Source organism: Fervidobacterium sp. (assembly GCF_059913585.1).
The window spans coordinates 230687-328280 of sequence record NZ_DBOLZL010000014.1 but is presented as its reverse complement, the minus strand read 5'-3'; the positions used below and the strand labels follow the sequence as shown (position 1 = coordinate 328280).

Genomic DNA, 97594 nt, shown 5'->3' with positions numbered 1-97594 from the left:
GGTTAAAAACCCAACCAACTTATCATGGTTAAAGGCAGGCGACAGACTCCTAGAATGGCTTGAAAGCCAAGGCTGAATAAGTCGTCCTGCCCTGCCTACTTTTTGACTAAAATATTTATACCATATTTTTACGTAGGAGGTTGAAATATGCCAGGCAAAAAGCGTTGCTTACTCAGTGTTGCCATGATTATGAAAAACGAAGAGCACAACCTTGACAGGGCTCTTGGAAGTATTAAACCATACGTTGATGAAATCATTGTCGTTGATACAGGCTCGACAGATAATAGTGTGGAGGTTGCCAAGAAATACACAGACAAGATTTATTTCCACGAATGGAAAGATGATTTCTCAGAAGCCAGAAATTATTCTCTCCAATTTCCTACATGCGAATGGGTCTTAATTTACGATGCTGACGAGGAAGTTAAAGAAGATTTTGCTGGGATAAGGGAATTTCTCGCAAGTTTGCCTGATGATGTTAATACCGTATACCTTCCCACATTGAGTTATTTGGACTGGGATTTGAAAAAAACAGAGATAGCTTCAACTGCAAGGGTGTTTAGAAATGGAACCGTGAGATACGAAAATATTGTCCACAACCAGCCTATTTACAAGGGTAAGGTTGTGGAAGCCCCCTTTACGATATACCATTACGGATATATTTGGACACGGAAGCTGAAAAAGAAAAAATACGAAAGAACAAGAAACCTTATAGTTAAATTATTAGAAGAGAAAAAGGACATGCCCTCTCAAGAAAGGGCGTATTACTTATGCCAACTTTACAAAACAGAGATGATCGGGGGAAATGCGATAGAGCTCTATCCAATAGTTAATAAGGTAATTGAAATAATCAAAAAGGACCAAAAAATGCCCGCCATTGCTTTTGAGGTTTTACTAATGCATGCTCTTGCTTTAAATGCGAAAGGGTTCAACAAAGAAGCCAGGGAGTTGCTTGAATTTTTGCTAAGAATAGAACCTAAAAATCCGGATCCATACTACGGGCTTTTGGCTGTCAGTGAAGCGGAAAAGAAATACGAAGAAACAATATTCTATGGTGAAGAGTTCCTAAAGCGGATCGAATATGTGGAAAAGAATCCTCAAGAATTTACCTGGACGATAATTGCTATAAAATATACACCTATGGTTCATACTCTTCTTGCGATTGCATATCTAAAGAAGAAAGATATTGAGAAATTTAAAATGCATTTTGAAAAGATATTTGATAAATCAAAACTTACCGTGGCCGAGGCGCAAAAGCTTGTAAATGCTTTAGTCAAGTATATCACGGAAGTCGATGACGATGACTTCATAAAAATTGTCCCTGAAATTGAAAAACTTTTGCATGAAGCGTATCAATTTGGTGTGCACCTTAACGTGTTTGATATCGTTGAGCGAGTGAAGAAAATAGGTATACAATTCAACTACGACCTTTTTGAACCGTTCTTGAAGGGAACCTTTGGAAAGCTTGTTTTGGAAAATTTGAAGGCAAAGAAAGATGGACTAATGGAATACATCTTTGGTTTGGACGAAAACCAATGGGCAGAGAAAATTGAAAGGATGGGACTTGAAGCTGTTTTATTCTTTTACGAAAACCTTCCAAATTCCAGTCCAGAAAAATTGCGAGTGTTAAACAGGTTAAGAAAATCAGAAAACGAAATTATCAAAGGTGTTAGCCACGGACTAATTGCGGATATTTACTTAGAAAAGGCAAATTTTAAGCTGGCTCTTGAGTATTACAAGACAGCTGCTGAAATCTTGCCAGAACTTGGTAGGTTTGTGAAACCTATCTTGGATGATTTAAAAACGAAATTAGACCCAACGATAGAAGGTATATTCCACGAACTTAAAAGGTTCTACTTTGAAAACAAAGAGCTCATGACGGGAGCACTTAAAGAATTTCCAAAAGAGGAACTTGAAAGACTTTACCTCATTTCAGACACAGATTTTGCAAAATACATTAGTGCGACGAATATTTGGAAGAATAATAGGGAAAAGTCATCACAATTATTGGATAGCATCTCTAAGAAAGAAGAATTCCCGTTTTTGGAATACAGGTATGCGAAATTGTTCGAAGATTCGAAGAACCAAGAAGAGTTGAAAAAAGCCTACTTATACCATGCCGAAGCTTTAAAGAAAAACACAGTGTTAGGTGATTTAGCATTAGGGGTTTACAAATTTGATAATTTCTACCCGCATGAGGTTTTTGGAAACAAAAACGATGAGATTGTATGGGTTGGAAATATCTCGGAAAAACATTCTGGACTCGGTGTTATCTCTCCATTGCGCGTTTGGCGCAAAGCGAGTAGATATTACTACGTTGAACCCTTCCATATCGATGAAGCGATAAGGATATACAAACAAAAAAGAGTTGGCTATAACCTTCCGGTTTTAGAAGTCAAAAGAGAAGATATTTTAAAAGTGCTTGGAGAAGTGAATATAACAGAAATCAAAGTTTACGAGGAAGATGAAAAATATATCGAGCTAGTTAAAAATGCTGCATTAGAAATTGGTATCGAGTATGAAGATAAATCAGAGAATATAGTAAGCTTTGAAATTGTCAATATAGCTAAGGAATTGGGTGAGGTTGTGAAGAAGTTTGAAAGTGGAGTGCTTTTCTATTTTGTTCCGGATTTCAACAATCATGACGATATCGTTTGGTATTATCCAATCTTTAGGTTTATTAGAACAAGAAATCAAGTTGAAGACGAGCTGAGAAAGGCTGGAGCGAAGAAAATTAGACATTATGTTTTGAATGAGTCTCTAAGGGCTGTTGTTTTTGAAAGGTGATTAATATATAATCATTTACTTTCCATGGAGGTGAGGTTATGCGTATCAACCACAACTTATCTGCACTGAACGCATGGAGGCAGATAACGCTTACGGATTCTGACATGAAAAAGGTGCTTGAAAGACTTTCATCAGGTTTGAAGATTAACAGGGCAAGTGACGATGCGGCAGGTTTGGCGATTAGTGAGAAGATGAGAGGGCAAATCAAAGGTCTCGAGATGGCGGTGAAGAACGCACAAGATGCCATTTCACTCATTCAAACAGCAGAAGGCGCTCTTAACGAAGTGCATGCTATCTTGCAAAGGATGAGAGAACTCGCAGTCCAGGCGGCAAGTGATACGAATACCGATGTGGATAGGTCAAGTATCCAAGCGGAACTTGACCAGTTAAGAGAAGAAATTGACAGAATCGCAAGGTCGACGGAATTTAACACAAAGAAACTTTTGAATGGAAATCTTGAAAGCTTCAGATTTACACCAGATGTGAAGGTTGTTGCGCAAGGAAATATAGACCTTGTGGTTAGTGCTGTAAGTTCTGCCGCAAGTGTTGTCGAAGGAACTTTTGTTGTTGAAGTAGGTCAGTTCTCAGATAACGTAACAAGTGCACTTGATGTTAGGGTTGTTCTTGTAAAACCAGATGGTGTAAGCAGTGTTATTACAAGCTACAGCCAAGGTTCTATTACAATTGGTGGTGTGAAGATAATTTGGAACAAAGACAGATTTGATATTTCACAATTTGGTGGAGGGTTGCCACTTGAAGAAGTGATTGATACAGGTGTTGCAAGGGTTGAGAAGATAAATACAACAGGTAACCAGCTTGTTTTCCAAATAGGTGCAAACGAAGGAGCTAACATGATAGCTGGTATCGATGCAGTGGATGCGAAGAATCTTGGTTTGTTAACCTCTACACTGAAGGTCACAAGTCAGAATGATGCGGAAAGAACGATTAGTATAATCGATGCGGCAATCCACAAAGTAAGTTCCATCAGGTCTCAGCTTGGTGCAATTCAAAACAGACTCGAGCATACAATAGCGAACCTCGGTGTAGCAGCAGAAAACCTCACAGCAGCGGAAAGCCGAATAAGAGACGCAGATATGGCAAAAGAGATGATGCAGTTCACCAAGATGCAAATTCTCATGCAGTCTGGTATGTCAATGCTTGCACAGGCGAATACTTTGCCACAAAATGTGCTTCAATTGTTGCGAGGATAATTTCAACATTATCGAAATTAAGCGGGGTGTGGTGCCCCGCTTTTGCTTAAAACAAATTAACACATTTTAGACGTTTAGAGATTTATTGTATAAATCTTAGAGATTATATTGATATTGTTTTTTCAAAATTCTCTGCCACCATTCTTCGTTCTCCAAATACCATTTTATCGTCTTATCAATGCCTTTCTCAAATCCTATCTTAGGTTCCCAACCAAATTCTTCCTTCATCTTACTTGTGTCCATAGCATACCTCAAATCATGCCCTGGTCTGTCTTTCACAAACTTTATCAAACTCTCAGGTTTTCCCAACTTCTCAAGTATCGTCTTCACAACGTCTATGTTCCTCTTCTCACAATTTCCTCCAATATTGTAAATCTCCCCTTCCTTTCCCTTTTGTAAGATTATATCCACCGCCTCACAATGGTCTGTCACATATATCCAGTCTCTCACGTTCTGACCTGTTCCGTATACAGGAAGGTCTTTGTCATTTAATGCATTGATTATCATCAACGGTATCAGTTTTTCAGGAAATTGATACGGTCCATAGTTATTTGAACATCTTGATATCGTCACAGGTAGTCCATACGTTCTGTGATAAGCAAGTGTAAGCAAATCAGCTGATGCTTTCGAAGCAGAATACGGTGAAGATGGCTTTAGGTTATCTGTCTCTTTGAACTTCAAATCCGGTCTATCAAGCGGTAAATCACCGTAGACTTCATCTGTCGAAATTTGATGGAACCTCTTAACACCAAATTTTCTGGACGCATCAAGTAAGACTTGAGTACCGAGTACGTTTGTGACAAGAAAGACATCAGGAGTTTCTATCGACCTGTCCACATGTGATTCTGCTGCAAAGTTTACTACCACATCAAATCTTTCTTGCTCAAATAAATCAAAAACGAACTTTCTGTCAGCTATATCACCTTTGACAAATCGGAAGTTTTTGTATTCCAAAGCTTTTTGTAAATTTGCCAAATTACCAGCGTATGTCAGCTTATCCAAGCAAACGTATTCGTGCTCGGGATAGTTTTCAAGCATGTAATATATGAAGTTTGTTCCAATAAATCCTGCACCACCGGTGATAAGGTATTTCATAGCTGTTTCCTCCTATCTAAACTTAGAGACGAGCTTCCAACCAAAATTTTAGGTTTTGCGTATACTTTATTTCATAAATATCGCATGGGCTATTGCGAATGATTTGTATTGCTAACGACCTCTTGGGACTGCATACAATACCGTCTCTATGAAAAACGTTGAGTGAACTCTCACGTAAAAATCATAGTCAGTGCAAAGCTCGTTTAAAAACTCTGGTATAGTATAGAAATCTTCTGGCTTATGATAAATTGAAACAGCAAGTACAGGACGACTTTCATTGATGATTCTTTTAAGCCCATGCAAGCAAGGAAGTTCGAAACCTTCGACATCCATTTTAACAAAATCAATCCTTATGTTATGTATTATATCATCAAGCACAACCGAATACGCACGTTCAAATTCTTCGAAATCATTTCGTTCATCGGTCAGTTTACTGCGCTGTCCCTTGCTATATATGCTAAAGACTGTATATTTGTCAGAACAGGCTGTTTTAAGCAACAAAAACTTCTGAGACTTCATAGTAGTTTCTTTCAATTTTTCAATTCTTTCCTTCAGCATACTGTAGTTCTTACCTTCTGGTTCAAGTGCTATATAACAGCCCAGTTCCTTTCCGAAGTTGCAAAGTCTGTTAAAAACAAAAAGTAGAGGATCACCATCGTATGCTCCGAGGTCCATAAAATTGTAAGTTGTTGGAATACTATCGATAACTGGTACATCGTCTGGAATGTACTGGTTTTCCTCAGGATATGGTATCAATAATAAATCAAGTTCTTTCCTAAATTCTATCCATTTTTGCATTATGTTTCTTGATTTTTCATCATCAAAAAGGTTAATCACCTCATTTGCTCTTTTTTTCATCAAATTCTTCACTATGCCAGTAATCTCCCGCTTTTCGAGCTAAAAAGAGTGCTTCCTGATTTATTGTATAAGTTTCAAAGTAACTGTATACGGTTACAGTATTTTTGAATTTGCTCAAAACGTTTTCGGCGTATTTCTTCCGTCTCTCGTCTTCTGCGGGGAAAGTAAAATATACTTCTCCTGCAAAATCTCTCAAATTCTCTTCAATTTCATAATCTTTTATTATTGGAATCCCTTGATATTCTTTTTCAGTAGTTATGTTATCAATAAAGCATGCCACATTTGTTCCTTTGCTTTCAAGAACATTCTTTAACATTTTTCTCCATTTTCCAAAAAATCCAACGATAACTGCCTGTTTCATATTCTAATTTATTCCCCACTTTCAAGAATTTCGAAAAGTCCTATTTCCTTACTGTAAAAAAATGCTATTCTTCTTCCGTCAAATGCTTTTGCTGGAACTTGATCAACTATTAAAACAACCTTTTTCTTTAGCTCTTCAAAAACAGTGTCGAATTCATGGGTTGAAAAACAAAAATGATATGGCGTGGAACCGACTTTTCTAAGTAAATTTACAATTGGTGAATTTTCATTGATTGGTTCAATTAGCTCTATTTTAATTTGCCCATTTGTCATAAACTGTATTTTTGAATTTTGTAACTCATCTATTACCTCTTCTGACAAAACACAAAAACCCAGCAATTCCAGAAATTCTCGAGCTGTGCTTATCGATTTAACGGCGTAACCGATGTGGTCAACCTTCATATTCAACAAAGGCGTATCCATGCCTTTCACCTGCTTTTCTGATATCTAATTTGTAGTCCTTTTCTCCATTTTCACAAGTTTCAACATCATATCCAAGTCTATCGAAAAAATCTTGTGCAGGCTTATTTTTGGCAGTTGGTATATACCTTGCTTTTACCTGTTGTATACCTTCTTTTGAAAGTTCAGTTTCTATAAATCCGACGAATTGGTCCTCTAAATATCTTCCAAATACTCTACAACTCATCAACAAATTTTCAAACTCTGCAACCTTCCTTGAGTAGTCCTTTTTCACAAAGGCAAGGAGAACTTTCCCATATTCTCCAAATCTATCTTCAACCGAAGCAATGTAAACAGAATAATTTGAGTTACTCATTCTTGCCCTGATTTCTGCTTCGGTTAATCTTAATGTGGTAAGATTGAATTGGTTGGTTTTTTGCGTTAGTTCAGCAGCTCTTTGAACATCTTCTTCTTTCAACTTTCTAATCTTCATCTTCATGTTCAGCGATTTTAAATACTCTTCTAAATTTGCGACACTTTCTTTGAACTTTTCTCTTTCCATTTCTTTTAGGTACATCTCTGTTTTCTTTACATCTTCTATATTAACCTTCAATGTGTAGAAATAGCGTTTATAAATCTCCAAAGCAAAATCGTTGAGCCTTGCTGTATCTATTGGAAAGTCTGGCACCTCACATGGTAGTGACGTTTTAATCAATTCCCTTTCGACTGGATTGTCGTCAATAAAAACAAAGGAATCAATTCCCAGATTCAGTTCCTCTGCTAATTCTTTGATATTTGTAAGTTTGTTTTCCCAATTTATCTTCATTCTAACAAAGTCATCTTTTTTCAAAACCATATGCCTATGCTTTTCAAATGCTTCTATAACATCGCTTTCGTTGTTTTTGGAGCATATCGTTAGTAAAACTCCGGTATCCTTAAGTTCTTTTATCCGCATTTGGAAGTCTTTGAACCTCCGCCCTTCCTTGACATCAGCTAATTCAATTCCATCGAGTCCTGCTTCTCCAAGAACCCCACCCCAAAGCGTGTTATCGAGGTCGAGAACGAGAACTTTCTTTCTTTGCTTACGATACGCCCGTATCAACAATTCCATTTCATCTGCTATTTTTTTGTGACCTAAGCTCGAGTACCTTATCCCACCCAAGTACCAAAGCTTATCGCTATAAAATGCCTTCCTGCCCTCTGACTCTATAAGTTCCTTCAGCTTAAAAGCATGTATTCTTTCGAAACTACTTGCCAAAGTATACACTGCTCTGTTCCATTTCCATTCAAAAAGCTTTCCTTTGTTCAGTTCATCGTTTGGTAGAATTTGCCTGTTCCAAACGTCGATTTCTGAGATAAAGAAATGAAGGGATCCATGCTTTTCAACAAATGATTTAATGATTTCAAATATGCTGTCTATCTCATCTTCACGAAAACTTTCGAATAACGAAGTGCCATCTAAGATTAAGAAAACTAGCTCTGGTGTGGACAGGACCAACTGAGAATTTTCATTCAAGAGCTCCTGCATCCAGACCCCATAGCCACCTGGCGTATAGATTTCTACTTCCGGATTCATTCTGTTAAGTTCATCCAAGGCTGCACGAAGTTCTACGTTGGACAACACTGCAATTTTCATGAAAATCACCCCGCAAATTTTAAAAAGTCCCTTAGACAACGTATCTTCGATACTTCTTCTGTTGGAATAACCAGTCCAAGTTCTTCTTCAACACGTGTTACCAATAACAGATGAGTGAAAGAATCCCAACCCGAAATTTCTTCACGTTTGTCGTCGAGGGCTATTTCTTTCTCAAAGATTTCTCTTGCAATTTTTAGTAGTTTTGCTTCTAGTTCTTCTACAATAGTTATAGACACTCCGGTTACTTGCCGATTATTGTCGTCATTAGCTTCTACTTGAACATATACGTCGTTTGTTATTTCAGCGCCTTCCTCCATGAGGTAAAGCTTTTCTAATTTTAGTAAATCCTTCTTCCTTTCACCTATTCTTCTTGCAGGTATACCAACATAGATTCCCCATGGTTGCGTACTCTTATCAACCAATGTCAAAGCTCCTACCGATGTTCCTTCTTCCAGAGTTACTCCTGGTAAGATAACTGCTCCTGCCCCTATATGGCAGTGTCTCTTTATAACAACAGAAGCTTTGAAAGTTTTCCTAAATTTTTCTGGAACGGTAGGATTTGAAAGTGTCTCTCCACTATAATCATCAGACCTTGTAAAGACTTTTACTCCGTATGCTAAACCTGTGAAATCTTCTATTGTAACCCCCTCCATACCACCTGCGATAAGGCATAGTGGTGATATGTGAACATTACGACCTATCTTTACTTTCCCTGATATTACGCAAAAGTCATCTATTCTTGAATTATCTCCAATTTCTATAAGTTCTGTATTGTAGATGCTGGCTTTAGTGCTTATCTTAACATTTTTACCAACGTACTTAAATCTCATTTGTCTAAGTTCATCATCGCTATAGTATGGCATATTAGTAACCTCCTTGTTTTCTTTATAGTGAGTAGTATTCTTTTAAGCTCATTATAACATTTTCAAGTTCTTTTTCACTCAATGAATAAAACATCGGCAATCTCAACAATCTCTCACTTTCTTTTGTTGTAAACCTATCTTCTCCAACGAATTCTCCAAATTTTTGTCCTGCTGGGGCACTGTGGAGCGGTATGTAATGAAATGTTGCCAGTATTCCTTTCCCTTTGAGATGCTCTATTAACCTTGTCCTTTCCTCTATATCACGCACCTTTATGTAGAATATATGACCATTGTGTTCACACTCTTTCGGTATTTTGGGTAGTTCAATGAACCCTTTCTGCTCCAACTCAGAAAGTTCGACATAGTATTTATTCCATAACTCAAGCCTTCTTTTATTTATTTTTTCTGCCATTTCAATTTGCCCCCACAGATATGCAGCACTTAGCTCGTTCATCAGAAAACTGCTTCCAATATCAACCCATGTGTATTTGTCAACTAAGCCTCTGAAAAATTTCGCTCTGTTCGTACCCTTTTCCCTGACAATTTCCGCTCTTTCAATGAGTTTTTCATTGTTTATCAGTATTGCTCCTCCTTCACCCCCACTTGTGTAATTCTTCGTCTCATGGAATGAATAGCAACCTATATCTCCTATCGTTCCAAGATACCTTCCCTTGTACTTTGCCATCATTCCTTGTGCTGCATCTTCAACCACGTAAAGTCCATACCGCCTCGCAATATCCATTATCGTATCCATCTCGCATCCAACACCTGCGTAATGCACAACACATATCGCCTTTGTTTTGGATGTTATTGCCTGTTCAATGAGCTTTTCATCTATATTCATTGTATCAGGTCTGATGTCGACAAACTTAATTTTCGCCCCCCTTAATGCAAAAGCATTTGCAGTGGATGTAAATGTAAATGATGGCATTATTACTTCATCACCCTGTTGGATATCGAGTAAAATTGCTGCCATTTCTAATGCATGTGTTCCTGAAGGAACGAGCATAGCCTTTTTTGTACCTGTTGTTTTTTCAAACCATTCTTCACACTTCCTTGAATATTCTCCACCACCTGACATCCTATCTTTTTTGAGAACGTCCAAAACGTATTTATCTTCATTTCCTGTATAACATGGCTTGTTGAACGGTATTTTTATATCCATGCATATCGCCGCCTCATTTTTATTTAATTAGCTTTCTGCAGCTATCTCTATCAAATACCTTCCGTACTCTGTTTTCTCCATCTTTTTGCCAAGTTCTAATAGCTCTTCTTTTGTAATAAACCCCATCCTGTAAGCAATCTCCTCCAAACATGCGATGTAAAACCCTTGGCGTTTTTGTATCGTTGCTACAAAATTCGCAGCTTCCAAAAAGCTTTCCGGTGTTCCTGTATCAAGCCATGCAAAGCCCCTACCAAGTGGAATGACCCTCAACTTTCCCATCTTGAGATATTCTTTGTTCACATCCGTAATCTCGAGTTCACCCCTCCACGACGGTTTCAAACTCTTGGCTATCTCAACCACTCTGTTATCGTAAAAATACAATCCAGGCACAGCATAGTTCGAGTTTGGATTTTCTGGCTTTTCTTCTATGCTTATCGCATTGAATTTTTCATCAAACTCAACAACGCCAAAATCTTTTGGATTCTTCACCGGGTAAGCAAATATTATCGCACCTTCCGTTAGCTTAGCTGCGTCTTGCAAAATCGGAGAAAAACCTTGGCCGAAGAAAACATTATCCCCGAGTACAAGACACACGTTTTCTCTTCCTATGAATTCTTCTCCCACGATAAATGCATCGGCTATCCCTCGTGGTTTTTCTTGGATTTTGTATTCAAAATGTACACCAAGATGAGAACCATCACCGAGTAGTTTTTGATAAAGTGGCAGATATTCTGGACTGGAGATAACAAGAATTTCTCTGATGCCAGCGAGCATTAGAACAGACAGTGGATAGTATATGAGTGGTTTATCGTATAAAGGAAGAAGTTGTTTATTCACAGCTATCGTTGCTGGGTAAAACCTTGTGCCTGAACCACCAGCGAGAACTATGCCTTTCAAATCGACCACCTCTAGCATTTGAAGATTAGTGTCTTCGAAAACTAATTCTAAAAAAGTACCCAGTCACTTATGTAAAATGTTTTTTAGATAGTTTGGCCAGATAAAGGTGATTTGTTCTAAATACCAAAATGATATTATTATTCCAACGTTTCTTTCTTTTTCTTGAAAAAATAACAAAACCACTCCCCAGTTCTATCCATGTTCCTCGAATGTGACTGATATATTTCTCCATAAACTCGACCAATCGTTTAAAGATTAGAGGGATTTCTTTACCGACCTTCCGGAAAGGTAAGGAAATACTTTTAGGTTTTTCCTCTCAAAACAATACTAAGGTGGTGATAACTATTAAATATCACTGTTGTTTGAAAGTTGTCGAGACATAGTAAGTTTGGAATGGATTCACTCATTAAATACCCTTAACCAAGTTTCAACCGCTTTCTCTTCCGAAAATTCTTTCTTGATTATATCTCTGTTTTTCTTACCAACCTTCTCATCAAAATCGAATATTTTCACACCAGGAGTTTCTAATATTTCTTTTACATTGTACACTTCTATTCCATATCTTTTGAAAAATTTCCAACTTGGTATTTCATCTCTTATGTACACTTTCTTTCCTAAGTAAAGAAGAGCTAATATATTTCCAAGTGCTTGTTGCCTATTATTGTTGAAAATAGCTACATCGACACTTGCAAGGATTTTAGCATACTCCTTGGGGTTAAGAAATTGTGTAAGTGGTATAAATTTTTCACCGAACAATTTTTGTCCTAAGGAATATACTTGATTTGCGTATTGAGTATCACCATATGATAGTGGGCAGACTATTTCAAAATCAATATCCTTGACCTTTGAAATGGCTTCCAGTGCTTCAAAATGGTTGTTTGTAGCGGTTGCTGAATTTCCCAGGAGAATTCGTATCTTTCTCGACTTGGCGACTTGCTCGCTGTTTTTATCATTCAATAATATTTCATCGAGCAGAGCATAGTCAACTGGATTTGGATAGAAAACATAGTAATAATTAGCATTCGTGATATAATGATTTTTCACAAATTCGTAATCTTCTTCTAAAAGAGAAGCTATTCCTTTGACATTTAAAAGTATATTGACCTTAAAGAATTCTGAGATCAGCTCTACGGGTGTATACTTTTTTTTCTTTAACCAAAAGGAGTATATATCACCGCCCCAAAGTATTACTATTGATTTTTTTAACAGACTTTCTTTGTTATAAATCCAGTTCAACCAGTTTACATCAAACAATGAATGTATAATAATTTTACTAACTTGGTTCGAAACCTCCAGAAGTGTTCTTTGGTCTTCTTGGGAGTTCAAATTAACATACTTGATTAGATGAGTTACGTGGTCAAGTTCTTCGGAAGTAGCGAAAGTGCTGGGAATATTTGGAAAAGTTGTTACGAAAATATGCTCACTTTCATCGAAATTTTGTTTTATAAATTTGTAGAACTTAACCAGATAAATCGAACCTGGATGTGTGGCAATGATATGCAATATCATTCTGTCAACCTCCGTATCAAGTGGTTTCTCTAAATTGAACTGAACATAGGTTTCCATTTTAATCAAGTTTAACCGAATGAACTTAACGATTATGTCCTATAAAATTTTTCTACAATACCTTACCAAATACCTAAGAAACAAAGTTCAAGAAATTTTTGCGTGAACATTTGTAGGCGGTTGTTTTTTGTTCTTAATAACCATGTTTCAACTAATAAGATATTAAAACCAATAGCTGAAACAATGGTATGAGCATATTCTTGAGTCATTTGGTGTGTGAATATATAAATCCCCGTTTTGTTTTTAGTGGTATAATATTTGGTGGTATTTATTTCAAGATGAATCGAGGTGAATTCCATGGGTTTGCTCGAAGTTTCAGGTCCTGTTATGACTGGTCCATCAAGTTCACATACGCTCGGTGCACTTAGAATTGCAAGGTTTGTGTATAAACTAATGGGGATTCCAGAAAGTGTTCTCTTTACTTTGCATGGTTCGTTTGCGTTAACTTACAAAGGTCACGGAACAGATAGAGCACTATTGGCTGGTATTATTGGACTAAAAGCGGATGACCCGAGAGTGAAGGATGCATACAAGTTGGCAAAAGATGTAGGTTTAAAATATGAATTTGAATTTGCAGACCTTGGGGATGTGCACCCTAATACTGTGTTGATTAAAGCTCATAAAGGAGATTTATACAATGAAGTTGAAGGTTCTTCCATCGGTGGCGGAGCGATTAGAATTACAAGAATCAATGGTGTGGATTGTTCGCTTGCTGGCGATTATCCTGCACTGGTTGTTGTTAATAAAGATAGACCAGGAGCTCTGAAGGGGATTTTGGATTGTATAAACGTGAATATTGCGAATGTTTACTTGCGCAGGGTAAATGCACTTGAGGGAATAGCTCTAACAATTATTGAGCTCGATGAAAATCCAAACGAAGAAGTTTTAGAATGTATCAAGACCTTGAAAAATGTTATCGAAGTGTATGCGGTAAGACTTGAAGAAGGTGAGATGATATGAAATTCTCAGAGCTAATTGAGATATGGCAAAACACGAATCTTGAGTTCAGTGAGATTATACTGGCTCAAGAAATGATAGAAACAGGTAGAGACCCGGAGAAAGTTAAGCAGGTGTTAAGTAATTTGTTAAAGGTTATGCTCGAGGAAGCTGAGAAGAATTTTGGTAAAAGATTCGAAACGCTTACAGGCCTGACAGGTGATAATGCCTATAAACTTGCGAATGCGAAACCAAAGATGATGAGCGAGTTTAATCATATAGCAACGGTTGTTGCACTTTCAATGGGTGAATCGAATGCATCGATGGGAAGGATTGTCGCTTGCCCGACGGCGGGTTCGTGCGGTGTTGTTCCGGGTGCTGCTTATGCACTTTGGAAGGTTGAAAAGGCAGATTTCAAAGATTTACTCAAAGCATTCATAGTTGCCTCTGGGATTGGGAATGTTGTTGCAAAGAGGGCAACGCTCTCAGGTGCTGCAGGTGGTTGTCAGGCGGAGATTGGAACAGCAACAGCAATGGCATCAGCGTTGTTGACCTATTATTATTCTAAAGACCCTATCAAAGTTGGACACGCAGCTGCTTTGGCTTTGAAAGCACTTATGGGGCTTGTATGTGACCCCGTTGGTGGATTTGTTGAGGTGCCATGTGTGAAAAGGAATGGTAATGCTGTAAATGTAGCTATTGCTTCATCGGAAATGGCATTAGCCGGAGTGGAGAGTGTTATACCGTTTGATGAGGTTGTTGAAGCGATGTACGAAGTTGGAAAATCGTTACCTGAATCGCTGAGAGAAACCGGGCTTGGTGGTATCGCTGCCACAAAAACTGCACAAGAAGTTGTTGAAAAGATACGAGAAAATTGGAAAGGGACGGAATAAAGAAAAAAAGAAAAATAGAAAAATGCGTTAAATGGTTTTTGAAATGCTTTGAATTTATTCCTAAATGTTTGTCTTTCTTGGGTATGGTTATTTTAAGAAGAATTGAGAAAAGTTGCGCTTAGGAGTAGAATAAAAGTATGGAATTTTTCAGTGTATGTTGGATGTTATTCGAAGGGGGTTAGATTATGGCAGAGGTGATTAGGGCTCCAAGGGGAACGAAGTTAACGTGTAAATCCTGGCAGACCGAGGCTGCAATGCGTATGCTTATGAATAACCTCGACCCTGAAGTTGCAAGGGACCCGGCAAATTTGATAGTATACGGTGGTAAAGGAAAAGCAGCGAGAAATTGGGAATGTTTCTACAAGATAGTCGAAGTGCTTAAGGAACTCGAAAATGATGAAACACTTATTGTTCAAAGTGGAAAACCTGTTGCCGTGTGGAAAACACATGAGTGGGCGCCACGTGTGCTCATTGCAAATTCCAACCTCGTTCCAAAATGGGCAACTTGGGAATATTTCAACGAACTTGAAGCACGCGGGCTCATCATGTACGGGCAAATGACCGCAGGTAGTTGGATTTATATAGGCACGCAGGGGATACTCCAAGGGACTTACGAAACGTTCTATGCGGTTGCTAAAAAATACTTTGGAGGAACGCTTAAAGGAAGGCTTGTATTGACAGCTGGGCTTGGTGAGATGGGTGGTGCTCAGCCACTTGCTGTAACAATGAACGATGGTGTGGTAATTGCCGTTGAAGTGGATAAACGAATGATAGATAGAAGACTCCAAACGGGATATCTTGATACGTGGACAGATAGCCTCGATGAAGCGTTGAAAATGGCAAAAGAAGCTATGAAAGAAGGTAGACCTCTGTCGATAGGTCTACTTGCTAATGCTGCTGACGTGCATCCTGAACTTGTAAGAAGAGGAATCATCCCCGACGTTGTCACAGACCAAACAGCTGCACACGACCCACTCAACGGATACGTTCCGGCAGGTATTTCTTTTGAAGAAGCACTTAAGTTGAGAAAAGAAAATCCACAAAAATACTTGGAGATGGTCTACGATAGTGTTGTTAAACATGTGAACGCTATTTTGGAAATGCAAAAACAAGGTGCGAAGGTCTTTGAGTATGGAAACAACATCAGAAGACTCGCTTTTGACCATGGTGTTAAGGATGCGTTCAATATTCCAGGATATGTGCCAGAATACATCAGAGACCTTTTCAGTGAAGGTAAAGGACCGTTCAGATGGGTTGCGCTGTCTGGAAATCCTGAGGATATCTACAAAACAGACCAGAAGGTGTTGGAACTTTTCGGAGAAGACGAACACTTGAGGAAATGGATAGAGATGGCTCAGAAGAAAGTAAAATGGCAAGGGCTTCCGGCACGAATTTGTTGGCTTGGTATGGGTCAAAGAGCTGAGATGGGACTTGCAATGAATGAGATGGTGAGAAAAGGCGAACTCGAAGCTCCCATTGTTATAGGTAGAGACCACCATGACACAGGTTCTGTTGCAAGTCCGTATAGGGAAACTGAGGCAATGAAAGATGGAAGTGATGCAATTGCCGACTGGCCCATTTTGAACGCTATGCTCAACGTGGCAAGTGGTGCTACATGGGTATCGTTCCACCATGGTGGTGGTGTTGGCATTGGTTATTCACTCCATGCCGGCGTTGTTATCGTTGCAGATGGAACTGACTTGGCAAGGCAGAAACTCGAAAGGGTGCTTACAAACGATGTGGGAATGGGTGTCGTAAGACACGCCGATGCGGGATACGAGATTGCAATCAGAACGGCGAAAAAACACGGAATCAGAATGCCTATGTTGAAAGATGAAGAAGGGAAGTAATTTTAGTTGATTTTAAGAAGGAAGGTTGAGAGAAAGCAATGTATGTAGGACCTGAGAGGTTTAAGAAATTAGAAAAAATAGATTTTGATACTTCTGAACTTGTCGAATTTTTGGAGAGTAAGAAAGAAAGGCTCGATGTTTACCACCGCCATGTGGCGGTGGTAAGTTGTCATCTTAACCATACTGAGCACTTTTCATCTTTTCCGTTTTATATAAACTTTATTGTTACACCTTCCAATGAAAAAATCGTTGGGATTTCGATTTCCTTACCGATGTCATTAACTCCCGCAATTTACAAAATGAACGAGCTTGCGAAAAAAGACGAATTCATCAAACTTTGCGGGGAGATTATAGGTAATTCGAATGAGCAGTGGGTTTGTCAATGTGGTATAATGAAATTGCCGTTAAAGACTAGGTTCATAGCGGTTGCTGGAAATGATGGGTTTTTGAACAAGGAAATGTTCAGTGAAAAGGTGTTTGGCACAGAATCGTTTTCTTTTGCGAAGCGTGTTGATGAAAAGGTTTTGGAATTTTTGGGAAAATACAAAGATGGCAAATACAAGATATGTAAAACCATAATAAACGATGAGGGGATAAATTTCTTTGTTGTTGATAAAAAGGTAACAGATGAGTTCCGTCCATTGTATTCGGAGGTTATTTCTTTGCTAAGGAAGAAATACAACCTTGCTCCTGCCAAGTATTATCCAATTTCAGAACGTGTCATTGGTTCGTTTACACTTGAGTTTGAAACGATTTTTTCTAATGCGCCGTTTGAAAGAGTTGATAGGCTACTGGAAGACTATGAGAAAATAAAATCTGATATCGCAAAGTATTTTTGAGCTTGCGATATGAATGGGGTTGAGTAAATGAGAGTAAAGCGAACGTTTTATCTAATTTTGGTTTTCTTAGTTATTTCAAACGTATTGTTAGCCGTTGATTTTCCAAAGCCCACACCATACAAATACATCAACGATTACGTTGGTGTGGTTGAACCTGAGTATGTTCAAAAGATAATCTCGGTGGGAAAAGAGCTTGAAGACAAAACCACAGCGCAGGTAACAGCAGTTGTTATTGACTCGCTCCAAGGAATGACAATTGAAGAGTATGCGGTTGAGCTTTTCAGAAGATGGGGAATAGGGCAGAAAGGAAAAGATAATGGTGTTTTATTGCTTGTTGCGATAAATGACAGGCAGATGCGTATAGAGGTAGGTTACGGACTTGAAGGTGCCATCCCGGATGGGAAGGCTGGACGGATTAGGGATGAGTATATCATTCCATACTTCAAGGAAGGCGATTATTCCAAAGGGATTTACTACGGATATTTGGCTCTTGTAAAAGAAGTTGCCAAAGAATACAACGTGGAACTGACGTTTGACGTAGATGCAGAGTTACCTAAAAGTTCTTCTGTGGATGTTGAGACGATAGCGATAATAATATTTATTGTGATTTTTATCATGTTAGCTTTGTCGAGGCGAGGGATATGGTACATTGGTCCGCGGGGTCCAATGGGACCGGGTGGATTCGGAGGATTCGGAGGGTCTGGTAGAAGCTCTGGTGGCGGATTTGGAGGTTTTGGCGGGGGCAGAAGTGGCGGTGGTGGTGCAAGCGGGAAGTGGTAAAAGTAGTGAGGTGTTAACAGTAGATGGAAAGTATTTACAAAGTTGAAAAAATAAACATACTCATATTGGAAGGTCTAGCAATATTCTTTGTTATGCTGGTTCATGCTGGAACCCCAAACTACATTTATGCGTTTTTCAGCTACGGACTAGGTTCTCTTGTGTTTGCAAGGGGATACCAGTGGAAAAAACGAGGGTTAAAAGACATAATTCTCTCTCGAATTTTACTTCTTCAAACTTATTATGTTGCCGGTTTCATTAATACAATTGTATTTTTACTTATCGCGCCCAGCAATGTAATGAATTATCCAAAACGCGTTTATTTGACAAATTTTCTTATAGGTAGAATGGACAAGTTAGACCAAGTAGCTGTAAACGCGATACCTGTGTGGTTCTTTCTGATGCTTTTTCTTGCAGAGATTTTATTCAATATCGTTGAAAAGAGTAGATTTTTATTATTTATTTCAATCTTAGGCTCTTTCGCATTCAGGATTTTCGCACACGAACCGCTACCTTTTAAAATCGATGCTGCAATTATTGCAATACCATTTTTCTGGATTGGTCGTGAATGGAAAAAGAGAAATCTTAGTGTTTCCATTGTGGATTTTATGCTTGCAACTGTTGGTTTGATTTTAATAAGTCAGGTCAATGGGCACATTTCCTGGAACAATCAATGGTTTGGAAAAAATGGAATAATTTCGTTCTTTGGAGAGATTTTGGCAATAATTATTATCGTGTTCCTCTCTGATTTGGTGAAGAAGATAAAGATTGATAAGTTCTTTTTAAGGTTATCCATGAACGCGCTTTTTGTAATTTCTTACCACATGTTACTTGGTAGTTTGATTTATGTTTTAATAAGTCTATTTGGAGTGGTCATCTCTGATGTGATGGGATTCTTAAACAAATTTTGGTATATTTATTTCTCACTCGACCTAATTTTAGTATACTTAACAATTAGTTATCTTCCCTCAAAAGTAAAGGCGCTGATGGTTGGTGATTTGAGGAGGATAATAGGAAAGTGATTTGTTCTGAGAAACCACTTGTTTCCATAGTTATTCCAGCGTATAACGTAGAAAAATTCATCCCGAAGACATTGGAGAGTGTGCTGGGGCAGACGTACGAAAATTTAGAAATAATAGTGGTAAACGATGGGTCAGTGGATAAAACAGGTGCTGTTGTGGAAAAGATATTGGGAAGTCAAAGCAGATTTCCATATAAAGTTATACACAAGAGAAATGAGGGTGTAAGTGTTGCAAGGAACGTAGGGATTGAAAATGCTAAGGGGAAGTATATAAAGTTCTTAGATGGGGATGATTGGCTTGTTCCAGATGCTATTGAGGTGTTGGTTGAAGCATGTGAAAGAAATGATTGCGAGATAGCCTTTGGTGGGCAGGATGTGGTAACTCCAAACGGAAAAGTTTTGTATAGGTATGATGAAACTTATGTTTACGAAGAGGGATTGAAAGACGCAAAGAAGATAACTAAAGATTTTCTCTTGAGCCGAACTCACATAAGCTTAAATTCTTCTATATTTCTTATGGATGTTATCGATACGAATCAACTAAGGTTCACGAAAGGGGCATTATTCGGAGAGGATAATGAATTTATTTCAAAATTTCTCAGTTTTTCATCTTTTGCTTATGTTTTAAACCGAGCTATTGCGTCAGCTGTATTTAGGTATAGCTCAACTACGAAACGGCCTACTTTAACTTGCTTTCACAATGTCGGTTCAATGAAACGGTTAAGAAGATTTTTCGAAATACGTAACGAATCTGAACTTGTTAAAATCTTAGATGAATTTGTCATTCCGAACGCTTTTGCGTGGACTATTGGCAATCTTGCTTTCAACGGATATCCATTTACAAAATGGATCAGGATTGGAAGATGTAGAAATATTCGCGAACAAGTGCTCAAAGTAAAGTACAGGCAGAACCCAACGAAAATGGGTAGGCAACTAAGTTTTATAAGAACGACCTATGAACTTTTTCCCGAATTAACATACATAATCCTTAGACTTGCAGGAATTATGTTTAAGTCGAAGTCAAGAGTTTGAACAAACGTTTAGTTGAAAGCAGGTGATTTTGATTGGCTGAGAAGAGATATTTGATAGCAACCGCGTGCAACAGAAAATACGAAGATTTTCTTTTGAACCATTGGTTTAGGTCGTTAAAAGACAATGTAGATTTATCGGAGATAGATGTACTAATTATGGATTATGGATTATCGGAAGATATAGTTCAAAAGCTTTCCGAACAAGGGGCTATTGTTAGGAAGGCATCAGAAAGAGAAGGATTGATAAATAATACCCGTTTTTTTGAACTTGCGGACTTTTTAGAGCAAGAAACCAATTACGAGAAAGTTGCAATTACGGATTCTGGTGACTTAATTTTTCAAGCCGACATTTCGGATTTGTTCGAAACTGACTGTAAAATTGCGGGTGTTGTCGAAGAGATCAGTCCTGCTATCGACATTTTAATCAAGCGAGGGTATATACCTAGTTACGATGAAATAACTAAGGTGCTCAAAGGCAAAAAACTTATCAATGTTGGTTTTTTGATAGGTTCTAGGGACTTCTTCTTGGAAGTGTCAAATGAAATGGCACGTTTGACTGAAGCCAGCAACATATGGGGTATCGATACCATTATACCTAATTACATTGCTTATAAAGAAGGGTTTTGCAGGCTTCACCCAAAGTACAATTTTATTCCGACCACAACGGTATTAAAGTATAAGATAAAGGATGGGAAGTTCTGGTTTTTGCATAAAGACCACTTAGAAATCATACCTGTAGTGCATAACGCCGGACGACATAGTATCTTAAGACCTGTGCAAAATTTCGGATACGGCGAGGGCAACAATCGTCCCAAGATTTTGACGATACTAATTCTTCGTGCTATTTATAAAGTGCTTCATTTTTTCCGATAGAAATAACATCGGGCAAAATTTTTGTTCTTTATCATTATTTTATCATTTAAACTCAAGCTGGAAAAACCGAATTAGTTCCTTTGTTATTTGAGCGGTATTGTTTTGAGAGACAGTGAATTCTCGCATCACAGCGCGCATCTCAAATTCGCTTACAGGGAAGTAGTCTTTGATCGTGGTCTTACCAAACAAATGAGTTGTCTTGAGATCAGGGTAGAGAACTGCAATCTTTGCTGAGGAGTTTGACAAAAGGTCTGTAATCCCACTGCGAATTGTCAAGACGTTTCCTGCAAAGTTGGCAAAGTGAATAGTGTCCAAAAGCGAGAAGCGTACGGGGATTAGTGGCATATCTGAGAGATAATCTGGGATGTCGTTAGCAAAGATAACCCAGTTATCGGCCATGGCAAATTCAACAATTTGTCGAAAAATGCTTCTAATTTCTTTTGTGTTTTTTACGGCTCTTGCAATTGGGAAGATATAAAGTTTTTTCTGATATCGTTCATATTTTCTCTTTAATTCAATTACATCTTTTGATGGTTTAGGAAGGTCAGGAATCAACCTAAACCTCATCTTTTTCTCAATCCCCATCTTCAAACGAAATACGTCCCAGAAGTTATACCCTTTAAAAAAAATTATTTTTTCACACAATCCAGGGCTGCAGATATTTAAACTTCCGGACTTTAAAGGTTGCAATTTTAGAGGGTGTGTTAGAGGAAGCCACGAAAAAAATTCTGCAAGTCTGCTTGATATTTCGCTTACTTCGTCTATACCTTTGAAACATAAAGCAAGTTGATGGAATTTGCTGGGGGTTATTAGGACTATTCTTTTTATATTATACCGCAATTTAACCTCTTCACTGAGGGAACAAAAAGCGTATACGTCACCAACATGTGGACTCACGATAACATATGCCTTGTCTGGGTCAAGTTTTTTTGGAATGAGCCTAAGCAGTTTTCCTAAGAGTGACAGCACATTGTTTCCTCCTTAATTGGTTTTCTTTATAGCTCGTCTATTTTTATAACTTCCAGGTCAAGTTCCGAATCCCTTTCTTTATTTATTGCATACGCTGTCAATAAGCCTGAAGGTTTAACGTCGTTGATAAGAATTCTCTCGCCTTGTGGCAAATCGAACAAAATAACGTTATATCTTATTCCATTCTCTTTTAAAAAATTCTCAGTAATTTCGCGATATTCTTCGCTTCTTGATGTAAGTATAATTATGAAGTCAGTTTCCGGTATTTTCTCAAATAGCTTTTTAACACCCGGTAGTAATGTATCACCCTCAGTTAAATATCCATTATGTTTTACAAGTGTTCCATCAAGGTCAAAAATCCAGACTTTTGGTAATATGGAGAGAGCGAGCTTAACTTTCACAATCCTTCACCTCTCAGTATTTTCCCTATAAATCCACCAGGATGATTAAGCTTAAATTCGTCGATTTGAATATCGAGCCTATCTAATAATTCCATAGCTATTGCTTGAAGTATAAAAAGATATCCAATTGAAGAATTGTTTGGAACAAGGTTCCATTTATCTCCTTCATGTTCAAGATACAGTATAACCTTTTTCTCACTCATTTTTGCAAGTATACTATTTTCATTATAAGTCATTATCCATATGTTCGCACCCTTTGCTTTTAAATGGTCATAAAGATATACTGATTCTTCTGTATTTCCACTTTTCGAGAGAAGCAATACGAGATCACCAGTTTTTACAATTCCAAGGTCTCCATGAACAGCGCTGTTCGTGTGAAGAAAATATGCAGGTATACCAAGAGAAATAAGCGTGCCAGTGAATTTTTCGCATATTGGCACGTTTTTTCCAAGAGCAGAAGTCACTATCTTCTTACCGTTTCTTATTGTTTCAACCATTTCCGTTATGAGCTTTTCTAATTTTACTTTGTCAATTCTTTCCACAATTCCTTTCAATGCTTCCAATTGTTTTTCAAGATGGTTCAACATTTACAACACCTCCGCAAGTTTTAGCGCACCGTTATAAAAGGCACCGCATATCATATCATAATCATCCCAAGCGTATGTAGTCAAAGATAACCATATTATTGCATGAAGTAATTTAATCTTTTCTGTCTTATTGATACCCACTATCTCGAAAAATAAAGGTTCAAAATTTTCGTAACCGTTTGATTCAATGTCAAGTTCTACGCTGTCCTGAAAAATTTTGAGCTCGAATCTTTTTCTATTGAATTTGTCGTAGTTCCCGACAAGGCTATAATAAACTTTTGCAAAATCATAATCGGGGTCACCGAATATCTTTGTATGACCGAAATACCCCCTGGGGTCTATAAAATAGACCTTACCATCATCAGTGACCATAGTGTTCGAGAAAGTTGGGTCACCATGGATTATGGCAAAAGGATTGTTAAAGAATTTCTCTAAAGCCTTTTTAACCTCCTCTTCTAAAAGAAACGGATTCGGGACTATTTTACCGTTTATGCAAAGCTCGGGCTTTTCTGAGTGCGGAATTATGTTTTTTACCTCATAAAGTCTTTCGAAGGTTTTTTGATAATACTCCCTATAGTAACTCATTTTGCATGGTGAGATTGTTTGATAACTATGCAGTTTAGAAAGGGCTTCCAGTATTTTAACGAGCACTTCGTGAGTAGGTTGTAACTCAAAAGGATGTTTGGCATTTAGCTTTTCAAGTTTCAAAGGTTTGTCAGACAAAACCGTGGGTATGTGTTCGTATTGGTATTTCGACACGTGATTGTACCAGGCAATCTCTAATTCTGCCAGTTCAAGTCCCTTTTTATCAATAGGCTCTTTCACAACCACATTATCTAGCACTGTTACTTTATTAAAAGGCCTTGAAACAGCCTCAGAAAGGAGTTTTTCGTATTCTTCTGTAGTTCCAAATTCCTTGACTCCTCTCAGAACTACTGTATCGAATACCAAATCTTTTCTTGTACTTAAATATCTAACGAATTCTCCATTATCTGGGACGTCTTTTATGAGTTCCTTATCCTGAAAGATGAAAAATCCGGCGACGCCATTGGTTATTGATGGCTCTTCTCGGAATTCCCCATTTTCGTAAGACCATCTACATGGAAATGTTCCTGATAGACCAACATAATTCTTGGGTTTTTCATCGTTTGGAAGTTTGAAATCATCTGTAAAATAAAGATCGCACCAGGTGATTATAAATGGTGTTCCTTGTGGTATGTAACTCAGTGCTTCTTGAAGTCCTGCGCACGTTCCTGAACCATGAGCTTTGACTAAAACATATTTTTCCTTTGCATATTTGCGAAGATAGTTCCTAAGAACTTCATATTTATAGTCGCCTATGATAATAAATTTTGAACCCGAGAACTTAGACATCGTATTCAAAAGAAGAGGAGTCCCGTTTACAGGGATCAATGCTTTTGGTTTATTGAAAGTGTACTTACCCAATCTGGTTCCTTTCCCGCCTGCTTGCACGATTATGTATTTGTATTCTACCATACATCGCTCACCTCGTCCTTGGGTATTTAGGCCTCCTTTTGAGATTATATTACCATTGACAACCCCAATCCTTATGGTAAAATATATCTTGCCTTGCTTGTTCAAGGCGTGTTGGGAGGTCGTCTAATGGCAGGACTGCGGACTCTGGATCCGCCAGTGGAGGTTCGAATCCTCCCCTCCCAGCCAAATTTGATACCATCATAAAGCTCCCGTACGGGAGCTTTTAAGTTTTTATGCTAGTTCTGTTAATAGGTCTTTGATACCGGTGACAACAAAGTTTTTCTCGAACTCAAGTTGTTCACCTGTCTCCATGTTTTTGACCAATACGATGTCCCTTTCAAGTTCGTTCTCACCAATAATTATACAAAGCTTTGCACCTGTTCTTGCAGCGTTTTTGAGTTGTGCACTCAGACCTCTTTCCATGATTTCAAGGTTTACTGCGATACCTTCCCTGCGAAGTTGCTGAGCAAGTTTCATCGCTTCTATTCTGACTTCTTCGCTTCCAAAGTGTGCAACATATACTTCATTTATCTTTATATCATCAACATGCACATTTTCGGCTTTTAATGCAAGTATCAGCCTTTCCATACCCGCAGCAAATCCTAATGCCGGAACATCTTTACCACCAATTTCTTTTATTAAATTGTCGTATCTGCCACCGCCGGCAATTGCGCTCATCGCACCAAGTTTGTGGTGGTGCACTTCAAATACAGTTCGGTTATAGTAATCAAGCCCTCTTACGAGTCTTGGGTCTTCTACATATTTTATCCCAAGAGCGTCGAGTAATTTTTTTAGTTCTTCATAATGTTTTCGTGCGTTTTCACCTATGTAGTCAATAAGTTTTGGGGCTTGTTTTGCGTATTCAACATCTACTTTACAATCGAGCAATCTCAATGGATTTCGTTCGTATCTTACTTTACAATCATCGCAAAGATGCTCCAGGTGTTGAGCATAATACTCTTTCAGTGCTTGTTTGTAACTTGCGCGGTCCTCTGTGTCTCCAAGTGTGTTTATATGTATCTCAAAATCCACAAGACCTATGTCCCTAAGAAATCTATCAACAAAGGCTATTAATTCCGCATCGGCAAGTGCAGATGGGCTTCCGAAGATTTCTGCACCAAATTGATGAAACTGTCTTTGTCTTCCAGATTGTGGACGCTCGTAGCGGAACATCGGACCGATGTAAAAATATTTTTGAGGAAAGCCTTGTGTAATCAAGCCATTTTCGACAAATGCGCGAACAACTGGAGCAGTTCCCTCCGGTCTTAGGGTGATGCTCCTGCCACCTTTGTCTTCAAATGTGTACATCTCTTTTTGGACGATGTCGGTATCTTGGCCAACGCTTCTGACGAATAGTTTTGTCTCCTCAAATATCGGGGTGCGAATTTCTGTAAATCCGTATACCAAGGAAATCTTTCTGGCTTTTTCTTCTATCCAATACCAATACTTCATCTCCTGACCGTATAAATCTTCCGTTCCTTTTATTTTTTGGTACACTTCCTTTCCACCTCCGAGATTCTGTTCTTTATCTCATTTTTTGCTTCCTCGTCAACTACTTTCCATTCTGGTCTGATGGGCAACTGGAGTACTGTTTTATAGATGTTCAGTGCATCACAAAATTGTCCTTTCTTTTCCAAAAGTTTCCCATACATCAAATAAGTGTAAATGTGTTCTGGGTTATTATCTAAAGCCTTTTTTAAATATTGCTCAGCGAGTGTGAGGTTTGGAAAAAGCGGAACTTCTAAGTTTCGAACACCTGCTAAAAAGAAAGGTTCCCATTCTTTGGGTCCATATTTCATAGCTTGGTTGAGATGATGGTCTATTTTTCCAACAAGTGTTATTGCAAGAAGATTGTTTTTTTGAACCCTGTGGGATAGCACAACTGCCATTGCGTAGTGAAATTTCCAAAATTCTGGATACTTTTTGAGCATTTCATCGGCTAGTTTGTAGGCTTTTTCGGAATAACTATAATCCACACCTGCCCAACTGTAAAGCTCGCTTAGGGCGATTATGTAATCAGCTTTTTCTATCAGCGTTAACTTTTCAAAATCTAAAGAGCCAAGGAACTGTATAAGTTCCTTGGCTTGCCTGTTGCCAATCATATACTGGATTTTGTAAGATATTTCACTCATTTGGTTGGTCTTGGGAAATGCAAAGCTAGAAGCTACAAAGAAAACGAATAAAATCGAAGTTTTAAGCGATTTGCTTATTCTCATCACCAGCTTATTCATCTATTCTCAGTGCCAATTTTCTTACCGCATAGGCAACTCCTGCTTCGTTATTGGATTTTGTGATGTATTTTGCATATTGCTTAACTTCACTATGCCCGTTTTCCATAACCACCGGATAACCCACCATCTTAAGAAGCCCAATGTCGTTGAAGCTGTCTCCCAAGTACATTGTTTCTTCTGGAACAACGTTAAAATATTCAAAAAGATAATTTATTGATAGTTCTTTTGAAGCATTTGGTCCGAAGACTTCGTAGAAAGTTTCTTGACCTATCGTGTTATTTTTTACAATACTTGTTGCATTTCTCAAACCGTCAATGGTTTCATTCAAAGCATGAATTATTCGCTCTTCATCTCCAACAAGTGCTACTTCGGCAACAGTGAGTTTGTTTTTTAAGTATTTTAACACATCATCGACAATATTCAACCTCCAGCGATTTTGATTCAGATAAAGGGAAAAACTACCGTCGTATGGTTGGTCTATGTACATATCTTTCTCTTCTAGGAAGTCTCTGTAGAGTATGTAGAAAATCTTATACTTTCTTGCCGTTTCAATAACCCTTTCGGCAATTTCTGTTTTGAGTTCGGACTTGTATATAACTTTGTCTTCCATCCACTGGTAAATAAACGCGCCGTTTTGGAAGATAACAGGAACATCAAGTCCTAATTCTTCGATGTATGGTTTGGCTGAGTAGAAATTCCGGCCTGTTGCAACACTTACGTGTATACCTTTTTCCATTGCTTTTTTTAGCGCTTCGATGTTTTCTTTTGGTATGTGCTTTTCATCGTTTAGAAGTGTCCCATCCAAGTCTGTGACTATGAGCTTTACCATCTCTCTAACCCCCGGCTTTTATGTTATCTTGAGACTATAACTTTACTTAGGTCACCCGCGATTATCTGGACACCTTTTGGTTTGCCATCGTTCTCTGTTATTTCTACCTTCTTACCTATGACGGAGGAATCTATCCTGAACGAAAGGTTAGAAATCTTAACTTCGTCCATTACAATGGAATTTTCGATTTCGCAGTTTTCAATCATTACCCCGTTACCTATCGATGTGTAAGGACCAATGTAAGCGTTTGAAATAGTGCAGTTATCCCCAATAATTACAGGTCCTCTTATAACACTATTGACCACTTCTGAATTCTTTCCAACACTTACTCTACCTTGTATAACCGATGAGGCTTCAACGGTGCCTTCAATTTTGAACTCTTCAATAATTTCATCCAAAATCTTGTGGTTTGCTTCTATAAGGTCTTCAGGTTTACCCGTGTCTTTCCACCAACCGTATATTATGTGCCCTTCAACAGTTCCTTTGTGTTGAATAAGCCAATCTATTGCATCTGTTATTTCAAGTTCCCCACGCCAAGAGGGTTTGATGTTGGCTATGCCTTCGAAAATGTCTTTTCTGAACAGATAAAGGCCAATGATTGCGAGGTTTGAAGGTGGTTCTTTGGGTTTCTCGATGGTTTTAATAATTTTGTTCCCCTCCATTACCGCTATACCAAAGCGTGATGGGTCTTGGACTGGAGAGAGCATAATCAAAGCACTGAGCTCTTTCTTTTCTTCGAATTCTTTTACGAAGGGTCTTATATCATCCATAATGAGGTTGTCACCAAGGTACATCATGAAATCTTCATCGCCTAGGAAATCTTTTGCCATGAGAACGGCGTGTGCCAAGCCTTTTGGTTCTTCTTGGAGGATGTAAGTTAGGTTAACCCCGTATTGCGAACCATCACCAAGTGCAGTTATGAAATCCTGTCTATTTTCTGGACTAACGATGATTCCTATCTCCTTAATCCCTGCGCTTTTGATTTTCTCGATAGTGTAGAGTATAACCGGTTTGTTTGCAACAGGAATAAGGTGTTTTGCCGTTGTGTAGGTAAGAGGTCTTAAACGTGTTCCTTTCCCTGCGCAAAGAATGATAGCTTTCACTCTTCTCACCCCTTATTAATAATTTTCAAAAGCTTTTAGCAAAACTATTATATAACAACAATACGGAATTTCAAACATCTTGCATCCAAAACACCAAAGCTTTTAAAGAGCATATCAAAGAATTCTTAAGAAAAAATGAGAAGCTCTCAGGTTAGTTTAAGATAAATCGTTTTTTGTATGCTCCACTTGGATGATGTAATTTGTTTCTTTCAAATAGGCATGTTAGTATTAATATGAAAAAAACAATTCAAGAATAATCTTTTCCTGGAGGGATTAAGATGACTAGTTCACAAGTTCTGAAACTGATTGAACAAGAGGGTATAAATTTCATAGACCTCAAGGTTGTTGACCTCTGGGGTAGATGGCGACATGTGACACTTGCAAGAACAAACTTTTCCGAAAAGACTTTCTTTGAAGGTGTCGGATTTGATGCATCGAATCTTGGATATGCCGAGGTCTTCAGCAGTGATATGGTTATTATTCCAGACCCGGAGACCGCATTTATCGAGGAATACGATGGTGAAAAGGTTCTTTCAATGATTTGTGATGTCTACGAAGTTGAAAATATGACACCATGCTCGCACGACCCGAGGACAATTTTGAAGAAAACTCTGGAGTCAATAAAAGATATCGCAGATGAGGTTTATCTGGGACCTGAATACGAATTTCACATCTTTGAAGATGTGAGATACGATGTGAAGTCCAACAGAGTCATGTTCGAAATTGATAGCTCAGAAGGTTTTTGGAAATCCAGTGAGACAGGGGAATATTTCATTGGTAGGAAAAAAGGTTACCACAGAATCCCACCATTTGATAGATTGATGGAGGTCAGAAATGCGATTGTAAAAAAGTTGCTTGAATACGGAGTGCCTGTTAAATACCATCATCACGAAGTTGGAACCTGCCAAGTAGAGATTGAATTAACACTTGTAGATGCTTTAAAAGCTGCAGATTACACTATGCTTGTCAAACACGTTGCAAGAATGGTTGCAAAACAGTACGGATACTTAGTAACATTCATGCCAAAACCTATGTTTGACGAAGCTGGTAATGGGATGCATGTGCATCAATTCTTGAAAAAGAACGGTAAGAACATATTCAACGGGGATAAACTTTACAACCTTTCCGACGAAGCTCTTTGGTATATCGGTGGTATGTTGAAAAACGCCCCTGCACTTATGGCTTTCACAAACCCATCAACGAACTCATACCGCAGATTGGTCCCAGGTTTTGAAGCACCAACGAACGCTGTCTTTGCGCTTGCAAATAGAACATCGGCTATTAGAATTCCCGCTTATGTGAAAGACCCAGAAAAACGAAGAATTGAGTTCAGAACCATAGATGCGACGTGTAACCCATACCTTGGTTTTGCAGCAATGATACTTGCCGGTGTCGATGGTATTAGGAAGAAGATAGACCCAACTTCTGAAGGTTTCGGACCATTTGAAGGAGATGTTTATGAAAAAGAACTTAAACCTCTTCCAAAATCGCTCGAAGAAAGCTGTATAGCATTGAAAAATAATCACGAATTCTTAACAACATTCCCGAAAGATTTAATTGAACACTGGATAAAAGCGAAATTATTCGAAGAAAGGCAAGTCAACTCCGTGCCACACCCAAAAGAATACGACTTGTATTTCGATGTGTAATCTGGTAGTCTATAATAGGAGTTGAAAACTCCAAAGTTACAGAGAAGCTTCCTCATACCAGTACCCCCACCCCCTTGGGCTAATAAGTGCCAAGGGGGTTAATTTTGATACACTACTTGACAAAAATCAGTAGTGATATATAATCAGTATTGATAATTATAGTGATTGGATAGCTGAGGAGGGGAATATGATTCATGAGAAGAAAATGCGCATGTCAACATCGTGGTGAAGGACATCATGGACATCATATATGTGAGCAAACAGGTTTTTCTGTTGGAGACTATCTTACGGCGGTTATTCTGAAAGAGCTCTCAAAGAAACCAATGCATGGTTACGAATTATACGAGAAAATATTGCAAGCGGAATATTATCCATTTAAACATGACCAAAGTGTCATTTATAGTTTACTAAGAAAGCTAAATGCTCATGGATTGGTGAGTTATTCACTCCAGGAAGGAAACGGTGGGCTGAGGAAGGTATACGAAATAACAGAAGAAGGGCTTAAATACTTGGAGCAGTTGGTGGAATATATATCAAGACTAAAGCAAGCGTTTGATTTGTTTTTGAATGCTTGAAAAATTCGACAAGCGAAAATCACACTTGAAGGAGGTGTTGGGGATGAAAATTGCGATTCCTACGGACGATGGAAAAACGGTGGCAAGTCACTTTGGCAGGGCTGAATATTTTATGCTAGTCGAACTTGAAGATGGAAAAGAAATATCCAGAAGACTTTCGGAAAATCTCCATGCGAGAGGACATGGTCATCATGGTCATCATGCTCATCATGACCATCACGAGCATCACGAACATCACGAAGGCTATGGACATGGTTGGCATCATGGTGAACTCGGCTATGGTGAAGGTCATCACCACGGGCATGAAGAGGTGTTTGCCTCAACAGGAGACATTCAAGCAGTTATTGCTGTTAGGATAGGACCACACATGTTTGAGGATTTGAAAGAGAGAGGTATAGAAATTTACTTGGTTCGACCGGGAACGAGTATTGATGAAGCAATTTCAAAACTTGCTACAGGAGCTCTGAAAAAAATAGAACCAAGAAAGTAAAAGGTGAGAAAATCTTTCCAACAAACCGGCGCTTTAAAGGCGTCGGTTTTATTGTTTATTATTGGTCATCGTTATGTTAAAATTAGTGTTGAAGAAAAATCTGTTCTTCCCGAGGGGTGATTAACTTTGCGAGTTTTCCTATTTTTGCAAGTGATTGCGCTTATTATCTTCGTATATACAATGTATTTTTTACCTTCAAATTTGTATTTCATCTCTGTCGTATCTGTGTTTGTCATAGTTAATACGGTTGGTTTGACTTATTATGTTTTCCGAACTTGGTGGAAGGAAATCCGAAATTCTGGACAATTAAGTAAGGTTCTTTACTTCGCGTTATTGGTTACTGCAATCGTCGCAGTGCTCTTTTTATTTTCAAACATATTTAGAATGTGGGTTTACAAATATACAGAAGATTCTCTTGTGAACTTTTCAAACTCGTTACTCGTCGTTTCCACCTTTCTTTTAGTCTCATTTGGTGTGTCTTATTTAACTTTGAAAAGAGAACTGGAAAAGCAGATTCAGGAATATGAAAAGCTAAGAACTGTCCAGCAAAAACTAAGCATCCAGGTTGTTAGATACAAAACAAACCCACATTTTCTTTTCAATTCGTTGAGCACAGCAATTTCGATGTTGGACTTGCAAGTGGAAAGAGAGAAGATTAGGGAATATTTGTCAAACCTCGCGGAGCTTTTCAGGGTTGTGTTGAATGCGCCCGAAGTCTGGACATTGAAAGATGAACTGGAACTTACCAAACGCTATCTTGAGATACAAAAAGTTAGAGTGGAAGGTCTTGAGTACGAAATTACTATGAGTCCAGCATGTGAGACAGTGAAAATTCCTTCTTTGGTTTTGCAGCCAATAGTAGAGAATTCTGTGGTTCATGGAATAGCGAAATCGAAAAACGGTGGGAAGATAAAATTAGAATGTATGAAAGTTAATGGGACTGTTACGATAAAGGTTCGTGATAATGGTAAAGGCGGGGAGAAGATAATTCCAGGAACAGGTTTAAAGCTTGTTCAAGAACTGATGAATGCATTTTCACGGAAAGTGGAACTATATTTTGAAACTTCCCCGGAAGTTGGAACGATTGTTACTCTTTCCTGGGAGGATGTTGGGTAACTTAGAAAAGTTCTTCAAGGGGGGAGTTTATGACCTGCGTTATTGTTGAAGATGAAAAACTTTTGGCAATGGTGTTGGAAAAAATGGTAAAAGAAGAAGGATTGGAAGTGCTTGGTATTGCTAAGGATGCAGAAGAAGCGATAAGAGTGATAAACGAGAAAAAACCTGAGATAGTTTTTCTTGATATAAACCTTGGGGAACACGACGGATTTTATGTGCTCCAACATATCAATCACAAACCATACGTCATATTTACAACAGCCTACTCGGAGTATGCGGTAAAGGCTTTTGAAGAAAATGCTGTAGATTATCTTTTAAAGCCAATAAAAAAGGAAAGGTTGCGTGAAGCTATTGAGAAGGTTAGAAAGTTGAGCACTTTTGAAAGAGCCAGTCTATTGGATAATTTACAAAGAGTAAAGGACTTAGCACAAAGATTAAAAGCTGACAAGTTCATTGTGGAAATCGGCGATGAAATAGTTTTTCTAAATGTTGACGAGATAATCTTTCTAACATCGGAAGAAGGCGAGACGATTGTCGTTACAAAAGACGGAAAGATGAAAACGAAGACGTCACTTAAAGATTGTGAGATTAAGTTGCCCTACGAAAAGTTTCTAAGAGTGCACAAGTCGTATATCGTTAATGTTGAGAAGATAAGAAAGATTATCCGAAATTATTTTGGTTCCTTAGCTCTTGAACTTTCAAATGGGGAGATTATCCCTGTGGGAAGACATTATAAAGACTCTATAAAAAAACTGCTCGAGTAATCGAGCAGTTTCTTGCTAAATTTCGGCGGTCTTATATATCCGATAAAAACTTTATCAATCCTTTCATTTTTCCATTATCCATAATGCTACCGGATAATATGAACACATTTCTCTTCTCATCTCTGGATATCGAAAAGAGCATACCGTATTCCGTGTCAACTGTCTTTTCAAAGATATTGACGAGATTTGAGTTTCTGTTGAATTCAAATACACCATACCAAGGAACTTTTTTCTCATAATCGTATTTGTAACCTGCGAAGTAAACAACATCATTCAAGTCTTGGTCTTGTGTTTGAGAATTACAAATCACAGAATGGATTCTCACATTTTCTCCGAACGTTTTTACGTACTCCACCTCTCCGTTTAGAGACGATTTTGCAATGAAGGCTTTCTCAGTTCCTAACTTTTCGGAATTTGGAGCGTTGGAGAATTCATAAACGTAACCTCCGACGAAAACACTTTCAGCTGTGACATATAAATCCATGGGCCAAAGGGTTTGAGAGTTTGTAAGGACTGTTTGCCAAAGTAGATTTCCGTTTATATCGTAGCTAACAACGTATCCATCGTAACGTGTCCCATCTGTAAATGAGTTACTCGACCCTGCAACGATTATTTGTTTGCTCTTCGCATCATAACCAACAGCGTAAGCTCTATCCCAACGCACTCCTCCAAAACTTCTGTCCCAAATGATTTTACCTTCATTTGAAAACGCAACAATCCAATAATCGTGCTCTCCAAAATTTTGAGTTACATCTCCACCTTTTGCGTAGTTGTCACCAACAAACACAAACTTATCTTCAACTTTTCTTATTTTGTAAGCCCTATCCCAGTCAGGTCCTCCAAAAGATTTATCCCAAACCACGTTCCCGTTTTCAGCAAGTCTGACGACATACGCATCGTATCTTCCTGAGACACCCAAACTTTTTGATGAAGTTGTTCCAAGAACCAAGAAACCATCGTCTAAAGAGATAACGTCGTATCCGAAATCATCACCATCTGCACCAAAAAGCTTAGTCCAGATAATTTCACCGGTTTCGTCTATTTTGACAAGCAATATCTGATATTTCTCATTTTCATCAGTTATTGTTGAACCAACTGCAACAAAGCCATCCTCAATGCTGATAACTTTTGATATTCTTGATTCCAAACCGATATCTATTATTATGTCTTTGTTATTTATAACGTCTTCCTTGCCGGAAGCACTTTTTGTCGAGGGTAAAAATAAGTAACTACGCGTGAAAATGAGTCCGAAGCTAAGCACCAAGATTCCAAGAGTTATAAAAAGTAAAATCGCCGAAACTAAAATTTTTGACTTTGAGTGTTTCTTTGTCTTCTGGGATCCTGAGACTGAAAATAGGGTTGAAGAGCTTGCTTTTTTTAAGTTTCTAATGAGTTGTAGTTTGCTCCGTTTGTTGAACTTTCTATTTTTCTGAAAACTCCTTAGTTTGTCCCTATCAAGTCTCAAATTTCTAAGCCCCTTTCCTTTGCTATTTCTTCGAGTAATTTTCTTTCTTTAGATGAGACTCTTTTCGGTATTAAGACTTTCACTTCTACTATGAGGTTTCCGCGTTTTCCTGTTCTTGAGTTTGGAATACCTTTTCCTTTAACGACAATACGTTCATTCGGTTGTGTGCCTGATGGTATCTCTACTGGAACACGTTCATTGTTTGGCAGATTTACATATACAGTTCCACCGAGTATGGCAGTGACGTAATCAACAGGGACAGTTATTATTATATCATCACCTTCACGTTTGTAATCACTTGTTTTTCTAACCCGAACATGGACATATAGATCACCGTAATCCCCACCGCTTGTTCCTGCGTTACCTTTCCTTGGAATTCTAATCACAGCTCCATCTTCTACACCAGCTGGTATGTTTACAACAGCGCTTGTTCTTTTCCTTACTCTTCCTGCACCTCTACAAACATGACAGGTTTCTCCCGGAACAGCACCACTACCACCGCAAACATCACAGGTGTATTGATTTATGAACACGCCAAACGGTGTTCTTCGTTCTTCACGGACCACGCCGGTTCCGTGACATTTTGAACACGTTACCCATCTACTACCGGGTTCTACTCCTTCTCCCTTACAATTGTCACAAACTTCGTATCGGTCGTACTCTACGGTGACATCTTTGCCTGTGAATACGTCGGCTTCCGAGATGGTTACCTCAAGATTTATATCCTCTCCTCTTTTTGCGTATCTTCTTCCAGTAGTTGTCCTTTGCGTTTGCGATGTGCTCGTTCTGTGACCTCCAAAGAATATGTTGAATATATCATCGTTCAGGAAATCTCTGAAGATGTCGCTTATGTCTTCAAAACCAAACCCACCGGTTCCTCTTGATGGTTCGTAAACATAACCACCTTCACCAACGTATCCAAATTTATCATACATCGCACGTTTTTGAGGGTCGCTTAAAACCTCGTATGCTTCTTGAATTTCTTTGAATTTCTGCTCTGCTTCTTTTTTCTTCTCACCAGTATGCCTATCAGGATGCCACTCTTTTACAAGCCTTTTATATGCTGCTTTTATTTCATCCTCAGAAGCATTTCTTGGCACACCGAGAATTTCATAGTAGTCTTTTCTCGCGGGCATAGCAAACCACCTCTATTTTCAATTTTAATTCTCACGTGTTTTGTTGGTCATTGACTGCGTTATCTGTGGTATTTTCTTCCTTTTTCTTTGGTTTTATAGCAACGCGCACCTTGGTTGGCTTTACAACCTGCCCATTGAATGTGTAACCATCTTCAATGACTTCAAGAATGGTGTATTCTTCAACATCATCGCGTTCTTCTTTTTCAAATGCTTCATGATTGAACGGGTCAAATTTTCCAGAGGCATCAATAACCCTTAATCCCTCGTTTTCAAGAGTCTTTAGAAGCTTTTCATAGATTTTTTCTACTCCGAGTTTGAATTTTTCTAAATCCTTGTCTGATTCGTAGTATTTGAAAGCCCTCTTAAAATCGTCCAAGATGGGTATAAGTGCTTTTACTATACGGAGTGCTGTTGATTTCGTTGCGTCTCTAATTTGCCTGTCAACGTCCAGCTTGTAATTTTCAAATGTTGCTTTGATTATACGTGCAGCATTTTGTATTTCCTTCAGCTGATTTTCTAACTCTGCTATCTTTTCTTTCAGTTGTTTGTTTTCTTCTGATAGTTCGTTTTGGTTCACTTGGCTTATTTCTTCTCCCTGATGTATTTCATTTATTTTCTTTTCTTCACACATGTTCCATACCTCCTACTTTAGTTTGAGTTTTTAAACATTTCTCGATACTATAGTGAAATACTCGCTCAGTCTGTTGAGCATAAACTCGAAGCTATCCATAATCAAATCATATCGACCGTATTTATCGAAAATAACAGCAACGCGTCCAACGGGATTATCTTCTGAGTAGAACTGTCCAAGGATTACCGAGAAATCTTCGAGGAACTTCAATCCGTGCTCTTTACCGATATATATGTCGTTATCAAGTTCAAATAGTTCTTTGTAGAACACGTCGGATGAAACATACACAAGGATATTTTGTAATTTTTTTAGATTGATTCTATCGTTTGCAAGAAGGTTTGGCAAACCTTCTGTTATGTAATCTTCGTAGCTTTCAACAGATAACCTTTCTGTGATTTCTAAAAATCCTCGATTGATTGTTCCAAAGTCACTGTCTTTTAAGTTATTCAGATTATTAAGACTATTGATTCGCACAAGGATATCTCGCAACTTGGATTTGAATTCATTCAACGTTAATCCAGTCATCGCTTTGTTAAGCATTTGTTCTATTTTTTCGATATCCTCAAGTTCGGTGTGTTGAATTGGGATGGATGAGCTAAGACCAAGAGATGTGATTATGCTTGCAATTGAGAAATTCTTACTCACAGGTGTTACAACTATGCGTCTGATTCTTAGAGTCAGTGGACTGGGTTTTTCAATAACAACCATGCCCTTTGTTGAAGAACTTAGCAACTTTGCAGCACCTGTGAGCACCTTTTCCATATCGCCGATCGGAAATCTTGCTGCAACCTCAACTTGAGAACTCTTTGACTTTATCTCTTCCCTAATTTTCTTCAGTTCGTTTACATAAAATCTTAGACCTTTGTCTGTTGGAATACGACCAGCAGAAGTGTGTGGCTGGAATATGTATCCTGTGCGCATTAAACGGTTCATGTCGTTTCTAATAGTAGCACCGGATCTCTCAATTGCAGCACTTTCCAAAACCCTTTTTGAACTTACAGGGGTCTTCGTGTTTATGTATTCTTGAACAATGCAGTAAAGAACTTTCTTTTGCCTTTCGGTGATATCGTTTCCTAACACGGTTATCACCTCTCCGTTTTTCTATTCGTTTTAATCTAATTTTTGTTATCAAAGATGTTAGCAATCTATACTTTAGTCTGCTAATATATTACCATAAGTGTAAGAGTTTGTCAATTTTTGGTGTGTTTTCACCATCTTAGATATCAAACAATAAGCAATGAAAAATATTGATGAAAATTTTCTTTTTGGTAAAATAGTAACAGAAAAATCGTGCGGAATACGAACATTTACGTAGAATTTTGCTTGCCTGAGGTGAGAAGGGTGAACTGGAAGGTGTATATCTCCGGATTTGCAGTTTCGACGATATTTGGGTTATCATTCCTTTTTACTAAAAACAGTATAGAACATATAAATGTATACACGTTCTTAGCTCTTAGGTTTGGTGTGGCAAGTGGTGTAATGCTATTGCTTTGGTTTTTTGGAGTCGTAAAACTAACAAATAAACCGTATTGGAAGTTATGGAAAGTAGCGCTGTTCCAACCGATTGCTTACTTTCTACTTGAGACTAACGGACTCAGGTTCACGACGTCTTCGGAAGCTGGGATGTTGATTGCTCTAATTCCTATTGTTATAACGATTTTGAGTCCGGCATTGTTGAAAGAAAGAATCAGATGGTATCAACTTCTCTTCGCATTTCTTAGCTTTCTGGGGGTATTTCTCATCGTTAAAGGTGGGGGATTGGAACAAGGAGCACTGCTTGGAAAGTTATTGGTGCTGGGTGCGGTTTTCTCCGCAGCACTCTACAATATTTTCTCAAGAAAATTGTCCTCAGAATTTGCTCCTGTTGAGATAACGTTTTTTATGATGCTTACAGGATTTGTCTTTTTCTTTTTCCTAAGTGTCGCAACAGGACATTTCACAATTACATTCCACCCTTCTGTTCTTGTTGGAGCGTTATATCTTGGCATACTTTCTTCGACGGTTGCGTTTTTCCTTGTGAATTTTATGCTCAGTAAAGTTTCCCCGACGGTTTCTTCTCTTTTCTCAAACCTAACGACGGTAATATCTGTAATAGCTGGCAGTTTCATACGGCATGAAAGGATTGTTGCAATACAAATATTAGGAATGATTTTGATACTCGTATCACTAATTCTTAATTCTTATCTGAAAAGCAAAGAAGTTCAATAATTTAGATAATACAAAAAAGCCCTCGGCTTTTCCGAGGGCTTTGTTAATTATTAACTTAACATTTTATATTTCCTCTTCGTCGAGGTTTTCTGGTATGCTGATTTCGATTTCCTCTGTTTCTGTTGCTGTTGTTGGAGCTTCTTCTGTTGAGTATGGTACTCCTTCGCGGCCTTCGAGGTATGCATCTGCTATCTTACCAGCGATGAGAGCTATTGCCCTTATTGCGTCATCGTTCGATGGTATTACGTAGTCAATTGGGTCTGGGTCACAGTTTGTATCAACCATTGCAACTATTGGTATCTTGAGATGATTTGCTTCTTCAACGGCTATCTTTTCTTTCCTCGGGTCGACTATGAAAATAACATCGGGTAAGCTCTTCATGTTTTTGACACCGCCGAGGTTCTTTCTTAGTTTTTCAAGTTTCTTTCTGAGTTTGCTTTGTTCTTTCTTTGGGAGCTTGTCGAGTTCACCATTTGCTTCCATTTCCTCAAGTTCGATGAGCTTTTGAATCCTTGTCTGAATCGTGGAGAAGTTTGTCAAAAGTCCACCGAGCCATCTGTTGTTAACGTAGAATCCGCCACATCTTTCAGCTTCGTTCTTAATGACCTGTTGTGCCTGTTTCTTTGTTCCAACAAAAAGGATAGTTCCACCTTTGCTTGCAACGTCTCTGACGAAATCGTAAGCTTCATCGAGTAGTTTGACGGTCTTTTGCAAATCGATAATGTAGATACCTTTTCTTGCACCGTAAATATACGGCTTCATCTTTGGGTTCCATCTTTGCGTTCTGTGTCCAAAGTGGACACCCGCTTCCAAAAGTTGTTTCATCGTTACTACTGGCATACCGACACCTCCATGATTTGGTTTTATCCTCCGCCCCCTTGACCCACCGACCTTGCAAAGTTGTGCAAGGCACCGAGGTGGGAAACGGGTTGGCGTGTGGATTGGGATATATTGTTTAACGCATTCGAATTTTATCATATATTTTTTGTTCGTCAAGTATTTGCTATTACGGACCGAAAAACCGTGATTAAAGGGTAATTAGGTATTTTTTCTGAGAGTAAAATGTGATAAAATAAAAAATAGGATTCTCTACTCGATGTTCGGGGGAGGGCAAAGTAGGAAATGAAGAGAAAAGCAACGATGGAAGTTAAAAAGCTGAAGGTGTTTATCTTTTTCTTTTATTTGTTTTTGGCTTCTACACTTTTGTTTTCGACGATGAAGATAGGTTACTACGATAACTACCCGCTAACTTACGACGAGAATGGTAAGCCTATGGGTTTGTTCATAGACGTGCTCAAAAAGGCAGGAGTGTTAGGAAGTTACAGTGTAGAATTCATTTTTGGTGAATTTGCTGATCTCATGCAACAATTGAATAAAGGTTATATTGACATGGTCGTTTGTGTTGCGCATACGCCAGAACGTGAGAAATTATATTCGTTTAACGCAGAACCTGTAATTATGAACTGGGGTGTGCTTGTTAGTTTTAAAACGCTCGAAGATATAAGGGAGATAGATGGGAAAAATGTTGCTGTTAACCGTGGGGATATATACTATCAAAAGTTTTTGGAGATTGCTCAATCGTTTGATATAAAACCAAACTATGTGGGATACGACACATACGAGAATGTGATAAGAGCTGTTAACAATGGACAAGCGATAGCAGGTGTTGTTAGTAGGTTAGCTTATCTTGTCAACAGCACCGAGTATCCGAAAGTTAGGGCAACGTCCTTTATTTTTAGTCCTGTTCAGCTCAAGTTTGCAATTCGCAAAGGTTCTGAAATTGCTAACAAAGATATTTTAGAAAAGATTGATAAGACGGTTGCTTTTATGAAAGCTTCTGGCGAGTTGGATAAGATTTTCAATTCATATTTTGGAATTTCAAGAAGGGCTGGAAGACAAGGTTTTCAGATGTATTTGATAGTAATATTTATAGGAATTTACGTACTTACCATTGTTGGCTTTATGCATGTAATAAAACTTCAAAAAACTCGCTACGAAGCAGCTTTAGAGGTAAATAAACAAGCTATATTGAAAGAAAGCATTCTCGACGAGAGCAGAGGGATTTACAGTTACAGTATCGGAGTAGAAATGTTGAAAAAGTACATGGAACTTTCGAAGCGTGAGAATCAGTCGCTCGGAGTTGTTGTTTTGGAGTTTGGTGGAAAGAATTGTGAAGAGAGTATTGGAAAGGTTGAAAGCATACTTAGGCAGAATATAAAAGAAGGCGATATTATAATTCACATATCACAAAATACATATGCACTGGTCCTTTACAGATATGGTGTTTTCTTTGCGGAGCATTTTAGAAAGAGGCTAACAGATTCTTTGAAGAAAAGCAATGTAGATTGTGATATTAGCATCGGTTTTGCAAAGTTTCTTCCTGAAAAAAACATATCAGCGGAAGCCCTCGTATATGAGGCAACCGCTGAAATGGAAAGAGATAAAGAATTCAAGAAAAAGATGAATATAGAGTGAGAGAATAATTCAATCATCTTAATTTTTCCCAAACTTTACGTATTTCATCACCGTTTTCTTTAAATACTTCCAATACCTTTGGTGAAAAATGAGATGGAAGTGTTCGACCATCACCTTTGAAGATGATTTCCAGTGCCTCTTCGTGGGTCATACCTTTCTTGTATGGTCTGTCGGAACGCAGTGCATCGTAGACGTCGACGATTTTTACAATCTGCGCTTCAATCGGTATTTCTTCTTCTATTAAACCGAATGGATAACCTGTTCCATCGTAATTCTCATGATGATACAGTGCGATGTTTAACGCGGTTTCAAAACCGGGAACATCCAGGATTCTTTTTGCATAGATTGTATGTTTTTTCATTTCCTCCCATTCTTCTGGTGTTAGCTTTCCAGGTTTTAGCAGGATTTCCTTTGGTATGAAAATCTTTCCTATATCATGCAAACTTGCAAACATGTTTATCTCTTCAATTTTTTCTTCTGACAAATTCAACTTTTCAGCAAGTAATTTGGAGAGGTGTTTCACCCTATATATATGCTGACCTGTATTTTCGTCATAGCCTTCTGCAATAACAGCCAGTTTTTCGGAGATGTTAACCAAAAGTCTTTTGAATTCCTCGCTTTTGAGCCTTATTTCATCGTAAGAACGCATAAGTTCTTGGTTTGTTGCCTCTAATTCCTCCATAGTTGCGCTCAGTTCTTGTAAGATTGCCGAGAGAGTTTCATAGAATTCCTGGGTTTCAACCAAGTTAAAGTTGCCTGCAGGTGGTAAAGTGCCCGTGTTTCCAATTTCTCTTACGGCAATGGAGAGCTTGTTCAAATCTGAAGCGAAAGGTTTTAGAGTTTCTTGTGTGGAAAAGAGTGTAAAAATAACTACGGTTAGTATAAACGCAAGCAAATAAGTGAAGACGTAGAGTAAAACTTTTCGGAAATCGAAAACAACTTTGAGATAAATTGGAACAGTTAATTCTCCGTGGGAAGAAAAAACGTAAGCTTTGTAAAATATAGATTTTGGCCAATCTTTTTTCAAATACTGGTCCTTAAAGCCTTCCGCAATTATTGGATCAGCTACTTTTTTGGAGGTATCCAACCTGTTTTCGTAATCAACGTATATTGCGATTTCAGAAACATTTCCTGCGGATAGGTTTACCAATCCTTTTACAAATCCTTCATATAACCTTGGATTTAGGTATAACGTGAAAAGAAGATATTCTGTTTCAGAGAGCTGTAACCACAGGTATTTCACCATACGCGATGTCCCTGGAACAAATCCTGTAAGAATTGATATGGAATTTGTGGAATAAACTGTAGGTTTAAATCCAATATTTTTTACGGTTGCCAGATAACCTGTTGCGTTCAAAACTTCTCCTTTAGTGTTCAACAAGCCAATATCTATATCAACGAAGACGTTTGGAATACTGTATAACACGGTTTGTGAAAGTTGCTTTTTAATGCTTTCTAAGGCTTCATTTTTATTTAAGTTGCCGATAAGTTCCTTGGCTAAAGGAAGATTGGCCCTTATGTAATCTTCCAACTCTTCATCATGATGCGAAACTATCGTATTGAATGTATCAAGAAAATTTCTAAACGCTATGTCTATCTTTTCAAAATGTGTCCTCGAACTTTCAGTGCTATAAAATCTTGTCCAAATCAACGCACCAACGAAAACGAATAAAGTAACTGAAACTGCGATTAGAATGTTTCGTATGAGGATACTCTTCTTCAGCTGGTCAATCCTCTGCATTACTATCGCTCCCTCTTGTTTAAATGTATTTATCTGAAACAAGTTACTTCTGAGATTTTTTCAGAATTCTTACCCTATCTGGGTTTTCGTAGTTTAAACAACATCCACTTCCAAAGAGCCTAATCTCAAGTTTTTGTGATTCTTCGAATGCATTTATCTCTTCGTATTTACTACACAGGTTATCCTCAGTTAAGTACTTACATTGGTTTTTCTCGTAGTCCCATTCACCGTAGTAACAAACGGTATGTTTGCAGCACCAACCACACTTTACACATGGTGGACATGCCGTGTGTTTTGCTTCATCTAACATTTTTTCAAGTTGTTCTACAAAATCATCCGACAACGGTTCGGAGCCATTCATGAGCTTATTCCCTCTCTTTAAATTTCAAGAATATCGGAGCACCTGTGAATGGGTCTATTTGCTCCCTTATTGTTTTCCTTATCGCATTTTGGAAGCTTTCAGGAACTTCTAATTTGTTCACGAAAAACAAAAACGTTGGTGGACGTATGTCAACTTGCAAACCGTAGTAAAGCTTTAGTCCGTGAGGTGGTTTGGCTATCATCCTTTGGATAGCAGCGTTTACTGCACTTGTCGGGACTTTTTTGTGGAGGGAATCGTATGCTGTGTTGATTGCTCTTATCAACTCTTTGTATCCAACACGATTTATCGCACTTGTAAAGACAACTGGTGCAAAGTCTACGAAATAAAGTTTTTCATTGAACTGGTCAATAAAATCTTTGATTCTTTTGTCTGCATGTTTAATCAAGTCCCATTTGTTAAATACAACTACAATACCTTTACCGTTCTTTTCTGCAAGTCCTGCTATCCTTTGGTCCTGTCTTGTTATACCTTCAGTAGAATCAATGACCAAGACAACAACGTCGGAACGTTCAATAGCGTCTATCGTTCTGAAAGTGCTAACACGTTCTATAAAGTCTTCAATTCTGCTCTTTTTTCTCAAACCAGCTGTATCGACAAAGAGGTAACTTTTATCGCCTATCTTGACGATCTCGTCTATTGTGTCGCGTGTTGTTCCAGCAATTGGTGTAACTAATGCACGCTCTTCTTTCACAATCATGTTGAAGAGCGAAGATTTACCCGCGTTAGGTCTGCCAACAATTGTAACCCTTATGAGGTTTTCAAATTTTGGAGTCTTACTTAGGTCATATCCTTTTTCTTCAAGCTTGGTGATAATCAGTTCAACCAATTCGTCCAGATTCTTGCTTTGTTCTGCAGAAACTGGGAAGGGTTCACCAAATCCCAAGCTGAAAAGTTCTGGATAAACCTTTGAATAGTTCTTTTCACTTTCAGACTTGTTGGCAACCAAGATAACTTCGACCCCGGATTTCCTGAGCATGTCGGCGATTGTGTAGTCTTCTGAGGAAAGTCCATTCTTTCCATCGACAACGAAAAGTATCAAATCGCTTTCTTGCAAAGCTTTGAGTGTGAATTCTTTACTTTTTTCATAAATTTCGTCTTCTTTTCCTTCAAAGATTCCACAAGTATCCACCAATTGGAATGTTTTGTCAGAATAAACGACGCGGTCAATGACCGCGTCTCTTGTGGTCCCTTGCTCATCTGCAACTATCGATTTTCTCTTACCGATGAGTTTATTAAAAAGTGTTGATTTTCCAACATTGCTTTTTCCAACTATCAACACCGTTGGTGTTTTTGATATGTCTACAGTTTTACTCACTTGTTGAACTTGTTCCTCAGTCTTTACTTGTTCCTGTTTCTGATTCCTTGGATTCAATGGCATCTTCTAATTTTCCCTCCATACTTACTTTCGCTATGTTTGTCTCCTCTGTTGACTTTGCACTTTTCAAAGCGTTTTCATCTTCGTAAGCTTTCGGACTGACGATAATTTTATAGATATCTTTTTGTGGTTCGAGTTTGATAATTTTGCCAGTAACTTCATCACCGATGTTCAAATTATCGTATACTTGAGTTTTTGGTATGTAGACCTCCACACCTTCGCAAAGTCCGATGTAACCTTTGTCAACAGCTTTTATTATTTTTGCGGTTACTGTATCTCCTTCCTTGTGGCTCTTTGCAAATTTTTCCCAGGGGTTTTCCTTCGCTTTCCTAATGCTAACCCTTATCTTTTTGTTATCTTTGTCGATTGAGAGTATCTGGAATTTTACTATGTCGCCTTCTTTTATCACGTCTTCAATTTTATCAACAAAGTTCCAGCATATCTCTGAAATGTTGCAGAAACCAGTAACGTTAGGTTCTAGTTCGACTATGACTCCGTTTGGCAATACCTTAATAACTTTACCAGTGGCTATACTACCCTCTGGATATTTTTGCTCAACTTTATCCCAAGGATTCCCTTCAACGGATTTATAGCTCAACACTATTCTTCGCTTTTCAGGGACGATTTCAAGAATCTGTAACTTAACTGCATCCCCGACAGCAACAACATCCGTGATTTTCCCCGGTTTACCCCAGAAGATTTCAGATATTGGCACAAGTCCTTCAATACCATCATCTATCTTTGCGAAGAATCCGAAGGGTTTTATCGATGTGACGATGCCTGAGACTTGTTGACCGACCTGGAATTTCTTGGTCACGTTTTCCCATGGATCTGGCATCAGGGCTTTGAGGCTGAGCGTTATTCTTCTTTTTTCTTGGTCGAGCTCTTTGATTTGGAATTTCATGACTTTTCCTGTAGTTAGGACATCACTTGCTTTAACAGAGCTGTTATACGAAACTTCGCCATTTGGTAAGAATCCTGTTAAAACCCCACCTATTTTGACAAATGCGCCACGTTCATCAATGGTTTCAACAATGCCTTCGATGACATCACCTTGTTTTTTTGTCTGGAAGAATTCCTCGATGAGTTTTTGGAAAAGTCTCTTTCTGGAAACTACGACGTTGGTTTTTCTACCCCGTTGTTCAAAATTTATAACCACAAAGTGCATTTTTTCTCTTGGCAATTCTTCTCCTTCTTTTAGGTTGGACTCGCTACCTGGAAGGAATGCTTCTACGACATTCTCAATGAGGACTCTGTATCCACCTTTAATCCTTTCGAGTATTCTTCCAGTAACTGTTTTGCCTTCTTTAAATGCGATGAATATATCTTCCATAACTTTCCTTTGCATCGGTTTCTTTTCCGAAAGGATTGCTGTTCCTTCTTCCTCGTTGAATTTTTCTATTCTAACAAGGATTTTTTGGCCTACTTTGTATTCCGAAAGTTCTTTGTAAAGTTCTTCAAGAGGTACAACTCCTGTTCCTTTCCATCCAAAGTCTACGGTTAATCCTGTTGGTGTGACTTCTGTTACGATTCCTTCCACTATACGCCCCTTCCCCACACGATTCTGTTCCATCGCTTTTTCGGATTCGTTAAGAAGTTCTTCAAATGATGGTTCGCTTTGGCCTTCTAACTGTTCAAAGTTGACCTGTTCTCCTTTAACAGTGTTGTTGAGTTTTTCAAATTCCGCCATGAAAAGTTCCCTCCCACCGTATTTTTCAAGAATATATTTAACGATGTTGTTGACATCGTTATTCGATGTAGAAGTACCACTCAAAATACCAACCTTTGAATTAGTGTTCGAAAGAATTTCAGAAAGCTTTGAGTTAACAGAAATCAAACTTTTCAATTCTTCAATATCCTCAACATGAACAGCGTTACCCTTTTTTTCTAAGGCAATCTCGTAAAGTTTCTTCGTGTTAGAGCTATTCTTTCCCCCTATTACAATTGTTAAATCACACATTTCACCAAATTTTTTCGCAATATCTTCTCGTTCAATGGTGACGTTGCATATGGTGTTGTAAATATTGAATTCTGAGTCGGGGTTCAGTGTTTTCATCGATTTTACAAACTGCTCGTAACCATCTTTAGAACTTGTCGTCTGGCTTATGATTGCCCATTTTCCAGGTTCAATGCGGACAGGCATTTTTGTAATTATTGCGTCTTCGACATGTCCTTTTAGTGCAATCATTTCTGCATGATGTGGATTGCCGTAAGCAATAATTTTGAACCCATCGGCTCTAAGTTTTTCAGCGAGTTTGAAGACGTTCAAAACTATTGGGCATGTTAAATCAATTATTTGGTATTTCTTTGAAACTTCACTTAACACCTTTGGTGGTAACCCATGGGCTCTAACAACAAATATAGTATCTTTAAAACCAACATCTTCCTCGACCATCAAACCGAGCTCTTTGAGGTGGTTCATAACATTTTTGTTATGAACTATCTCACCGTCGGTAAGAACATTCTTCCCTTCGCGAAGCAACTCTTTGACCCTTTCAACAGCTCTTTCAACGCCAAAGCAAAATCCAACAGGTCCGATTATTACATTTGGCATAACTACTTCACCTTACTACCTTTTTCAAATTTAAACTGCAGCGTTCTTTAACTATTTCCAGAATCTTTTGAACTACCTCTTCAACACTTAGGTTGGAAGAATCAATTTCAATAGCGTCCTCTGCCTTAACCAAAGGTGCTATTTCTCTCGAAGAGTCGAGTTTGTCTCTCTCTATTATTTGTTTAAGGAGCTCGTCGTAACTAACTTCTAGACCTTTGCTTTTGAGTTCTTCGTATCTTCTTCTTGCCCTGACTTCTGGAGAGGCGATGAGGAAAATCTTGACTTGAGCGTCTGGCATGACAACGGTGCCTATATCACGCCCTTCGGCAACGATGCTCCTTGTTGCACAGATTTCTTTTTGAATCTTCGTTAAAAATTTTCTTACTACGGGGTTTGCACCGTAATGTGAAGCGTAAATACCAGCTTCTGCCGTCCGAATTTCGTCTCCCACTTGCTTACCATTTAAATAGTATTTCCCATCTTTGTATTCTATCGAAACACTACTTAACGTCTTTTCAATTTCTTCCGTTGAATCTGGACTCACACCGCAGTCATGAAGATAAAGCCCAACGATACGATACATTGCGCCTGTATCAAGGTAGTCAATTCCCAACCTTTTGGCAACCTCTCTTGCAACAGTAGTCTTTCCCGAGCCGGCTGGTCCGTCTATTGCAATCTTACAGTGCAATTTATCATGCCTCCTCAACAGTCTGCACAATTTTGAATACTCTATCAAGCCTCGTCATTTCGAATATTCTCATAACGGTCTGTTTGAGTGAGGCAAGAACGAGTTCTTTTTCAGCCATTCTGGCATCTTTGTAGAGTGCAACCAAGCTACCAAGTCCCGCACTGTCAATATAATTTACTTCCGACATATCAAGAACGATTTTCGATAGCTTTGTTTCATTTATGGCATCTTTGAGAAACTTTTTGACTTCTCCTGAATGGTACGCGTCTATCTCGCCATGAACAGAGATAATCAGTTTGTCCTTCTCTTCCCTTTTGTCAAATTTAATAGCCATAGACACACCTCCCGTTGTTAGTGGTATTCCAAGGTTTTACATCATTGTTTCAAGGAAATTCCAAGCTCTTCAAGCTGTTTTTGTGAAACTATTGATGGTGCGTTGGTTAATAGACAAGTGCCACTGGATGTTTTTGGGAATGCGATAACTTCTCGTATACTGTCTGCACCAACAGCTATTGTAACTAGTCTGTCCAGTCCAAATGCAATTCCTCCATGCGGAGGCACACCGTATTTAAGTGCTTCCAAGAAGAACCCAAATTTTTCCTCCATCTCTTCTTTTGTCAAACCAATTATATCAAAAACTTTCTCTTGTATATCCTTCCTGTGAATTCTTATACTTCCACCGCCGACTTCATAGCCATTTATAACCATATCATATGCATGTGCTCTGATTTTTGAAAGTTCCACACCGTTTTCTAAATCTTCTACGTATGGCATTGTGAATGGATGATGTCGAGCGACAAATCTATTTTCTTCTTCGCTCCATTCGAGGAATGGAAAGTCTACAATCCAAAGGGCATCGAAACCTTCCACTTTGAAGTGCTCTTTTCCTATCTTCAGCCTTAGGGCACCCAGTGCTTCGTTCAACCTTTCTCTGTTATCGTGTGCTGCAAGTATGAAAACGTCTCCTTCTTTCATTTCAAAGGTCTTTGAGATTTCCAAATATTCATTTTCTAAATACTTTGCTGTGGTGGATACAATTTGACCATTTTCGATTTTAAACCAAAGAATGCCACCTAAACCAAAAGTCTTTACAAAATCTGAGTATTCATCAGCTAATTTTCTACTCATAGGTATGTGTGTTTTAAAACCTTTTACAAAACCACCTTTTGAAAGAACGTCTGCCACGATTTTGAATTGCGTATTATTGAAGTGATTTGTTAGGTCTTGTAGTTCCATTCCATACCTTCGGTCAGGCTTGTCTGACCCATATTTTTCCATCGCTTCTTCATATGGGATTCTATCGAATTTTTCGGGAAGGTTTATCCCCACCTTTGAGTAAATGTATCTTATCAGGTCTTCGGCGAGCTTCAGGACATCTTCCATATGGACAAAAGACATTTCTATATCAATTTGGGTGAATTCAGGTTGTCTATCTGCTCTCAGGTCTTCATCGCGGAAACAACGCACTATTTGGAAATATTTATCCATACCTGAAATCATGAGTATTTGTTTAAATAATTGTGGGCTTTGTGGGAGAGCATAGAACGTGCCCTTTTTCAAACGAGATGGGACAAGGAAGTCCCTCGCACCTTCTGGGGTGCTCTTTGTAAGGTATGGAGTTTCAATCTCTAGAAAATCTTTACTTGTTAAGAATTCTCTGGCATGGAACGCCATTTTGTGCCTGACAATGAGGTTGTTTGCCATCTTCGGATTTCGAAGGTCCAAGTATCTGTATTTCAAACGTATTTCTTCTGAAACTTCATCACCAGGATAAAACGGAGGCAGTTCGGATTTTGAGAGAATTTCGATTTTTTCAGCGAGGATTTCTATCTCTCCAGTTGGTTCAGGTGTCACCGCTTCCTTTGGTCTTGCTCGAACAGTGCCTTCAACGTTGATAACGTCCTCTCTGGAAATTGTATTGACAATCGAATAAACTGGTGAATCTGGGTTTACAACAACCTGCGTTTTCCCGTACCTATCTCTGAGGACTATGAACTTGACACCGCCAAGGTCTCTAATTCTGTCAACCCAACCCGCGAGTTTTACTTGCTTTCCTTCGTCTTTTAAGCGGAGCTCACCACAGTTGTGAGTTCGATACATCTATTTACCTCCCTTTGGTTTTCGCTTTCTTTTTACTTTTTCGAAGATTTGTATGATTCCCAGTCTTGCAAGAATCTCTTTATCCCAACATCTGTTAATGGATGCATAAACATTTTCTTAAGCACGTCGAATGGAACTGTTGCTATGTCTACGCCTATGAGTGCAGCTTCTACAACATGCATTGGGTGTCTTATACTTGCGGCAATTACTTCTGTTTCAAAGCCGTAATTAACGAAAATTTGCATGATTTCTTCTAGCAGTTTCAATCCATCGTTACCGTTGTCATCTATTCTTCCTACGAAAGGACTAACATACGTTGCACCAGCTTTCGCTGCGAGTAAAGCTTGGTTTGCACTAAAAACAAGTGTCACATTTGTTTTTATGCCTTCGGCTGATAGTATCTTCACAGCTTTTATTCCATCAGGGGTCATTGGGATTTTTACAACAACATGTTCGTCGATTGCGGCAAGTTTTCTAGCCTCTTCGACCATACCTTCCCAGTTCAAGGAGATAACCTCAGCAGAGACTGGTCCTTGGACAAGCTCGCATATTTCCTTTATACGCTTTTCAAAATCTGCTCCTTCTTTTGCTATTAGAGTTGGGTTTGTTGTAACCCCATCGACTATTCCCCACTCCACTCCCTGCCTTATCTCCTCAAGATTCGCTGTATCGAGAAAAATCTTCATATCAAGCCACCCCCTGTCGAAGACTTAGATGAACCAAAACCTTTGGTAAGATTATACCATACTTGTTTTAACTTTTAAAAGCCTGACTTAAACTTTTTGCTGTTAAGTTCGTTATAAACCTCTTCTTTACCAAATTTTATACTTTCGTTTAGAGCGCATGTGTATCTATCGTTACCGTGGTAAAGTAGCAGGGATTTAGAGAGTCCATTGTCGTAGTATGTTTTATCGTAATGTATTCCAACGATTTCTCCGACGTATAATATGTGGTCTCCGTAAGTTCTGTGGTCTACAATTTTGCACTCATAACAAGCTATTGCGTTTTCTAAAACGGGCACATGCAGAACTTTTCCATCGAAATATTTTAGTTCGAATGTTTTAACTTTATCCAACTCCCTTCCCGATGTTCTTCCGACAAAGCCGGCAATTTTGTAATCTTCGAATTTCAGAAAATTGACAGAAAATGCATCTGTTTGTTTTATAAGCTCGTTTGTGTATCTTTTTGGCGAGATTAAGATACCATAAAGTGGTGGGTCAAAGGAAAGTTGTGTATGCCATGCGGCGGACATGAAATTTACTTTTTCGGCAACCTTGACTCCTATTATAGCAACAGGGAATGGGTAATGATAATAATATTTACCACTGCTTAGTTCAAATGTTAATCTGCTCATCCTCTTCCCTCCCCAAGTTGTTTTAGCTAAATTTTCTTTTCATTTGCTTTATTATCAATTTTAACACACAACGGTGTATTTTGTTGAATATGTGATATAATTTCATCGAAAGAGCAAGGAGGTGTTTGCATTGGAAGAGAGGCTTTTGGACTTTGAGAAGTTTAAAAAAATGACACTCAAAGAAGCTATTCAATTTGCAAAGAGTGATGATTCAGGCGCACTTGTGAAAAGTGCATTAGAAGTTATTGAAAAGGAAGATAAAATTTTGAATGCGTTTATAAGTGTAAATAAACAAGCTCCAAGTGGAGTTCCTATAGGGATAAAGGATAACATAAATGTGCAAGGGATTGAAACTACCTGTGCATCAAAGATATTGAAAGGTTACATTGCCACTTACGATGCTACGGTCGTGAAGAAACTCAAAGAAAACGGATTTTCCATTGTTGGGAAGACTAATCTCGATGAGTTTGCAATGGGTGCGAGCACGGAATACTCTGCCTTTGGACCCACAAGAAATCCACACGACACGGAAAGAGTGGCTGGCGGAAGTAGCGGAGGGTCGGCTGCAGCTGTGGCATCTGGAGAAGTAGTTGCGGCACTTGGGAGTGACACAGGAGGCTCGATTAGACAACCTGCAGCCCTTTGTGGCGTCGTAGGTTTTAAACCATCATACGGTTTGGTCTCACGATATGGACTTGTCGCTTTTGCTTCTTCACTGGACCAAATAGGACCTATCACAAAAACGGTTGAAGATAGTGCGATATTGATGAACATAATCGCAGGGAAAGATGAAAACGACTCTACAACAGTTGATAGAAACATCGATTTTACGCAGTTCATAGGGAAAGAATTGCCAAAGATGAAAATTGCCGTTGCCAAACAGTCTTTCAATGAAGGAGTTGAAGATGGCGTAAAAGAAAAGGTGAATGAATTCATTAAATTCGTAGAGAGCTTAGGACATTCGGTGGATATAGTTGATTTAGACGAAATCAAATATTCAGTTGCCACGTACTACATAATAGCCCCTGCGGAGGTAAGTTCAAACCTTTCGAGATTCGATGGGGTGAAATACGGTTTAAGGGTTTCAGCAGAAGGGTTAAGAGAGATGTATGAAAAGACCCGAGGAATGGGGTTTGGTGACGAGGTGAAAAGAAGGATACTAATTGGAACATTTACACTTAGCGCTGCTTACTACGATGCGTATTTCGAAAAGGCTCAGAAAGTTAGAAGAAAGATATCGATGAAGCTCAACAGCGTTTTTGAGCAATACGACTTTATTGTTACACCCACATCTCCTATTGTTGCTTTTAAAATAGGTTCTGTTAGTGACCCGCTTGTGTATTATATGATGGACATATTCACAATCCCTGCAAATCTTGCTGGATTGCCAGCAATTAGCATTCCTTTTGGTAAAGTGGAACATCTACCCGTTGGCATCCAAATAATGGGTCCAAGATTTTCTGATGCCAAAGTCTTAGGGTTTGCCGATTACATTGAAAGGCATTTAAAAGAAAAAGGACTTTAAATGCCAAGGAGGTTGAATGTTGGATGGAAAAGGCGAATAGATATAAGCCGGTTATAGGGCTTGAAATACATGTTCAATTGAGCACAAAAACGAAAGCATTTTGCAACTGTAGTGCAGATGTATTCGATTTGGAACCTAATACTTCGATATGTCCCGTATGCACGGGTCAACCTGGTGCTTTGCCTGTGCCGTCAATGGAGATGTTTGAGTTAGGAGTTAAGTTAGGATTGGCTTTGAATTGTAAGATAAACAGGTACTCAAGATTTGACAGGAAGAACTATTTCTATCCAGACTTGCCAAAGGGGTACCAAATTACTCAGTTCTTTTATCCACTTGCGGAACACGGATTTTTGGAAGTTGAAGGTAAAAAGATTCGAATAAGAAGAATACATTTAGAAGAGGATGCCGGAAAGTTGATGCATGCTGGAGATAACATCACTGAAGCTGATTACTCGCTTGTTGACATGAACAGATGTGGAGTACCATTAGCTGAAATTGTTACTGAACCTGATATAGAGTCTCCAGAGCAAGCAAGGATATTTATGGAGAAGCTGAGAAGCATTTTGAGATATATAGGCGTAAGTAGCGGAGATATGGAAAAAGGAGCTATGCGTTGCGATGCAAATATCTCAGTTGTTGACACTCTAACAGGAAAGCAAAGCAATAAAGTAGAGGTCAAAAACATGAACTCTTTTAAGTTTGTTGAAAAGGCTCTTGAATACGAGTATGAACGCATTGTGGAACATTTGGAAAAAGGGCTAGACGTGGAAAGGGAAACAAGAGGATGGAATTTGAGTACCAAAACAACGGTGAGTATGAGAAGTAAAGAAGAAGCGCACGATTACAGATACTTTCCAGAACCGGATATACCTCCAGTCGTGCTTGATGATAAATTTATTGAGAAAATCAAAGCAACAATTGGTGAGTTACCAGAGCAAAGGCTCAAAAGATTTGTAGAAAGTTACGGTTTGAACACGAAAGAAGCATGGGCACTCGTTGAAGACAAAGAGATTGGTGACTTGTACGAAGAAGCTGTGAAAAAAGTAGGTGAACCTAAAGAGGTTGCAAACTGGTTCTTAACAGAGCTCTTCAGATTGTATGGCGAGTACGAAAAGGAAAAGTTGTTTGTAAGTGCAGAAACGTTTGTAGAAATTATCGGCTTGATAAAGGCTGGAACCATTTCAAGGAACATGGCAAAGGATGTGTTCCAGGAATCATTGCTCACAAGGAAGATGCCTAAACAGATAGTTGAAGAAAAAGGTTTGAAACAGATAGATGACACCGTGTTGATAGAACAAATTGCAAGAAAAGTTATCGAGAGCCATCCAAAAGAGGTTGAGACTTTCAAAGCTGGGAAAGAAGGCCTGTTTGGTTTCTTCGTTGGACAAGTTATGAAAGAGCTCAAAGGCAAGGCAAATCCAAAGACGGTAAACGAGGTATTGAACAAGCTACTAAGAAACTGAAGTCTATTTTCTTGAAAGGTTTTGAGGGGGGACCGGGATGAATATATGCAAAGGCTTAAGATTTGTGTTACTAATTCTGGTATTCTTGTTTTTTTCACTAACAGCTGGCTTGGGAGACGTAGTTGGAGATATTGGAAACATACTGAAGACTGTAAACCCCGAAATACAGGGTATGTATAAAGCTATTTCGCTCAATGTATGGAATGCATCCTTAGTATACGAAGATTCCAACTGGGCAGTGGGATTGAGGTTGCACGATGAAAATGTCAGGAGTGAGTCTTACAAACTTGGATTTATAACTATGAAGCGCCCGTTAGATAAAAGCTATTTCAACTTACTAACGTTTGTTGGGCAAGTGCAAGGGGTTGCTCTTACGATAGGATATGAAAACTATTCTATACCTGTCACTGGTTTTGAAAAGACTTACTACATTTCCACGAACCAGGTCTTGCAAACGGAATATTCCAAGACATGGTTTTCTTTACCAAGCTTGCCATTTGGTGATATGGTTATAGGACCTTTCTCGTTGAACTACGAAGGTTTTTCGCTCTCAAAATTAGGAAACGAAGAGCCAAAGGTCGAGATAAACATGAAGAGGGGTTACGCTTTAGTCGATACGTTACCTCTTAGCTTTGTGCAGATAGGAAATATCTACTCACTAGGCATTTTTGTGTTTGCGGATAAGTCACTCGAACAAGGGGCGATTGTGAACCTTGGGTGGGATTTCGATGAAGGTAGATTAGTAGGGCTTCTCGGAGGGAGGATATTTATAGACTTCCAGGATTTCAGATTTTTCTTCTCAACGTATGGAACTTACGTTCCATCTTCCCAGAACCTCAAATACGGTGTTTGGTTTAGGTTCCTTTCACCGTTCTCAGGGGATTTGATAATCCAAAACAACGTGGCTTATTTTAGACTCAGGTTTTCTGAATGATTCAATTTGGAGAGGTCGAGTGAGTTGATGCATACCAAGAGGTTTCAAGAAGGATTAGGGTTATACATACATATTCCATTCTGCAAAAGTCGTTGTGTATACTGTGACTTTGTAAGTTTTGTGGATAAAAGCTATGATGAGTATACAGAATATTTACTGAAAGAGATAGAGCTGTATAAAGAGTATCTCAGCGAAGGTGTTGCAACATTATACATAGGTGGCGGAACCCCGAGCATATTTCCACTGCAGAATCTTGCCAGAATAGTTAAGTCCATTTCCATTTATGCAAGAAACGGCTTTCAGGAGTTTACGATAGAGGTCAACCCTGACTCTTTCGATATAAACTTAGCTGTGGAATACAAGGCACTCGGAGTAAATAGACTGAGCATGGGATTGCAGAGTGCAGACGACATTGTGCTGAAAAAGTCTGGTAGGCTGTACGATTTTGAAACATTTTTGAGAAAGTACGACATAGCTCGAAGGTATTTTGACAACGTGAATGTGGATTTTATTGTAGGATTACCTGGAGAAACATGGAAAACCATTCAAGAAAACGTTCGTTTTGTGAGTGATTTTGTACCAGACCACGTTTCCGTTTATATGTTAGAGGTTCATTCCGAAAACGGTGCCGGTATACTAAAAAAACCAGACGAACAGACGTTTCAAAGGTATGATGAGTTCTTAAATGCACTAAAGGCACTTGGATATGAGAGGTATGAGATTTCTAATTTTACCATCAATGGCAAATATTGTTTGCACAATTTAAAGTATTGGTTCAATACAGACTACATAGGTTTGGGTGTTGCCGCAGGTGGTCATATAGGTTTTCTGAGGTATAATAACTTCGAGAAACTGAGTGACTACTTTTTAGCAATCTCAGAAGGTAGATTACCAAGGTCTTACGAAGTATTCAATACACCCGAAAGAGAGGCATTAGAGACACTCTTTATGTCTCTAAGAACAAAATGGGGTTCTGATATTGAATATGTGAAGCGTAAAACAGGTGTAGATCCAAAGGATGTACTCGATATTCTTAAAAGAAGGTTTGAATTTTTTGATGGAGAAAAACTTACAGAGCAAGGAATGGACTTTAGTAACCTATTCTTCGTAACACTTCTTAGTGTTTGGGAGGAGTATTTCAAGTGAGAGCAGAGCTTAAAGTTACATTAGTCACTTATCTTGTGCTCTTTGTTATTGGAGCCTTAGCGATGTATAGCTTGGACCTTGCAAAAGAACAGGTTTTTAATACCTCGAGTAATTTTTTTGTAAAACATGTGGTTACAATGGCTGTTAGTTTGTTTCTCATGTTGATTGTGAAGAATATACCTTTTAGTTTTTATGAAAGGTACGATAAATGGCTTTACGCAATAGGCATTGTTTTGTTGGGGTTGGTATTTGTCTTCCCACCGATAAATGGTGCACACAGATGGATACACATCGGAGGGTTTACATTACAACCTTCCGAGTTTGCTAAAATCATACTAATACTCTATCTATCAATTTACGCCAAAAAACACAAAGCTAAGATGTCTGAAGCCTGGACAGGAATGTTATTGCCGCTTTTTTATGTATTGGTTTACGTTCTTTTGATTATCCTCGAGCCGAATTTAAGCACAGCCATATTTACATTTTTGATAGGCTCAGTTACTTTGTATTACGGGGGCACGAAGTTGAGGTATTTTGTTGTAGCTATTGTAGTGATTGTTGTTGCAGTCATAATTGCTTCAATGACAGGTTTATTACATTCTTACCAACTTGGCAGGTTACGATACTTCTTCAGTGGAGAATTGGCACCGCAGGTCGAGATAGCACTAAAGACATTGAAAAACTCAGGACCAACCGGTGTTGGAATAGGTAACAGCTGGTTGAAGGTTTACGTTCCTGAGGCGGAAAGTGATTTTGTCTTGGCGGTCATTGGTGAAGATTTTGGCTTTTTTGGTATAATCCTTGTTTGTGTGATGTACATGTTCTTGAGTTATTCACTGATGAGGTTGGGAAGTTACATAGAAGACACTGCACTTCGTGTCTTTACTTGGTCGTATGCAACAGTTATACTTTTCCATGTTACAATTAATCTTGGAGTTTTCGCCGGTTTTTTCCCGGTAACCGGTATCCCGCTACCTTTTATAAGCACAGGCGGAAGCTCCATGATGGCTCTTTTGATAGGTTTTGGAATAATACTCTCAGGATTACTTGGAAAAGAAGATAGCGAAAAACGGGAGAACATAAGAATTTCAAAAGAAGGAGAGAGTATTTAAAATATGCTGGACAAGGAAATAGCGCCAGATAGACCCCTAAAGATAGCTGTTGCTGGTGGGGTTACCGGCGGACATCTTTACCCAAATCTTGCAGTGTTAGAGGAATTCCAGAAAAGAGGAGATATAGAAGTACTATATTTTTGTGTTGAAGGTAAAATAGAAGAACGGGTGCTTCCAAAATTTCATCCGGAATTCAAAAGATTAACTGTAAGGGTAAAGGGCTTGCGTAGACCAATATTTCATCCAGAAAATGTGCTAAGGTTTTCGAAGTTGGTGTTAAATTCGGTAATCATAAAAAGAGAACTTGAAAGATTTTCGCCAGATTTTGTCTATGTATCCGGTGGTTATGTGAGTTATCCAGTTGCGTTGGCAGGTAAAAAGCTCGGAGTTCCCGTATACGTCCAAGAACAAAATACCATACCAGGGAAGGCCAACGTTGCTATTTCGAAATTTGCTAAAAAGGTCTTCGTCTCATTTGAAGAATGTGTGGAAAGGTTCCCCCAAGAAGTGCGGGAAAAGATAAGGGTTACTGGTAATCCCATCTGGGCAAGGGAAGGGAAGGTGGAATTAACTCACCCCACGGTGATAGTTATAGGTGGCAGTGGTGGTAGTGAGTTTCTAAACATAATTACGTTAGATGTTGCAAAGTTACTACCAGATGTGCGTTTTATCCTATCTACAGGTGGTAAGAAAGTTGAAGGAGAAGTTCCCGGTAACATTGAAGTTGTGGATTATGTAGAAAATATGTATGCATACTGGCGAAGCGTGGACTTGGCGATAACAAGGGCTGGTGCAACAACTATTTCTGAGCTGATTTACTTCAACGTTCCTGCAGTTGTTGTGCCTTGGGAAGGTGCTACCGAATCTCACCAAGTTGTAAACGCAAAAATAGTTGAAAGACAAGGACTTGGAGTAATGATGAGGGAGAGTGAGTATGAACCTCGCAAGTTGGCTGAAACGATAAAAAAATTACTGGCAAAAGGTAGGAATTTTCAGGAACGCGAAAATCCTGCGAAGAGAATAGTAGATGAGATAGAACAGGACATATTAGCCCTGTGAAAAACAAACAGAATCTACAGCATGGAGGCATAAAAAATGGGATTTGAGAACGGCAAGAGAGAAAAGAGAGAAAAGATACATTTCATAGGTGTTGGCGGTATTGGAATGAGTGCACAAGCGATGCACGAACATTTCAGTGGGAAAGAAGTTTCTGGTAGTGACCCCTACAGTTCTGAAAGAACGCAGTATTTGAGAAGTCTTGGGATAAAGGTTTACGACAAACATGAAGAGACAAATGTAGAAGGCGTGGATGAAGTTGTTATGACCCCCGCTATCTCTAAGGATAACCCGGAATACGTTGCAGCGATTAAGAACAGCATCAAGATAACAATGCGCATAGACCATTTTAGAAGGATTTTGGAACCGTTCAAAGGGTTTGCGGTAACTGGAACAGATGGAAAATCCACAACTACTTCAATGCTTGCAAACACTTTGATAAACCTTGGTGCTGACCCCTATGTTTTCTTAGGTGCGTTGCACAACAAATTGGAGCATGGAAACTATAGAAAAGGTTCGGAAGAAACGAAAGTTGCAGTTTACGAACTTGACGAAAGCCAACCAGGATTTGAGCAATTTTGCCCTGATTATTTAATAATAACAAACATACGTGAGGACCATTTAGAAAACTATCGTGACTTGGAACATTACTACAGTTGTTTTGAAACGCTTATCAAAAATTCGAAGTTCGTGGTCACATTTGCGGATGAAGGCAAGTACAAAGGTCATGCAACATATGGGTTGTATTCTGGTGATTTCAGAATGGTTGAGCGTAAACAAGAAGGTTTCAGGCAGATTGTTACAATAATTACCCCATGGGGAGAGAAAGAACTATTTTTGCCTGTGCCTGGATATCACAACGCTTTAAATGCACTTGCCGTTGTCACTTTACTTTCAAGTATAGGTTACAATATAGATGATGTGTTGAACTCTTTCCATGATTTTACTCTGCCTGGCAGAAGGTTCAACGTAAGTTACGATAGCCCGAGTAGAAAACTTACAATCGTGGATGATTATGCTCACACAGCGGAAGAGGTTGAAGTCCTCTTAAAAACAGCAAAAGAGGTTTATCCTGACAGAAAAGTCGTGGTCATATTCCAACCACACCGTTATACAAGGCTAAAAAGGGAAGTTGAGCGTTTCAGCAAAGTTCTACAGTTAGCTGATGAAATATACGTCACAGAAGTTTATGGGGCATTTGAGAGTAAAAACGGAGTGAGCGCAAGAAAAATTGTGGAAAGTATCCCCAGGGCAATTTTTGTAGAGCAGTTGGATGAATTGAAAAACCTGAAATTCGAAGATGGAGCAGTCTATATGTTCGTCGGTGCAGGGGATATATACAATGTATCACAAGAGATAATAAAAATTTTGAGTGTTCAGTAATATCGATGGTATCGGTGATACCGATGATAAGAGGCAGAACGGTCCCTAAGAATGGGGAGGGTGGTCGGTGGTATTAAAGGAGATTTTTATAAAAGGTTTCAAATCGTTCGCTGATCCTGTTCGATTGGAGGTATCAGATAGAGTAACGGTTGTTGTTGGTCCCAACGGTTCTGGAAAATCAAACGTAGTTGATGCGATACGTTGGGTGCTCGGCGAACAATCTATGAAAGAAATCCGTGCACAAGAGCGCGAAGATGTTGTGTTTTGGGGAAATGAAAAAAGACCACCAGCACAGTATGCTTACGTGGAACTTGTTTTTGAAGACAACGGAAATAAACTCTCTATTGGAAGGGAATTATCACGTGATGGGACTAGTAGGTATCTGCTCAACGGAGATGAAGTAAGGCTTAAAGATTTGAGAGAGCTACTGATGGCACACGGGTTTGGGAAAAACCCGTATTCTATTATTGGTCAAGGTCAAATTGATAAGATAGTATCGGCTACGCCCGAAAGTTTGCGCACAATAATAGAAGAGATTGCTGGAATTGGTATCTATCGAGAAAAGAAGAAAGAAGCACTGGCAAAGCTTGAGACAACTCAAATCAATCTTAGTAGGATAACGGATGTACTTTTTGAAGTTGATAAAAACAGAAAATCACTTTACCTGAAAGCAAAAAGGGCAGAAAGATATCTTGAATATTCTCAGGAATTAGAAAATGTGAAGAAAGAATATTACGGAGGGGTCTACCGTTTAGAAACTCAAAAGCTTGCTGATATGGAAAGTTATTACAATGAGTTGAACGTCTCTTTGAAAGAAAAGCTAAAGCAGCTTGCACAGCTTGAAATGAATTGGTCTACTCTCCGTGAAGAATTCAACCAGATAGACGTGGAAATGGAAAGTTACACAAAAACTTTGGAAGAGTTCAAGATACGAGAAGACCAACTCAGGGAGATTAGAGAGAAATTTACAAAGAAACTCAACGAGCTTGAGAGCAAGTATATTGAGACGACAACACGTCTTGATATGTTGACCGATGAGGCGAATTCGCTGAAAAACAGATACGAGGAAATAAAACTCATCGTCTCGAAAATTACGGAAGAGATAAACGAGAAAGAGTTCGAACTCTCAAAACTCGAAAAAGAAAAGAGCGAAATATACACGCAGTATTCTGAGCAAGAAAAAGAGATACTTAAAAAGAAACAAGAATACGAGGAGATAGAAAAAAGCCTTGCAAAAATCCACAACGAGATAGTCCGATTGACCGAGACAAACCAAGATATCAAGCACCGACTTGAAATGATTCAGAGCCAGAGAATGTCCAAGGAGACAAGAAAGCAAGAGCTGGAGGAAGAGATAAACGACCTTGAGAAGCATTTGCTTGAAATTGTTGAGAAAGAGAACGAACTTGTGAAGGAATTGGAAGTTGTCAAAAGTTCACTGGAAGAGTACAATCAAAGTAAAGAATTGAAAACTCAACAGCTTGATGCGATTGTGCGAAGGCAGAAAGAGATACAAGCAGAAATCGATGTTTTGAATAAGCAAATTTCCGAGTATCAAGGATTTGGGTATTCGATAAGGAAGATATTCGAAAACAAAGACATATTTAAAGGACTCATAGATGTTGTCGCAAATCTTATTGACTTTGATAAATCGCTCTCTACAGCTTACGAAACGCTTTTGGGTGGAGCGGTCCAACACGTTGTTGTAAAGACCGCAGAAGATGCAAAACAAATAATCGAGTTCTTAAAAGCGAGTGAATATGGTCGTGCCACTTTCATACCCTTGGATCTTATAGATGCTTCATTTTCGCCTATTAAAGGTATAGAACACGAGCCAGGATTCATTGGATATGCCGCAAGTCTTGTAAATGTATCAGCAGAATACAAGAACTTACCACTTTATCTATTTGGCAACGATATAATTGTCAAAGATATCGACTGCGCAATAGAGATAAAGAAAAAGTATGAAATCAGGTCAAGGATTGTTACACTCGATGGTGAACTTATCTCAGGACGAGGGGCAATAAGTGGTGGAAAAGCAAAGGAAGACTATTCAAACTCGCTGATAGCAAGAAAGGTTAGACTAAAGACACTCCAAGAGGAACTTGAAAAGTTAGTTGGTGAAAAGGGTAAAATCGAAAAAGAGATTGAAGAAATCAGCAGAGAAATAAAGCAACTTCAGGAAAATATGGCAGTAATAAGGGAAGAACTTGCAAGTGTTTCAAGTAAGTCTCTCTCATCTAAACGCGTGCTTGAAGAACTCCAAAAAGCACTGAGAGATGTTTCAAACGAACTTTCAGACTTAATTAAACTCGAGGCGGAATACAACGGAAAGTACGAAGGAAATATTGCTCGAATAGAATACTTAGAAGAAGAAAGCAAAGTGCTGGAAGAAAAACGAAAGGTTTTACAAGCGGATGTCAGCGAATTTTCAAAAGAACTAGAAGAACATAGGAAAAAACTGGAGATTCTAAACGAAAACATCGCGACACTACGTGCGGAACTAAAAAATCTTGCTGAAAGGAAATTACAATACACAGCTGAGAATGATAGAATAAATAACAGATTGGAAGAGATTGCTAAAGAGATGGCCGATGCTAAGTACAATATATCGCAACTTGAACAGGAAATAAATGAGACGAAGAACTTTTTGATAGAAAACGAAAGGGAACTGGAAAGTTTAAAAGCAACAGCACAGGATATCTTCACAAATATTAGAGAGAGAAAGAGTGGAAAAGAGGAGAAACTACAACAACTCCAGACACTGGAAGAAGAGATAAGCAGAATAAAAAATGAGATAGAATCGACAAGGGAAAGAATCCATGAAACGGATTTGAGAATACAAGAAATTAGGTTCAGAATTTCAAATGTTCCAGAGGAATACAGAAATCCTGTGGAGATAGAACCTGAGAAACTAGATGAACTCGCTCAGCAGATGAAGGATTTGGAGAATAAAATAAAGATGCTCGGCACCGTTGATTTGAGTGCTATTGATGAATACAAGGCTGTTGAAAACGAATACAACGAGCTTGTGAAACAAAAGTTGGACCTGGAAGAGGCAAAAAGGAAGCTGGAAGAACTAATTGAACAGACCGATATTCAAGCAAGAGAGCAATTTTTAAACACCTACAACAGAATTAACACAGCCTTTAAAGGATACATAGAGAACCTGTTCTACGGTGGGACGGGTAGTATGAGATTGATTGATGATGGAAATATATTTGAATCAGGCATAGAAATCGTGGTTTCAAAGGCTGGTAAAAAGGTCCAAAAACTCCAATTACTCTCCGGTGGGGAGAAAGCACTCGTTGGAATTGCACTCATCATGGCGATGCTTGAGTCGAACAAAGGGGTCTTTTACGTTCTTGATGAAGTTGATGCTCCACTTGATGATTACAACTCAGAAAAATTCAGAAGGCTTTTGGAACAACAAAAGTCGCAGTTCATAGTAATAACACACAACAAATTGATTATGGAAGCTGGGGATATTGTGCATGGGGTAACTATGGTTGATGGCATTTCAAAAATCATACAGGTGAAGATGGAGGAGGTAACAGCATGAGGTATCTATACTTTTTGCAACAGTTCTTTGAAAGACTCCCAGCCCCTGCGTTTATCAAAGACAATAAGGGACGTTACTTGTGGATAAATAAAGAACTTGAAAACGTTCTGGGGTTGCCGGAAGAAAAGATTGTAGGAAAGCGCGAGAGCGAGATTTTTGGTATTGAAGAAATTGAGGAAATCGATAGGAAGGTCAAAAGAACAAGAAGAAACCACTCACACGAGATAGTTTACAACGGACGACATTACAACATTCAGAGGATGCCCATCAGACTTGGTGATGGAAACTATGGTGTTGCTGGTGTGATGTTCGATATCACACAAAAAGTTCTTGAACAGAGTTTATATAAACTACTGTCTTTTGTTGAAGAAAAAATTATGGAAGCATTAGGTGAAGCGGACGGAGATATAGTTACTTTTGTGACGTCTTTTTCCAGAAAATTCCATGCACAGTACCCTCATGTCGCTGTTGTTCTTCTAATGGACAACGAGTATCTGATAGGGACAAAAGATGACAAGATTATAGAAAAGGCAAAAGAAATTGATGAGGTTAAGACATTTGTTCACGATAAAAAGACTTACCAAGTCGTTCCTATTGACCGCTTCAAGTTTGTAGTTCACGTGCCAGAACACTATACAAGTATGGCAAGGGCATTGGCTGGATTCTTGGGTTCTTACGTGCTTGCTGCGTTAAAAGTTCTGGAAAACCAAAAGATGTACAAAGATGTTATTGAAAAGCTTAACTCAATTACCAAAATTATCGAGCTCTGGAACAAAACCCAAACACTTGAAGAATACCTAGCACTCATGCTCGGTGAACTTGTAAAAGTTATACCAGAAACGCAAAAAGCTTCTGTATGGCTTTTAGAAAATGATGAATACAAGTGCGTTGCAGTTTATAACTACAGCGACGAAGTTAAGAACCTTGTTATAAAGGTTTCTGAAGACAGTTATGGACCACACATTGGCGAAAACAAAGTTGTGGAGCTGTTGGATGCATATAAGTTAAACAAGGAGAGTAAATACAAAGACATCTGGGAAAAAGCAGGGGTTACGTCTCCGAATTTTATCCCATTAATCGGCAGTGTTAAACTTGGTGATAAAAAGGTAGTTATCATATCTCTTGATAATTTTGAAGGCGCTCGTTTTTCTGAAACGAGTAAAAAAGTTTTGCAGATTTTTGTTGAATTGCTCTCGATATTTTTGTCTTCTAAGGAAAAATAATTGAAAGTAAAAGGAGAGCGGATAATTTGCCATTCCGCCTTGAGAAGTTACTGTCACTAAGGCAAAAAGAAGAAGAGGCTTTAAAAAATGAGCTTAGCAGAATCAGGTCAGAAATAAGAAAGTTAGAAGAAGAGATAGAAAAGATAAACAACTCGAAAAAAATTACAGAAGAACAACTGCGCAGCGGTGTTCAAACCGGTGCGCAAGTTGCTTTTTTAATCTACCTTGTTCACATGTACGACGAACATTTGAAGAGGCTAAAATTGAAGCTGAGTAACCTTCGTAAGATGGAAGAAGAAACTTTAAGGGCTTATCTTGAAAAACGAACTGAGCGTAGAAGTTTTGAAAAGCTCAAAGAAAGATATATCAAAGCACAGTTGCTGGAAGCAGACAGAAAAGAAAGGAAAATAATAGATGAAGTGGCTCTGCAAAAGTACATAAAAAGCTTAGAAGGACGTTGAAGAACCGTGCTGAGTGAGAGGTGTTTAACGTTTAAATATGCTTGAACTCACGAAGATAATATCTGCTTTTATCATCTTTCCAGGATTTTTCGTTACGTTTTTTGCAATTTTAGCATTTTATTTTTCTCTTCAGAACAAAAAGACATCAAAACCGCTGAGAAGTGATTGGTTACCTATTTTATTCCTTTCACTATCTTTGTTCTTTTACTTAGCTTCCTCTACTTGGTTTGTGAATTTCTTTTCTAAAGTTATATATACTCCGAATACAGAAGACAAAGGAGATTACATTGTCGTTCTTGGTGGAGGAATTGATGAATACTCTGGAAATATTGAGATAGGTAAACACACGCTTAGAAGGTTGTATAAGGGGTATTTACTTTACAAATCAAAGCCAAGAAAGATTGTCGTTACAGGTGGAGTAGTTTCAAAAGGTATCCCCGAAGCGTTTGTTATGAAAGATGTGCTAATCTCATTTGGTGTGCCTGAGGAAGATATTATCGTTGAAGACAAAGCCAGGAACACGTTCCAAAACGCCCAGTATACTTACAGTATAATTGGAGATAGAACTATTACTCTTGTGACGAGTGTAACACATATGAAGAGAAGTTTGCTATCGTTCAGGAAATTTTTCAAGGAAGTTTACCACGTTCAAAGCGATGTGCCTCTTGATTTTCGAAATACCTTTCTAGATTACATACCTACATACAATGCTTTTTACGCGTTTTGTAATGTAGTATACGAACTCGTTGGACTTCTCCAGTATTCGCTTTTTAGGAATTAGTCAGGTGTTTCGATTTTTTATTATTAGAAAGGGGAGATACTGTGTTCCCACTATATGACACAATTCCAAGTTTGAGAAAACCTGTTGTGAATTATATGATTGTGATGACTAATATTCTTGTTTTTCTCTATGAGCTAACATTATTTTGGGACCCAGAACTTCTTCAGGAATTTTTCTATGCATTCGGATTTGTTCCAGAGCGTATGTTCTATGCTTTCCCCGTCTTGCAGACTTTCACACATATGTTTGTCCATGGTGGATGGTCGCATATAATCGGCAACATGTGGTTTTTAAAGATATTCGGCGACAATGTCGAAGATGCTATGGGACATTTTAAATTCTTTCTGTTTTATATAACAGGTGGAATTTTTGCTTTGTTCTTCCACGTAGTATTTAACCCATTCTCCCCTTATCCATTGGTTGGCGCTTCTGGTGCAATATCCGCTGTTATGGGTGCTTATTTCGTTTTGTTCTACTACTCACGCATAGTTTCTCTTGTCTTTTTCATCCTTCCATTTATTGTAGAAATTCCCGCGGTGATTTACTTATTTGTCTGGTTTTTATTGCAAGTTTTGAACGGTATGTTAGCTGATGTCACAGGAACGGGGGTTGCCTACTGGGCGCATGCGGGAGGGTTTATCTACGGCGTTCTTGTTGGAATGAGAATCAGAAAGAAAAGGTATTGGTATTGATTGTCATCGGTAAACTTTGAGAGGGGAGAGGGATTATGGTTTCTGGTAATTGGATGACTAAGCGAAGGAAGAAGATAGTTATTATAAGCACAGGTGGAACAATAGCAATGGTGAAAAAAGGAAGGACTGTTGTTCCGTTTGACAAAGGGAACGCACTTGTTACAGACATACCCGAAATTTACGATATCGCTGATGTGGAGCTTTACGAATTTTCCAATATCCCGAGCCCTTACATGACTCCCAAGTTGATGTTTGAAATTGCAAGAAAGATAGATGAATTTTTAGAAGAAAAAGGCTACGATGGAGCTGTCGTAACGCACGGAACAGACACGTTAGAAGAAACTGCTTATTTTCTTGACCTTGTTTTGAAAACAGAAAAGCCAGTTGTTTTGACAGCGTCGATGAGGAACATCAGTGAGCTTAGCACGGATGGTCCACGAAATGTACTTTCCTCAGTGCTCGTTGCTTCTTCTGACGAAAGCTACGGAATGGGGGTTGTTGTGTGTTTGAACGACGAGATACATGCAGCAAGAGAGGTCACAAAGACATATACGAGTAACGTTGCAACATTTGATTCTCCAGGTTATGGTCCTCTTGGCTTAGTGGATGAGAACAATGTGATATACTTTAGAAAATCACTGACAAGAGAGAAGATACCGACTGATAAAATAGAGGAAAAGGTAGCTATTGTTAAAACTTTTACAGGTGATGATGGCACAATTTTGCGTGCTGTGTATGATATGGGTTACAAGGGGATTGTACTGGAAGGCTTTGGACGTGGTAACGTTCCACCGGAACTTGCTGATGTGGTTGAGGAGATTGTAAGAAAGGGAATTCCTGTCGTAATTACGTCACGATGTTTCAAAGGAAGGGTATATCCGATATACGGATATACAGGTGGTGGAGCCGATTTAAGAAGACGTGGTGCTATACTCAGTGAACACCCACTTGCTCAGAAGGCAAGAATTAAACTAATGGTTGTCCTTGGGATTACAAGCGACATAGAGGAGATAAGGAAATACTTTGAAAAGCACATAGGAGGGGCGGTAAGTGAAATTGAGCATTAGGCAACAAGCACTCCTTATAGTGCTCTTGTATGCCGCGATATTTTTCATAGCATTTTCTATCTCAAAGACATTATTATACGTCTTCGTTTTCTCACTGATATCCATATTAGTGGTAAATTTCATCTACAAAAACTTGATGAAGATAAAAATTCCACATCCTATATCAGTGACTTTATCACTGATTATATACTTCGGGGTGTTGGTCTACGCATTTATCAACATCATACCTTTAGTTGTTAACCAAATAGGCTCTTTCTACGAGTTCATGAAGAAGATTTTAGACTCTAAATATTGGGAGAATTACTTAGTTGACAATCCGGAATTGTCCAAGGTTATAGGAAACTTAGCTGACTGGGCAAGTCCAAAGATATCGGAATTATTCAATAATTTTCTTTTGGACTTTGCCAAAAAGCTTCCCGGTATTGGTGTTATTATTTTTTACAGCATACTTTTCACAGTCTACGTAACTATATACACTAAGTGGACAACAAAATCACTGCCGGGGCTCTTCCCCAAACGAGTTAGACCTTTGATAGAGGATTTCCTTACAAAATTAGGAAATTCTTTGCAAAGTTACGTTGATGTGATTCTTCTTGGAGCACTTATCGTAAGTGTGAGCTTTTATTTCCTTTTCTCGGTTTTCCTTCCAGAGTATATGGTGCTACTTTCCTTTTGGGGATTTATAACTAACTTAATACCGATAGTCGGGGTTGTTATCGAGTGGATACCTATTTTGATAGTTACACTGGGGTTAGGAATCAAAAGCTTTTTGATAGTGAATTCAATCGTTGCTGTAGTTCATTTAGGTGCGTTTTTGTTCTTCATCTTTATTATGAAACACAAAGCCGATATCAACCCGGTTTTGATGTTGATATTCATCTTCTTAGTGGGATTGGTCTACGGTTTGGTTGGAACGTTCTTCGCCGTTCCTGTTGCCATATTCTTTGTGACATTGTGGAACGAATTCATCAAAAGCGAGTTGGATGAAACAAGAATTTGATATCTTTGTTATTCAAATATGTGTTTTTCTTCGGGGAAGAGTTTAGATTTAACCTCTTCCCTATATTTTTTAATGGCATCTAACATTATCCCGTAGGTATTTGCGTATCTTTTTACGAATTTTAAATTTATCTGAGATAAACCTACGATGTCATGGAATACAAGAACTTGCCCATCGCAAAATCTTCCTGCTCCAATTCCTATGGTTGGTATATTAACGCTCTCCGTAATCTCTTTTGCCACGTTTTCAACAACAAGCTCAAGAACGATTGCAAAACATCCAGCTTTTTCCAGAGCCTTTGCATCTCTTAAGAGCTTTTCTTTGCTTTCGTTTGTCTTACCTTGCACTCTATGACCACCGAGCAGATTGACCGACTGAGGAGTAAAACCAAGATGTCCCATGACTGGTATTCCAGCACGGATAATTTGTCTTATTGTTTCTGCGTATTCTTCCCCACCCTCGAGTTTTATTGCGTTTGCGCCAGCTTTAAGCATGAGCCCTGCATTTTCAACAGCTTTTTCGATGCTAACTTCGTAGGATAAAAATGGCATATCTCCGACGATAAATGCATCAGGAGCGCCCCTTCGGACCGCCTTGATGTGCATTAGCATCTCTTCCATACTCACGGGTATTGTGGAATCGTATCCTAGCACAACGTTTCCCAAAGAATCACCAACTAAGATGATATCAACACCCGCCTCGGAGACTATCTTTGCGGTTGGATAGTCGTAGGCGGTTACCATAACGATAGGTTCTTTGCCCTTCATATCTATAATCTTCCTCGTGTTAACTGCTCCCATTTTTCATCACCCCTTGCATTTTGAAAAAAACTCCAGGCAACAAAATTATACCACCTTTGTGATATAATGGCTATACATGGAGGTTTGTGTGAAAATTGAGAACAGGCTAAAGGGGGTTAAAAAAGATGAGATGGGTCTTAACAAATATCTATCCATCATTCGAGTCAGAAAGTTTCAAATCCGATTTGGCAAAGTTTGAAAAAGAGCTTGCAGAATTCCTAAAGTGGATGGATGAGAAGCTTCAGTCGACAGAAAGGATTGAGGAAAAGTTAGAATACATCATCAACAAACTTAACGAACTATCCTTGCTTGGAGGAAAGTTGTACAGTTTCGCCAGCTTAACACTGAGTGCAGATGCGAATAACGAAACAGCGGCAAAGTATCTTGATGTTATAAGAAGTAAATTTGTCCACCTTTCAATCGCAAGGACCAAATTCAAGAAATTTTTGAAGCATATAGAAATCGAAAACCTTGAAAACACTTCTTCAGAGGTTATTAAATCGCACATGTTTGTAATCAAAGAACAAAAGATGTTATCAAAATACATGCTTTCTGAAAATGAAGAAAGAATCATCAGCATGATGAGACTAACAGGCGGAAACGCATGGAATAATTTATATGAAAAAACTACATCAAATCTAACCTGCGAAATGGAAATAGACGGTGAAAAGGAAAAATTGCCTTTAATGAAAGTTAGAAATTTGGCATACGATAAATCTCCAGATGTTAGAAAGAAGGCGTATGAAGCAGAACTCAAGGCATGCGAAAGTGTCGCTGATGTTGTGGCACTGTGTTTGAACAGTATAAAGGGTGAGTTTTTGACCGAGGTAAAACTCAGAGGATATTCATCGCCTTTAGAACCTATGCTTTTTGAGAACAGAATAACCGAGCAGACATTCAATGCTATGATGGATGCTGTTAGAGAAAGTATGCCGAAATTAAGAGAATACCTAAAAAAGAAGGCAAAAATACTTGGATATGAGAAAGGTTTACCTTGGTATGACTTATTCGCACCACTTGGTGGATACGAACGAAAATGGAGTTATGAAGAGGCTAGGAAGTTCATAGTTTATAATCTTTCATCATTTTCAAAAGAGCTTGGAGATTTCATAGATGGTGCTTTTGAAAAAAACTGGATTGATGCAGAGACAAGGCCAGGAAAACGCGGAGGAGCATTTTGTGCATCAGTAAAAGCACTTAAAGAATCAAGGATACTCATGAGTTTTGATGGAACTTTAGATAATGTCCTTACACTTGCCCACGAGCTTGGACACGCGTTCCATAACTATTGCCTGAAGGATGAAACACCTTTAAACAGTACCACCCCCGCCACTTTGGCTGAGACGGCATCGATTTTCAATGAGACTTTACTTTTGAACATGATAAAAAAAGATGCGAGAAGTAATGAAGAAAAGCTTGCGCTTTTGGATAAAGAACTATCCGATGCAGTCCAGATAATAATAGACATATACAGTCGATTCTTATTCGAAAAAACAGTCTTTGAAAGACGCACAGCAGGTCCTCTTAGTGTTAAAGAACTTAAAGAAATAATGCTGAGTGCTCAAAAACAAGCCTATGGTGAAGGACTGAACGAAGAGATTCTCCATCCGTTCATGTGGCTTGTAAAACCGCACTATTATTCTCCAACGTTCCACTTTTACAACTTCCCATACACGTTCGGGATGCTCTTTGCATTAGGAGTTTATGCTAAACGCGATGAACCAGGCTTCTTTGAAACTTACAAAAAGCTCCTTGCCTCCACAGGTAAGGGCACAGCAGAAGAAGTTGCAGCCAGCGTGGGGATAGATATAACCAGGAAAGAATTTTGGCAATCTTCTTTGAAAGTAATCGAAGAAGCCGTTGAGGAGTTTTTAAAGATTTAACTTAGGACTATTTCAAGTGCGGGGTGGTTTAATTGAACAACACTACTATTTACGGAGCAGTTGAAAAAAGATTGTTCGGATATACACAAGAAGGTATACTTGTTCACGAATACACGCTAATTAATAAAAATGGCTTGATGATGAAAGTCCTTTCATTGGGTGGCATTATTCGTGAGTTATGGGTGCCAGATAAAAACGGAAGATTTGTTGACGTTGTGCTTGGATACAACAGTATTGAGGAATACGAACGCAATCCAGGATACCTTGGGGCTATTATCGGTCGGTTTGCAAACCGGATTGCTTATGGAAGATTCCAAATAGATGGTGTTACCTACCAATTGGCATTGAACGACGGTGGTGGGAAAAGACCCAACGCGTTGCACGGTGGTGTAAAAGGTTTTGACAAGAGGGTTTGGAAAACCTTTTCTGAAGTAACTCCGGAAGGTCCGAAGGTTATTTTAAAACTCCACAGTCACGATGGAGAAGAAGGCTATCCCGGAAATTTGGATGCAACAGTGATTTACACACTAACTAACGAGAACGAATGTAAAATAGAGTATTTTGCGACAACTGACAAACCAACGATCGTAAATTTGACGCAGCACACATACTTCAACCTAAATGGTGGTGGTAAAATTTACGACCACTGGGTGCTAATAAGTGCAGAAAAATATACGCCAGTTAATGAGAATCTAATTCCAACAGGAGAAATTGCACCAGTTGAAGGCACCCCCTACGATTTGCGAAGACAAATAAGTTTAGAAGAAGCTATTGCTCGACTAAGGAGTGAATATCCAAACGTGAAAGGATTTGACATTAACTATGTGCTTTCGGAAAGTCACGAAAAGATTGAAAGATTTGCAGGAAGCGTATACAGTGAAGTAACCGGAATAACAATGGAAGTTTACACAACTCAACCCGGCCTGCAGTTTTACACGGGAAATTATCTACAAGGTTTCCAAGGAAAATATTGCCAAATCTACGATGAACATACAGGATTCTGCCTTGAAACTCAGCATTTTCCAGATTCACCAAACCATGAAAACTTTCCAAAAACGGTGCTAAGGCCTGAAGATAAATATTACCATGTAACACGTTTCAAGTTTCTGGTTGGTTAACCTAAAAAGAAAAAATATGAACAACAAAAAAAGCCCCCGAGTAATTATTTCGGGGGCTTTTCCTACTTTCTTAGTTAAGAGTTTTACACATTTCCTGCTATATCAAGGTTACTGATTAAAACTGAAGGTGTGATTATTCCCATGAACGCGCGTATATCATTTCCAATCTCTTCAATATTACCAATCATTTCCAAAAAGTTGCCAGAGATTGTTATTTGCTCAACACCATGTTTGATTTGTCCCCCTTCAACTCTGAACGCTTTTGCTCCAAGTGAGAAATTTCCAGATATAGGGTTGGCTCCCGAGTGCATACCTTCAACATGAATAATCACAAGTCCGTCTTCTAAGACTTTCAATAGCTCATCAAACGATTTGCTCCCTGGCTCGATGTAGAGATTTATTGGTTGGATTCCTGTGCCCATCGCGTTACCTGTCGGTTCAACACCGTCTTTTTTCGCTGTTTTCAGATTATGAAGGAACGTTTTGAAAACGCCATTTTCGATGACTGTTTTCTCTTTGGTTGGAACGCCTTGTGTATCAAAGGGCGCACAGCTTATGCTCAGCGGATGATAAGGCAAATCTTTGACTGTTAGAATGTCGCTCCCTATCTTTTCTCCAATCTTTCCTTTCAAAGGTGATAAGTTCTTCTGTGCGTTCTCAGCACTAATCATAGAAATGAGCATACCTAAGATATCAGAAAAGACATCGTTTCTAAGAATTACTCGGTATTTTCCACTTTTAACAGATTTCGACCCAACGAGCGCAAGAGCTTCGTCACGAGCTTTTGAACCAACGTGGATGGGGTCGAGTGTTTCTGGCTTTCTTCCAATAGCAAATTCTACTGCTGACCTTGGCGATACATCTTTTGCAACCGCCATTGCGTACATGAAGCCTCCGCCGTTTGTATAGGACAAATCAAGTCCGAGAGTGTTGGCTAATCGCATTTCGTTCATCTGTTGTCCGTAGACTGCCATATCGTTTATTATATCCAAGCTTTTCCTAATTTCTTCGTGAACCTTTTCAACGTAAGATAACCTTTCTTTCACAGAGAGTTTTTCAAAACTACCATCGTATGGCTCAATCTCTGGGTATTCACCTTTACCATCGTAAAAATACTCTACATCTTCGCTATCAACTATTGCAATATTGCTCAGTGCGTCTTCAAAGACTTTCTCTGGGTCATCCAAGGTTTCTGTATACGACGTTCCCAGCTTTCCATCTTTCAAAAGCTGTAACGTGATTTTGAACTTACCAGCGTCTGTGTATTGATCCATCGTGCCATTTTGATACCTGACCTGGAAGTTTTTGTTTTGAGAGTAACTTAACTGTGCTTCCACACCATGTGATTTTGCAAGTGCAAATATTTTATCTTTGAATTGTTCGAACGTCATGCATTTCGCCCCCCAACGATGATTTCCCTAACCTTTATCGTCGGTTGCCCAACGTCTGCAGGTATTGAACCACTGTAAGAACCACACATACCTTGACCCCTTGCAACATCGTTTCCTACCATCTCAATTTTCTGGATGATTTCGTATCCCTTTCCTATTAATGTGGCACCCTTTACTGGTTTTGTTATTTTTCCGTTCTCTATCAAGTATCCTTCATTTACAGCGAAATTGAATTCTCCCGTTGCCGGATTCACAGAACCTCCGCCCATCGTCTTTGCATACAGACCATATTCTACCGAGGCGATGATTTCTTCAGGATGATAATCACCCGGAAGGATGAATGTGTTGCTCATCCTGGATGTTGGTGCAAATGTGTAGTCTTGGCGTCTTCCACTTCCCGTTGAAGGCATTCCCATCCTTCTTGAACCAAGTTTGTCTATCATATAACCTTTGAGAATTCCGTTTTCGATTAACACAATCCTTTGTGTGGGTGTTCCTTCATCGTCGACGTTTGCGCTTCCCCATGCGTTCGGTATTGTTGCATCGTCAACAGCACTGACACATTCCGCTGCCACTTGTTGACCAAGTTTTCCAGCAAAAACAGACATTCCACGTGCAACAGAAGATGCCTCTAACGCGTGTCCAACAGCCTCGTGGAAGATAACTCCGCCAAACTCATTTGAGATTACAACGGTCATTTTGCCAGCAGGTGCTGGTTGTGCGTCGACCATTCTTACAGCAATTCTCGCTGCTCTGATACCAGCTTGTTCAACATCGATTCTATCCAAAAATTCTGGTCCCATAGCTGCACCTGGTCCGTAAAATCCGGATTCCATCTGTCCATCTTTTACAGCAACCGCGTTAATCATCAACCTCGTGCGTACCCTATTGTCTGTCACAAATACGCCTTCCGTGTTTGCAATTAACACATTTTGATCGTAGTCCCAGTATCTTACAACAACCTGTGCTATCGTCGGTGAATATTTTTTTGCTGCTTCGTAAGCTCTCTTCATATAACCAACTTTTGTCTCTTTTCTTACCTGTTCTGGTTTCCACAAAACAAAATGTCTGTTTTCTAATTCTTTCTTTCTCAAATCGATAGAGAAATCTTTGAGTTTAACCTCACCAAGTGCTTCTCCTACTCTCTTGGCAACAGCGAGAATGTTATCTTTCGATAGGTCGTTTGTGTATGCGTATATTGCCTTATCCCCGAGGAAACCCCTTATACCAATACCGAACATCCTACCCGTTTGTGCCAGCTCTACTTTACCATTTTTCAACTCGATGTTTGTAGAATACCTATCTTCTACAAAGACCTCTGCAAAATCCCCGCCGTATCTGAGAACCGTTGCCAATATCTCTTCAACAAATGGTTTGTCAAATCTGTCTAACACAATCTCACCCCTCTTCTCACAGTTACCAACAGCATCACTGCCACACAAACACATAGTTCGCTTTTCGAACTAATTGTTTAAATAATTATACCATATCCAAGGAAAGTTTGTCAAAATTTGTCAGAAACTGTTATCTTCTTTCAAAATAGCTATCCAATTGGTCAAACGTAATTTTCATCATTATTGGTCTTCCATGAGGGCAAGTAAGGAGATTTCTTCGTTTTATCTCATCTAGCAACATTCTTACTTCATCTTCGCTGAGTTTATCGCCGGTTTTCACAGCCGTTTTGCAGGCTTTTGATGCAAGAACGTGTAAGATGCTCTTAGGTTTGTTGAAAGGAATCCGGAATTCTTCAAGCATTTCTATCAATGTTTCCTGAGCCTGAGTTATTTTTAAAAGTGAAGGAATTGATTTCAGGACAACTTTTACACTCTTCTCGGATTTCTCGGTTTCTAAACTGAACCCGAGTTCTTTTAATTCATTTTCTAAACTTTCCAAAACACTTGCTAAGCTTTTTCCAATAGAGAATTCCACAGGTATTAAAAGATTTACTACTTGGAATTGGCGTTCTTTTAGTTGTTCGTAGATGACTCTTTCGTGTGCAGCGTGAAAATCGAGAATGACGATTCCATCACTATCTTCGAAAAGGATGTATCTGCTCTTTATTATCGTAAACTCGCCTACTTTTTCTAAACTTGTAGGATTCACAACGTGTGGAAAGAGCGCAGATGGTTGTCTCGAAGTTGTGAAATCAAAAGGTTTTTGATAATTTTGGGTATTCTGATATTTTTCATTGTATCCGGTAACACTTTTAAATGAATAGCCAGGCTCTCTAACCTTGGGAGCGTCTGACCACTCAACAGCTTGTTCAACATCCCTAAAAACGGTTTCACTGCCGTTGATGCCGTTAATATGGAGCCTTTTTGGTTCGTCTTGGTTATCAGTTGTTGGAGCAAATTGTTTTGGCATATGATTCTCAATTTTTTCAACGAACATTTGGAAGCCTTCGAATTTTCTCAGAGTATCCCTTACACATCTGGCTATAGCATCGTATATCATGCGAGGTTCGGAGAATTTAACCTGCAACTTCTGGGGGTGGATATTCACATCCACTTCCCTTGGAGGAACTTCGATGAAAATTACTGCGAATGGGTGTGTACCCTCGGTGAGAGCTTCACCATATCCACGTTCAAGAGCAAGGTGGAGAAGGTTATCTAAAACAAAACGTCCGTTCACAAAAAATAACTGACCAGAACGGTTTTTTCTAAAAAATTGAGGCGAAGAGATTATGCCAGAGATTTTGATTACCCCGTCTTTGCAACTATCGATTTCTTCAAATGATTTCACTTCAGGAAAAACCAATTTGAACCTTTCCGATAGATTAGATGGAGGTGCGTTGTATATTACCTCATCATCAACTTTGAAGAGGAATTTTATTTCCGGTTTTGTGAGTAAAAACCTTTCAGTTACTTCAGTCACCATTCTTCTTTCGATTTTTTCCGAAGAAAGAAACTTCCTTCTGGCAGGAATGTTGAAGAATAAATCGAACACTTCAACGGTAGTTCCTCTTTCTCTGAAGGTTTCACTGACCTTTACAACCTTTCCGCCAACCATCTCAAGTTTGTTGGATTCATTGTCGTTGGATGTTGTTATCACCAAGCGTGATACTTCTCCGATAGAAGCAAGAGCTTCCCCTCTAAAACCGTAGCTTGTGATGTTGTAAATATCTTCTATAGATGAGATTTTACTTGTTGTGTATCTTTGAACGGCAAGTAAAAGGTCTTCTTTAGACATCCCAGAGCCGTTGTCGGAGACCTTGATATAGCTTTTTCCACCATCTTTTATCTGGACTTCAATACTTGTAGCACCCGCATCTATAGAGTTTTCCACAAGCTCTTTAACAACTGATGCAGGGTTTACAACCACTTCACCAGCAGCGATTTTTGAGACAACTTCGTCGGGTAGTTTGATTATTCTTTGCCCTTCATTCATACTTGAGTACCCCTTTCCTGGTATCATTTCAAAGCAATTATATCATCTTCTCTGCAAATTAAAAAAGCCTGCCGACACTGATTTCGGCAGGCAGAATACATACCTGAAAATTTTTGAATTCTCTATTTAGTAAGATTTAGTATTTACAGTCCGCCTGAAATCGTTAAAGCAAAGCCTATTCCAGGTGTTGAATTGCTTGATGGTAGTAAAGAATTTGTTGTCGCTGTGAGTTTTAAATCCGCATTGAGCAGGAAGAGGTTCATTCCAACACCTATGGTGTGCGAGTAGTTTATCTGGTTATATCCAAGCATATAGTAAGCCCTTGCAATACCGATGTTCAATCCTGCGTAACCTTTTACTGCCCAGTTACCATCGAGCCAGTAGCTTCCCATAACGCCCCACATAATGAATCCGTCGTTTTTGAGATAAGCTGTTATCTGGATTGGTGGAGTGATACTTACAGGAGTCAATAATCTTGCTACCATTGGTTCAGAAATGGAATAGGTTGCTTCAAACGTAATATCCGTCCCTTGTGCGGTGTATGTAGCTTTTCCATTACCGGTCACTTCAACTGCATACCATGCCTTTGCGGGAGTTATCACAATATTTCTTACCGCAACACCAAATTTGTCGTTTCCATAGCCAATCTCAACAGATAAGCCGTAGTCTTCAAAATGGCTGAGTTCATCTATTAAACCGTCGATGTTCCCGCTTCTGATATCGTTGAGTGACACACGGCTGTAAGCACGGACTTTACCAGTTGCGTTAAGCTCAGCATATGCTGGTGTTGAGGAGGATGTGTAACTTACGGTCATCGTAGTTTGTGACTGGTCGCTGAAAAGAACGGGAACAAATGCATTACCTGCTACGTAGAAATCTCCAAGCATAAAAGCAATACCACCGTTCGCCATAATACTTGCGTTGAGAAAGCCTTCTTTTGTGTCATTGTAAGTGTGGTCGATAAGAGTATCTCCTACAAGCAACTCAGCAAACGTCTTTGGAAGATCCAAAGCTATATTACCGTCTACTCGCACGTAAGGAACAAGCCTGAGCGCCCCGAGCTTTAGATTAACATATGTTCCAAGACTAATAGGTGCAGACAGTTTAAAACCATTTGCTAAGGCATCAGCAAACGCATTTTTATCGATATTTACTTGTTCTTCATTCAAAAGAGCGTTGATGTTGTCCAGTGTTAGTATATTTTGCCCAAGTTCAAATTCTGCAAATGGAACAACCTTGATAAGCGCTGTTAAATCGTGTCTTACAAGCGACACATTTCCGAAAAGGCCAAATGGTTGAATCACAAAAGAAAACACTGACACTGAGAAAACAACAAGCAAAAAGACTAATATGCTGATTCTTCTCATCGCAATCACCTACCTTCAATTCCCAAGTCTGACTTCGGTTGCAACCTTCAAATCAACAGCAATGTACGGGGCGATGCTAAGTTTACCGTCGTAGTTCAGCGAAACGGTTGAATTTGCAGGAAGCAGTATTTCATATGGTACGTCGTCATCGGAAATTGCTTCAATATGTTCTTTTTTAATTTCAACAATTGGTGATGACACTCCAATTAATACTGAAATCCCATCATTACCGCCAAGCTTCAACACAGCTTGTAATCCTGTTGTATTTGAATAATATCCAAATTTCAGCTTTGCGTTATCCAAAATATCTTTGATATCGTTAAGTGTGCTTAAATCAACTGTTCCGGATTTTATCAATATCTCATTTTCTCCTGTTGAGGCGCTAAGTGGCAGTGCAAATTCGAGTGAGGCGGTAATTAAGCTGTCTTTCGTCAACGTACCCGTGCCGGTTTCTATACTTATAGATAAGCTTAATGGTGCTCCTTCATTAATTAGTTCCTCTATAATATCTCCAATGTTTACTTTCTGCCCTTTGCTAACTTTAACTTCATTACCAGAAACGTTTAGAGTTACTGTTGCTGGAACAGTTGCTTCGGTTATGTTGAAAGTTACTGTGGCGTCAATGCTTAAATCTAAGTCTTTAACAAATGCAAAATCATCTTTGAAAATATCTCCAAAGTTTATTAATGTTCCAAAGTCTTGCTCAAAAGACTGACCTTTTAGTTCAACCTCTGAGATTGAGAATTCTTCTACTACCGGCTGAATCACCAATTTTAGTCCCTCTCTTATGTCCACATTACTCACCGTTACAGCAGAAGGGACAATGGGAGTTATTGTTATTGTAAAGTTAGTAAACGTTGAGAAATCAAAGACTTTGTCTACAGAACTCAGAACAATTGTGCCAGCTCCCGACAGGTTATATGTTCCATCTCCTGTGTCGAATATATTTGAGGTAATATTTAAAAAAACACCCGAGATATTTGTTACGTCGTAATTGAGCTTGACTTTAATCGTTGCTTTAACAGAATTTGCAAAATCTTTTACTGTTGAAGGTACTGGCTCGTTGATTGTTACTGGATCCATGCTGATACCTGTAATTTGCGCATTTTCAATCTTTATCGTTTGGTCTTCGGGTAGTTCGAGCTCGTATGATATTTCGTTTGAACTAACATCGCCGCTAATCTGAGCATTTATTGTTGAAGGTAAGGAAATTCCGCCAAATGGTAATACGATTCCACCGGAAAGTGAAAGATTGTTACTTCCAAAAGTTCCTGATACGGCTGTAAGTGTTACTCCGTTTACTTTCAAGAGCATATATCCGCTGTCACTGGTAAAACTTACTGAGTGGACGTTGCTTGGCAAAGGTACTGTTACACTCAATGGGTAGTTCTCTATCTTTGTTACATTGACGTTCGGTGTTATTGTTATTGAAGGTGGCACCCTCAAATCTGCACTGACTGTTCCTGACAATTCCACAAGCCCGTCAAGTATTATGCTATCACCGACTGTGAATAATGTAGTGCCATCAAATTCTATGTCGCATGTTAAGTTTGATGAGGAACCAGAACCTATCGTGGTTGTTCCAGATTTTGCCGTGTAACTTTGTGATATGTTTCCACTAAATCCTAATATGTTCAAATTCAAATCAACATTACCGTCCAGTGCCAGTTTCCAGCTTCCGGATGTAATTGGTATATTCTGTGTCACGTTGATTGAGATTTTTCCAGCCGAGAGTTGTGTTGTATCGAGGTCTTTGAAGTAGTCAACTTTTTGATTTAAGAACTTCAGTGTAACTTGGGCAAGGCCGGTGCTTGATGAATCAAACTTTAACTTAATATTCGATGATTTTTTGATCATTACGTTGGATAGGTTCTTCGTACCATTGACAGTAATCTGATAGGTTGTGCCATCTACTATCAGAAATGCGTTAGAAGCGGAAACACCACTGATTGCAAATTGCACATCGACACTTTTCAGATTTGCTTCGCTAAAGATCAATGAGTTGAGCACACTCGATGGTAATTCGATGACATTTGTCCCGTTTGTCACAGGTATTGACAGGTTCTCAGCGATTGTAAAACTGCCTATATCTACCGCATCGACCGATATTGATTGTTGAATTTGCTGGACTGTTGGCAACACAATTTGACCAGAGACCGCTGAGAGGAAATACGAACTATCAACTCTGTACTCGAAACTTTGACCAAAGCTTTGTAGTTCTGTTTTGATGGAGTTCTCTATTTCTTGTAAAAATGTCCCAGGACTGTATTCGATGGAAGTTGCGTAGTTGATACTTATAGGGTTACCTTTCACAACAGATAAACCACCGATGTTTTCTTGGAGAAGACTATCTACAAAGTCCGATACTTTCAAGTCCAGAGTTGTAATCGGAAATTCCAAATACTTCGTGTACTGGATCTTTACTTTCTCAGGTGCTTTCGAAGGTAGTTTCAAACCGCAGGAAGACAAGAAAAGACCGATTAGTACAACGAGGAAAATTAAATAGAGCTTCCTCATGAATGTCACCTCCCAAATGATGTGATATTCTTTGGAATTGGAAAATGATTTCCTATATATTTAGACAACAAAATTTCAGAATTGTTCAACTCAATTATACACTTCAAGAATTTTAAAACAAAATTGTAGGAATACAAATAACTGTGGTAGAATATTAGATACGAAACAAAGAGAAGAACCGATTTACAAAGTGAGGGAGAAAAGATGGCAAATATATTCAATTCAAATTTTGAAACTCTTAAGATAGCAATGGATGTTCAGATGAAAAGACAAGAACTTCACGCTCAAAACATTGCCAATGCTGAAACTCCTGGATACAAGCGAAAATATGTGGCATTTGAAGAGTATTTGCAAGAATCGAAAATGAAATTGAAACTAGCAACAACAAACCAAAGGCATCTTCCCACATCTCCAAAGATTGTAACTGCCAAAGAAGTTACAATGAAAAATACCTCGATAACGAACGACCGGAACAACGTTGATATAGATATGGAAGTCACAGAAATGGTGAAGGATGCACTTAGATATCAGGTTCTCTCAAGATTGATGAGTGCAAATATCGATAGATACAACACGGTGATTAGGAATACTAGGTAGTTTTGTGGTAAAATAATCTGAGAGGTGAGATGATGCAAAGTGAATTCAATATAATGAACATTTCGTCAACAGGGTTGTCAGCTCAAAGGTTTAGAATAGAGCTTATTTCTACAAACATAGCGAACTCGGAAACGACAAGAACAGAAAAGGGAGAACCATACAGAAGAAAAGTACCTGTCTTTCAAGAACTGGTAAGAAACATCCAAGGAAGGCGAGAAAATTCAGGTGTAATTGTCAAAAGTGTTTATGAAGACCCTTCGGAATTCAGAGTTGTTTACGACCCAACACATCCAGATGCGGATGAAAATGGTTACGTGAGACTTCCAAACGTCAATATCATACGTGAGATGGTCGATATGATAAACGCTCAAAGGGCATATGAAGCAAACGCAACAGCTATAAACACAACGAAGGCAATGATAACTGCCGCCCTGCAGATAGGGAGGTGAAGTAAGTGGTAGATAAAATCGGAGGGATTAACCATCTAAGACAGAATGTTTCAGTTCCAAGTGTTAAAAAACAGAACGAAAACGATTTTAGTAAAGTACTTTCAGAGGCATTAAAGAGTGTAAATGAACAGCAAAAGAAAGTTGAGAAAATGGCTGACGATTTCGCTATGGGAAAGGTGAGCAACATACACGAACTCGTTGTTGAAGCCGAAAAGGCATCTATATCGTTAAGGTTAACTGTTGAAGTGAGAAACAAGATAGTGGAAGCTTACAGGGAAATTATGAGGATGCAGTTCTAAAGTTGAGATCCTCTATTAGCGTTATAAAAAGCTGGAAGTTTCTAATTGTTTGCGATAGCAAATAATAAGTGGGGCTGAGAGCCCCACTTTTGTTGTGATATTCTCGTGATTATTATTTCATAACAAATGGAAGAACAAGAGCTACTGCACCAAGAACAACGCCTATCCAAGCAACCATGTTGACGTTGTTAACTTTTTCCTCAACTGCTTTTGTGTCAGCTTTTGTATCAATCTTTGCTTGTAATGTGTTGACCTCTTCATTGAGAGACATTATTGCGCTTGAGAATGTTTCGTTGTTCTTAGCGATTGTGCTCTCTATTTCTTCTTTTAATGCATTCATATTTGCTATCATAACTTCTTCAAGCTCTGCTTTGGTTTCATCCTTAACAGCTGCAACTGAAACTTCTACGTATGATGTGAGTCTTTCTTCAACTGCTGCGAGGTTTGCAGAAAGTTCATAAAGCATATCTCTAAGTGCTGGTAAACCTGTTTCGATTGTACTTCTTATGTTCAAAACGTCTGTTTCTGTTGCTAAGATTCTTTCGTCAAGTTCTGCCATTAACATCTCTAACTCATCTATTGATGCTTTCGTTCCAATCATTTCGTACATTGTGTTCGCATATTCTTCAAGTAAGTCTACTCTATTCAATACTACTTCCACATCATCTTTGCTTGCCTTTGCATCTATCTTTGCTTGCAAATCTTTCTGTGTATTTTCGATAGCCTTTCTGAGCAAGTAATCTGTATCACCTATCTGTGCTGCAAGTCCAGAGAGTATTTCACTGAGTCCTGCTATATCTTCTTCAATTGTTGCTAACTTTTCTTCAAGTGCATCGACTTGTTCTCTATCTGCTTTGGCTGAGAGGTTGTCGTAAATGTTGACAATGTCTTGGTCGTGCATGTCAAGTCTAAGTGCTAAGGATTCCATAGCACTAAGATCAGCTAAAGCAATCAGTTCTTGGAGCTCAGCAATTTGTTCAGAAAGCATTCCAAGGGTATCATAAATCTTGAGTATATCACTATCATGAATGTCGAGAGCAACTTTCAGATCATCGAGTGTTGGTTGAAGCTCATCAATAAGAGCGTTGATGTTTTCCAACAACATATCTAAATCTTCTTTTGAAGCCTTTGTACCCAATACATCGTAGATCATATTTGTGTACTCTTCTAAAAGCTCGATCCTGTTTAATAATGAATCAAGGTCTACCTTCTGTGCAAAAGCGAAAATTCCGAAAAGAACGACCGCAATAAGAATCCCCAGTTTCTTCATACTCAATCCCTCCTTCTGAGAAATGTGATAAGTTTAAAATGCGAAGACCAACCGTTAAGTAAGAAAAAGAAATAATTCTAAACATACGGTGATAAATTTAACTGTGACAAATCTCAAAGACACCAGCCAAATTATATTATAGCACTACTTTACAAAAAGTTGTAAATAAATATCTTTAAAAATTCCACGAATTATTGTGTTTTTTTGTTGGAAAAATAAGAAATTAGCTTACTATGTTTGTTAATCGTGTTTTTCCAAGAATTAGGATACTATATCCCCACTCAGCTCAAAGTTCTTGACATAAACTCCATTCTATTGTATCATATCATTGCCCTTGCTCGGTTGTGGGAGTATTCCCCTACTTGGCAAGAGGACATTAGATGGAGGTGTAGCAGATGGAAAAGCAGGATATCATTAAGGAGTTCCAGATTCACGACTCAGACACTGGAAGCACAGCAGTCCAAATAGCACTCTTAACGGCACGCATAAGACACTTGACAGAGCACCTTAAGAAACATCCAAAAGACTACCACTCCAGACGTGGACTCATGAAGATGGTTGGACGCAGAAGAAAGATGCTCAAGTACCTGATGAAGAAAGACCCAGAGCTTTACAAACAACTGCTTGAAAAGTTGTCATTAAGAAAGTAAACAATCAAAATTTACAAAGGGCGGGTAACCGCCCTTTACTTTTGGATTAGTAAAGGAACTACCGAAGGGGTGTAGAATAATATGAAGTCAGTTGACTTGTATAAACTAGAAGCATACGATTACGAGCTTCCTGAAGAGTTAATTGCTCAGGAACCTGTAGAGCCACGGGACCATTCAAGGCTTATGGTAGTGAACAGAAGAACACAGGAGATTGAGCACAGAATTTTTAAAGATATTGTGGAGTATTTAAACCCTGGTGACCTTCTGGTATTTAACACTTCGAAAGTAATCCCAGCAAGGATAATAGGTAGAAAACCTACAGGTGCTAAAGTTGAACTACTGTTGCTTGAGAAAATTGAACCAGGTGTATGGAAATGCCTTGTCAAACCCGGTAAGGCGATAAAGGAAGGGACAGAAATTATTTTTGATGTTCACAGCAACAAGAACGTTGTGACAGCCAAGTGTGTTGGAAGGGCTGAAGAAGGTACACGACTTGTTGAATTTTCAACAAAAAATGACAACGAAATCTTTGCGATAGGAAAGGTTCCTTTACCGCATTATATAAAAAACGATAATATAGATTTCGAAAGATACCAAACAGTGTATGCAAAATACGAAGGTAGCGTTGCTGCTCCGACAGCGGGATTGCATTTCACAAAACAACTATTGGAAAAGATTAGAGAGAAAGGAATTCTCACTGCCGAGGTTGTTCTTCACGTTGGTATTGGGACGTTCAGACCAGTCAAAGTAGAAGATATCCGACAGCACAAGATGCATGAAGAGTATTACGTTGTTCCTGAAGAGACTGTTCGTTTAATTGATAAAGTGAAAAGTCAAGGTGGAAAAATTATTGCCGTTGGAACTACAAGTGTGCGAACATTGGAGACCATCGCTCGTCTTCCCAATGCACCATCTTATTCTGGAAAAACAAATATATTTATCTACCCGCCTTTCGAGTTTAAAATGGTTGATGCGTTAATTACCAATTTTCATCTTCCAAAATCATCTTTGATAATGCTTGTCAGCGCATTTACTGGATACGAGCTGACAATGAAAGCCTACAAAATTGCTGTTGAAGAAAGGTATAGGTTCTTCTCTTTTGGCGATGCCATGCTTATACTTTAAGTTAACAAAAAACATAGAATAAAATGTAACATACCAACAGGCAGGAAGGGTGTATAATTATTAATCGAACATCGAGCGAATAAGCACTTAACAACAGAACATACTTATGACTTTTTCAGACAAGCGATACTCAACATACCGTCTTCTTAGAAAAGAGGTTTTGAAATGCGGATACTTGGAATAGACCCAGGATACGGCATTGTAGGTTACGGGGTTGTGGAGAAGATTGGCAATAGGATAATCCATGTAGCCCATGGTGCAATCACAACCGGTAAAGAAGAGCAGTTTGAGGATAGATTGGATTACATTTATTCTGAGATTTCAAGCATAATCTCAACTTACAACCCTTCGATTGTGGCTGTTGAAAGTTTGTATTTTTACAAAAATGCGAAGACCGCCATTTATGTTGGTGAAGCACGTGGGGTTATCCTTCTTGCTATAAAACATTCCGGAATTCCTTTTGTTGAGTTCACCCCTCATCAGGTGAAACAAACAGTAACGGGTTACGGTCGTGCCGAAAAGTCTCAAATCCAAAAAGTTATGAAAATGCTCTTAAAGCTTGACAAGGTTCCTAAACCGGACGATGCGGCTGATGCGCTTGCTGTAGCTTGGTGTGCTGCCGTAACCTCCTCTGGTTCCGGTAAGTTAGGTTTGTTGAACCAATTTAATCAGAAGTGATAAAGGCACAGTTGCTTCAAAAAGATGCAGTATGTTTTCGAGGTGGGCGATATGTATCACGTGTTTGATGTTTCGAAAAACCTTAAAGATATCTCAAAGAAGATAGGTATACAAGCAGAAGGTTTAATCAAAAAGATAATCTACGACCGGAAAAGAGAGTCGGTCTCTTTTGTTATACAAGATTTCAAAGGTGATGCGCATTCTTTGAAAAGCGTGCTTGAAAATTTCATCGGTGTTCACATTGATTTGGTTTTTGAGAATGAAACAAACGGACGGATAGAAAGCTTAGAGACACTACATGAAAAGGTAATGCAGCAACTAAACGGTTCAGGAAAATACGTAGAAAAGATAGAGATAAACGGAGAACATCTCAAGATATACGCGCTTGGTGAGTTCGGAAAGGCGCATGTGATTTCCCGACTGAAAAAAATAAGGCATTCTCTACCATTCAAAGAATACACTATTGACGTTGTTGAACAAACCTATGAAACTTCTTCAAAAGATTTAATAGTAAATGGTTCACAAAATTCTGTTTATTCACCTCAAGCAAAAACAAGTGAACAATTTAATGGAAATGATGAAAATAGAACAGTTCATCCTTCGGGACCAACCGAACTTACGAACTTCAATCCTTCTGTTCTCAAAACACTCTACAGCCCATCAGAGCCCCCACAAGTTAAAAAGAGAGCAAAACTTTACGGAAAGATTTTCAAAATTGATAAAGTATCTGATGAGATAGTCAATGTCTACATCACGGATAAAAAAGACTCCATACTTGGTAAAGTCTTTAATTCAAAGGTAAAAGAGTTGGAAGACCGCCTTGTAGAAGGTGGTTGGTATATATTCAATGGTTCGATGAATTACGACAAAAACGGAAATCTCTTTTTCAAAATAGATTCCGCAACTGAAATCCCTTCGCTCGATAGAATGGACAATGCTGTTGAAAAACGCATAGAGCTCCATGCACACACAAAGATGAGTGATTTAGATAGCGTGCTCGATGTTGCCGAATACGTCCAAACAGCGAAAAAATGGGGTTGGGAAGCTATCGCAATAACGGATCATGGTAATGTTCAGAGCATCCCAGAGTTTTACGAACTTGCAAAATCTGAAGGTTTAAAACCCATCTTTGGCTGTGAGCTTTACATTGCAAATGATCCAAAGAAGATAATGATAAACGAAATAGAAGGTTCGATAGAAAATGCGACTTATGTGGTTCTTGACTTAGAAACGACAGGTTTGAATCCCAGGCTTGATGAGATTATGGAAATTGGTGCTGTAAAAATTGTGGAAGGAAGAATTGCCGATGAATTCCACACATTAGTAAAACCAACGACGCTTAAAGAAAAGAGTTTGCAAATTACTGGTATTACAGAAGAGATGTTGAAAGATGCCCCGGAAATTGGCGAGGTAATTGGCAAACTTTGGGATTTTTTGAAAGATGCGGTTCTTGTTGCGCATAACGCAGATTTTGATATTAGCTTTTTGAAGCACACATTTGCAAGATTTGGAAGGGAGTTCAACCCACCATATATAGACACTCTCAGACTATCTCAAGCACTCTTAAGGAACCAAATGAAAGCCTTCTCGCTTGACAAACTTGTTGAACATTTCAAACTTGGAAAATTCCAACACCACAGAGCGTTAGACGATGCAAGAGTAACCGCAAGAGTATTCTTAGAGCTCGTTGAGCTTTTGAAGAAAAAATCTATAACTACTTTTGACAGGATTAACAAACTTGTCGAGCATATAAATCCACTTTCAAAACATCCTCAGCACCTAACGGTTTTGGTGCAAAACAAAACAGGTCTTAAAAATCTATACAAGCTTATCTCCAAGTCTCATACAGAAACATTCTTCGCTGTCCCCCAAGTGCTTCGCTCAGATTTAGAAAAATACCGGGAAGGTTTATTGTTAGGAACCGGATGTGCAAATTCTGAGGTATTTGAAATCGCTCTTGAAGGAGATAAAGACGCGCTAAACGAAATTTTGAAGTTCTACGATTACGTCGAAATCATGCCTCTTGATACGATTACATCGGAAGAGTTCACAAAAGAGGAAGCAAAAAAAGCTTACAAGTTGTTGTATGAAGTTGCTAAGGAATTAAACATTCCCGTTGTAATGGTTTCAAACGCACACTTTTTGGATCCTGAAGACATAAAGGCACGTAAAGTGTTATTGGCTCCACAAAGTAACATTGAAGACGCCGATGCCAATTATTATTTGCGCACGACAGATGAAATGCTCCAAGCTGCGATAGAAATTTTCGAAGATGAAAAAATAGCAAAAGAGGTTGTAATTGAAAATCCCAGAAAAGTAGCAGGGCTCATCGAGGAAATCAAGCCACTTGAAAAACAGTTGCACCCACCAAAAATTGAAGGTGCGGAAGAAAAATTGAAAGAAATGACCTACAAACGTGCATACGAATTGTATGGAAATCCTTTGCCTGAAATTGTGGAGAAGCGAATTGAGAAGGAACTGAACAGCATCATAGGTCATGGGTATGCAGTCCTCTACATGATTGCTCATCTTATCGTTAAAAAAGCGGGCGAGGATGGATACGTTGTTGGTTCAAGAGGTTCGGTCGGTTCTTCTCTTGTCGCACACCTTGTTGGAATAACCGAGGTCAACCCGTTGCCAGCGCATTACAGATGTCCAGATTGCAAATATTTTGAGCTCCATGAAGAAGTGGGCTCAGGCTACGACCTTCCAGACAAACGCTGTCCGAAATGCGGAGCAAAATTGGAAAAGGCGGGTCAAGACATACCGTTCGAAGTCTTCATGGGATTCGAGGGCGATAAGGTTCCGGATATAGACTTGAACTTCTCAGGCGAATACCAAGAACGTGCACATAAGTTCATAGAAGAATTGTTTGGCAAATCACACGTTTTCAGAGCTGGAACGATAAGCACAATAGCTGATAGAAGTGCGATTGGATACGTCCGTGCATATATGGAAGATAAAAACGGTAATATTGTAAACCCACTCAATCCAGCCGAGCAAGAACGTTTGGCTATGTATGTCACAGGAGTCAAGAGAACAACAGGTCAACACCCAGGTGGACTCATGATTGTCCCAAGCGAATATGATATACACGACTTCACACCTTATCAACATCCTGCAAATGATAAAAAGTCTGGCGTTTACACTACACACTTTGCTTATGAAGCTATCCACGATGACCTGGTAAAATTGGATGCACTTGGTCACGATGACCCAACGATGATAAAACTATTGCACGAATACAGTGGTGTTGACCCCATGACCATTCCTATGGATGACAAAGCTACGATGAGTATTTTCTCATCGGTCAAGGCGCTTGGAGTGGACCCCGAAGAACTTGGAACAGATGTTGGAACAATCGGCATCCCAGAGTTTGGAACTGATTTCGTTATGGGCATGCTTAGAGAGACGAAACCAAAGACCTTTGCAGAATTAGTGCGTATATCGGGATTGTCACATGGAACAGACGTATGGCTCGGTAACGCACAGACATTGATTGAAAAGAAAATAGCAACACTTTCGGAAGTCATCTCTTGTCGTGATGATATCATGATTTACCTTATCCACAAAGGTGTTCCGCCGTCAAGTGCGTTTAAGATAATGGAAAACGTGCGTAAAGGTAAGGGATTGAAAGAGGAAGAAGAAAAACTGATGAGAGAATACAATGTTCCAGAATGGTTCATCGAATCCTGTAAGAAAATTAAGTATCTTTTCCCAAAAGCTCACGCCGTGGCTTACGTGAGCATGGCATTTAGAATTGCCTACTTCAAAGTCCATTACCCACTTGCATTCTATGCAGCATTTTTCTCAACAAAAGGAGACGAATTCGATGCAGAGCTGATTCTAAAAGGAAAAGAAGCGATAAAGAAAAGGTTGGTGGAACTCAACAACAGTCCAAAAAAGGATGTTAAAGAGAAAAACGAAGAAAAGGTTCTTGAAGCCGCACTTGAAATGATTTTGCGTGGATTTGGGTTTAAAAAACCGGATTTGAGAAGAAGTCATTATTCAAGGTTTATAATAGATGGAAAAGATTTACTGATACCATTCAACAAAATTCATGGTATTGGAGACAACGTAGCAAAATCGATAGTTCAGCAAAGAGAAGTCAAAATGTTTACATCCATTGAAGATCTCATGACAAGGGCGAAAGTAACAAAAGCACAGGTAGAAGTCCTCAAACGATTGGGAGTGTTGGACGGGCTACCAGAAACCGACCAAGCATTTTTGTTCTGATTTATTCTGATTGATTTTGATATTACATAAACTGATGATTTGCTTTGTTTCGGCTTCTTTCTTTACTTTTAAACGTGGAAAAATTTCTTGTTTAGTATTGCAAAATTTGAAAAAGATATGCTATAATTAGCACTGAATTAGGCAAAAGGAAAGATAAACTTCAAAAAGATTTGGAGGTGTTGTGATGTTGGCAGTTATTCTACTAGTCATCCATACAATTATTGCAGTTGGTTTGATTTGGATGGTTATGCAAGAAATGACCAAGTTTGCAGAACTCGGTGGAGCATTTGGAAGTGGCGCAGCTTACACAATGTTTGGTAGAAAAAAGGGATTAGACACATCAGGTAAAATAACCGTTGCGTTGGCTGTTGCGTTCTTTATTATGTGCTTTTTAACATCTTGGGTGTTATCTAGATAACGTTCAGATAATTGTTAAGAGGATAATAAATAACTAAAAGGGGTGTATCTCTTGTCCGCATTGAAGCTTCCTCCCGAAGAACAACTAAAAATATTGAAAAGAAATTGCGTAGATTTAGTTTCCGAGGAAGAATTGCTTGAGAGATTGAAATCTGGAAAGCCCTTGAGAGTAAAGCTGGGAGTGGACCCTTCGAGACCAGATTTACATCTGGGTCATGCAGTAGTTTTGAGAAAACTTAAACAATTTCAAGACTTAGGGCACCAGGTCGTATTAATCATTGGTGATTTTACCGCAATGATAGGTGACCCATCAGGAAGAAACACAACCAGACCCATGCTCTCAAGAGAAGAAGTTATACAAAATGCAAAAACATACGCAGAACAAGCCTTTATGATTCTTGACAAAGACAAAACAGAAATTCGCTACAATAACGAATGGCTTGGGAAAATGACATTTGCCGATGTTGTAAAATTAGCTTCAAAATACACAGTTGCAAGGATGCTTGAAAGAGAAGATTTTGCAAAACGGTATGCGGAAGGCACACCTATCAGTATCTCTGAATTTTTGTATCCATTAGCACAAGCTTATGATTCTGTTGCTATCCAGGCGGATGTAGAACTCGGGGGAACAGACCAGTTATTTAACCTCATGGTTGGTAGAAAGATACAAGAAGAATACGGACAAACACCCCAGATAGTTATGACAATGCCGATAATTGAAGGAACTGATGGAAAGCTCAAAATGAGCAAAAGCTATGGAAACTACGTTGGCTTTACCGATGAACCAAAAGACATGTATGGCAAAATAATGTCGATACCAGACGAATTAATTGTTAAATACGCAAAACTGCTTACAGATGCCGATGAAGATTTCCTAAGCAAAATGGAAAAAGAGATAAACGAAAAGACAGTTAACCCAAGGGATTACAAGATGTGGCTTGCAAGAGAAATAGTCAGACAATTCCACGGAGAGCAGGCAGCAAAAGAAGCGGAAGAATATTTTGTTACGGTTTTCCAGAAAAAAGAAATCCCAGATGAGATGCCAGAAAAAGTTGTCGAACCAGGTGAATACAACATTGTGGAACTGCTCTTTAACCTGGGAATAGGCACGAAAAGTGAGATAAAAAGGTTAATCACGCAAGGTGGAGTTTATTGGGACAGCAACCGAATTGACAACTTTAAAGCAACGGTTTCAGTTGTGGGAGAACACATTCTAAGAGTTGGAAAGCGTGTATTTATCAAAGTTTTAGGCAATCAGACCAAATAACTTTTTGGTAAGTTGTCAGTAAATTACCAATTTTCCTATGGAAACATGGAGAAAAATTTGCATCGCTAACGGACTTTGTGGTATAATATGTGTGCAGAAACTTTACGAGCATTCAATTTAAGAAATGGCTGTAATGTAAATTAGCTCAAAGGGGGTATATGTATGAAAAAAGTCTTGACGCTACTTGCGGTCCTTTTAGTTCTCAGTATATCCATGGCAGCTTTCAGAGATATTCCAAAAGGACACTGGGCAGAATCATTTGTAACGAGATTGGAAGAGGCTGGAATTGCAACGGGTTTTCCCGACGGCACCTATCGTGGTGACGAGGCAATAACGAGGTATCAAATCGCGGTTTTCCTTGTTAGAACTCTTGATTACGTTTTTCAAACTGTGGATTCAAATTTGGAAAACTTGAAGGCAACGCTTGAAGATAGCACTAACGAAAAATTAGATGCATTAAAGCAAGACATTGAACAACTTCAGATTGCCCTTGAAGATGTAAAGCTTGTTCTTGATTTACATGACCAAGATATAATAAAGCTGTATGACCTTGTAAATTCCATTCAAGACAAATTTATTTACACAGATGAAGATGGTAATCAACAAGAAATTGACCTTGTGGCACTAAAGAGCGATATTCAAACGATAAGCGAAATTCTTAACGGATTAGCGGCTCAGCTCGGTGATGTTGACTACCTTTTGAGAAAGCAGATTGCTGATTTAAACAAGAACCTCACAGCTCAAATATCTGAGCTTAATTCAAAGACAGACGGTAAAGTCGATAAGGAAGAACTTGAAACACTTAGATCAAGAGTTGAACTTTTGGAAGAATACGCCAACATGATATATGACCTTCTTGGAACAAAGGTTTCCTCAGATGAATTTGAAAGTGCGCTTGCGGATTTAGACTCAAGACTTTCAGAACTTGAGACTCAAGTATTGAATATCCAGAACACGCTTGACACGGGATTACCGGCAATCAGAGATATGGTCTACGAACTTTACAATAACCTCACAGCCCTTGAGGAAAGAGTAACGACGTATACAGACGTTAGGGTGGATGAACTCATCGAAACGATTGAGGCTTTAAAAGATGCGAACGAGCTTATGGCAGCAAAAATTGAACAACTTGAAGAGAAAGTCGATGGTAATTATACTATCCTCAACGACGCAATAATGGGAATCTATGAGGAACTTAATACAAATAACGAAAAAGTCGAACTGCTCTCTGAAAGAGTCAACCTTCTTGAAAACCAAGTTGTAAGCCTTGGACAGGTTGTTGAAGAAGTCAAAGCTGACAAGAGTGAAGTTGAAGAAGTAAATAAGAAGTTAGAGGAACTAAAAGTTGAGAAATCAACGGATGTAAAACGATTAGAACAGATGGCACAATGGGGCATTGGGCTTGGTATAGTAGGTATAATAATAGGTATAGTTGGATGGTTCAGACCGTAATTTCTGTCCAGTCTGTTCAATCAGTTTAAGATATTTTGCTTTCATATGAATGGGGAAGCTATAAACATCCAAAAGGGGGGATGGTAAGAACACAAAGTCAAAAAAAGAGTGATTTTCTTTAGGTTTCATTTATAAACATTTCACACCTAAACTCACAGGAGGAGGGAGAAGGTTATGAAGAAACTTTTAACGGTTTTGGTAGCGCTTTTTGTAGTTGTTAGCATGTTTGCGGCAGAAAAACCATTTACACTTGGTCCAAACGTAACGTACACAGGGACGGTTAAGTTCAACCTTGTAGTAGACAAAGATGGTGTTAGTTTCGAAGGAAACATTGAAAATTCAAAGGTAACACTTAACATTGGTCCAACAAGTGACACCCAGGTTGGAGCAACGTTCAGTATAAGTTTACCGTCTCCGTTTGGCAGTAGTACCTTAAAACTTACAAGCTTGACATTCTCCACACCATACTTTGGAGCATTCTACAGCAGAGATAAACAATTTGTAAGTGATTACTTCACTGGTAAAGATTACGCTACTGGTAAGTTCACAACAGCAATGGGAGATTTTGCAGATTCATTAAAACTCACACTCCCAGCAGTTGCAGGACTTGAAGTTTACTACCTCGATAAAACATCAGAAGGCACAGCAACATGGTTCAGCGATATGCTCCTTGTAAAATACACAGTTGCTGATTGGACAATCGTTGGTGGAACATACAACACAGGAGACACAACAACACACGAATTTGGTGCAGCGGTAAGTGGAGCACTTGACCTTGGAATATTCAAACCAAGCCTCACAGTATTTGGTGGTATGGTTGAGGATGCAACAGGAATGAAAGCAGCTTTCGATGTCAATTTCTCAGGTTCAATCGAGCCAGTTGCAGGACTTACTCTTGATCCAACATTCAAATTTGCTGAAAACCTTGACAAACTTGAATACAGATCATCAAATATTAAAAACGGAAAATTCTTCAGCCTTGGCGTAACATACACAACAACATTTGCACCAGTTACACTTACAGCAAAAGTTACACCAAAAGTAGACTTTGCTACAGCAACACCAACGACAACACTTAAACTCAACGAGCTTTCAGCAAAAATAGATGTTGCACCAGTAACATTCTTTGTAAAGACAACAAATGATGATTTACTTGATAGCTCAAAGAAATTCACACTTTACACAGAAGTTTCCTACTCAGACGCAATGCTTTCTGGAGCAGTTAAAGCAGCATGGGCAGATATAACAGAATTTGCAACATACACATACATCCACGCAAACGTTAACGTAAATGCAACACCAGAACTTTCAGTCTATGGAAACTACAGAATGAGAACAACGGGAACACCAAAGGAAGGTTACAACGCAGGAATGACGTACACAATTACACCAAATGTTAAGCTGACAGGATTCTATGGAACATTAGTATTCGAAAACGATGATTGGGATATCAAAACAGAACCAACATGGAATCTCACACTCAGCTACTCAGCAAGCTTCTAATAGTTAGCTAATCGATAATCAACAAACCCCGTCCGAAAGGACGGGGTTTTTCATTTTTTCATTTCTTGTATATTACCAAAAAACGCCCCTCCAACTCTTAGGAGGGGCTTTGCATTTAGATTATTTAGTTTTGCTTATCTTTTAATCGAATAAAACGCGTTCAATCCTTTGTAAATTGCTGCATCACCGAGTTCTTCTTCGATTCTAAGTAATCTGTTGTATTTCGCAATCCTTTCACTTCTTGAAAGTGACCCGGTTTTAATCATACCTGCGTTTGTTGCAACTGCAAGGTCTGCGATGAATGTGTCTTCCGTTTCTCCGCTTCTGTGAGAAATGACGTTTGTCATACCAGCGGTCTTTGCCATTTCAATTGCATCGAGTGTTTCTGTGACTGAACCTATTTGGTTTAGTTTTATGAGTATTGAGTTTGTGGCAAAGAGTTCAATACCTTTGGCAAGTCTTTTGACATTTGTCACATACAAATCATCACCGACGATTTGGACCTTTCCACCGACTTTTTGTGTAAATTTCACGTAGCTGTCCCAGTCTTCTTGTTCGAATGGGTCTTCGATGGAGATGATAACGGGCCAGTATTTGTCTATGAGCATGGAGTAGTATTCAATGAGCTCATCGCCAGTTTTTTCTGTTCCATCGATGTTGTATTTTCCTGTCTCTTCGTTGTAGAACTCACTTGCTGCACAGTCGAGTGCGATGAATATGTCTTTTCCAGGTTCATAACCAGCTTGTTCAATCGCCTTTATGAGCACTTGGATTGCCTCTTCGTTTGAAGATAGGTTTGGAGCAAATCCACCTTCATCACCAACTGCTGTTACGTGACCAGCGTCTTTGAGTATCTTTTTGAGTGTGTGGAATACTTCTGCACCGTATCTGAGTGCTTCTTTGAATGAAAGAGCTCCAGCTGGCACAAGCATGAATTCTTGGATATCAAAGCTGTTATCTGCGTGTGCACCACCGTTGATAACGTTCATGAATGGAACTGGTAGAACTTTTGCATTCGCTCCACCAAGGTATTTGTAAAGTGGCAAGCCAGTGCTTTCTGCTGCCGCTCTTGCAACTGCCATTGATACACCAAGGATAGCGTTTGCACCGAGCTTGGATTTGTTTTCTGTGCCATCAAGTTCCAAAAGCACCTTGTCGAGGTAAACTTGGTCAAATGCGTTCAAGCCAACAATCCTTGGTGCAATGACCTCATTAACGTGTTCAACAGCCTTGAGAACTCCTTTACCCATGTATCTCTTCTTGTCACCGTCTCTCAATTCGAGTGCTTCGAACTTACCAGTCGATGCACCACTTGGAACTATCGCACTACCAAAGCTACCATCTTCAAGAAGAACTTCAACTTCAATCGTGGGATTTCCGCGGGAATCGAGCACTTCTCTCGCCCTTACATCAATAATCTCTACGTACATACCTACACCTCCTATGTGTTTTAATAAAAAAGCCTTAGAACCCACTGATATTATACCACATAACTGAATTAGTGACAATTTTCACCAACGTAACAATCAAGGATATCATTTTTCACATTTAGACTATTTTCACTTCATACGGTTTCAAACTGATTCCTTCAAACGATTCGTTATGCCCTGCGATGTTTGCGTAAACCCTGAACCCGTTATTTCCATCCGTTACTGTGTAAGCAACAACAAATGTGTTGTGCGTTACGTGTTCTACCCATGCGTTTGTGAGCCACTCGTTTTCTTTTCTGAATTTCGTCCATACCATGACTTCTCTGAGCAAGCTACCTTCTCTGTTGAGTTGTTCTTCAACAGAAACTCCTGTGAATGCTCTGTTAAATCTAACTGCCTTCCAGAACGTCTGACCTTCTCCAGATAGTGATGCATACCATGGGAATGGTTCTATAACATCTTCTGTGAATGTGGAATCGTAAACCCCCTTCATGCCGAGCTCATCACCGTAGTATATGAACGGCACACCAGGTGTTGTCATGAGTAAGCCGAAGAAGACTTTTCTTTGTTCCTCTTGTTGAATAAGGCTTGCAAGTCTGTGCATATCGTGGTTTCCGGTGAAGTTGCTTGGTAGGTAAGGCTTTTTGGTGAGCGTTCTTTGGAAACAGTCAACGATTTTGTAAACCGCTCCGTGTTGCATGGACTCTCTAATGGCTTCTGTGAAATAGAAGTTGAACGAACAGCCAATTGTCTTTGCATATCTGTCGACTATCTCTGGGTCGTCCCAGACCTCTGTAACGGCGAATACATCAGAACCTTTTACTTGCTTTGCTTTGTCCATGACAAGCTTCCAATATTCGACGTTTTTGTCGTGGTCGTATCGGAACCTACCTTCTTTAATATCGTAATCGTATATGTGCTTTGCCGCATCGAATCTGAACCCATCAACGCCTTGTTTGAGCCAAAATTCAACGATTTC

The 97594-nt window shown here is 38.9% G+C and carries 84 protein-coding genes and 1 tRNA gene (1 of these 85 only partly in view); 45 read left to right on the top strand and 40 right to left on the bottom strand.

The window, feature by feature from the left end:
- Positions 1 to 147: 147 nt before the first annotated feature.
- On the top strand, positions 148 to 2784 hold the full coding sequence (locus AC3M61_RS06240) for a tetratricopeptide repeat-containing glycosyltransferase family 2 protein (protein WP_500780011.1): 2637 nt from the start codon (positions 148 to 150) through the stop codon (positions 2782 to 2784).
- A 38-nt stretch (positions 2785 to 2822) separates the two neighbouring features.
- Positions 2823 to 3995 carry a flagellin N-terminal helical domain-containing protein gene (locus AC3M61_RS06235; RefSeq protein ID WP_500780010.1) on the top strand — a complete coding sequence of 391 codons (1173 nt, stop codon included), beginning with the start codon at positions 2823 to 2825 and terminating at the stop codon, positions 3993 to 3995.
- A gap of 96 nt (positions 3996 to 4091) precedes the next feature.
- On the opposite strand, the gene rfbB is transcribed toward AC3M61_RS06235, so the two are convergent.
- From rfbB to AC3M61_RS06190, 9 genes are all read right to left on the bottom strand, one after another.
- Positions 4092 to 5090 (bottom strand): dTDP-glucose 4,6-dehydratase, encoded by a 999-nt coding sequence (gene rfbB, locus AC3M61_RS06230; RefSeq protein ID WP_500780009.1) that lies wholly within the window; start codon positions 5088 to 5090, stop codon positions 4092 to 4094.
- 111 nt (positions 5091 to 5201) lie between these two features.
- Positions 5202 to 5960, bottom strand: a complete 759-nt coding sequence (locus AC3M61_RS06225; RefSeq protein WP_500780008.1) for an FkbM family methyltransferase — start codon at positions 5958 to 5960, stop codon at positions 5202 to 5204.
- Positions 5929 to 6309 (bottom strand): hypothetical protein, encoded by a 381-nt coding sequence (locus tag AC3M61_RS06220; RefSeq protein ID WP_500780007.1) that lies wholly within the window; start codon positions 6307 to 6309, stop codon positions 5929 to 5931. The genes AC3M61_RS06225 and AC3M61_RS06220 overlap by 32 nt, the downstream gene beginning before the upstream one ends.
- Positions 6310 to 6317: 8 nt before the next feature.
- Entirely contained in the window at positions 6318 to 6731 is a 414-nt protein-coding gene (locus AC3M61_RS06215; protein ID WP_500780006.1) for a VOC family protein, read from the bottom strand.
- Positions 6700 to 8343, bottom strand: a complete 1644-nt coding sequence (locus AC3M61_RS06210; protein WP_500780005.1) for an HAD-IIIC family phosphatase — start codon at positions 8341 to 8343, stop codon at positions 6700 to 6702. Before AC3M61_RS06210 ends, AC3M61_RS06215 begins: the two co-directional genes overlap by 32 nt.
- Before the next feature lie 5 nt (positions 8344 to 8348).
- Positions 8349 to 9206: a hypothetical protein gene (locus AC3M61_RS06205; protein ID WP_500780004.1), complete on the bottom strand. Its 858-nt coding sequence runs from the start codon at positions 9204 to 9206 to the stop codon at positions 8349 to 8351.
- A 22-nt stretch (positions 9207 to 9228) separates the two neighbouring features.
- Positions 9229 to 10371 carry a dTDP-4-amino-4,6-dideoxygalactose transaminase gene (gene rffA, locus AC3M61_RS06200; protein ID WP_500780003.1) on the bottom strand — a complete coding sequence of 381 codons (1143 nt, stop codon included), beginning with the start codon at positions 10369 to 10371 and terminating at the stop codon, positions 9229 to 9231.
- A 27-nt stretch (positions 10372 to 10398) separates the two neighbouring features.
- Positions 10399 to 11268, bottom strand: coding sequence for a glucose-1-phosphate thymidylyltransferase RfbA (gene rfbA, locus AC3M61_RS06195; RefSeq protein WP_500780002.1), 870 nt, complete (start codon positions 11266 to 11268; stop codon positions 10399 to 10401).
- 399 nt (positions 11269 to 11667) lie between these two features.
- On the bottom strand, positions 11668 to 12777 hold the full coding sequence (locus AC3M61_RS06190; RefSeq protein WP_500780001.1) for a TDP-N-acetylfucosamine:lipid II N-acetylfucosaminyltransferase family protein: 1110 nt from the start codon (positions 12775 to 12777) through the stop codon (positions 11668 to 11670).
- A 354-nt stretch (positions 12778 to 13131) separates the two neighbouring features.
- Here AC3M61_RS06190 and sdaAB point away from each other — a divergent pair, with 354 nt between their 5' ends.
- From sdaAB to AC3M61_RS06150, 8 genes are all read left to right on the top strand, one after another.
- Positions 13132 to 13794 carry an L-serine ammonia-lyase, iron-sulfur-dependent subunit beta gene (sdaAB, locus tag AC3M61_RS06185; protein ID WP_500780000.1) on the top strand — a complete coding sequence of 221 codons (663 nt, stop codon included), beginning with the start codon at positions 13132 to 13134 and terminating at the stop codon, positions 13792 to 13794.
- The gene (gene sdaAA / locus AC3M61_RS06180) at positions 13791 to 14663 is read left to right on the top strand and encodes an L-serine ammonia-lyase, iron-sulfur-dependent, subunit alpha (protein ID WP_500779999.1); all 873 of its coding nucleotides are present in this window, start codon (positions 13791 to 13793) and stop codon (positions 14661 to 14663) included. The genes sdaAB and sdaAA overlap by 4 nt, the downstream gene beginning before the upstream one ends.
- A gap of 185 nt (positions 14664 to 14848) precedes the next feature.
- The gene (gene hutU / locus AC3M61_RS06175) at positions 14849 to 16513 is read left to right on the top strand and encodes a urocanate hydratase (RefSeq protein WP_500779998.1); all 1665 of its coding nucleotides are present in this window, start codon (positions 14849 to 14851) and stop codon (positions 16511 to 16513) included.
- A 38-nt stretch (positions 16514 to 16551) separates the two neighbouring features.
- Positions 16552 to 17352: a DUF4895 domain-containing protein gene (locus AC3M61_RS06170; protein WP_500779997.1), complete on the top strand. Its 801-nt coding sequence runs from the start codon at positions 16552 to 16554 to the stop codon at positions 17350 to 17352.
- Between the two features lie 27 nt (positions 17353 to 17379).
- The gene (locus AC3M61_RS06165) at positions 17380 to 18132 is read left to right on the top strand and encodes a TPM domain-containing protein (RefSeq protein ID WP_500779996.1); all 753 of its coding nucleotides are present in this window, start codon (positions 17380 to 17382) and stop codon (positions 18130 to 18132) included.
- A 23-nt stretch (positions 18133 to 18155) separates the two neighbouring features.
- Positions 18156 to 19151, top strand: coding sequence for a hypothetical protein (locus tag AC3M61_RS06160; protein WP_500779995.1), 996 nt, complete (start codon positions 18156 to 18158; stop codon positions 19149 to 19151).
- A complete protein-coding gene (locus tag AC3M61_RS06155) occupies positions 19148 to 20182 on the top strand; it encodes a glycosyltransferase family 2 protein (protein WP_500779994.1) in 1035 nt (344 codons plus the stop codon). The genes AC3M61_RS06160 and AC3M61_RS06155 overlap by 4 nt, the downstream gene beginning before the upstream one ends.
- Before the next feature lie 32 nt (positions 20183 to 20214).
- The gene (locus tag AC3M61_RS06150; protein WP_500779993.1) at positions 20215 to 21054 is read left to right on the top strand and encodes a glycosyltransferase family protein; all 840 of its coding nucleotides are present in this window, start codon (positions 20215 to 20217) and stop codon (positions 21052 to 21054) included.
- Positions 21055 to 21096: 42 nt separating this feature from the next.
- Here the strand turns inward: AC3M61_RS06150 and AC3M61_RS06145 are convergent, their stop codons facing one another.
- From AC3M61_RS06145 to AC3M61_RS06130, 4 genes are read right to left on the bottom strand one after another with little or no spacing between them, the layout of a single operon-like run.
- Positions 21097 to 22023: a hypothetical protein gene (locus AC3M61_RS06145; protein WP_500779992.1), complete on the bottom strand. Its 927-nt coding sequence runs from the start codon at positions 22021 to 22023 to the stop codon at positions 21097 to 21099.
- A gap of 26 nt (positions 22024 to 22049) precedes the next feature.
- Entirely contained in the window at positions 22050 to 22424 is a 375-nt protein-coding gene (locus AC3M61_RS06140) for a hypothetical protein (protein ID WP_500779991.1), read from the bottom strand.
- Positions 22421 to 23011 carry an SIS domain-containing protein gene (locus tag AC3M61_RS06135; RefSeq protein ID WP_500779990.1) on the bottom strand — a complete coding sequence of 197 codons (591 nt, stop codon included), beginning with the start codon at positions 23009 to 23011 and terminating at the stop codon, positions 22421 to 22423. Before AC3M61_RS06135 ends, AC3M61_RS06140 begins: the two co-directional genes overlap by 4 nt.
- Positions 23012 to 24508 carry an NTP transferase domain-containing protein gene (locus AC3M61_RS06130; protein ID WP_500779989.1) on the bottom strand — a complete coding sequence of 499 codons (1497 nt, stop codon included), beginning with the start codon at positions 24506 to 24508 and terminating at the stop codon, positions 23012 to 23014. It lies immediately after the preceding gene.
- A gap of 112 nt (positions 24509 to 24620) precedes the next feature.
- Between AC3M61_RS06130 and AC3M61_RS06125 the strand changes: the two genes are divergently transcribed.
- Positions 24621 to 24694 (top strand) — tRNA-Gln (locus tag AC3M61_RS06125).
- 45 nt (positions 24695 to 24739) lie between these two features.
- On the opposite strand, the gene hisS is transcribed toward AC3M61_RS06125, so the two are convergent.
- The 4 genes from hisS to AC3M61_RS06105 are packed head-to-tail and all read right to left on the bottom strand — an operon-like array spanning position 24740 to position 28671.
- Positions 24740 to 26005 (bottom strand): histidine--tRNA ligase, encoded by a 1266-nt coding sequence (hisS, locus tag AC3M61_RS06120; RefSeq protein WP_500779988.1) that lies wholly within the window; start codon positions 26003 to 26005, stop codon positions 24740 to 24742.
- On the bottom strand, positions 25990 to 26724 hold the full coding sequence (locus tag AC3M61_RS06115; protein WP_500779987.1) for a tetratricopeptide repeat protein: 735 nt from the start codon (positions 26722 to 26724) through the stop codon (positions 25990 to 25992). Before AC3M61_RS06115 ends, hisS begins: the two co-directional genes overlap by 16 nt.
- Before the next feature lie 7 nt (positions 26725 to 26731).
- On the bottom strand, positions 26732 to 27568 hold the full coding sequence (locus AC3M61_RS06110; protein WP_500779986.1) for an HAD family hydrolase: 837 nt from the start codon (positions 27566 to 27568) through the stop codon (positions 26732 to 26734).
- 23 nt (positions 27569 to 27591) lie between these two features.
- Positions 27592 to 28671 (bottom strand): glucose-1-phosphate thymidylyltransferase, encoded by a 1080-nt coding sequence (locus AC3M61_RS06105; RefSeq protein ID WP_500779985.1) that lies wholly within the window; start codon positions 28669 to 28671, stop codon positions 27592 to 27594.
- A gap of 278 nt (positions 28672 to 28949) precedes the next feature.
- Between AC3M61_RS06105 and glnA the strand changes: the two genes are divergently transcribed.
- The 5 genes from glnA (at position 28950) to AC3M61_RS06080 (ending at position 33265) form a co-directional block, all read left to right on the top strand.
- Positions 28950 to 30320: a type I glutamate--ammonia ligase gene (glnA, locus tag AC3M61_RS06100; protein WP_500779984.1), complete on the top strand. Its 1371-nt coding sequence runs from the start codon at positions 28950 to 28952 to the stop codon at positions 30318 to 30320.
- A gap of 194 nt (positions 30321 to 30514) precedes the next feature.
- Positions 30515 to 30895: a PadR family transcriptional regulator gene (locus AC3M61_RS06095; protein ID WP_500779983.1), complete on the top strand. Its 381-nt coding sequence runs from the start codon at positions 30515 to 30517 to the stop codon at positions 30893 to 30895.
- 43 nt (positions 30896 to 30938) lie between these two features.
- Positions 30939 to 31385, top strand: a complete 447-nt coding sequence (locus AC3M61_RS06090; RefSeq protein ID WP_500779982.1) for a NifB/NifX family molybdenum-iron cluster-binding protein — start codon at positions 30939 to 30941, stop codon at positions 31383 to 31385.
- A gap of 126 nt (positions 31386 to 31511) precedes the next feature.
- On the top strand, positions 31512 to 32501 hold the full coding sequence (locus AC3M61_RS06085) for a sensor histidine kinase (protein WP_500779981.1): 990 nt from the start codon (positions 31512 to 31514) through the stop codon (positions 32499 to 32501).
- 29 nt (positions 32502 to 32530) lie between these two features.
- Complete coding sequence (locus tag AC3M61_RS06080; protein WP_500779980.1) at positions 32531 to 33265, top strand: LytR/AlgR family response regulator transcription factor; 735 nt, start codon at positions 32531 to 32533, stop codon at positions 33263 to 33265.
- Positions 33266 to 33296: 31 nt separating this feature from the next.
- Here the strand turns inward: AC3M61_RS06080 and AC3M61_RS06075 are convergent, their stop codons facing one another.
- From AC3M61_RS06075 to hrcA, 4 genes are read right to left on the bottom strand one after another with little or no spacing between them, the layout of a single operon-like run.
- Positions 33297 to 34730 carry a hypothetical protein gene (locus AC3M61_RS06075; RefSeq protein ID WP_500779979.1) on the bottom strand — a complete coding sequence of 478 codons (1434 nt, stop codon included), beginning with the start codon at positions 34728 to 34730 and terminating at the stop codon, positions 33297 to 33299.
- Positions 34727 to 35866, bottom strand: coding sequence for a molecular chaperone DnaJ (dnaJ, locus tag AC3M61_RS06070; protein WP_500779978.1), 1140 nt, complete (start codon positions 35864 to 35866; stop codon positions 34727 to 34729). Before dnaJ ends, AC3M61_RS06075 begins: the two co-directional genes overlap by 4 nt.
- 31 nt (positions 35867 to 35897) lie before the next feature.
- Positions 35898 to 36497: a nucleotide exchange factor GrpE gene (locus tag AC3M61_RS06065; RefSeq protein ID WP_500779977.1), complete on the bottom strand. Its 600-nt coding sequence runs from the start codon at positions 36495 to 36497 to the stop codon at positions 35898 to 35900.
- A 30-nt stretch (positions 36498 to 36527) separates the two neighbouring features.
- A complete protein-coding gene (gene hrcA, locus AC3M61_RS06060) occupies positions 36528 to 37577 on the bottom strand; it encodes a heat-inducible transcriptional repressor HrcA (RefSeq protein ID WP_448378373.1) in 1050 nt (349 codons plus the stop codon).
- Positions 37578 to 37838: 261 nt separating this feature from the next.
- On the opposite strand from hrcA, the gene AC3M61_RS06055 reads away from it, so the two are divergent.
- A complete protein-coding gene (locus tag AC3M61_RS06055) occupies positions 37839 to 38705 on the top strand; it encodes a DMT family transporter (RefSeq protein WP_500779976.1) in 867 nt (288 codons plus the stop codon).
- A 63-nt stretch (positions 38706 to 38768) separates the two neighbouring features.
- Here AC3M61_RS06055 and rpsB read toward each other — a convergent pair whose 3' ends face one another.
- Positions 38769 to 39545, bottom strand: coding sequence for a 30S ribosomal protein S2 (rpsB, locus tag AC3M61_RS06050; protein WP_500779975.1), 777 nt, complete (start codon positions 39543 to 39545; stop codon positions 38769 to 38771).
- A gap of 282 nt (positions 39546 to 39827) precedes the next feature.
- On the opposite strand from rpsB, the gene AC3M61_RS06045 reads away from it, so the two are divergent.
- Positions 39828 to 41180, top strand: coding sequence for a transporter substrate-binding domain-containing protein (locus AC3M61_RS06045; protein WP_500779974.1), 1353 nt, complete (start codon positions 39828 to 39830; stop codon positions 41178 to 41180).
- Positions 41181 to 41193: 13 nt separating this feature from the next.
- Here AC3M61_RS06045 and AC3M61_RS06040 read toward each other — a convergent pair whose 3' ends face one another.
- The 9 genes from AC3M61_RS06040 to AC3M61_RS06000 form a co-directional block, all read right to left on the bottom strand.
- Positions 41194 to 42921, bottom strand: coding sequence for an HD-GYP domain-containing protein (locus AC3M61_RS06040; RefSeq protein ID WP_500779973.1), 1728 nt, complete (start codon positions 42919 to 42921; stop codon positions 41194 to 41196).
- 43 nt (positions 42922 to 42964) lie between these two features.
- Positions 42965 to 43282 carry a hypothetical protein gene (locus AC3M61_RS06035; protein WP_500779972.1) on the bottom strand — a complete coding sequence of 106 codons (318 nt, stop codon included), beginning with the start codon at positions 43280 to 43282 and terminating at the stop codon, positions 42965 to 42967.
- A 4-nt stretch (positions 43283 to 43286) separates the two neighbouring features.
- Complete coding sequence (der, locus tag AC3M61_RS06030) at positions 43287 to 44681, bottom strand: ribosome biogenesis GTPase Der (RefSeq protein WP_500779971.1); 1395 nt, start codon at positions 44679 to 44681, stop codon at positions 43287 to 43289.
- Positions 44635 to 47232, bottom strand: coding sequence for a 4-hydroxy-3-methylbut-2-enyl diphosphate reductase (ispH, locus tag AC3M61_RS06025; protein WP_500779970.1), 2598 nt, complete (start codon positions 47230 to 47232; stop codon positions 44635 to 44637). Before ispH ends, der begins: the two co-directional genes overlap by 47 nt.
- A gap of 7 nt (positions 47233 to 47239) precedes the next feature.
- Entirely contained in the window at positions 47240 to 47920 is a 681-nt protein-coding gene (cmk, locus tag AC3M61_RS06020) for a (d)CMP kinase (protein ID WP_500779969.1), read from the bottom strand.
- Between the two features lie 4 nt (positions 47921 to 47924).
- On the bottom strand, positions 47925 to 48254 hold the full coding sequence (locus tag AC3M61_RS06015; RefSeq protein ID WP_500779968.1) for an STAS domain-containing protein: 330 nt from the start codon (positions 48252 to 48254) through the stop codon (positions 47925 to 47927).
- 41 nt (positions 48255 to 48295) lie between these two features.
- Complete coding sequence (gene aspS / locus AC3M61_RS06010) at positions 48296 to 50020, bottom strand: aspartate--tRNA ligase (protein ID WP_500779967.1); 1725 nt, start codon at positions 50018 to 50020, stop codon at positions 48296 to 48298.
- A gap of 32 nt (positions 50021 to 50052) precedes the next feature.
- Positions 50053 to 50706, bottom strand: a complete 654-nt coding sequence (gene fsa, locus AC3M61_RS06005; RefSeq protein ID WP_500779966.1) for a fructose-6-phosphate aldolase — start codon at positions 50704 to 50706, stop codon at positions 50053 to 50055.
- Positions 50707 to 50780: 74 nt separating this feature from the next.
- Positions 50781 to 51374 (bottom strand): flavin reductase family protein, encoded by a 594-nt coding sequence (locus tag AC3M61_RS06000; protein WP_500779965.1) that lies wholly within the window; start codon positions 51372 to 51374, stop codon positions 50781 to 50783.
- Between the two features lie 169 nt (positions 51375 to 51543).
- Here AC3M61_RS06000 and gatA point away from each other — a divergent pair, with 169 nt between their 5' ends.
- From gatA to AC3M61_RS05930, 14 genes are all read left to right on the top strand, one after another.
- Positions 51544 to 52899 (top strand): Asp-tRNA(Asn)/Glu-tRNA(Gln) amidotransferase subunit GatA, encoded by a 1356-nt coding sequence (gene gatA, locus AC3M61_RS05995; RefSeq protein WP_500780027.1) that lies wholly within the window; start codon positions 51544 to 51546, stop codon positions 52897 to 52899.
- A gap of 23 nt (positions 52900 to 52922) precedes the next feature.
- A complete protein-coding gene (gatB, locus tag AC3M61_RS05990; protein ID WP_500779964.1) occupies positions 52923 to 54362 on the top strand; it encodes an Asp-tRNA(Asn)/Glu-tRNA(Gln) amidotransferase subunit GatB in 1440 nt (479 codons plus the stop codon).
- Between the two features lie 37 nt (positions 54363 to 54399).
- Positions 54400 to 55296, top strand: a complete 897-nt coding sequence (locus AC3M61_RS05985; RefSeq protein ID WP_500779963.1) for a hypothetical protein — start codon at positions 54400 to 54402, stop codon at positions 55294 to 55296.
- A 27-nt stretch (positions 55297 to 55323) separates the two neighbouring features.
- Positions 55324 to 56442: a radical SAM family heme chaperone HemW gene (gene hemW / locus AC3M61_RS05980; RefSeq protein WP_500780026.1), complete on the top strand. Its 1119-nt coding sequence runs from the start codon at positions 55324 to 55326 to the stop codon at positions 56440 to 56442.
- The gene (locus tag AC3M61_RS05975) at positions 56439 to 57554 is read left to right on the top strand and encodes an FtsW/RodA/SpoVE family cell cycle protein (RefSeq protein ID WP_500779962.1); all 1116 of its coding nucleotides are present in this window, start codon (positions 56439 to 56441) and stop codon (positions 57552 to 57554) included. Before hemW ends, AC3M61_RS05975 begins: the two co-directional genes overlap by 4 nt.
- 3 nt (positions 57555 to 57557) lie before the next feature.
- Positions 57558 to 58613: a UDP-N-acetylglucosamine--N-acetylmuramyl-(pentapeptide) pyrophosphoryl-undecaprenol N-acetylglucosamine transferase gene (locus AC3M61_RS05970; protein WP_500779961.1), complete on the top strand. Its 1056-nt coding sequence runs from the start codon at positions 57558 to 57560 to the stop codon at positions 58611 to 58613.
- Between the two features lie 36 nt (positions 58614 to 58649).
- A complete protein-coding gene (gene murC / locus AC3M61_RS05965; protein WP_500779960.1) occupies positions 58650 to 59993 on the top strand; it encodes a UDP-N-acetylmuramate--L-alanine ligase in 1344 nt (447 codons plus the stop codon).
- A 67-nt stretch (positions 59994 to 60060) separates the two neighbouring features.
- Positions 60061 to 63555, top strand: a complete 3495-nt coding sequence (gene smc / locus AC3M61_RS05960) for a chromosome segregation protein SMC (protein WP_500779959.1) — start codon at positions 60061 to 60063, stop codon at positions 63553 to 63555.
- A complete protein-coding gene (locus AC3M61_RS05955; RefSeq protein ID WP_500779958.1) occupies positions 63552 to 64778 on the top strand; it encodes a PAS domain-containing protein in 1227 nt (408 codons plus the stop codon). The genes smc and AC3M61_RS05955 overlap by 4 nt, the downstream gene beginning before the upstream one ends.
- A gap of 26 nt (positions 64779 to 64804) precedes the next feature.
- Positions 64805 to 65239: a flagellar export protein FliJ gene (gene fliJ, locus AC3M61_RS05950; protein WP_500779957.1), complete on the top strand. Its 435-nt coding sequence runs from the start codon at positions 64805 to 64807 to the stop codon at positions 65237 to 65239.
- A gap of 37 nt (positions 65240 to 65276) precedes the next feature.
- Complete coding sequence (locus AC3M61_RS05945; RefSeq protein WP_500779956.1) at positions 65277 to 66020, top strand: YdcF family protein; 744 nt, start codon at positions 65277 to 65279, stop codon at positions 66018 to 66020.
- Between the two features lie 41 nt (positions 66021 to 66061).
- On the top strand, positions 66062 to 66712 hold the full coding sequence (locus tag AC3M61_RS05940; protein WP_500779955.1) for a rhomboid family intramembrane serine protease: 651 nt from the start codon (positions 66062 to 66064) through the stop codon (positions 66710 to 66712).
- Positions 66713 to 66747: 35 nt separating this feature from the next.
- Positions 66748 to 67779 carry an asparaginase gene (locus tag AC3M61_RS05935; RefSeq protein ID WP_500779954.1) on the top strand — a complete coding sequence of 344 codons (1032 nt, stop codon included), beginning with the start codon at positions 66748 to 66750 and terminating at the stop codon, positions 67777 to 67779.
- Positions 67763 to 68779: an AI-2E family transporter gene (locus tag AC3M61_RS05930; protein WP_500779953.1), complete on the top strand. Its 1017-nt coding sequence runs from the start codon at positions 67763 to 67765 to the stop codon at positions 68777 to 68779. The genes AC3M61_RS05935 and AC3M61_RS05930 overlap by 17 nt, the downstream gene beginning before the upstream one ends.
- An 8-nt stretch (positions 68780 to 68787) precedes the next feature.
- Here AC3M61_RS05930 and panB read toward each other — a convergent pair whose 3' ends face one another.
- On the bottom strand, positions 68788 to 69579 hold the full coding sequence (gene panB, locus AC3M61_RS05925) for a 3-methyl-2-oxobutanoate hydroxymethyltransferase (protein WP_500779952.1): 792 nt from the start codon (positions 69577 to 69579) through the stop codon (positions 68788 to 68790).
- Positions 69580 to 69704: 125 nt separating this feature from the next.
- Here panB and AC3M61_RS05920 point away from each other — a divergent pair, with 125 nt between their 5' ends.
- Positions 69705 to 71462 (top strand): M3 family oligoendopeptidase, encoded by a 1758-nt coding sequence (locus AC3M61_RS05920; RefSeq protein ID WP_500779951.1) that lies wholly within the window; start codon positions 69705 to 69707, stop codon positions 71460 to 71462.
- Positions 71463 to 71494: 32 nt separating this feature from the next.
- On the top strand, positions 71495 to 72580 hold the full coding sequence (locus tag AC3M61_RS05915; RefSeq protein ID WP_500779950.1) for an aldose epimerase family protein: 1086 nt from the start codon (positions 71495 to 71497) through the stop codon (positions 72578 to 72580).
- An 83-nt stretch (positions 72581 to 72663) separates the two neighbouring features.
- Here the strand turns inward: AC3M61_RS05915 and AC3M61_RS05910 are convergent, their stop codons facing one another.
- From AC3M61_RS05910 to AC3M61_RS05890, 5 genes are all read right to left on the bottom strand, one after another.
- Positions 72664 to 73971: a TldD/PmbA family protein gene (locus AC3M61_RS05910; protein WP_500779949.1), complete on the bottom strand. Its 1308-nt coding sequence runs from the start codon at positions 73969 to 73971 to the stop codon at positions 72664 to 72666.
- Positions 73968 to 75365 (bottom strand): TldD/PmbA family protein, encoded by a 1398-nt coding sequence (locus tag AC3M61_RS05905; protein WP_500779948.1) that lies wholly within the window; start codon positions 75363 to 75365, stop codon positions 73968 to 73970. The genes AC3M61_RS05910 and AC3M61_RS05905 overlap by 4 nt, the downstream gene beginning before the upstream one ends.
- A gap of 130 nt (positions 75366 to 75495) precedes the next feature.
- A complete protein-coding gene (mutL, locus tag AC3M61_RS05900; protein WP_500779947.1) occupies positions 75496 to 77358 on the bottom strand; it encodes a DNA mismatch repair endonuclease MutL in 1863 nt (620 codons plus the stop codon).
- A 143-nt stretch (positions 77359 to 77501) separates the two neighbouring features.
- A complete protein-coding gene (locus AC3M61_RS05895) occupies positions 77502 to 78725 on the bottom strand; it encodes a hypothetical protein (protein ID WP_500779946.1) in 1224 nt (407 codons plus the stop codon).
- Positions 78726 to 78740: 15 nt separating this feature from the next.
- Positions 78741 to 81242 carry an LptM family lipoprotein gene (locus tag AC3M61_RS05890; protein ID WP_500779945.1) on the bottom strand — a complete coding sequence of 834 codons (2502 nt, stop codon included), beginning with the start codon at positions 81240 to 81242 and terminating at the stop codon, positions 78741 to 78743.
- Between the two features lie 213 nt (positions 81243 to 81455).
- On the opposite strand from AC3M61_RS05890, the gene flgB reads away from it, so the two are divergent.
- Genes flgB through fliE form a run of 3 tightly spaced genes read left to right on the top strand, consistent with a single transcriptional unit; the run spans position 81456 to position 82587 of the window.
- Positions 81456 to 81839: a flagellar basal body rod protein FlgB gene (gene flgB / locus AC3M61_RS05885; protein WP_500780025.1), complete on the top strand. Its 384-nt coding sequence runs from the start codon at positions 81456 to 81458 to the stop codon at positions 81837 to 81839.
- Positions 81840 to 81871: 32 nt separating this feature from the next.
- Positions 81872 to 82288, top strand: coding sequence for a flagellar basal body rod protein FlgC (flgC, locus tag AC3M61_RS05880; protein ID WP_448378538.1), 417 nt, complete (start codon positions 81872 to 81874; stop codon positions 82286 to 82288).
- A 5-nt stretch (positions 82289 to 82293) separates the two neighbouring features.
- Complete coding sequence (gene fliE / locus AC3M61_RS05875) at positions 82294 to 82587, top strand: flagellar hook-basal body complex protein FliE (RefSeq protein ID WP_448378537.1); 294 nt, start codon at positions 82294 to 82296, stop codon at positions 82585 to 82587.
- 112 nt (positions 82588 to 82699) lie between these two features.
- On the opposite strand, the gene AC3M61_RS05870 is transcribed toward fliE, so the two are convergent.
- Positions 82700 to 83857 carry a hypothetical protein gene (locus AC3M61_RS05870; protein ID WP_500779944.1) on the bottom strand — a complete coding sequence of 386 codons (1158 nt, stop codon included), beginning with the start codon at positions 83855 to 83857 and terminating at the stop codon, positions 82700 to 82702.
- Between the two features lie 395 nt (positions 83858 to 84252).
- Between AC3M61_RS05870 and rpsO the strand changes: the two genes are divergently transcribed.
- The 8 genes from rpsO (at position 84253) to AC3M61_RS05830 (ending at position 95185) form a co-directional block, all read left to right on the top strand.
- The gene (rpsO, locus tag AC3M61_RS05865; RefSeq protein ID WP_500779943.1) at positions 84253 to 84507 is read left to right on the top strand and encodes a 30S ribosomal protein S15; all 255 of its coding nucleotides are present in this window, start codon (positions 84253 to 84255) and stop codon (positions 84505 to 84507) included.
- 81 nt (positions 84508 to 84588) lie between these two features.
- The gene (gene queA, locus AC3M61_RS05860; RefSeq protein ID WP_500779942.1) at positions 84589 to 85632 is read left to right on the top strand and encodes a tRNA preQ1(34) S-adenosylmethionine ribosyltransferase-isomerase QueA; all 1044 of its coding nucleotides are present in this window, start codon (positions 84589 to 84591) and stop codon (positions 85630 to 85632) included.
- A gap of 165 nt (positions 85633 to 85797) precedes the next feature.
- Positions 85798 to 86310 carry a crossover junction endodeoxyribonuclease RuvC gene (gene ruvC / locus AC3M61_RS05855; RefSeq protein WP_500779941.1) on the top strand — a complete coding sequence of 171 codons (513 nt, stop codon included), beginning with the start codon at positions 85798 to 85800 and terminating at the stop codon, positions 86308 to 86310.
- A 51-nt stretch (positions 86311 to 86361) separates the two neighbouring features.
- Positions 86362 to 90546 carry a PolC-type DNA polymerase III gene (locus tag AC3M61_RS05850; protein ID WP_500779940.1) on the top strand — a complete coding sequence of 1395 codons (4185 nt, stop codon included), beginning with the start codon at positions 86362 to 86364 and terminating at the stop codon, positions 90544 to 90546.
- A gap of 184 nt (positions 90547 to 90730) precedes the next feature.
- Entirely contained in the window at positions 90731 to 90964 is a 234-nt protein-coding gene (secG, locus tag AC3M61_RS05845; protein WP_500779939.1) for a preprotein translocase subunit SecG, read from the top strand.
- A gap of 60 nt (positions 90965 to 91024) precedes the next feature.
- Positions 91025 to 92230: a tyrosine--tRNA ligase gene (gene tyrS / locus AC3M61_RS05840; protein ID WP_500780024.1), complete on the top strand. Its 1206-nt coding sequence runs from the start codon at positions 91025 to 91027 to the stop codon at positions 92228 to 92230.
- Between the two features lie 162 nt (positions 92231 to 92392).
- Positions 92393 to 93682 (top strand): S-layer homology domain-containing protein, encoded by a 1290-nt coding sequence (locus tag AC3M61_RS05835; protein WP_500779938.1) that lies wholly within the window; start codon positions 92393 to 92395, stop codon positions 93680 to 93682.
- A 174-nt stretch (positions 93683 to 93856) separates the two neighbouring features.
- Positions 93857 to 95185, top strand: coding sequence for a hypothetical protein (locus AC3M61_RS05830; RefSeq protein ID WP_500779937.1), 1329 nt, complete (start codon positions 93857 to 93859; stop codon positions 95183 to 95185).
- 134 nt (positions 95186 to 95319) lie between these two features.
- Here AC3M61_RS05830 and eno read toward each other — a convergent pair whose 3' ends face one another.
- Positions 95320 to 96615, bottom strand: coding sequence for a phosphopyruvate hydratase (gene eno, locus AC3M61_RS05825; protein WP_500779936.1), 1296 nt, complete (start codon positions 96613 to 96615; stop codon positions 95320 to 95322).
- 118 nt (positions 96616 to 96733) lie between these two features.
- Positions 96734 to 97594: the 3' portion of an alpha-amylase family glycosyl hydrolase gene (locus tag AC3M61_RS05820; RefSeq protein ID WP_500779935.1), read on the bottom strand. 504 nt of this gene lie beyond the right edge of the window; only the last 861 of its 1365 coding nucleotides appear in the window; its start codon lies off the right edge, out of view; it ends in the stop codon at positions 96734 to 96736.

Bases quoted from the DNA above. Each gene is read 5' to 3' on its own strand.
- AC3M61_RS05985 (WP_500779963.1), top strand. From the start codon at position 54,400: ATGAATATATGCAAAGGCTTAAGATTTGTGTTACTAATTCTGGTATTC.
- AC3M61_RS06190 (WP_500780001.1), bottom strand. From the start codon at position 12,777: ATGATATTGCATATCATTGCCACACATCCAGGTTCGATTTATCTGGTT.
- der (WP_500779971.1), bottom strand. From the start codon at position 44,681: ATGCCATTGAATCCAAGGAATCAGAAACAGGAACAAGTAAAGACTGAG.
- rpsO (WP_500779943.1), top strand. From the start codon at position 84,253: ATGGAAAAGCAGGATATCATTAAGGAGTTCCAGATTCACGACTCAGAC.
- gatA (WP_500780027.1), top strand. From the start codon at position 51,544: ATGACACTCAAAGAAGCTATTCAATTTGCAAAGAGTGATGATTCAGGC.
- AC3M61_RS06135 (WP_500779990.1), bottom strand. From the start codon at position 23,011: ATGTTGAACCATCTTGAAAAACAATTGGAAGCATTGAAAGGAATTGTG.
- AC3M61_RS06095 (WP_500779983.1), top strand. From the start codon at position 30,515: ATGAGAAGAAAATGCGCATGTCAACATCGTGGTGAAGGACATCATGGA.
- AC3M61_RS06240 (WP_500780011.1), top strand. From the start codon at position 148: ATGCCAGGCAAAAAGCGTTGCTTACTCAGTGTTGCCATGATTATGAAA.
- AC3M61_RS05935 (WP_500779954.1), top strand. From the start codon at position 66,748: ATGGTTTCTGGTAATTGGATGACTAAGCGAAGGAAGAAGATAGTTATT.
- AC3M61_RS06040 (WP_500779973.1), bottom strand. From the start codon at position 42,921: ATGCAGAGGATTGACCAGCTGAAGAAGAGTATCCTCATACGAAACATT.
- AC3M61_RS05870 (WP_500779944.1), bottom strand. From the start codon at position 83,857: ATGAAGAAACTGGGGATTCTTATTGCGGTCGTTCTTTTCGGAATTTTC.
- AC3M61_RS05890 (WP_500779945.1), bottom strand. From the start codon at position 81,242: ATGAGGAAGCTCTATTTAATTTTCCTCGTTGTACTAATCGGTCTTTTC.
- panB (WP_500779952.1), bottom strand. From the start codon at position 69,579: ATGGGAGCAGTTAACACGAGGAAGATTATAGATATGAAGGGCAAAGAA.
- AC3M61_RS06015 (WP_500779968.1), bottom strand. From the start codon at position 48,254: ATGGCTATTAAATTTGACAAAAGGGAAGAGAAGGACAAACTGATTATC.
- AC3M61_RS05850 (WP_500779940.1), top strand. From the start codon at position 86,362: ATGTATCACGTGTTTGATGTTTCGAAAAACCTTAAAGATATCTCAAAG.
- AC3M61_RS06130 (WP_500779989.1), bottom strand. From the start codon at position 24,508: ATGGTAGAATACAAATACATAATCGTGCAAGCAGGCGGGAAAGGAACC.
- AC3M61_RS06090 (WP_500779982.1), top strand. From the start codon at position 30,939: ATGAAAATTGCGATTCCTACGGACGATGGAAAAACGGTGGCAAGTCAC.
- AC3M61_RS06045 (WP_500779974.1), top strand. From the start codon at position 39,828: ATGAAGAGAAAAGCAACGATGGAAGTTAAAAAGCTGAAGGTGTTTATC.
- eno (WP_500779936.1), bottom strand. From the start codon at position 96,615: ATGTACGTAGAGATTATTGATGTAAGGGCGAGAGAAGTGCTCGATTCC.
- gatB (WP_500779964.1), top strand. From the start codon at position 52,923: ATGGAAAAGGCGAATAGATATAAGCCGGTTATAGGGCTTGAAATACAT.
- AC3M61_RS05830 (WP_500779937.1), top strand. From the start codon at position 93,857: ATGAAGAAACTTTTAACGGTTTTGGTAGCGCTTTTTGTAGTTGTTAGC.
- AC3M61_RS06235 (WP_500780010.1), top strand. From the start codon at position 2,823: ATGCGTATCAACCACAACTTATCTGCACTGAACGCATGGAGGCAGATA.
- AC3M61_RS05955 (WP_500779958.1), top strand. From the start codon at position 63,552: ATGAGGTATCTATACTTTTTGCAACAGTTCTTTGAAAGACTCCCAGCC.
- rffA (WP_500780003.1), bottom strand. From the start codon at position 10,371: ATGGATATAAAAATACCGTTCAACAAGCCATGTTATACAGGAAATGAA.
- rpsB (WP_500779975.1), bottom strand. From the start codon at position 39,545: ATGCCAGTAGTAACGATGAAACAACTTTTGGAAGCGGGTGTCCACTTT.
- sdaAB (WP_500780000.1), top strand. From the start codon at position 13,132: ATGGGTTTGCTCGAAGTTTCAGGTCCTGTTATGACTGGTCCATCAAGT.
- hemW (WP_500780026.1), top strand. From the start codon at position 55,324: ATGCATACCAAGAGGTTTCAAGAAGGATTAGGGTTATACATACATATT.
- secG (WP_500779939.1), top strand. From the start codon at position 90,731: ATGTTGGCAGTTATTCTACTAGTCATCCATACAATTATTGCAGTTGGT.
- glnA (WP_500779984.1), top strand. From the start codon at position 28,950: ATGACTAGTTCACAAGTTCTGAAACTGATTGAACAAGAGGGTATAAAT.
- AC3M61_RS05970 (WP_500779961.1), top strand. From the start codon at position 57,558: ATGCTGGACAAGGAAATAGCGCCAGATAGACCCCTAAAGATAGCTGTT.
- ispH (WP_500779970.1), bottom strand. From the start codon at position 47,232: ATGCCAAATGTAATAATCGGACCTGTTGGATTTTGCTTTGGCGTTGAA.
- AC3M61_RS06000 (WP_500779965.1), bottom strand. From the start codon at position 51,374: ATGAGCAGATTAACATTTGAACTAAGCAGTGGTAAATATTATTATCAT.
- fsa (WP_500779966.1), bottom strand. From the start codon at position 50,706: ATGAAGATTTTTCTCGATACAGCGAATCTTGAGGAGATAAGGCAGGGA.
- AC3M61_RS06065 (WP_500779977.1), bottom strand. From the start codon at position 36,497: ATGTGTGAAGAAAAGAAAATAAATGAAATACATCAGGGAGAAGAAATA.
- AC3M61_RS06160 (WP_500779995.1), top strand. From the start codon at position 18,156: ATGGAAAGTATTTACAAAGTTGAAAAAATAAACATACTCATATTGGAA.
- AC3M61_RS05920 (WP_500779951.1), top strand. From the start codon at position 69,705: ATGAGATGGGTCTTAACAAATATCTATCCATCATTCGAGTCAGAAAGT.
- aspS (WP_500779967.1), bottom strand. From the start codon at position 50,020: ATGTATCGAACTCACAACTGTGGTGAGCTCCGCTTAAAAGACGAAGGA.
- dnaJ (WP_500779978.1), bottom strand. From the start codon at position 35,866: ATGCCCGCGAGAAAAGACTACTATGAAATTCTCGGTGTGCCAAGAAAT.
- queA (WP_500779942.1), top strand. From the start codon at position 84,589: ATGAAGTCAGTTGACTTGTATAAACTAGAAGCATACGATTACGAGCTT.
- sdaAA (WP_500779999.1), top strand. From the start codon at position 13,791: ATGAAATTCTCAGAGCTAATTGAGATATGGCAAAACACGAATCTTGAG.
- AC3M61_RS05945 (WP_500779956.1), top strand. From the start codon at position 65,277: ATGCTTGAACTCACGAAGATAATATCTGCTTTTATCATCTTTCCAGGA.
- AC3M61_RS05835 (WP_500779938.1), top strand. From the start codon at position 92,393: ATGAAAAAAGTCTTGACGCTACTTGCGGTCCTTTTAGTTCTCAGTATA.
- murC (WP_500779960.1), top strand. From the start codon at position 58,650: ATGGGATTTGAGAACGGCAAGAGAGAAAAGAGAGAAAAGATACATTTC.
- AC3M61_RS06170 (WP_500779997.1), top strand. From the start codon at position 16,552: ATGTATGTAGGACCTGAGAGGTTTAAGAAATTAGAAAAAATAGATTTT.
- ruvC (WP_500779941.1), top strand. From the start codon at position 85,798: ATGCGGATACTTGGAATAGACCCAGGATACGGCATTGTAGGTTACGGG.
- AC3M61_RS06115 (WP_500779987.1), bottom strand. From the start codon at position 26,724: ATGAGAATAAGCAAATCGCTTAAAACTTCGATTTTATTCGTTTTCTTT.
- AC3M61_RS06110 (WP_500779986.1), bottom strand. From the start codon at position 27,568: ATGGTAAAGCTCATAGTCACAGACTTGGATGGGACACTTCTAAACGAT.
- flgC (WP_448378538.1), top strand. From the start codon at position 81,872: ATGCAAAGTGAATTCAATATAATGAACATTTCGTCAACAGGGTTGTCA.
- AC3M61_RS05910 (WP_500779949.1), bottom strand. From the start codon at position 73,971: ATGACGTTCGAACAATTCAAAGATAAAATATTTGCACTTGCAAAATCA.
- AC3M61_RS06080 (WP_500779980.1), top strand. From the start codon at position 32,531: ATGACCTGCGTTATTGTTGAAGATGAAAAACTTTTGGCAATGGTGTTG.
- AC3M61_RS06035 (WP_500779972.1), bottom strand. From the start codon at position 43,282: ATGAATGGCTCCGAACCGTTGTCGGATGATTTTGTAGAACAACTTGAA.
- AC3M61_RS06210 (WP_500780005.1), bottom strand. From the start codon at position 8,343: ATGAAAATTGCAGTGTTGTCCAACGTAGAACTTCGTGCAGCCTTGGAT.
- AC3M61_RS06220 (WP_500780007.1), bottom strand. From the start codon at position 6,309: ATGAAACAGGCAGTTATCGTTGGATTTTTTGGAAAATGGAGAAAAATG.
- hutU (WP_500779998.1), top strand. From the start codon at position 14,849: ATGGCAGAGGTGATTAGGGCTCCAAGGGGAACGAAGTTAACGTGTAAA.
- AC3M61_RS06165 (WP_500779996.1), top strand. From the start codon at position 17,380: ATGAGAGTAAAGCGAACGTTTTATCTAATTTTGGTTTTCTTAGTTATT.
- AC3M61_RS06215 (WP_500780006.1), bottom strand. From the start codon at position 6,731: ATGGATACGCCTTTGTTGAATATGAAGGTTGACCACATCGGTTACGCC.
- rfbB (WP_500780009.1), bottom strand. From the start codon at position 5,090: ATGAAATACCTTATCACCGGTGGTGCAGGATTTATTGGAACAAACTTC.
- AC3M61_RS06205 (WP_500780004.1), bottom strand. From the start codon at position 9,206: ATGCCATACTATAGCGATGATGAACTTAGACAAATGAGATTTAAGTAC.
- AC3M61_RS05895 (WP_500779946.1), bottom strand. From the start codon at position 78,725: ATGAGAAGAATCAGCATATTAGTCTTTTTGCTTGTTGTTTTCTCAGTG.
- mutL (WP_500779947.1), bottom strand. From the start codon at position 77,358: ATGAATGAAGGGCAAAGAATAATCAAACTACCCGACGAAGTTGTCTCA.